This window comes from Micromonospora sp. DT201 (assembly GCF_049841575.1).
Taxonomy (GTDB): Bacteria; Actinomycetota; Actinomycetes; order Mycobacteriales; family Micromonosporaceae; genus Micromonospora.
Map to the genome: position 1 here is coordinate 57672 of NZ_JBNCKP010000020.1, position 100759 is coordinate 158430.

The 100759-nt window shown below is 71.2% G+C and carries 83 protein-coding genes, 1 tRNA gene and 4 pseudogenes (1 of these 88 running past the window's edge); 54 read left to right on the forward strand and 34 right to left on the reverse strand.

All coding sequences use genetic code 11. The features are described 5' to 3' along the window. On the forward strand, positions 1-516 hold the 3' portion of the coding sequence (gene hisF / locus ACLQ28_RS26960; RefSeq protein ID WP_425689059.1) for an imidazole glycerol phosphate synthase subunit HisF. The gene continues 252 nt to the left of window position 1, outside the view; only the last 516 of its 768 coding nucleotides appear in the window; its start codon lies off the left edge, out of view; it ends in the stop codon at positions 514-516. Positions 517-521: 5 nt separating this feature from the next. Here the strand turns inward: hisF and ACLQ28_RS26965 are convergent, their stop codons facing one another. Together ACLQ28_RS26965 and ACLQ28_RS26970 are read right to left on the reverse strand one after the other, a co-directional pair. After that, the gene (locus ACLQ28_RS26965; protein ID WP_393138797.1) at positions 522-983 is read right to left on the reverse strand and encodes a hypothetical protein; all 462 of its coding nucleotides are present in this window, start codon (positions 981-983) and stop codon (positions 522-524) included. Positions 984-1174: 191 nt separating this feature from the next. Then, positions 1175-1813 (reverse strand): annotated as a pseudogene (locus ACLQ28_RS26970) (YczE/YyaS/YitT family protein); the annotation flags it as partial. 59 nt (positions 1814-1872) lie between these two features. Here ACLQ28_RS26970 and ACLQ28_RS26975 point away from each other — a divergent pair. Then, a complete protein-coding gene (locus ACLQ28_RS26975; protein WP_425689060.1) occupies positions 1873-3330 on the forward strand; it encodes a PLP-dependent aminotransferase family protein in 1458 nt (485 codons plus the stop codon). Positions 3331-3425: 95 nt separating this feature from the next. After that, positions 3426-4715, forward strand: a complete 1290-nt coding sequence (locus ACLQ28_RS26980; protein ID WP_425689061.1) for a low temperature requirement protein A — start codon at positions 3426-3428, stop codon at positions 4713-4715. Between the two features lie 84 nt (positions 4716-4799). Here the strand turns inward: ACLQ28_RS26980 and ACLQ28_RS26985 are convergent, their stop codons facing one another. The 3 genes from ACLQ28_RS26985 to ACLQ28_RS26995 all read right to left on the reverse strand — a co-directional run bounded on the left by ACLQ28_RS26985 (position 4800) and on the right by ACLQ28_RS26995 (position 8471). Next, entirely contained in the window at positions 4800-6626 is a 1827-nt protein-coding gene (locus ACLQ28_RS26985) for an AMP-dependent synthetase/ligase (protein ID WP_425689062.1), read from the reverse strand. Between the two features lie 138 nt (positions 6627-6764). Next, entirely contained in the window at positions 6765-7643 is an 879-nt protein-coding gene (locus ACLQ28_RS26990; RefSeq protein ID WP_425689063.1) for a terpene synthase family protein, read from the reverse strand. A 198-nt stretch (positions 7644-7841) separates the two neighbouring features. After that, on the reverse strand, positions 7842-8471 hold the full coding sequence (locus tag ACLQ28_RS26995) for a TIGR03085 family metal-binding protein (RefSeq protein WP_425689064.1): 630 nt from the start codon (positions 8469-8471) through the stop codon (positions 7842-7844). Between the two features lie 172 nt (positions 8472-8643). On the opposite strand from ACLQ28_RS26995, the gene ACLQ28_RS27000 reads away from it, so the two are divergent. The 3 genes from ACLQ28_RS27000 to ACLQ28_RS27010 all read left to right on the forward strand — a co-directional run bounded on the left by ACLQ28_RS27000 (position 8644) and on the right by ACLQ28_RS27010 (position 13252). After that, complete coding sequence (locus tag ACLQ28_RS27000; protein WP_425689065.1) at positions 8644-10530, forward strand: ABC transporter ATP-binding protein; 1887 nt, start codon at positions 8644-8646, stop codon at positions 10528-10530. An 88-nt stretch (positions 10531-10618) separates the two neighbouring features. After that, the gene (locus tag ACLQ28_RS27005) at positions 10619-12403 is read left to right on the forward strand and encodes an ABC transporter ATP-binding protein (protein ID WP_425689066.1); all 1785 of its coding nucleotides are present in this window, start codon (positions 10619-10621) and stop codon (positions 12401-12403) included. Positions 12404-12502: 99 nt separating this feature from the next. Then, a complete protein-coding gene (locus ACLQ28_RS27010; RefSeq protein WP_425689067.1) occupies positions 12503-13252 on the forward strand; it encodes a DUF2470 domain-containing protein in 750 nt (249 codons plus the stop codon). 135 nt (positions 13253-13387) lie between these two features. On the opposite strand, the gene ACLQ28_RS27015 is transcribed toward ACLQ28_RS27010, so the two are convergent. The 3 genes from ACLQ28_RS27015 to ACLQ28_RS27025 all read right to left on the reverse strand — a co-directional run bounded on the left by ACLQ28_RS27015 (position 13388) and on the right by ACLQ28_RS27025 (position 15639). Continuing rightward, positions 13388-13984 carry a TetR family transcriptional regulator gene (locus ACLQ28_RS27015; RefSeq protein WP_425689068.1) on the reverse strand — a complete coding sequence of 199 codons (597 nt, stop codon included), beginning with the start codon at positions 13982-13984 and terminating at the stop codon, positions 13388-13390. Between the two features lie 159 nt (positions 13985-14143). Then, the gene (locus ACLQ28_RS27020; protein WP_425689069.1) at positions 14144-14899 is read right to left on the reverse strand and encodes an ABC transporter permease; all 756 of its coding nucleotides are present in this window, start codon (positions 14897-14899) and stop codon (positions 14144-14146) included. Beyond that, on the reverse strand, positions 14896-15639 hold the full coding sequence (locus ACLQ28_RS27025; RefSeq protein ID WP_425689070.1) for an ABC transporter ATP-binding protein: 744 nt from the start codon (positions 15637-15639) through the stop codon (positions 14896-14898). Before ACLQ28_RS27025 ends, ACLQ28_RS27020 begins: the two co-directional genes overlap by 4 nt. A 110-nt stretch (positions 15640-15749) precedes the next feature. Between ACLQ28_RS27025 and ACLQ28_RS27030 the strand changes: the two genes are divergently transcribed. From ACLQ28_RS27030 to ACLQ28_RS27055, 6 genes and pseudogenes are all read left to right on the forward strand, one after another. Continuing rightward, positions 15750-16136: a MerR family transcriptional regulator gene (locus ACLQ28_RS27030; protein WP_425689071.1), complete on the forward strand. Its 387-nt coding sequence runs from the start codon at positions 15750-15752 to the stop codon at positions 16134-16136. Continuing rightward, positions 16136-17140: an aldo/keto reductase gene (locus ACLQ28_RS27035; RefSeq protein ID WP_425689072.1), complete on the forward strand. Its 1005-nt coding sequence runs from the start codon at positions 16136-16138 to the stop codon at positions 17138-17140. The genes ACLQ28_RS27030 and ACLQ28_RS27035 overlap by 1 nt, the downstream gene beginning before the upstream one ends. 432 nt (positions 17141-17572) lie before the next feature. Further along, positions 17573-17896 (forward strand): annotated as a pseudogene (locus ACLQ28_RS27040) (phosphoribosyl-AMP cyclohydrolase); the annotation flags it as partial. 180 nt (positions 17897-18076) lie between these two features. Further along, a complete protein-coding gene (gene hisI, locus ACLQ28_RS27045) occupies positions 18077-18508 on the forward strand; it encodes a phosphoribosyl-AMP cyclohydrolase (protein WP_425689135.1) in 432 nt (143 codons plus the stop codon). Between the two features lie 60 nt (positions 18509-18568). Continuing rightward, positions 18569-20122, forward strand: a complete 1554-nt coding sequence (locus ACLQ28_RS27050; RefSeq protein ID WP_425689073.1) for an anthranilate synthase component I — start codon at positions 18569-18571, stop codon at positions 20120-20122. Positions 20123-20295: 173 nt separating this feature from the next. Continuing rightward, a complete protein-coding gene (locus ACLQ28_RS27055; protein WP_425689074.1) occupies positions 20296-20886 on the forward strand; it encodes a Trp biosynthesis-associated membrane protein in 591 nt (196 codons plus the stop codon). Between the two features lie 28 nt (positions 20887-20914). Here ACLQ28_RS27055 and ACLQ28_RS27060 read toward each other — a convergent pair whose 3' ends face one another. Next, complete coding sequence (locus ACLQ28_RS27060; protein WP_425689075.1) at positions 20915-21184, reverse strand: hypothetical protein; 270 nt, start codon at positions 21182-21184, stop codon at positions 20915-20917. Positions 21185-21672: 488 nt separating this feature from the next. Between ACLQ28_RS27060 and trpC the strand changes: the two genes are divergently transcribed. From trpC to trpA, 3 genes are read left to right on the forward strand one after another with little or no spacing between them, the layout of a single operon-like run. After that, positions 21673-22476, forward strand: coding sequence for an indole-3-glycerol phosphate synthase TrpC (trpC, locus tag ACLQ28_RS27065; RefSeq protein WP_172862221.1), 804 nt, complete (start codon positions 21673-21675; stop codon positions 22474-22476). Between the two features lie 38 nt (positions 22477-22514). Further along, positions 22515-23753, forward strand: a complete 1239-nt coding sequence (gene trpB / locus ACLQ28_RS27070; protein ID WP_425689076.1) for a tryptophan synthase subunit beta — start codon at positions 22515-22517, stop codon at positions 23751-23753. Position 23754: 1 nt separating this feature from the next. Then, the gene (gene trpA / locus ACLQ28_RS27075; protein WP_425689077.1) at positions 23755-24558 is read left to right on the forward strand and encodes a tryptophan synthase subunit alpha; all 804 of its coding nucleotides are present in this window, start codon (positions 23755-23757) and stop codon (positions 24556-24558) included. 223 nt (positions 24559-24781) lie between these two features. On the opposite strand, the gene ACLQ28_RS27080 is transcribed toward trpA, so the two are convergent. After that, complete coding sequence (locus ACLQ28_RS27080) at positions 24782-25393, reverse strand: NUDIX hydrolase (RefSeq protein ID WP_425689078.1); 612 nt, start codon at positions 25391-25393, stop codon at positions 24782-24784. 102 nt (positions 25394-25495) lie between these two features. Here ACLQ28_RS27080 and lgt point away from each other — a divergent pair, with 102 nt between their 5' ends. Together lgt and ACLQ28_RS27090 are read left to right on the forward strand one after the other, a co-directional pair. Beyond that, positions 25496-26680: a prolipoprotein diacylglyceryl transferase gene (gene lgt / locus ACLQ28_RS27085; protein WP_425689079.1), complete on the forward strand. Its 1185-nt coding sequence runs from the start codon at positions 25496-25498 to the stop codon at positions 26678-26680. A 15-nt stretch (positions 26681-26695) separates the two neighbouring features. Next, the gene (locus tag ACLQ28_RS27090) at positions 26696-27883 is read left to right on the forward strand and encodes an FAD-dependent oxidoreductase (protein WP_425689080.1); all 1188 of its coding nucleotides are present in this window, start codon (positions 26696-26698) and stop codon (positions 27881-27883) included. A gap of 152 nt (positions 27884-28035) precedes the next feature. Here ACLQ28_RS27090 and ACLQ28_RS27095 read toward each other — a convergent pair whose 3' ends face one another. Then, positions 28036-28881: a GNAT family N-acetyltransferase gene (locus ACLQ28_RS27095; RefSeq protein WP_425689081.1), complete on the reverse strand. Its 846-nt coding sequence runs from the start codon at positions 28879-28881 to the stop codon at positions 28036-28038. 165 nt (positions 28882-29046) lie between these two features. Here ACLQ28_RS27095 and gltB point away from each other — a divergent pair, with 165 nt between their 5' ends. The 4 genes from gltB to ACLQ28_RS27115 all read left to right on the forward strand — a co-directional run bounded on the left by gltB (position 29047) and on the right by ACLQ28_RS27115 (position 37434). Then, entirely contained in the window at positions 29047-33732 is a 4686-nt protein-coding gene (gene gltB, locus ACLQ28_RS27100) for a glutamate synthase large subunit (protein WP_425689136.1), read from the forward strand. Further along, complete coding sequence (locus ACLQ28_RS27105; RefSeq protein WP_425689082.1) at positions 33725-35269, forward strand: glutamate synthase subunit beta; 1545 nt, start codon at positions 33725-33727, stop codon at positions 35267-35269. Before gltB ends, ACLQ28_RS27105 begins: the two co-directional genes overlap by 8 nt. Before the next feature lie 188 nt (positions 35270-35457). Then, a complete protein-coding gene (locus tag ACLQ28_RS27110) occupies positions 35458-36849 on the forward strand; it encodes an MFS transporter (protein ID WP_425689083.1) in 1392 nt (463 codons plus the stop codon). Between the two features lie 69 nt (positions 36850-36918). Beyond that, a complete protein-coding gene (locus ACLQ28_RS27115; protein ID WP_425689084.1) occupies positions 36919-37434 on the forward strand; it encodes a hypothetical protein in 516 nt (171 codons plus the stop codon). A gap of 310 nt (positions 37435-37744) precedes the next feature. Here ACLQ28_RS27115 and ACLQ28_RS27120 read toward each other — a convergent pair whose 3' ends face one another. After that, a complete protein-coding gene (locus ACLQ28_RS27120; protein WP_425689085.1) occupies positions 37745-39277 on the reverse strand; it encodes a M1 family metallopeptidase in 1533 nt (510 codons plus the stop codon). 155 nt (positions 39278-39432) lie between these two features. Between ACLQ28_RS27120 and ACLQ28_RS27125 the strand changes: the two genes are divergently transcribed. The 4 genes from ACLQ28_RS27125 to ACLQ28_RS27140 all read left to right on the forward strand — a co-directional run bounded on the left by ACLQ28_RS27125 (position 39433) and on the right by ACLQ28_RS27140 (position 46472). Then, on the forward strand, positions 39433-42129 hold the full coding sequence (locus tag ACLQ28_RS27125; protein WP_425689086.1) for a hypothetical protein: 2697 nt from the start codon (positions 39433-39435) through the stop codon (positions 42127-42129). A gap of 113 nt (positions 42130-42242) precedes the next feature. Continuing rightward, positions 42243-44798, forward strand: a complete 2556-nt coding sequence (locus ACLQ28_RS27130; protein ID WP_425689087.1) for an FtsK/SpoIIIE domain-containing protein — start codon at positions 42243-42245, stop codon at positions 44796-44798. Further along, positions 44795-45610 (forward strand): hypothetical protein, encoded by an 816-nt coding sequence (locus ACLQ28_RS27135; protein WP_425689088.1) that lies wholly within the window; start codon positions 44795-44797, stop codon positions 45608-45610. Before ACLQ28_RS27130 ends, ACLQ28_RS27135 begins: the two co-directional genes overlap by 4 nt. 391 nt (positions 45611-46001) lie before the next feature. Further along, positions 46002-46472, forward strand: coding sequence for a hypothetical protein (locus tag ACLQ28_RS27140; protein ID WP_425689089.1), 471 nt, complete (start codon positions 46002-46004; stop codon positions 46470-46472). 108 nt (positions 46473-46580) lie between these two features. Here ACLQ28_RS27140 and ACLQ28_RS27145 read toward each other — a convergent pair whose 3' ends face one another. The 4 genes from ACLQ28_RS27145 to ACLQ28_RS27160 form a co-directional block, all read right to left on the reverse strand. Continuing rightward, the gene (locus tag ACLQ28_RS27145) at positions 46581-49649 is read right to left on the reverse strand and encodes a S8 family serine peptidase (RefSeq protein WP_425689090.1); all 3069 of its coding nucleotides are present in this window, start codon (positions 49647-49649) and stop codon (positions 46581-46583) included. A 133-nt stretch (positions 49650-49782) separates the two neighbouring features. Next, positions 49783-50205, reverse strand: coding sequence for a hypothetical protein (locus ACLQ28_RS27150; protein ID WP_425689091.1), 423 nt, complete (start codon positions 50203-50205; stop codon positions 49783-49785). Continuing rightward, positions 50202-50897 (reverse strand): hypothetical protein, encoded by a 696-nt coding sequence (locus ACLQ28_RS27155; protein WP_425689092.1) that lies wholly within the window; start codon positions 50895-50897, stop codon positions 50202-50204. Before ACLQ28_RS27155 ends, ACLQ28_RS27150 begins: the two co-directional genes overlap by 4 nt. Then, on the reverse strand, positions 50894-51127 hold the full coding sequence (locus tag ACLQ28_RS27160; protein ID WP_425689093.1) for a hypothetical protein: 234 nt from the start codon (positions 51125-51127) through the stop codon (positions 50894-50896). The genes ACLQ28_RS27155 and ACLQ28_RS27160 overlap by 4 nt, the downstream gene beginning before the upstream one ends. A 273-nt stretch (positions 51128-51400) precedes the next feature. Between ACLQ28_RS27160 and ACLQ28_RS27165 the strand changes: the two genes are divergently transcribed. Then, positions 51401-51646 carry a winged helix-turn-helix domain-containing protein gene (locus ACLQ28_RS27165; protein ID WP_110564024.1) on the forward strand — a complete coding sequence of 82 codons (246 nt, stop codon included), beginning with the start codon at positions 51401-51403 and terminating at the stop codon, positions 51644-51646. Positions 51647-51912: 266 nt separating this feature from the next. Beyond that, positions 51913-52176 (forward strand): DUF6244 family protein, encoded by a 264-nt coding sequence (locus ACLQ28_RS27170; RefSeq protein WP_110564180.1) that lies wholly within the window; start codon positions 51913-51915, stop codon positions 52174-52176. 144 nt (positions 52177-52320) lie between these two features. Here ACLQ28_RS27170 and map read toward each other — a convergent pair whose 3' ends face one another. After that, entirely contained in the window at positions 52321-53109 is a 789-nt protein-coding gene (map, locus tag ACLQ28_RS27175; RefSeq protein ID WP_425689094.1) for a type I methionyl aminopeptidase, read from the reverse strand. Positions 53110-53213: 104 nt separating this feature from the next. On the opposite strand from map, the gene ACLQ28_RS27180 reads away from it, so the two are divergent. Further along, positions 53214-53480 carry a helix-turn-helix domain-containing protein gene (locus ACLQ28_RS27180; RefSeq protein ID WP_425689095.1) on the forward strand — a complete coding sequence of 89 codons (267 nt, stop codon included), beginning with the start codon at positions 53214-53216 and terminating at the stop codon, positions 53478-53480. Between the two features lie 65 nt (positions 53481-53545). On the opposite strand, the gene ACLQ28_RS27185 is transcribed toward ACLQ28_RS27180, so the two are convergent. Next, a complete protein-coding gene (locus ACLQ28_RS27185) occupies positions 53546-54532 on the reverse strand; it encodes an SEC-C domain-containing protein (protein WP_425689096.1) in 987 nt (328 codons plus the stop codon). A gap of 111 nt (positions 54533-54643) precedes the next feature. Further along, positions 54644-56110, reverse strand: a complete 1467-nt coding sequence (locus ACLQ28_RS27190; RefSeq protein WP_425689097.1) for an MFS transporter — start codon at positions 56108-56110, stop codon at positions 54644-54646. A 219-nt stretch (positions 56111-56329) separates the two neighbouring features. Here ACLQ28_RS27190 and ACLQ28_RS27195 point away from each other — a divergent pair, with 219 nt between their 5' ends. Then, complete coding sequence (locus ACLQ28_RS27195) at positions 56330-56905, forward strand: TetR/AcrR family transcriptional regulator (protein ID WP_425689098.1); 576 nt, start codon at positions 56330-56332, stop codon at positions 56903-56905. Between the two features lie 116 nt (positions 56906-57021). Further along, on the forward strand, positions 57022-57333 hold the full coding sequence (locus ACLQ28_RS27200) for a tyrosine-type recombinase/integrase (RefSeq protein WP_425689099.1): 312 nt from the start codon (positions 57022-57024) through the stop codon (positions 57331-57333). A 133-nt stretch (positions 57334-57466) separates the two neighbouring features. On the opposite strand, the gene ACLQ28_RS27205 is transcribed toward ACLQ28_RS27200, so the two are convergent. Then, the gene (locus tag ACLQ28_RS27205; protein WP_425689100.1) at positions 57467-58183 is read right to left on the reverse strand and encodes a hypothetical protein; all 717 of its coding nucleotides are present in this window, start codon (positions 58181-58183) and stop codon (positions 57467-57469) included. Positions 58184-58666: 483 nt separating this feature from the next. On the opposite strand from ACLQ28_RS27205, the pseudogene ACLQ28_RS27210 reads away from it, so the two are divergent. After that, positions 58667-59089: pseudogene (locus tag ACLQ28_RS27210) on the forward strand (esterase/lipase family protein); the annotation flags it as partial. Then, a complete protein-coding gene (locus ACLQ28_RS27215) occupies positions 59073-59516 on the forward strand; it encodes a TetR/AcrR family transcriptional regulator (RefSeq protein WP_425689101.1) in 444 nt (147 codons plus the stop codon). The pseudogene ACLQ28_RS27210 and the gene ACLQ28_RS27215, both read left to right, overlap by 17 nt. 4 nt (positions 59517-59520) lie before the next feature. On the opposite strand, the gene ACLQ28_RS27220 is transcribed toward ACLQ28_RS27215, so the two are convergent. After that, positions 59521-60876 (reverse strand): pentapeptide repeat-containing protein, encoded by a 1356-nt coding sequence (locus ACLQ28_RS27220; protein WP_425689102.1) that lies wholly within the window; start codon positions 60874-60876, stop codon positions 59521-59523. A gap of 155 nt (positions 60877-61031) precedes the next feature. Then, positions 61032-61904: an aldo/keto reductase gene (locus tag ACLQ28_RS27225; RefSeq protein ID WP_425689103.1), complete on the reverse strand. Its 873-nt coding sequence runs from the start codon at positions 61902-61904 to the stop codon at positions 61032-61034. Between the two features lie 177 nt (positions 61905-62081). Here ACLQ28_RS27225 and ACLQ28_RS27230 point away from each other — a divergent pair, with 177 nt between their 5' ends. The 4 genes from ACLQ28_RS27230 to ACLQ28_RS27245 all read left to right on the forward strand — a co-directional run bounded on the left by ACLQ28_RS27230 (position 62082) and on the right by ACLQ28_RS27245 (position 66492). Continuing rightward, positions 62082-62447, forward strand: coding sequence for a YciI family protein (locus tag ACLQ28_RS27230; RefSeq protein WP_425689104.1), 366 nt, complete (start codon positions 62082-62084; stop codon positions 62445-62447). A 132-nt stretch (positions 62448-62579) separates the two neighbouring features. After that, positions 62580-63962 (forward strand): FAD-binding oxidoreductase, encoded by a 1383-nt coding sequence (locus ACLQ28_RS27235; RefSeq protein ID WP_425689105.1) that lies wholly within the window; start codon positions 62580-62582, stop codon positions 63960-63962. Between the two features lie 200 nt (positions 63963-64162). After that, positions 64163-65611: a pyruvate kinase gene (gene pyk / locus ACLQ28_RS27240; RefSeq protein ID WP_425689106.1), complete on the forward strand. Its 1449-nt coding sequence runs from the start codon at positions 64163-64165 to the stop codon at positions 65609-65611. Further along, positions 65608-66492, forward strand: a complete 885-nt coding sequence (locus ACLQ28_RS27245) for an acyl-CoA thioesterase (protein WP_425689107.1) — start codon at positions 65608-65610, stop codon at positions 66490-66492. The genes pyk and ACLQ28_RS27245 overlap by 4 nt, the downstream gene beginning before the upstream one ends. Positions 66493-66557: 65 nt before the next feature. Here ACLQ28_RS27245 and ACLQ28_RS27250 read toward each other — a convergent pair whose 3' ends face one another. Continuing rightward, the gene (locus ACLQ28_RS27250) at positions 66558-67226 is read right to left on the reverse strand and encodes a YceI family protein (RefSeq protein ID WP_425689108.1); all 669 of its coding nucleotides are present in this window, start codon (positions 67224-67226) and stop codon (positions 66558-66560) included. Positions 67227-67482: 256 nt separating this feature from the next. Between ACLQ28_RS27250 and ACLQ28_RS27255 the strand changes: the two genes are divergently transcribed. Both ACLQ28_RS27255 and ACLQ28_RS27260 read left to right on the forward strand, forming a co-directional pair. Next, positions 67483-67947: an RrF2 family transcriptional regulator gene (locus ACLQ28_RS27255; protein WP_425689109.1), complete on the forward strand. Its 465-nt coding sequence runs from the start codon at positions 67483-67485 to the stop codon at positions 67945-67947. A gap of 380 nt (positions 67948-68327) precedes the next feature. Beyond that, on the forward strand, positions 68328-69326 hold the full coding sequence (locus ACLQ28_RS27260) for a sulfite exporter TauE/SafE family protein (RefSeq protein ID WP_425689110.1): 999 nt from the start codon (positions 68328-68330) through the stop codon (positions 69324-69326). A gap of 351 nt (positions 69327-69677) precedes the next feature. Here ACLQ28_RS27260 and ACLQ28_RS27265 read toward each other — a convergent pair whose 3' ends face one another. After that, positions 69678-71117: a pyridoxal-dependent decarboxylase gene (locus ACLQ28_RS27265; protein WP_425689111.1), complete on the reverse strand. Its 1440-nt coding sequence runs from the start codon at positions 71115-71117 to the stop codon at positions 69678-69680. Positions 71118-71365: 248 nt separating this feature from the next. On the opposite strand from ACLQ28_RS27265, the gene ACLQ28_RS27270 reads away from it, so the two are divergent. Further along, complete coding sequence (locus tag ACLQ28_RS27270; RefSeq protein WP_425689112.1) at positions 71366-73654, forward strand: cellulose binding domain-containing protein; 2289 nt, start codon at positions 71366-71368, stop codon at positions 73652-73654. Positions 73655-73854: 200 nt separating this feature from the next. Here the strand turns inward: ACLQ28_RS27270 and ACLQ28_RS27275 are convergent, their stop codons facing one another. Both ACLQ28_RS27275 and ACLQ28_RS27280 read right to left on the reverse strand, forming a co-directional pair. Next, complete coding sequence (locus ACLQ28_RS27275; protein ID WP_425689113.1) at positions 73855-74865, reverse strand: LLM class flavin-dependent oxidoreductase; 1011 nt, start codon at positions 74863-74865, stop codon at positions 73855-73857. A 78-nt stretch (positions 74866-74943) separates the two neighbouring features. After that, a complete protein-coding gene (locus ACLQ28_RS27280; RefSeq protein ID WP_334499065.1) occupies positions 74944-75423 on the reverse strand; it encodes an Lrp/AsnC family transcriptional regulator in 480 nt (159 codons plus the stop codon). Positions 75424-75525: 102 nt separating this feature from the next. Between ACLQ28_RS27280 and ACLQ28_RS27285 the strand changes: the two genes are divergently transcribed. Beyond that, positions 75526-76686, forward strand: a complete 1161-nt coding sequence (locus ACLQ28_RS27285; protein WP_425689114.1) for a trans-sulfuration enzyme family protein — start codon at positions 75526-75528, stop codon at positions 76684-76686. 3 nt (positions 76687-76689) lie between these two features. Here the strand turns inward: ACLQ28_RS27285 and ACLQ28_RS27290 are convergent, their stop codons facing one another. From ACLQ28_RS27290 to ACLQ28_RS27300, 3 genes are all read right to left on the reverse strand, one after another. Next, positions 76690-77340, reverse strand: coding sequence for an NAD-dependent epimerase/dehydratase family protein (locus ACLQ28_RS27290; protein ID WP_425689115.1), 651 nt, complete (start codon positions 77338-77340; stop codon positions 76690-76692). 92 nt (positions 77341-77432) lie between these two features. Then, complete coding sequence (locus ACLQ28_RS27295) at positions 77433-78182, reverse strand: transcriptional regulator (protein ID WP_425689116.1); 750 nt, start codon at positions 78180-78182, stop codon at positions 77433-77435. Between the two features lie 32 nt (positions 78183-78214). Then, a tRNA-Leu gene (locus tag ACLQ28_RS27300) sits at positions 78215-78291 on the reverse strand. Between the two features lie 105 nt (positions 78292-78396). On the opposite strand from ACLQ28_RS27300, the gene ACLQ28_RS27305 reads away from it, so the two are divergent. The 8 genes from ACLQ28_RS27305 (at position 78397) to polA (ending at position 88459) form a co-directional block, all read left to right on the forward strand. Next, positions 78397-79020 (forward strand): ANTAR domain-containing response regulator, encoded by a 624-nt coding sequence (locus ACLQ28_RS27305; RefSeq protein WP_357556333.1) that lies wholly within the window; start codon positions 78397-78399, stop codon positions 79018-79020. Positions 79021-79089: 69 nt separating this feature from the next. After that, positions 79090-80271, forward strand: coding sequence for a hypothetical protein (locus tag ACLQ28_RS27310; protein ID WP_425689117.1), 1182 nt, complete (start codon positions 79090-79092; stop codon positions 80269-80271). Positions 80272-80634: 363 nt separating this feature from the next. After that, on the forward strand, positions 80635-81786 hold the full coding sequence (locus tag ACLQ28_RS27315; RefSeq protein ID WP_425689118.1) for a branched-chain amino acid ABC transporter substrate-binding protein: 1152 nt from the start codon (positions 80635-80637) through the stop codon (positions 81784-81786). A gap of 66 nt (positions 81787-81852) precedes the next feature. Beyond that, positions 81853-82836 (forward strand): branched-chain amino acid ABC transporter permease, encoded by a 984-nt coding sequence (locus tag ACLQ28_RS27320; RefSeq protein WP_425689119.1) that lies wholly within the window; start codon positions 81853-81855, stop codon positions 82834-82836. Beyond that, entirely contained in the window at positions 82833-83990 is a 1158-nt protein-coding gene (locus ACLQ28_RS27325; protein ID WP_110563992.1) for a branched-chain amino acid ABC transporter permease, read from the forward strand. The genes ACLQ28_RS27320 and ACLQ28_RS27325 overlap by 4 nt, the downstream gene beginning before the upstream one ends. Further along, a complete protein-coding gene (locus ACLQ28_RS27330) occupies positions 83983-84924 on the forward strand; it encodes an ABC transporter ATP-binding protein (RefSeq protein ID WP_425689120.1) in 942 nt (313 codons plus the stop codon). The genes ACLQ28_RS27325 and ACLQ28_RS27330 overlap by 8 nt, the downstream gene beginning before the upstream one ends. Beyond that, positions 84911-85624, forward strand: coding sequence for an ABC transporter ATP-binding protein (locus ACLQ28_RS27335; RefSeq protein WP_110563991.1), 714 nt, complete (start codon positions 84911-84913; stop codon positions 85622-85624). Before ACLQ28_RS27330 ends, ACLQ28_RS27335 begins: the two co-directional genes overlap by 14 nt. Positions 85625-85759: 135 nt before the next feature. Further along, complete coding sequence (polA, locus tag ACLQ28_RS27340) at positions 85760-88459, forward strand: DNA polymerase I (RefSeq protein ID WP_425689121.1); 2700 nt, start codon at positions 85760-85762, stop codon at positions 88457-88459. A gap of 370 nt (positions 88460-88829) precedes the next feature. On the opposite strand, the pseudogene ACLQ28_RS27345 reads toward polA, so the two are convergent. From ACLQ28_RS27345 to ACLQ28_RS27360, 4 genes and pseudogenes are all read right to left on the reverse strand, one after another. Next, positions 88830-89177 (reverse strand): annotated as a pseudogene (locus tag ACLQ28_RS27345) (DUF3140 domain-containing protein); the annotation flags it as partial. Continuing rightward, complete coding sequence (locus tag ACLQ28_RS27350) at positions 89164-89382, reverse strand: DUF2945 domain-containing protein (protein ID WP_425689122.1); 219 nt, start codon at positions 89380-89382, stop codon at positions 89164-89166. The pseudogene ACLQ28_RS27345 and the gene ACLQ28_RS27350, both read right to left, overlap by 14 nt. Positions 89383-89418: 36 nt before the next feature. Continuing rightward, positions 89419-90021, reverse strand: a complete 603-nt coding sequence (locus ACLQ28_RS27355) for a Uma2 family endonuclease (protein WP_425689123.1) — start codon at positions 90019-90021, stop codon at positions 89419-89421. A 56-nt stretch (positions 90022-90077) separates the two neighbouring features. After that, a complete protein-coding gene (locus ACLQ28_RS27360; protein ID WP_425689124.1) occupies positions 90078-90884 on the reverse strand; it encodes a class I SAM-dependent methyltransferase in 807 nt (268 codons plus the stop codon). Between the two features lie 512 nt (positions 90885-91396). Here ACLQ28_RS27360 and rpsA point away from each other — a divergent pair. Next, complete coding sequence (gene rpsA, locus ACLQ28_RS27365; protein ID WP_110563985.1) at positions 91397-92908, forward strand: 30S ribosomal protein S1; 1512 nt, start codon at positions 91397-91399, stop codon at positions 92906-92908. Positions 92909-93212: 304 nt separating this feature from the next. After that, positions 93213-94394, forward strand: coding sequence for a dephospho-CoA kinase (coaE, locus tag ACLQ28_RS27370; RefSeq protein WP_425689125.1), 1182 nt, complete (start codon positions 93213-93215; stop codon positions 94392-94394). Positions 94395-94403: 9 nt separating this feature from the next. Here the strand turns inward: coaE and ACLQ28_RS27375 are convergent, their stop codons facing one another. Next, complete coding sequence (locus ACLQ28_RS27375) at positions 94404-96539, reverse strand: hypothetical protein (protein ID WP_425689126.1); 2136 nt, start codon at positions 96537-96539, stop codon at positions 94404-94406. Positions 96540-96838: 299 nt separating this feature from the next. Between ACLQ28_RS27375 and uvrB the strand changes: the two genes are divergently transcribed. The 4 genes from uvrB to ACLQ28_RS27395 all read left to right on the forward strand — a co-directional run bounded on the left by uvrB (position 96839) and on the right by ACLQ28_RS27395 (position 100551). Beyond that, positions 96839-98947, forward strand: coding sequence for an excinuclease ABC subunit UvrB (gene uvrB / locus ACLQ28_RS27380; RefSeq protein ID WP_425689127.1), 2109 nt, complete (start codon positions 96839-96841; stop codon positions 98945-98947). An 82-nt stretch (positions 98948-99029) separates the two neighbouring features. Beyond that, positions 99030-99707, forward strand: a complete 678-nt coding sequence (locus ACLQ28_RS27385; protein WP_425689128.1) for a hypothetical protein — start codon at positions 99030-99032, stop codon at positions 99705-99707. Beyond that, a complete protein-coding gene (locus ACLQ28_RS27390) occupies positions 99659-100093 on the forward strand; it encodes a hypothetical protein (protein ID WP_425689129.1) in 435 nt (144 codons plus the stop codon). The genes ACLQ28_RS27385 and ACLQ28_RS27390 overlap by 49 nt, the downstream gene beginning before the upstream one ends. A gap of 89 nt (positions 100094-100182) precedes the next feature. Continuing rightward, positions 100183-100551 (forward strand): VOC family protein, encoded by a 369-nt coding sequence (locus ACLQ28_RS27395; protein ID WP_425689130.1) that lies wholly within the window; start codon positions 100183-100185, stop codon positions 100549-100551. Positions 100552-100759: the final 208 nt, after the last annotated feature.

Sequence of the window (100759 nt, forward strand, 5' to 3'; positions counted from 1 at the left end):
CGGCAGGTCGCCGACGTGGACACGCTGCTGCGCGCCGGCGCGGACAAGGTCGGCGTGAACACCGCCGCCATCGCCCGGCCGGAGCTGATCGCCGAGATCGCCGACCGGTTCGGCCGGCAGGTCCTCGTGCTCTCCCTCGACGTGCGCCGCGCGCCGGGCGGCGGCACGCCCAGTGGCTTCGAGGTCACCACGCATGGTGGTCGGCGCGGCACCGGGATCGACGCGGTGCAGTGGGCGCACCGGGGCGCCGAGCTGGGCGCGGGGGAGATCCTGCTCAACTCGATGGACGCCGACGGCACCAAGGCGGGCTTCGACCTGGAGCTGATCGCTGCGGTGCGAGCGGTCGTGGACGTGCCGGTGGTGGCCAGCGGGGGCGCTGGCGAGGTGGCCCACTTCCCGCCCGCGATCGGTGCCGGCGCGGACGCGGTGCTCGCCGCCAGTGTCTTCCACTTTGGCGAGCTGACCGTGGCCGAGGTCAAGGACGCGCTGCGGCACAGCGGCCACCCGGTGCGCTGACCCGGTCAGTGCCCGCCGGAGTGCCCCTCCGGTGAACGGCGGGGCGTGGGGATCGAGCGGACGGCGTACTCCTGGACGGCCGCCGCGTGGTCGGCTTCGTCCAGGCTCCAGTCGGCACTGCCGGGGGCGTGCCGGCGAGTCAGCACGCCCTGCACGGTGTCCACCATGGTCGCCACACCCGCTCGCGGGCGGGTGCGCCAGAGCTGCTCACCCTCGGCGGTGATCCGAAACCAGCCGTCGGCGACGCTGACCAACCCGGCGCCGACCAGCCGCTGGACCGCAGCCTCGACCTCGTGCCGCTGCGGGATCGTGTGGTTGAGGTGGTCGGCGGTGGAGAGCACGTCGGTCAGGCGGACGCCTTCTGGCCGTCGACTTGTCGCCGACCGACGGTGCCGTCCGGCGCCGCTCGCGATGACCAGCGACACGAAGATCCAGGCGTCCGTCCAGCGCCAACCGTTCTCCCCCATGCAGAGATGATGACGGCGCGCGTCGCGGAAGGGAACACCCACCCTCCATCCGGCCCGCTGCACCACCACCGCGTGCTGGTTCGCGGACGGTCGGTGATGACTCAGCCGGCGGGAGCGACCGGCCCGACGGTGCCCGGACCTGCGGTGCCCGCAGCTCGCGTGTCGGCTTCGGGCGCGGTGCCGTCGGCTTCGGGCGCGGTGCCGTCGGGTTCACGTCTGGCGTCGTCGGGCACCGCGAACAACGGGATGAAGAGCTGGGCCAACGGCCCGATGGCCAGTGCGTAGGCGACGGTGCCCACGCCGACCGCGCCGCCGAGCAGCCAGCCGAGCGCCAGCACGGTGACCTCGATGACGGTGCGCACCAACCGGACCGACCGGCCCGGACGGCGGGCCACATAGCCGGTCATCAGCCCGTCTCGGGGGCCGGGGCCCAGTCGGGCACCCAGATAGAGGCCGGTGGCGGCCCCGTTGGCGACGATCCCGGTGATCAGTAGCGCGATCCGGACGCCGAGCGGGTTACCGGTGGGCATCAGGGCCAGTGTGGCGTCCACGACCAGACCAATCACCACGACGTTGCTGACCGTGCCGAGGCCCGGCCGCTGTCGTAGCGGGATCCAGAGCAGCAGCACCAGCGCCCCGACGCCGATGGTGACGGTGCCGAAGGAGAGCCGGGTCAGCTCGGAAAGCCCCTGGTGGAACACGTCCCAGGGGTCGAGGCCGAGGTCGGAGCGAACCATCAGGGCCATGCTGACCCCATAGAGGGCGAGCCCGAGATAGAGCTGGGCCAACCGTCGTACCGGCCGGTGCCGCAAATTGCCAATCAGTGCCATGCATGCCACCCTAGGTGCCAATCCTCGCGGAGGAAGAAGCCAATTTTCGAGGAGTGGCCATGACTGGTCAGGTGCGCGGCGTCCAATTGGCGCGTCTGCTCGGTCAGTGGCATGCCCTGCCGGGCCGCCGGCGCAGCCCTGACTACGTCGCCCTGGCCAGCACCGTGCGCGGCCTGCTCGCCGACGGTCGACTGCCGCTGGGCGTTCGCCTCCCTGCCGAACGGGAGCTGGCCGAGGCGCTGCGGATCAGCCGGACCACGGTCACCGCCGCGTACCGGCACCTGCGCGAGACCGGGCACCTGTCCAGCCGCCGAGGCGCCGGCAGTTGGACGATGCTGCCCGGCAACCACCGGGTGGCCAGCACCGGTCTGTGGACTCCACTGGACGACCGGGAGATGATCGATCTCGGCGTCGCCGCGCTGGCCGCCCCGCCGCAACTCCTGACGGCCGCCCGGGCCGCGGCTGAGGACCTGCCCCGCTATCTGGGCGGGGCCGGCTACCACCCGACCGGCATCATCGAGCTGCGCGAGGCGGTGGCCGACGCGTACACCGCCCGGGGGTTGCCCACCACGGCCGACCAGATCATGGTCACCAGTGGCACCCAGCACGCACTGGACCTGGTGCTGCGGCTCGCCCTGGCCCCCGGGGGGAGCGTGCTGGTCGAGTCCCCGACCTACCCCAACGCGCTCGCCGCGCTGGCCGGCAGGCGAGCCCGGATCACCACCCACGGTCTGGCCGCCGACGCTGGCGGCTGGGAGTCCGACCTGTTGCTGGGCAGCCTCCGGCAGACCCGACCCAAGCTGGCCTACCTGATCCCGGAGTTCCAGAACCCGACCGGGCACCTGATGCCCGCCGCACTGCGCGAGCGCGTGGTGGCCGCCGCCCACGCGGTCGGCACCGACCTGATCGTCGACGAGACCTTCGTGGACCTTCCACTGGACGGCACCGAGCTGCCACCCCCGGTCGCCGTCTACGACCGACACAGCCGTGTGATCAGCATCGGCGGCATGAGCAAGCCCTACTGGGGTGGCCTGCGGATCGGTTGGGTGCGCGCGTCCGCGCCGCAGGTGCAGCGGCTGGCCGCCGTCCGCGTCGGAGTGGACATGGCCAGCCCGGTGCTGGACCAACTTGTCGCGGTGCACCTGCTCGCCGAGGCCGACGCCATCGTCGCCGACCGGCGCATCCAGTTGGCCGCCCAACGCGACGTTCTGCTCGGCGCGCTGGCGCACCGGCTGCCGGACTGGCGGGTCACCGTGCCACGAGGTGGTGTGACGCTCTGGGCCGAGTTGGACGGCCCAGTCTCCAGCGCTCTGGCCCGGGCTGCGGAGGATGTCGGCGTACGACTGGCACCCGGCCCCCGGTTCGGCCTGGACGGCACCCTGGAGCGCTTCCTGCGGCTGCCGTTCACCCTGCCCGCCGCGGACCTGGTGGAGGCCGTCGGGCGGATCGCGGCGGTCCGCTACGACCTGGACCGGGCCGGTCGTCAGCGGTGGCGGGAACCAACCGTCATCGCCTGAGGCCCCGCTGAGCCGAGCGGGCGTGTCGGATGGATCGTCGGCGCGCCGCCGGAGCGGGCACCATCGGTGCGCGCCGGCCTGCCAGACTGGCGGCCGTGACTGATGGCGGCAGGGCGCTGCGTGCGTCGCGGATGCGGGTGATGACCGAGGGCTCCACAGTGACCCCGCTGGAGCTCTTCTTCGATCTGGTCTTCGTCTACGCGCTCACCCAGGTGACGGCGCTGATGGCCGACGACCTCACCGCAGGTGGCCTGCTGCGAGGGCTGCTCCTACTGGCCGTGCTCTGGTGGTGCTGGTGCTGCTACGCCTGGCTGGGCAACACCGTCCGGGCCGACGAGGGCCTGGTACGGGTGGTGCTCTTCGCCGTGATGGCCACCATGTTCGTGGTCGCGGTGACCATTCCGGAGGCTTTCGACGACCTGCCCGGCGGGCTCTCCGGCCCGGTGGTCTTCGCCGCCTGCTACCTGGTCGTCCGGGTGCTGCACCTGGTCCTCTACTTCTTCGCCGCGCGCGGCGACGCCGGGCTGCGCCGCCAACTGCTGCGCGCCGCACTGCCGATGCTCGCGGGCGCGCTGCTGCTCTTCTCCGCGGCTCTGATGCCGCAGCGGCTGACCGACTCGCCGCAGCAGGTCGGCACGATCCGCACGGTGCTGTGGGTGCTCGCGCTGGCCGTCGACTACGGCGGGATCATGGCGATCGGGGCGCGCGGGTGGCGCATCTTCTCCGCGGCGCACTGGACCGAACGCCATGGCCTGATCATTATCATCGCGCTCGGTGAGTCGTTGGTGGCCATCGGCGTGGGGGCCACCGCGCTGCCCATCTCCTGGCCGATCATCATCGCCTCGGCGCTGGCCATCACGGTCACCGCCGCGCTCTGGTGGGCGTACTTCGACGTGGTGTCGATCGCGGCCGAGCGGGTGCTCCACCGGGCCGAGGGTGCCGCCCGCGCCGCGCTGGGCCGCGACTCCTACACCTATCTGCATCTGCCGATGGTGGCCGGCATCATCCTGCTCGCCCTCGGCTTCAAGAAGGTGCTGGGGTATGTGGGGGACGGCACCCACCACAAGCTGAGCGACCCGCTGCACGGGCTGGGTCTGCTGGCTCTCTACGGTGGCGTGATTCTCTACCTGCTCGGCCACCTCGGTTTCCGGTTGCGCAACATGAGCTCGGTCAACTGGCCCCGGCTGGCGACGGTGCTGCTGCTGGTGGGGCTGCTGCCGGTGGCCGACCGGCTGCCGGCCCTGGCCGCACTGGGCCTGCTGGCGGTGGTCTGCGTCGCCATGGTGCTCGCCGAGCTGCGGCTGTTTGGTGCTGCGCGACGCGAGCTGCGCGACTCCTTCCTCACCGAGCACGGCGCGGGCCCCGCCCCGGGCGGCGGCCACTGACTCCGTTCGTGCCGCGCCCGCAGGCGCCGACGGCCCCGAACCCTGGTGGGCGCGAGGCAGCCGGCAGCCGACTCAGGGCGCGGTTCAGAGCTCGGCGAGGGTGCCGGTGTACATCTTGTCGATCTCGGCCGCGAAGCTGCTCTCCACACCACGCCGCTTGATCTTCAACGATGGGGTGATCTCGCCGTTTTCGATCGTCAGGTCACGCGGCAGGATGGCCACCTTCTTGATCGTCTCCCAGCGGTTGAGCTTCGCGTTGAGCTGGGCAACGTACTCCTCGACCATCGTCTGCGCCTCCGGTGAGGCGACGATCTCGGTGTAGCTGCGCCCCTCCAGCGGCCCACCGGCGACCCAGCCCCGGATCGCGTCCGGGTCGAGCGTGACCAGCATCGTGCAGAAGTTGCGGGCCTGACCGATGACGACCGCCTGCGAGGTGTACGGACAGATGGCCTTGAACATCCCCTCGATGTGCGACGGCGCAATGTACTTACCGCCTGAGGTCTTGACCAGGTCCTTCTTGCGATCCGTGATCCGGAGGTAGCCCTGCTCGTCGAGGGTGCCGATGTCACCGGTCCGGAAGAAGCCCTCCTCGGTGAACGCGGCGGCGGTCTCCTCAGGCAGGTTGTGGTAGCCGCGCATCACCGGCCGACCACGCAGCAGGATTTCCCCGTCGGTGTCGATCCGGCACTCCAGGTCACCCATCGCCCGGCCCACCGTGCTGATCCGCAGCCCGGCCGGCGGGTTGACGAAGTTGCCGGCGCTGGTCTCGGTCAGGCCGTAGCCCTCGGAGATCGGCAGGTTCGCCGCGGCGAAGAAGGTGGCGATCTCTGGGCTGAGCGGAGCGGCACCGGACACCAGCACCCGTATCCGGCCGCCGAGGCGGGCCTGCAGCTTGCTGAACACGAGTTTCTCGGCCAGCCCGTAGCGCAGCTTCAGCCCGGCGGGCACCGGCTTGCCGGCCTGCTCCAGGGTCACCTTCTCTTTGCCGACGCCAACCGCCCAGGCGAAGATCTTCGCCTTCGAACCGCCGGCGCCCTGCGCGGTGGTCACCGCCCGGTTGTAGACCTTCTCGAACACGCGGGGGGCGCCGCACATCAGCGTCGGACGGATCACCGACAGCAGGTCGACCAGCTTCTCCACCCGCCCGTCGACGTAGGTGGGCAGCCCAACGTGGATGGCGCCGCAGAGCAGCGTCTTGCCGAACGAGTGGGCCAGCGGCAGCCACAGGTACTGCAGGTCGTCGTCGCGCAGCAGCCCGACCTCGGCCTGCGCCACGGCCTCCCAGCACCAGCCGCCGTGCAGCAGCTCGACGCCCTTGGGTCGGCCGGTGGTGCCGGAGGTGTAGATCAGGGTGGCCAGGTGGTCCGGGGCGATGCCGGCCACGAGCATGTCGATCAGTTCCGGCTCGGCCGTCAGCGCGCTGGTGCCGCGCTCCTCCAACTCGGCGAGCGTCAGCTGTGGGATCGCGGCGGCCGAATCGGCGGCACCGTCGAGAAGCACCACGTGAGTCAGCGCGGGCAGGTCGGCACCGGCGATCTTTGCAGCCTGCGCCGGGTTCTCCGCGAACAGCACCTTCGACCCGGAGTCGGCGATGATGTACGTCGCGTCCGCCGGCTCGGTGGTCGGGTAGACGGTGGTGGTCGCCCCGCCGGCGCACATGATGCCGAGGTCGGCGATCACCCAGTCCAGCCGGGTGTTGGCGAGGATCGCGACCGGGTCCTCCTGGCCGACGCCCAGGCCGTGCAGGCCGGCGGCGACAGCCTTTGCGCGCCGGCCGACCTGATCCCAGGTCAGCCAGACGGGCCCCGAGTCGTCGGGGGTCGGGGACGCAAACGCAAACCGGTCGGGGGTGGCCGCCACACGCTTGAGGAACATGTCCGGGATGGAACGGTACGGTACATCGAGAGCCATCGCTGTAGCCGCCTTCGGGGGTGGTGGCGTGACGGTCGTCACGTCATGGTGGTTACCGAAGAGTATTGCCCGGTGCGGTGCGTCGGCTAGCCCTGGTGATCGTCCGGCCACCCCACCCCACCAACCGGTACGGTCGAATCAGGCGTAGCGGGCAGCCACCAGTGACCAGTCGTAGGTGGCCCGGACCCAGTTTCGCCGTGCGTCCAGCGCGTGGCGTATCCCGTCGTCCCCGCTGGCCAGCAGGGCTTCCTCTGCTTCGAGGTATGCCGCCAGCCCCTGGTTGAACTGGTTCGCCGCAGCCTGCAGTGCGGCCGCCTCGTCCGCACCGCTGCTCCGGGCGAGCACCGTCACCAGGTTGTGCGCGTCCGGGTCCACCTGGCTCTCCTTGCCGTAGGAGAAGAGGTCGTTGCACCAGCAGACCAGGTCCACCGCGAGCAGGTCCAGGGCGACCAGCGCCGGATCGGCGTGCTGGGCCGACCCGGGTGGTTGCGCCGACGCCAGATCGGTCAGGGTGAGGCACGGGCGTACGCCGCCGGTGTGCCGCCGCATCTGCACGTACTCCGCTACCTCGGGGACCCGCCGGCGCTCCCGGTTTGTCGCCTCCCAGAGCAGTGCCAGCAGGTACTCCTGCACCTGGCTGACGAACCGCAGCAGCTGTTCCGGTCGGCCGTGGGCCCGGGTCCGGCGGCACAGGTCGTGCAGTGCGGCACCGAGCGGGCCGGCGTTGGCATCTGGTGGACGACCCGGCTCGCCGCACCGGTCCAGCACGTCGAGCAGGCCTCCGATGGTCGACGCCAGCCGGGCCGGATCCGCGCCGAGGTCGTCCTCGTCGCAGGCGTCGTCCATGACGAAGAGCCAGGAGATCAGGTCGGTGAGCAGCCGCAGCCCGTCCTCTGGCCCGTCCGGGCATGCGCGTCCAGCCAGGCCTGCGGCGTCCGCCCGCCGCAGGCGATGGGCGCGGTGGCCGGAATTGATCAGACCGGAGGCGCGCGCCCACTCGACGCTCTCGCTCGCCACTCGGTCCGTGGCCTTATGGCGCCCCGCCGGAAACGGCGGCTCCTGCAGTGCCGAAATCGCGAAACTTCGCACAATTCGCCCCCACTCGCGCCACCCGGCGCGGAGCGGCGCGGTGAAGCGTAAGGGAGAAGGTATCAGCGCATGTCGCTGGGTGTGGGGCACGCCACATCAAGGCGGTGACCGTTTAAGTACAGAGGGTCACATTCCCAGGTTGGCGGCGCGCAGTCGACGTGCGGCCTCCGCCGGACCGTCCAATTGGACCCTCGCCACCCGTTGGCGACCGGAGAGAAACAGGACCAGCTCGGCCGGGGCACCGACCAACCGCAGCGGTTCGCCGCCGCGACCGACGGACATCTCGCCGTGACGGGGCGCCTGCACGTAGAGGTCCGCCGGAAAGCGGCGCAGTGCCAGCCGAGCCATCGGGGCGGCACGCTTCCAGAGTGCGCTCTGCAGGCCGGCGGACAGGTCGCGCGGTTGCCACCCGGAGCCGGCCCGCCGTACGTCCTCGTGATGGATGAAGAACTCCATCGTGTTGGCCAACTCGTCGGTCACCGGGTTGCTGATCGGGCTCCACAGCGGCGGCCGTCGCACCTGCGCCACCAGCTCCGGGTAGGGCCGCCCGGCGAGTCGACGACGGACCCGTTCGGCGTAGCCGCGCAGCGGCGGCAGCACGATCCCGCCGGCCGCGTCCGGGCGGCGCTCCCGCAGCACCAGGTGCGCGGCGAGGTCACGGGTCGCCCAGCCATCGTTGATCGTCGGGGCCTCCGGCCCGAGGGCCAGCAGGAGATCGGCCAGCGCCTCGCGCTCAGCTCGGGCGTACCGGGGCATGGCCCGATCGTAGGCCTGGTCGCCCGCCGGCGCGCGCCACCGGACGCCGGGTCGGCGCTCACCGCTCCTCGCCGTCTGGACGTGACGGTCGACATATGCGGTCCGGGTCGGTAGTGCTGGCCCCGACAGGTAAGGATGAGGGAGATAATTGCGGCTTACGGCGGGGGAAAGCGTGGCGAGCAAGACAAGTCGGGACGTGCTCGGTCGAGGACTGGGGGTCCTACGGCAGGCGATCCGCGAGCAGCCACGGATTTTCGCGGTCGCGGTCGTCGGCAGCGTGCTCTTCGGCGGGATGATCATCGTCAGCGCGCGGGTCGTCGGGACGGTCATCGGTGACGTGGCGCTCCCGGCCATCACCCGGGGAGAGGTGGGCGCCGGGACGCTGGCGCTGGCCGCGACCGCGTTGTTCGGGATCAGCGTGCTGCGGGTAGCGGGCATCATCGGCCGCCGCCTCGGTGCCGGCTACATGCAGTACCGCCTCCAGGCCTCCTACCGCCGCCGGGTCACCCGCCGCTACCTGGAGCTGCCGCTGTCCTGGCACCACCGCAACTCCACCGGCACCCTGTTGTCCAACGCCAACTCCGATGTCGAGGCGGCCTGGTACCCGATCGCACCGCTGCCCTTCGCCGTCGGCACGCTGGTGATGTTGGTCGGCGCGATCGTCTCGCTCTTCGCCACCGACTGGGCGCTGGCACTTGTCGGTCTCGCGGTCTTCCCGGCGCTGTTCGCGCTCAACGTGGTCTACTCCCGCCGGATGGCGCCCCGGCAGGCCCGGGCGCAGCGCCTGCGTGCCGAGGTCAGCGGGATTGCCCACGAGAGCTTCGACGGTGCCCTGGTGGTCAAGACGATGGGCCGCGAGGCCCAGGAGACCGCCCGGTTCGCGGGCCGGGCCGGCGAGCTACGCGACTCGTTGATCGCGGTCGGCCGGCTGCGCGGCGTCTTCGACCCGCTGCTGGAGACGTTGCCCAGCGTCGGCACCCTCGCCGTGCTGGTGGTGGGGGCGTTCCGGCTGCGCCAGGGTGCGATCAGCGTGACCGAGCTGGTCAGCGTGGCCTTCCTCTTCACCGTGCTGGCCTTCCCGGTGCGGGCCATCGGTTGGGTCCTGGCCGAGTTGCCGCGCAGCGTCGCCGGCTGGGACCGGCTCCGCCGGGTGCTCGACGCCACCGGCGAGATGCCGTACGGGCAACGCGTCCTCGACCCGGCCAGCAGCCTCGGCCCGGCCACCATCACCTTCGACGACGTGCACTTCTCCTACCCACCCGCCGAGGCGCACCAGCCCGGCGCGCAGGTGCTCGGCGAGGTCTGCTTCACCGTGCCGGCCGGCCGGACCGTGGCCCTGGTCGGGCCCACCGGCGCCGGCAAATCCACAATCGCTTCGCTGGCGGTCCGCCTCGTCGACCCGGACTCCGGCACCGTCACCCTGGACGGGGTGGACGTGCGCGAGCTGACCGCTGCGTCGCTGGCCGGCACGGTGGCGCTGGTCGCCCAGGTGCCGTTCGTCTTCGACGACACGGTTCGCGCCAACATCGCCCTCGACCGGCTGGGCATCGACGACGAAGCAGTCTGGGCGGCGCTGCGACTGGCCGAGGCGGACGGGTTCGTCGCCGCGCTGCCCGATGGCCTGGACACCATGGTCGGCGAGCGGGGCACCTCGCTCTCCGGTGGGCAGCGGCAGCGGCTCACCCTGGCCCGCGCGCTGGCCGGCCGGCCGCGCCTGCTGGTGCTCGACGACGCGACAAGCGCGGTCGACCCGCGGGTCGAGGCGGCCATTCTGGCCGGGCTGCGGTCATCGACGGCCGAGCCGGGGGTGCCCGCTGCGTCGATCCTGGTGGTGGCGTACCGCCGGGCCACCATCGCGCTCGCCGATGAGGTGATCTACGTCGAGCAGGGGCGGGTGGTTGCCCGAGGCACACACAGCGAGCTGTTGGCCACCGTGCCCGGCTACGTCGACCTGGTCACCGCCTACGAGCAGGCCGAGGTCGACCGCGCGCAGGAAGGCGCGTACGGCGATGAGGTCGCGCCGCTGCCGTCAGGCCTGGAAATCGAGGTGGACCGGTGAGCGCGAGGAGTGCAGCGAAGCGGAGCCCCGCAGTCGCGAACGAAAGGCCGGCGCGGTGAGCGCGAGGAGTGCAGCGTTGAGTACGTCTGTGACCAGTGAGAAGACGTCTGAGACCGCTGAGAAGCAGGAGACGACCTGGCAGACCCTGCGCCGGGGTCTGGCGCTCTCGCCGGAACTGCGGACCGGCCTGGCCGGCACCCTGGGCCTGGCGTTGGTCTACATGGTCGGTCGGGTGGCCGTGCCGGTCGCCGTGCAGCAGGGCATCGACCGCGGCATCGTCGGTGGCCTGAATCTGGATGTGGTCTGGTCGGTGGTGGCGATCACGGCTGCGATCCTGACGGTCACGACGATCTGTGGCTACCTGATGATGCGCCGGCTGTTCACGGTCAGCGAGACGGCGCTGGCCAACGTGCGGACGCGGGCGTTCCGGCACGTGCACGACCTGTCGATGTTGCACCAGCAGTCGGAGCGGCGTGGTTCGCTGGTTTCGCGGGTGACCAGCGACGTCGACCAGATCACCCAGTTCCTTCAGTGGGGCGGGGTGATCTTGCTGGTCAACCTCGGTCAGCTCGTGGTCACCACCGCCGTCATGCTCGCGTACTCCTGGCAGTTGACCCTGGTGGTGTTGGCCGCGTTCCTGCCGGCGGTGTTCGTCATCCGGCAGTTGCAGCGCCGTCTGGGCACGGCGTACGCGACGGTGCGCCAGCGCACCGGCACCCTGCTCGGCACGATCGGCGAGAGCGTGGTGGGTGCGCCGGTGATCCGGGCTTACGGGATCGCGGGGCGCACGGCGCGGCGGCTGGACGAGGCCATCGACGGGCAGCGTATGGCGCAGCAGCGGGCGATTCGGATCAGCATCGTGGGCAGTTCGGTCGGTGAGTTGGCCGCGGGGCTGGCCCTGGCCGGTGTGGTGGTGCTCGGGGTGGTGCTGGGGGTGGACGGCACGCTGTCGATCGGCCAGCTGACCGCCTTCCTGTTCCTGGTGACGCTGTTCATCCAGCCGGTGCAGATCGCCACCGAGGTGCTCAACGAGGCGCAGAACGCGATCGCCGGTTGGCGTCGGGTGCTGGATGTGTTGGACGTCGCCCCCGACGTGGCCGACCCGGGGGAGCAGGGGCGCAAGCTGCCGGCCGGGCCGCTGGACATCCGGTTTGCCGGTGTGCGGTTCGCCTATCCGGGTGGCCCACCGGTGCTGCACGACATCGACCTGGAGATCCCGGCGAAGAGCCGGGTGGCGGTGGTCGGCGAGACCGGCAGCGGTAAGACCACCTTCGCCAAGTTGCTGACCCGTTTGATGGACCCGTCGGCCGGGGCGGTGCTGCTGTCCGGGGTGCCGCTGGCGGAGGTCCGGTTCGACTCGCTGCGTTCTCGGGTGGTGATGGTGCCGCAGGACGGGTTCCTCTTTGACGCGACGGTGGGGGACAACGTCCGGTTCGCCCGACCGGAGTTGACCGACGAGCAGCTGAGCGCGGCCTTCACCGAGCTGGGTCTGTCGGACTGGCTGGAGGGTTTGCCGGCGGGTCTGGACACACCCGTTGGCGAGCGTGGCGAGGCGCTCAGCGTGGGCGAGCGGCAGCTCGTCGCACTGGCCCGGGCGTACGTGGCCGACCCGGACCTGCTGGTGTTGGACGAGGCGACCAGTGCGGTGGATCCGGCGACCGAGGTGCGGTTGCAACGGACCCTGGATGCGGTCACCAGGGGCCGGACCACCCTCGCTATCGCGCACCGGCTCTCCACGGCGCAGGCCGCCGACGAGGTGATCGTGGTGGATCGGGGTCGGGTGGTGCAGCGCGGCCCGCACGACGAGCTGGTCCGCGATGCCGACTCGGTCTACGGCCTGCTCTACGCCTCTTGGCTGGAGCAGACCCGGTGACGCGGTGGCGTTCCGGATGCGTGGGTGTGGTGGACGCCGACGGCCGGGTGCTCTAGGCTCCGGGTTAGGTAAGCCTAACCTTCGAAGGAGGTCGAGCTGATGCGGCCCAACCCCGCCGAGATTGTTCGTACCCTCGTCGCCGGCCGCCTGCCCGGCCTCGTGCACCTGGCTCACCGGCCGGGCCCGCACCACGTCCGACACGTAACCGACCCGGACGGCCGGGTGCTGCTGCTGGTGCCGGTGGCCAGCCACCTGACCGCCGCTCTGCAGCCAGTGGCCGGGGGCAGCGACGTCGCGGTGGTGCTCGACGTGCTCGACCTGCCGCCCGCCGCCGGTGCACCCGGCCTGGGCCGGGCCTGGGTGTCCGGCTGGGCGGAGGAGCTGCACGGCGACGAGGTCCGCCACGCGGCGGTCGACTTCGCCGCGGTGGAGCCGACCGGCGACCTGCTCGACCTGGGCACCCGGTTCCGGCTGTTCCGCTTCGAGGTGGTCGAGGTCCGCTGGGAGCGAGCCGGCGTCGTGCACCGGGTCGACCCAGGGGAGTACGCCGAGGCCGAGCCGGACCCGGTGCACCCGGTCGAGGCGCGCCTGCTCGCCGACCTCGCCGAGCGCGACAGTGCCCAGGTGACCGAGTACCTGCGCCGGCAGTTCGGGTTGACCGAGCAGACCACGGACGGGCCGCCCCGGGTGGTGCGCATCGACCGGTACGGGCTGGTGGTCGCCCTCGGTCGACACGGCGCCCGACGTCGGATCCGGTTGGCCTTCCCCGGCCCGGTCACCGACCCGGCTGAACTGCCGCGACTGCTGCCGCCGCTGCGACTCCCGGCCGACGCCCGCCCGCCGCGCTGATCGCCCGCCGCGCGCTCGCGGCTTGATCGACTCCGTATCGCCGATCTGGGGGCATCCCGCACGATGGATACCGCCAGGTCGGCGACCTGGAGTCGATCAACGGCTTTGGCCGCCGAGCCGCCCGCCCGGCCGGGCTCAGGTCGGTAGCGGGCCGGTGAGGTACCGCTGGATGGTGGGGCCGATCGTCGCGGCCAGGGTCTCCGGGTCCGCCGAAGCGACAGGCTCAAGGCGCACCACGTGTCGCATCATGGCCAGGCCGATTATCTGGGTGGCTACCAGGGAACCACGCAGCGGCAGCTGAGCCGGATCGACGTCGAGCTGTTCGAGCACCCGACGCAGCACCTGCGTGGTGATGAATTCGCGCAGCAGCCGCGCGGTCCACTCGTTGCTCACCGCCGAACGCAGCAGTGCCACCCCGGCGCTGCCGGCCGGGGAGTCCCAGACGCCGAGGAAGGTGCGCACCATGCGCTCACCGAGGCCGTCCCGGTCGCCGGCGAGCACCTCCGGCACCAGTTGACCGGGGTCGAAGGGAAAGTTCATCGCGGCCAGGAAGAGCTGGTCCTTGCTGCCGAAGTAGTGGTGCACCAGCGCCGGGTCGACCTCCGCCGTGCCGGCGATGGCACGGATCGAGGCGGCATCGAAACCACGCTCCGCGAACGCCGTCCGCGCCGCGTCGAGAATCGCCTCCCGGGTGCCGGGGTTGCCGGGTCGCCGGCCGGTCCGCCGCGTCATCGCCGCCCTTCGTTCGTCCACCTGGGCCCGCCGTGAGCCAGTCGCCCCCAGCCCGCCGCGCCAGCGCGCCAGCCAGCGCGCCAGCCGCTGCGCCAGCCGCTACGCCAGCGCGCCAGCCACTGCGCCAGCGCGTCGACCGCTGCGCCGGCGCGTTGGCTGTCAGCCGCTGCGGCGGCGCAGGGTGGCCGCCGCGAGCACCAGCGCCACCACCACCGCGCCGAGCACCACCGCCACGTCCCGCCACATCCTGCCGGTCGGCTCGGCGTGGGCGCCGACCTCCTGCAACGCCTCGATGGCGTACGACAGGGGGAAGGCGTCACTGAGCGCCTGGAGCCAACCGGCCATCTGATCACGGGCCACGAACAGCCCGCAGAGCAGCAGTTGGGGGACCACCACGACCGGCAGGAACTGTACTGCCTGGAACTCGGTGCGCGCGAAGGCGCTGCAGAGCAGCCCGAGGGCGACGCCGAGCACGGCGTCGATGACGGCGATCCCGATCACCAGCCCGATGCTGCCGGCAGTCTCCAGATCGAAGACCCAGTACGCCACAGCGGCGGCGACCGCGGCCTGCACGGCGGCGGCCAGCCCGAACGCGATGCCGTATCCGAAGAGCAGGTCGAGCTTGCCCAGCGGGGTGGTGAGCAGTCGCTCCAGGGTGCCGGAGGTGCGTTCTCGGAGCATGGCGATGCTGGTTACCAGAAACATGATCACGAAGGGGAAGATGCCCAGCATCACCAGCGCGATCCGGTCGAACGTCGTCGGCTGCCCGGGTGGGGTCGGCTGGTCGGCGTACATGAAATAGACCAGGGTGAGCAGTGCGGCCGGCACCACCACGAGCAACGCGATGGTCCGTCGGTCGTGCCGGAGTTGGCGCAGAATGCGGCCGGTGGTGGCCGCCAGGATCCGCGGGTTCACGACGCCTCCTGTCCGGTCGTCGCCCGACGCGTCTCGCCCGCCCGGATCAGGCGGAGGAAAGCCTCGTCGAGGTCGTCAACACCGGCGGCGGCGCGGACAGCGGCTGGGCTGTCGTCGGCGATCAACCGCCCCTGGCGGATCAGCAGCAGCCGGTCGCAGCGGGCCGCCTCGTCCATGACGTGACTGGACACCAGCAGGGTGGTGCCGGCGGCGGCCATCGCGTGGAACCGGGCCCACAGATCGGCCCGCAGCACCGGGTCCTGGCCGACGGTCGGCTCGTCGAGGATGACCAGCTCCGGCTCCCCGACCAGGGCGCAGGCCAGCGAGGCTCGGCTGCGTTGACCGCCGGAGAGGGTTGCGACCAGTTGGCCGGCGGCCTCGGCCAGCCCGACGTCGCTGATCGCCCGGTCGGCCTCGACCCGCCCTCGCCCGTACAGGGCTGCGAAGTAGCGGGCATTTTCCCGGACCGTCAGGTCGGCGTAGACGCTCGGTGCCTGGGTCAGGTAGCCCACCCGGTGCCGCAGCGCGGGGGTGCCCGCCGGATGACCGAGCACGGTGACCGTCCCGTCGCTGACCACCTGCACCCCGACCACCGCGCGCATGAAAGTGGTCTTGCCGCTGCCGCTGGGGCCGAGCAGCCCCGTGACCGCGCCGCGCGGGACGCGGCAGCTGATGCCGTCCAGCACCCGCCGCCCGCCCCGGTCGACGACCAGGCCGCGGACGGCTATCGCGTCGTCCATCACGCACCTCCCCGAGAAACTCATCAACTGTTGAACTCAACGCTAGATGAGATACCCGTGTTCACACAATGGTTGACTTCGAGCGCACTCGAACTGGAAGCCTTGACACCGTGAACGTCAGCACCAAAGACATGACCCTTACCGTCGGTGAGGTCGCCGAACGCGTCGGCCTCACCACCTACACGCTGCGCTGGTACGAGCAGGAGGGGCTGGTCGCGCCGGTCGGCCGGGACGCCGTCGGGCGTCGGCGGTACACCGCCGGAGACGTCAACTGGCTGCTCCTGCTCACCAGGCTGCGCCGCACCGGGATGCCGGTGCGCGACATGCGTCACTACGTCGAGTTGGCCCGACAGGGCGACCGCACCCTCGGTGCCCGGCGGGCGCTGTTGGAGGCACACCGAGTCCGGGTGCTGAGCCGGATGGCCGAGCTGGAGGAGGACCTCAGCGTGCTCAACTACAAGATCGACGCCTACCGTCGCGCCGAGGAGGAGAACTGATGATCCGTCGTCGAATGGGCACCACCGGGCCGGACGTCTCAGCGATCGGGCTGGGCTGCATGGGGATGAGCTTCGCCTACGGCAGTGGCGACGACGCCGAGTCGACCCGCACCCTGCACCGCGCCCTCGACCTGGGCGTCAACCACCTGGACACCGCCGACATGTACGGTCGCGGCGCCAACGAGGAGCTGCTCGGGCCGGTCGTGCGGGCCCGACGTGACGAGGTCTTCCTGGCCACGAAGTTCGGCAACCGGACGACCGGCGAGGGCACCGGCGGCACCGGCACCCCCGGCGCGTACGTGGACAGCAGCGCCGCCTGGGCCCGCGAAGCGTGCGACGCGTCGCTGCGCCGGCTCGGCGTGGACACCATCGACCTCTACTACCTGCACCGTCGGAATCCCGACACCCCGATCGAGGAGACCGTCGGGGCGATGGCCGACTTGGTTCGTGCCGGCAAGGTGCGGTTGATCGGCCTGTCCGAGGTCAGCCCGGCGACCCTGCGCGCCGCGCACGCGGTGCACCCGATCACCGCCGTGCAGCTGGAGTACTCGCTGTTCAGCCGGGACGTCGAGGGCGAGATGCTGGCCACCTGCCGGGAGTTGGGGGTGGCGCTGGTGGCGTACTCGCCGGTCGGCCGAGGGCTGCTCACCGGGGCGATCACGAGCCGCGATCAGTTGGCGGCCGACGACTGGCGCCGGAGCGCGCCGCGCTTCGCCGAGGACAACCTGGACGCCAACCTGGCGTTGGTCGACCAGGTGCGGGCGGTCGCCGCCGAGATGGGGGCCAGCCCGGCGCAGGTCGCGCTGGCCTGGCTGCTCGCCCAGGGCGAGGACATCCTGCCGATCCCGGGCACCAAGCGGGTGCGCTGGCTGGAGGAGAACGCCGCCGCCGTCGACTTGAAGCTCAGCGCGGAACAACTGGCCCGGCTCAGCGCTGCCGTGCCGCCCGGTGCGGCAGCCGGCGAAAGGTATCCCGCAGCAGCAATGAGAATGGTCGGGCAGTAGCCTCCGGACCGGACACCAGGTCCGGCAACGGGCATTGCGCGCCGATCGGACGTACGGCACGATGGCTCGGTGGGTCACGCTCCGTTACCGGATAGCGGTTTTCTTGAGGATTGGGCCGCGCGGTTGCGGCAGACCGTCGAGCGGCCGGTTGTCGGCATCCTGCTGCGCGGCAGTCACGCCCGCCGCGCGGCCACCGCGCACAGCGACGTCGACCTCGACGTGTTGGTCGGCGGTGCCCCGTACGCCGCGCGGCGGGCGTACCTGGCCGAATCTGCAGGTCGGGTCACCCACGTCTCGGTGGCCGCCCGCGACGTCAGCTCCTGGGTGCACCGACTCGGCGAACCGGCCGACTGGGCGTTCGGGCTGCCGGTCACCGCGCCGGCGCGGTTGCTCTGGGCCGACCCGCACTGGCGGCCCCGGATCGACCTGCCGGTGCTCTGCCAGCCCGCCGAGCCTCCTCGGCTCGAGGAGCTGATCGCCGCGCTGGGTAAGGCGGCAGCCGCCCGGGCCGCCCACGACCGCCTCGGGGTCCGGCTTGCCGTCGCCGATCTGGCTCGGCTGTGTCCATCGGTGCTGCGCCCGGCCAACCCGTCGGTGCGGGTCCACTCCCGCAGGGCGGCCTTCGCGGCGGCACTGGAGCTGCCGGTGGCCCCGCCCGGCTACCAGGCGGACATGCTGCTCTGCCTCGGGCTGCGCCCGGGCGCCACCAGCCAACTCTGGGCCGCCGCCGTTCGGCTGGTCGCCGGCACTCTGCCGTTGATTCGGCCGTACGCCGAGGAGATCGCCGACACGGCCGGCGCGGACCTGGCAGCCGCCCTGGTCGACGGCCGGCTCGATCGCTATGTGGCCCAGCTGGCACGGCCTGCCGGGCTCGCGTCGCAGCCCGGGCGGGAGCGGTCGCCGGTGCCCGCGCCGCGTGCGGGACAATTGGTCACTGTGCCCGTACCTGACTCGCCGGTGACCGGCGGCCCCAGCGACCCGAGCGACCCGGTGGCGCCCGTCCCGGCCCGCCCGTCCCGGCTCGACCCGGCCATCGCGGCCCAGCTGCGCCGCACCGCCGACGGCCTGGTCGCCGCGGTGGTCCGCGCGCACGACTCCGGCGAGGTGCTGATGGTCGCCTGGATGGACGACGAGGCGCTGCACCGCACCCTCACCACCGGCCGCGCCACCTACTGGTCGCGCAGCCGCCGCGAATACTGGGTCAAGGGCGCCACGTCCGGGCACCACCAGTACGTCCGCTCGGTCGCTCTGGACTGCGACGGGGACGCGCTGCTGGTAAGCGTGGACCAGGTCGGTGCCGCCTGCCACACCGGGCACCGGACCTGCTTCTTCACCGACCTGCCCGTCACCGCCCCGGAGGCACAGTGAGTGCGAGGAGCGCAGCGCGGCAGAGCCCCGCAATCGCGAACGAAAGGCAGGCACACGCCCATGACTGACGGCACCGTCAGCCCCGACCTGGCCACCTTCACTGAGCTGGCCGCCGACTGGCGGGTGGTGCCGGTGACCCGGCGGCTGCTGGCCGACGCGGAGACCCCGGTCGGGGTCTACCGGAAGCTGGCCGGCGGGCCGGGCACGTTCCTGTTGGAGTCGGCCGAGCAGGGCGTCGGCTCGGCCGGCATGGCCTGGTCGCGGTACTCGTTCATCGGCGTACGCAGCAGCGCCACCCTCATCGAACGCGACGGCGTGGCGACCTGGCTCGGCCAACCGCCGGCCGGGCTGCCCACCGAGGGTGACCCGGTGCGGGTGCTGCGGGAGACGGTGGCGGCGCTCGCCGGCCCGGTCGGGGACCCGTCCGACGGTCTGCCGCCGCTGACCGGGGGCATGGTCGGCTACCTCGGCTACGACCTGGTTCGCCGCTTCGAGCGGCTGCCCGAGCTGACCGAGGACGACCTGGGCGTGCCGGAGCTGGGCATGATGCTCGCCACCGACCTGGTGGTGCTCGACCACTACGACGGCTCGGCGATCCTGGTCGCCAACGCGGTGCTGCCGCCGCTGGACGCCCCGGACCGCGCCCCGCAGGTCGCCGCCGCGTACCACCACGCCGTGGGTCGCCTGGACGCGATGACCACCGCGCTGTCCCGGCCCATCCCGCCGATGATCTCCACCGTCGAGCGTCCGCCGGCCGGCGAGGTGCTCTGCCGTACGCCCGACGGCGGCTACCCGAAGGCGGTCGAGGCTGCCAAGGAGGCGATTCGGGCCGGCGAGTGCTTCCAGATCGTGCTGTCCCAGCGCTTCGAGCGGTCGACGCATGCCGACCCGCTGGACGTCTACCGGGTGCTGCGCACCAGCAACCCCAGCCCATACATGTACCTGCTGCGCTTCGACGGGTTCGACATCGTCGGCTCGTCCCCGGAGGCGCACCTGAAGGTCACCGGCGGCGCGGACGGGCGGCGTCGGGCGCTGCTGCACCCCATCGCCGGCACCCGGCCGCGCGGCGGCACCCCCGCAGCCGACACCGCGCTCGCCGCGGAGCTGCTCGCCGACCCGAAGGAACGGGCCGAGCACGTGATGCTTGTCGACCTCGGCCGCAACGACCTGGGCCGGGTCTGTCAGCCCGGCAGCGTGGAGGTGCCCGAGTTCGCCACCATCGAGCGCTACAGCCACGTCATGCACATCGTTTCCACCGTCACCGGCCTACTTCGTGAGGACCAGTCCGCGTTCGACGCGCTCGCCGCGACCTTCCCGGCGGGCACGCTGTCCGGCGCGCCGAAGGTGCGGGCCATGGAGATCATCGAGGAGCTGGAGCCGGTCCGCCGCGGCATCTACGGCGGCACGGTCGGCTACTTCGGGTTCGGCGGCGATCTGGACATGGCGATCGCCATCCGGACCGCGCTCATGCGCGACGGCCGCGCCTACGTGCAGGCCGGGGCGGGGGTGGTCGCCGACTCCGACCCGGCCGCCGAGGACCAGGAGACGCGGAACAAGGCCGCGGCCGTGCTGGCGGCGCTCGCCGCCGCCGAGACGTTAAGGCCGGCGCGGTGAGCGCGAGGAGTGCAGCGCAGCGGAGCCCCGCAGTCGCGAATGAAAGGCCGGTGCGGTGAGCGCGAGGAGTGCAGCGCAGCGGAGCCCCGCAGTCGCGAACGATAGGCCGGTGCGGTGAGCGCAAGGAGTGCAGCGCAGCGGAGCCCCGCAGTCGCGAACGAAAAGAAGAACCGTTGAGTGCCGGCGATCGGTCCGCCGTGGGCCGGCGCGAGTTGACGTACGCCGTCCTGCTCTGTTTGGCCGGTGCGGGCCTGGCGCTGTGGGCTGCGACGCGGAACTGGTCGGTCGAGCTGACGGTACGTCCGGCGCCGCTGCCGCCGGTGCGCGACGCCCGCAGCGGTGCCGGGTTGCTGCCCTGGCTGCCGGCGTTGGCCCTGGTGACGTTGGCTGGCGGTGGCGCGGTGCTGGCTACCCGTGGCCGGCTGCGGCGGGTGCTCGGTGTGCTGCTTGGCGTGCTCGCCCTGGCCGTGGCGGCGGGCGGCGGCTATGGGCTTGTCGCCGACGTCGACGGATCGGTGAGCCGGCAGTGGCCGGCGCTCTGCCTGCTCGGCGGCCTGCTGGCCGCTGCGGGCGGTTTCTGGACGGCGCTGCGCGGCGGCGGCTGGCCGGCGATGGGAGCCCGCTACGAACGGCCGGCGCGGACCGCTCCGGAGGCCCGGCCGGCGTCGGCCGGCCCGGAGGGACCGCCGGCGCCGATGGCCGGGCGGCGGACCACTGAGGCGTGGGACGCCCTGGATCGGGGTGAGGACCCGACGGCCGACTGACGCGACGGCTGGTGCGGTCGGCGTGGTGTCAGCCGACTGGCTGGCGGTCTCGCTGCGGGTGGCGACCGGCGGCGCGGGCGGCGGTCAGCTCGGCCACCAGGCGGTTCAGCTCGGCGCGCTGGTCGGCGCGGGCCCGGTCGGCGCAGACTGCCTCCCAGGCGTTGCCCCGCGCGGTCCGTACCCGTCCCTCGCCCACCACGGCCCGCTCCAAGGTGTGCACCACCCCGACGGCGAGCGACGCCACCGTCCGCGAGATGGTCGTCAGCCCGATGTTCGGTTGCGGCTCGGAAATGCTCATGGTCACCTCGCACGAGGAGTTGCGACGGTCGGGGCAGGCGCGCCATCGAGTCTGCCCGAGGACGATGCTGACTGGCTGACGTTTCGCCGCCGTGACCGCCCGGTCAACTGTCCCGCCTTGGCCGTGACCAGGGACCGTCCGTTCGGCCTTGAGCTTGCTCACAACATCGATCGACGCCGTTGTCGGCAGGCGCCGTCCAGGGACAGGTGGCATGATCGATGGATCGGCCCGGTCTGGCCGTGGCCGCCAGGCTCCATGCCGCCTGACGGTGGTCGATACAGGAGGTGGCGCTGCGTGACGTGCCGTTCACGGCAAGTCGGCCATTATGCCGCAGCCCTTTTCGTGAGCAGCGCCATACCCCCGGGCATTCGGCGTCGGTCGGCTGCCCCTAGCATCGGCCCATGACGCCCGGAGAGGGGAGTCCGTTGGTGACTGCTGAGCATGCGCACGCGGAGGGGGACGAGGCCGGTCAGGCAGCGTCCGTAAGCGTGCTCGATGAGATTCTGGCTGGCGTACGTGAGGACGTCGCCCGACGCCAGGAGCAGGTTCCGCTGGAGCGGATCCGTGAACTGGCGGCGGCGGCGCCGCCGCCGCTGGACGCGTACGCGGCGCTGCGCAAGCCTGGCGTGGCCGTGATCGCTGAGGTGAAGCGCTCGTCGCCGTCCAAGGGGCGGCTGGCCGAGATCGCCGATCCGGCCGACCTGGCGGTCGACTACGCGGCCGGTGGGGCGCGCGCGATCAGCGTGTTGACCGAGGGGCGCTGGTTCGGCGGCTCACTTGACGACCTGGCGGCTGTCCGGGCCGCGGTGACCGTGCCGGTGCTGCGCAAGGACTTCGTGGTCTCCAGCTACCAGGTGCACGAGGCGCGCGCGCATGGCGCCGACCTGGTCCTGTTGATCGTCGCTGCGCTCGAGCAGAACGTGCTGATGGGTCTGCTGGAGCGGATCGAGTCGCTGGGCATGACCGCGTTGGTCGAGGTGCACGACGAGGAAGAGGCCGACCGCGCTCTGGAGGCCGGCGCGCAGGTGATCGGGGTCAACGCCCGTGACCTGCGTACCCTTGAGGTTGACCGGTCGGTGTTCGAGCGAATCGCGCCCGGCCTGCCCAGCAGTGTCGTCAAGATCGCCGAGTCCGGCGTTCGTGGCCCGCACGACCTGATCCGGTACGCCTCCGCGGGTGCCGACGCCGTCCTCGTTGGCGAGGGCCTGGTCACGCAGAAGAGCCCCCGCGAGGCGGTTGCTGAGCTGGTCAACGCCGGTAACCACCCGGCAACGCCCCGGCCGGTGCGCTGACCCCGCGCCGGCGTGACGTCCCACCGAGAGGATTTCCGATGAGCGCCGACGCGCTGGCCTCGCTGGCTGGCCCGCAGCCCGACTCCGCCGGCCATTTCGGCCGCTTCGGCGGTCGGTTCATTCCCGAGGCCCTGGTGGCCGCGCTGGACGAGCTCGACGGGGCGTGGCGCACGGCGATGGCGGATGAGGCCTTCCGGGCCGAGTTCGGTGGGCTGCTGCGCGACTACGCGGGCACGCCGTCGCTGCTCTACGAGGCCCGGCGGTTTTCCGCGAAGCTCGGTGCGCGGGTGCTGCTCAAGCGTGAGGACCTCAACCACACCGGCGCGCACAAGGTGCGCAACGTGCTCGGCCAGGCGTTGCTCACCAAGCGGATGGGCAAGACCCGGGTGATCGCGGAGACCGGCGCCGGCCAGCACGGCGTGGCCACCGCGACCGCCGCCGCCCTGTTCGACCTGGAATGCGTGGTCTACATGGGCCAGGTCGACACCGAGCGGCAGGCGCTCAACGTCGCCCGGATGCGGATGCTCGGCGCCACCGTCGTTCCGGTCACCAACGGCTCGCGCACCCTCAAGGACGCGATGAACGAGGCGATGCGCGACTGGGTGGCCAACGTCGACGAGACGCACTACCTGATCGGCACCGCCGCCGGCCCGCACCCGTTCCCGGCGATGGTCCGCGACTTCGTCCGGGGCATCGGTGACGAGGCGCGCCAGCAGTGTCTCGACCTCACCGGTGCGCTGCCGGACGCGGTCACCGCCTGCGTCGGCGGCGGCTCCAACGCGTTGGGCATCTTCCACGCCTTCGTCGGCGATGAGGACGTGCGCCTGTACGGCTTCGAGGCCGGCGGCGAAGGGGTGGCCACAGGCCGGCACGCGGCGAGCATCACCGGCGGATCTGCCGGGGTCCTGCACGGCACCCGCACCTACGTGCTGCAGGACGCCGACGGGCAGACCCTGGAGTCGCACTCGATCTCCGCCGGCCTGGACTACCCGGGCGTCGGGCCCGAGCATGCCTGGCTGCACGACATCGGCCGGGCGAGCTACCTGCCGGTCACCGACGACGAGGCGATGGCCGCGTTCGAGCTGCTCTGCCGCACCGAGGGGATCATCCCGGCGATCGAGAGCGCCCACGCGCTCGCCGGCACCGTCGCGTTGGCTCCGAAGCTCGCCGCCGAGTTGGGCCGCGAGCCGACCATCGTGGTCAACCTCTCCGGGCGGGGTGACAAGGACGTACACACCGCCGGCGACTACTTCGGCATCCTCGACAAGGAGCAGTGAGATGAGCCGGATCGGGGTGGCCTTCGACAAGGCCCGAGCCGACGGACGGGCACTGCTGGTGGGCTGCATGCCGGCCGGTTTCCCGACCGTCGAGGGCAGCATCGCCGCGATGACCGCCATGGTCGAGGCCGGTGTCGACGTCATCGAGGTGGAGATCCCCTACTCCGACCCGGTGATGGACGGGCCGGTCATCCAGAAGGCCAGTGACATCGCGCTGGCCGGGGGCGTACGCACCACGGACACGCTGCGCATCATCGAGGCGGTGGCGGCCACCGGCGCTCCGGTGGTGACCATGACCTACTGGAACCCGGTCGAGCGTTACGGCGTGGACGTGTTCGCCCGTGACCTCGCCGCTGCCGGTGGCACCGGTCTGATCACCCCCGACCTCATTCCGGATGAGGCGGACGAGTGGCTGGCCGCCTCGGACGCACACGGATTGGACCGCACGTTCCTGGTCTCGCCGTCGTCCACAGATGCTCGGCTGGCGATGACCGTGGAGCACTGCCGTGGCTTCGTCTACGCGACCGCCGTGATGGGTGTGACCGGCGCCCGGGCGCGTACCTCCGATGCCGCACCGACGCTGGTCTCCCGGGTCCGGGCGGTCACCGACCTGCCCGTTGGTGTCGGTCTGGGCGTGGGCACCGGTGCGCAGGCCGGCACCGTCGCCGGGTACGCCGACGGCGTGATCGTCGGCAGTGCGCTGATCCGGTGCCTGCTCGACGCGTCCACCGAGGCGGAAGGGCTCGCTGCGCTGCGTACCCTCAGCGCCGAACTCGCCGAGGGCGTCCGCAACCCCACCCGCTGAGCCGTCTCCGCCGAGCCTTCGGCGCTCGTGCTGGCCCGCCGGGTCGGACCCTGCGGCGCTCGTGCTGGCCCGCCGGTCGGACCCTGCGGCGCATGTCTGTCTGTTGAGCGGTATACCTGTGAGTCATATTTATGACTCACAGGTATACCGCTCATTCGGATGTGGCCTGGCGGCGAGGGCGTCCGCGACCGCGCGGCGGACCTCGGGAGTCGTTGCGGGCCCGTCAGGGGCGCAGGGACGGGTCAGCGGGCTCGCCCCGTTGCTCCGGTGGCTGCCCCGCTCCCGGCCGTTCGTCCTGGCCGGTTTCCGGCCGCTCGTCCTGGTCAGTTGCCGGCCGGCCTTCCTCGGCTGGGCGAGCCGCTGGCAGTGGCGCGCAGGCGACGGGCACCCGCGGGACGTCGTGGAGCACACCGGATCGGCCGGCGATCGCGTCGGCGACGGCGGCCCGGGTGAGCGGGGTGACCGCCTCGGGCAGCGCGGCGGGGGCGTGCCAGGACAGCCGGCAGCCCGGCAGTGGGTCTGCGGTCGGTCGGACGCCGGCGGCGCTGGCCCGGAACACGTGCACGAGGACGTCCGGTAGCGGCCCGGCTCGCCCGGCCGGGGTCTCCCCGGTGGGGCTGGTCAGGTGGTAGACGCCCACCAGGTCGACCAGCTCGATCTCCCAGCCGGTCTCCGCGCGGATGTCCCGCAGGGCTGCCCGCACCGGGCTCTCGGCCGGGCGCAGCCGCCCGCCGGGCAGCGCGTAGCGGCGCTCACCCCGGCCCTGCTGGCAGAGCAGCACCCGGCCGGTGTCGTCGCTGACGACCGCGGCAACCGCCCAGGTGAGCGCGCTCATGGACAAAGAGCGTACGGCGGCGCAAACCAGAAGTCATCGAGATGGGCGCTCCCGTGGCCCGGGGTGCCGCTACGGGGGTGTGCAGCGGTAGCGTGTGCACCCGTGACCCTCGCCTCGCTGTCCCCCCAGGCGGCCCTGCCCAGTCCCAGCACCGCGGTCTGGCAGCTCGGGCCGGTGCCGATCCGGGCGTACGCGCTCTGCATCATCGCCGGCATCGTGCTGGCCTGCTGGGTAACGGAGCGCCGGCTGCGGCAGCGCGGCGTCGCTCCCGGCGCGGTGCTCGACATCGCCGTCTGGGCGGTGCCCGCGGGCATCATCGGCGCCCGGATCTACCACGTGATCACCTCACCGGAGAAATACTTCGGCGCCGGTGGTGAGCCGATGAAGGCGTTCGCCATCTGGGAAGGCGGTCTCGGCATCTGGGGTGCCGTCGCCGGTGGCGCGGTCGGCGCCTGGATCGCCGCCCGGCAGCTCGGCATCCCGTTCGGTGTGGTGGCCGACGCGCTGGCCCCGGGGCTGCCGCTGGCCCAGGCGGTCGGCCGGATCGGCAACTGGTTCAACAACGAGCTGTTCGGTGGTCGGACCACCCTGCCGTGGGGCCTGGAGATCCATCGGATGGACCCGGACAATCCGGGGCACGCGTTGCGCGACGACGCCGGGCAGCCGATCCTCGAGCCGGGTTTCTACCAGCCGACCTTCCTCTATGAGGCGTTGTGGAACCTCGGCGTTGTCGCCCTGGTCCTCATCCTGGACCGTCGGCTGAAGCTGGGCCGGGGCCGGGCGTTCGCGCTCTACGTGATGGGCTACACCGTCGGCCGGTTCTGGATCGAGTTGATGCGCACCGACGAGGCCAATCAGATCCTCGGCGTCCGGCTCAACGTCTGGACCGCCGCGCTGGTCTTCCTCGGCGCGTTGATCTACTTCGTGCGGGTACGCGGCCCGCAGCAATACCTGATCCCGCTCGGCGCGGCGGCGACGCCGACCCCACCCCCCACGTCCGACCTGTCCCAGGTCGACCTCTCGGAGCGGGAAACCCCAACGCGGGCTGCCGCCCCGGAGGGCTACCGGGTGGTCAGCGAGGAGCAGTACTCCGCCTGGCAGAACACCGGCGTGGTGCCGCCAGAGCCGGCGACCGACGAGGACTCGCGGCCGGGCGGCGAGCCGCTTGGTGACGCGGCACCCGCCGACGGCTCGTCGAGCGACGACGAGCCGGCGGACGATCCGTCGGCCTCCCGTGCCGACCGGGCCGACGCCGCGGGCGTGCGGCCCGCCGACCGGGACAGCTGAGCGGAGGCAGCACCCATGCGAAGCGCGGTGGTGGTCGGCGCAGGGGTCGGTGGCCTCGCGGTGGCCGGCGCGCTGGCCCGTTCCGGCTGGCAGGTCACTCTGTTGGAACGCGCCGAACGGGTCCGCCCCGAACCGACCGCCGTGGTGCTCTGGCCCAACGGTGTCCGCGCGTTGCAGGCCCTCGGCCTCGGCGCGGGCCTGGCCGCCATCGCTACCCCGTTGCCCGACGGCGGGGTCCGTCGCCCGGATGGGCACTGGCTCGTGCAGCCTCGGCCCATTCCAGCCGACCGGATGCCCGTGGTGGTGCACCGCGAGGACCTGCACGACACGCTGATCGCCGGCCTCGGTGACCGGGTCGAGTTGCGTACCGGGGTGACCGTGCGCCACGTCCGGGTGGAGCCGGGCGAGCGACCGGCGGTCAGCGACGGGCGGCACACCATCGAGGCCGACCTGGTGGTCGCCGCCGACGGCACGGACAGCGGCATCCGCCGCCAACTCGCCCCCGAGTCCCGCGTGGTCAGCTCCGGATGTGCCGCCTGGCGGGCCGTCATTCCCTGGTACCAGGCACCCCGGATGCCTGACGACCAGCCGCTGGCCGGTGAGATCCTCGGCGCGGGTTACCGGTTCGTGGCCGCGTCGCTGGGCGAACGCGGCTCCTCAGGTGGGTCCACCCGGGGCGGCATCTACTGGGTGGCCACTGCCGCCGGCGCACCCCGCCCCGAACCACCGGAGACCCAGCTCGCCCTGCTGCGCCGCTGGTACGCGGGCTGGCCCGCCCCGGTCGGCGCGCTGCTCGACGCCACCGACCCGGCCGACCTGGTTCAGCAGGAGGTCCGCGAGTTGCGCCCGCTGCCCCGTTCGTACGGCTTTCCGGTGGGGCCGGGCGGCGTGGTGCTGCTCGGCGACGCGGCGCACGCCATGCCGCCACACCTGGGGCAGGGCGCCTGCCTTGCGTTCGAGGACGCCGCGACCCTCGCCTCCCTGCTGCGGGAGGCTCGACTGCCCGACGCCGTCCAGGCGTACGACCGGGTGCGCCGCCCCCGGGCCGCGACCGTGGTCCGGCAGACCCGGCGGATGTCGGCAGTGCTCCAGACCCGGGGCCGGTTGGCGTTACGCGCTCGGGACGCCGCACTCGGCACGATCAACACGCGGCTGCTCTCCAGTGCCGCCGCCTCCGCTGCCCAGTGGCGTCCCCCAGCCTGACCCACCCTCTCCCGGCTGCAACGCGCACCCCACGCCTTTCCCGGCGATCTTGCACTTTCAGTCGCCAAGATGCGTGCAATGCCCCCTATGCCGCAGCACTAAGTGCAAGATCGCGGGGCGGGACGAGGCGGGGCGGGGCGGGGTGGGGCGGGTTAGGGGATTAGGGCTGCGGGTTCGGCTATGCAGGCGGTGCCGATGCGGCGGAAGCCGACCCGCAGGTAGACCCGGGCAATGTCCTCGCTGCCCGCCGAGAGGAAGATCAGGTCGGTGCCGGCCGCGCGTAGCTCGCGGGCGAGGGTGGCGGTGAGCGCGGCGCCCAGCCCGCGTCGTCGGGCTGCCGGGAGGGTGGCTACCCCGGCGATCTCCGCGACGTCGTCCACGCGCATGGCTATGCCGCTGGCCAGCGCGCCCTCGGTCGGAGTGCCGGCCAGCGCGGAGATCCGTCGACCGTCCGCGATCCGGGCGCGCTCCTCCTCGAGCGCGGCCAGCTCCAGCTCGGTGACGGCGGCATCCCGCTCGGCCGGGCCAGCCTCACCGGGCGCGGTGCCGGCTGCGGCGAACGACACCGCTGCCACCGCACGCCGGGCGGCGACATCGGCGGCGAAGCCGGGGGAGTCCGCCGCCAGCACCCGCACCGCGACGTCGGACAGCGTCGCCGGGTCGGGCAGCGCGGTCGGGTCGAGCACCATCAGGGGTGCCTCCAGCACGTTCAGCCCCGCCGAGCGGGCCACCGCCAGCAGCTCGGGGGTCGTCTCGTGCACCCACTCGAAGGCTTCCGGCAGGCCCAGCTCCCGCTGCCGCTCACGGACCGAGGTCACGTCGGCCAGCGACGGCGGCTCGGTGGCACCGACGCGGGGGCGGGCGTAGAACGGCCAGCCGGCACCCTCGCGGACGAACAACACCAGCCCGCCATGCTCCTCCACGCCGGCGACGTCGCGGGGCACCGCGTCGTAGAAGCGTTCCAACCGGGCGAAGAGTTCGTTGTGTAGCGGATCCACCGCGCGAGACTACACGTCCCAGTCTGTGGACGGTGTGATCAATCTCAGGTGGCAGTGCGGCCCCGGCCCTAACGTAGACTCAATAGACCCACGGGCCGACGTCGTCCCCACCATGATCCAACCTGAGTGACGACAGGAGGCCCGGTGGCTCAGCCGTACGCGGAAGTGACACAGCCGCACCCGCACAGCCCGCAGGCATCCCCGACGCCTGGCTCCCGCCCCTCCGCCCAGGGCCTCTACGACCCGAGCCAGGAGCACGACGCGTGCGGCGTGGCCTTCGTAGCGGACCTGCACGGCCGCCGCTCACACGCGGTCGTCGCCAACGGGCTCGGCGCGCTCTGCCGACTGGACCATCGGGGTGCTCGGGGCGCCGAGCCGAACACTGGCGACGGCGCGGGCATCATGATCCAGGTGCCCGACGCGTTCCTGCGCGCGGTGGCCGACGTCGCGCTTCCTGCGGCCGGTGAATACGCCACGGGGCTGGTCTTCCTCCCCGACGACGACGCCGCCGAGGCACGTGCTCGGCGGGTGGTCGAGAAGTACGCCCTGGTCGAGGGTGCCGACGTGCTCGGCTGGCGGGAGGTGCCGATCGACCCGACCGGGCTCGGTGAGACCGCCTTGGCGGCGATGCCCCGGGTCCGGCAGCTCTTCCTGGCCGCGCACCGGCTCACCGACTCACCTGCTGGGCCGGCCGGTTCCGCGCTGAACGGCATCGAGCTGGACCGGGTGGCGTTCTGCCTGCGCAAGCAGGCCGAACGGGAAACCGCCGAGCGGGGCGTGCCGGCGTACTTCCCGTCGCTGTCCAGCCGGACCATGGTCTACAAGGGAATGCTCACCCCCGACCAGTTGCCGGCGTTCTACCCGGACCTGCGCGACGAGCGGGTGGACAGCGCGATCGCGCTGGTGCACTCCCGCTTCTCCACGAACACGTTCCCGTCCTGGCCGCTGGCACACCCGTACCGGTTCATCGCCCACAACGGCGAGATCAACACGATCCGTGGCAACCGCAACTGGATGCAGGCCCGCGAGGCGCTCCTGCGCTCGCCGAACGTGCCGGGCAACATCCGGCGGGTCTTCCCGGTCTGCACCCCCGGCGCTTCCGACTCGGCGAACTTCGACGAGGTGCTGGAGCTGCTGCACCTGGCCGGGCGGAGCCTGCCGCACGCGGTGCTCATGATGATCCCGGAGGCGTGGGAGAACGACCCCGGCATGGAGCCGGCCAAGCGTGCCTTCTACCGCTTCCACGCCAGCCTCATGGAGCCGTGGGACGGTCCGGCGTCGGTGGCCTTCACCGACGGTGAGATCGTCGGCGCGGTGCTGGACCGCAACGGGCTGCGCCCGGGGCGCTGGTGGCAGACCGACGACGGGCTCGTGGTGCTCGGCTCCGAGGCGGGCGTGCTCGACCTCGACCCGGCCCACGTGGTCGCGAAGGGGCGGCTCCAGCCGGGCAAGATGTTCCTGGTCGACACGGTCGCCGGCCGGATCGTGCACGATGAGGAGATCAAGTCCGAGTTGGCTGCCGCGCAGCCGTACGGCGAGTGGCTGCACGCCGGGCTGATCGAGTTGGGCGACCTGCCGGCCCGCGAGCACACCGTCTACACGCACGACTCGGTCCGCCGCCGCCAGCAGACCTTCGGTTACACCGAGGAGGAGCTGAAGATCCTGGTCGGGCCGATGGCCCGTACCGGGGCTGAGCCGCTGGGTTCGATGGGCACGGACACTCCGATCTCGCCGCTGTCCACCCGGCCGAGGCTGCTCTACGACTACTTCCACCAGCTCTTCGCCCAGGTCACCAATCCGCCGCTGGACGCCATCCGCGAGGAGCTGGTGACCAGCCTGGCGTCGACGATCGGGCCGGAGGGCAACCTGCTCGACCCTGGTGCGGCGAGTTGCCGGCAGATCGTGCTGCCGCACCCCGTGATCGACAACGACGAGCTCGCGAAGATCCTCTCCATCGACGAGGACGGCGACCTGCCCGGCTTCAAGGCGGTCCGGGTGTCCGGCCTGTACCGCATCCGGGAGGGCGCCGCCGGGATGAAGGCGCGGCTGACCGAGATCTGCCGGCACGTCTCCGAGGCCATCGAGGACGGCGTCCGCATCCTGGTGCTCTCCGACCGGGACTCCAACGCCGACCTGGCGCCGATCCCGTCGCTGCTGCTCACCGCCGCCGTGCACCAGCACCTGGTGCGTGAGCAGACCCGCACCCAGGTGGCGCTGATCGTGGAGTCCGGCGACTGCCGGGAAGTGCACCACGCGGCGGTGCTGATCGGCTACGGCGCGGCGGCGGTCAACCCGTACCTGGCGTTCGAGTCGGTGGAGGACATGATCGCCACCGGTGCGCTGGCCGGTGTCGACCCCGCTGCCGCAGTGCGCAACTACGCCAAGGCGCTCGGCAAGGGCGTCCTGAAGATCATGTCGAAGATGGGCATCTCGACGGTGTCCTCGTACTGCGGCGCGCAGGTCTTCGAGGCGGTTGGCCTGGACAACCGGCTGGTCGAGCGCTACTTCCGGGGCACCCCCAGCCGGATCGGCGGGGTCGCGCTCGCGGGCGTGCACACCGAGGTGGCCGCCCGGCACGCGCTCGCCTGGCCCCCGGCCGGCACCGCCGTCTCCGACCGGTTGGAGGTCGGCGGCGAATACCAGTGGCGCCGCGAGGGTGAGCTGCACCTGTTCAACCCGGAGACGGTCTTCCTGCTGCAGCACGCCACCCGCAGCCGGCAGTACGACGTCTTCCGGCAGTACACGGCGAAGGTCGACGCGCTCGCTGCGCAGGCCGGCTCGCTGCGAGGGCTGTTCACCCTGCGTACCGGGGTCCGCCCGGCGGTGCCGATCGAGGAGGTCGAGCCGGCCACCGACATCGTCAAGCGGTTCGCCACCGGTGCCATGTCGTACGGGTCGATCTCCGCGGAGGCGCACGAGACGCTCGCCATCGCGATGAACCGGCTCGGCGGCAAGTCCAACACAGGTGAGGGCGGCGAGGACGTCGAGCGGCTGCACGACCCGGCTCGTCGCTCGGCGGTCAAGCAGATTGCCAGTGGCCGGTTCGGTGTGACCAGCGAATACCTGGTCAACGCGGACGACCTCCAGATCAAGATGGCCCAGGGCGCCAAGCCGGGCGAGGGCGGTCAACTGCCCGGCAACAAGGTCTGGCCGTGGATTGCCCGCACCCGGCACGCCACTCCCGGTGTTGGTCTGATTTCTCCGCCGCCGCATCACGACATCTACTCCATTGAAGACCTGGCCCAGTTGGTGCACGACCTGAAGTGCGTCAACCCGGCGGCCCGGGTGCACGTCAAGCTGGTCAGTGAGGTCGGCGTCGGCACCGTCGCCGCCGGGGTGGCGAAGCTCAAGGCGGACGTCATCCTGATCTCCGGCCACGATGGCGGCACGGGCGCGTCTCCGATGAACTCGCTCAAGCACGCCGGCACCCCGTGGGAGTTGGGGCTGGCCGAGGCGCAGCAGACGCTGTTGCTCAACAAGCTGCGTGACCGGGTCACCGTGCAGGTCGACGGCCAGCTCAAGACCGGCCGGGACGTGCTGATCGCGGCGCTGCTCGGCGCGGAGGAGTTCGGCTTCGCGACCGCGCCGCTGATCGTCGAGGGTTGCGTGATGATGCGGGTCTGCCACCTGGACACCTGCCCGGTCGGCATCGCCACCCAGAATCCGGTGCTGCGGGAGCGCTTCACCGGCAAGCCGGAGTTCGTGGAGAACTTCTTCCTCTTCCTCGCCGAGGAGGTCCGGGGGTATTTGGCCGAGCTGGGTTTCCGGTCGATCGAGGAGGCGATCGGGCAGTCCGAGCTGCTTGACGTGGCCCCGGCGGTGTCGCACTGGAAGGCGCACGGGTTGGACCTGGCGCCTGTCCTGCACCTGCCGGAGTTGCCGGCTGGTGCGGCCCGACGTGGGGTCCGCGCACAGGATCACGGCCTGGAGCAGGCTCTGGACAATGAGCTGATCGCGTTGGCCCGCCCGGCACTCTCCGAGGGGGCACCGGTGCGGGTCGAGGTGGCGGTGCGCAACGAGCACCGCAGCGTCGGCGCGATGCTCGGCGGCGAGGTGACCCGTCGTTTTGGCGGTGCAGGCCTTCCCGATGACACCATCGAGTTCGTGCTGCATGGCACGGCTGGGCAGTCGTTCGGGGCGTTCCTGCCGCGCGGGGTGACCCTGCGGCTGCACGGCGACGCCAACGACTACGTGGGCAAGGGCCTCTCCGGCGGGCGGCTCATCGTCCGTCCGGACGCTGCCGCGCCGTTCCTCGACACCGACGCCGAGCCGGGGCAGCGGGCCGAGGATCAGATCATCGCCGGCAACACCATCCTGTACGGGGCCACCGCGGGCGAGATTTTCCTGCGGGGTCGGGTCGGGGAGCGGTTCGCGGTGCGCAACTCTGGCGCGATCGCCGTGGTCGAGGGCGTCGGTGACCACGGCTGCGAGTACATGACCGGCGGCACGGTGGTGGTGCTCGGCGCGACCGGCCGTAACTTCGCGGCCGGCATGTCCGGCGGCACGGCGTTCGTGCACCGACTGGACCGCGCCCGGGTCAACGTGGAACTGGTCGACCTGGCGCCGCTGGGGGAGCAGGAGCAGTCGTTGCTGCACGATCTGGTCCAGCGGCACGTGGCCGAGACCGGCTCGGCGGTGGCCGAGGAGCTGCTCAAGCGTTGGCCGGAGGCGGTGGCTGAGTTCACCGCGGTGGTGCCCCGCGACTACCGCCGGGTTATGGAGATCATGCGGGCCGCCGAAGCCGCCGGCCGCGACGTCGACGACGCGGTGATGAGCGCGCTGAGCGTGCCGTCAGCCGTGCCGGTGCCGCCCGCCCCGCGGGTGGCTGCCCAGGAGGTGGCACGTGCCTGACCCGAACGGTTTCCTGCGCTACGACCGGCGACTGCCGGCCCGCCGCCCGGTGCCGGTGCGGATCAGCGACTGGCGTGAGGTCTACCCGCCGGCCGGCGAGGAGCTGGTCCGTGAGCAGGCCACTCGATGCATGGACTGCGGCATCCCGTTCTGCCACAGCGACACTGCCGGTTGTCCACTGGGGAATCGAATCCCGGACTGGAACGACCTGGTCCGGACCGGTAACTGGGACGCCGCAGTGGAGTCGCTGCACGCCACCAACAACTTCCCGGAGTTCACCGGCCGGCTCTGCCCGGCGCCGTGCGAGGCGGCCTGTGTGCTGGGCATCGCCGGCGGCCAACCGGTGACCATCAAGCAGATCGAGGTGGAGATCGCCGACGCTGCCGCGGCGCGGGGTTTCACCCCCCGCCCGGTGCCGGGCCCGTCCGGTCGGTCGGTCGCCGTCGTCGGCTCCGGGCCCGCAGGCCTGGCCGCCGCCCAGCAGTTGGCCCGGGCCGGTCACGCGGTGACGGTGTACGAGCGTGACGACGCGATCGGTGGCCTGCTCCGGTACGGGATCCCCGACTTCAAGTTGGAGAAGCGGCACATCGACAGCCGCCTGGCCCAGCTCGCCGCCGAGGGGGTGCGTTTCCGTACCGGCGTGAATGTCGGGGTGGACATCACCGCCGAGCAGTTGCGCGCCGAGCACGACGCGGTGCTGCTGGCCTGCGGCGCGTTGCAGGGCCGGGACACTCCGGAGACTCCGGGGCGTGCGCTTCGGGGCGTACACCAGGCGATGGCTCACCTGGTCGCGGCGAATCGCGCGGTCGCCACCGCGGCCACCGACCAGCTCGGCGTCGCGGCCACCGGCGAGGGCCGGCCGGCGCGTGCGGCGCTGCCGGACGGCACTCCGATCGACGCGGCCGGCAAGCACGTCGTGATCATCGGTGGTGGTGACACTGCGGCGGACTGCCTCGGTGTCGCACACCGCCAGGGTGCCGCGGGCGTGCACCAACTGGACCTGTACCCGCAGCCGCCGCAGGAGCGCGACGAGGCACGGGACCCGTGGCCGACCTGGCCGTGGATCCTGCGCAGCTACCCGGCGCACGAGGAGGGTGGCGAGCGGGTCTTCGCCGTCGCGGTGCAGGAGTTCGTGGACGACGGCACCGGCCAGGTGCGGGCTGTGCGGATCGCCGAGGTGACCGTGGAGAAGCGCGACGGCCGGCGGGTCGTCACCGTGGTGCCGGGCTCAGAGCGGGAGTTGCCGGCTGATCTGGTGTTGCTGGCGATCGGTTTCGAGGGCACCGAGCAGCAGCCGTTGCTGACTCAGTTCGGCGTGACCCGCAATTCTCGGGGCGCTGTCGACGCTCGCGACGATTGGCAGACCGAGGCCGATGGGGTGTTCGTCGCCGGTGACATGCACCGGGGTGCCTCGCTGATCGTCTGGGCTATCGCCGAGGGGCGTGCGGCGGCTGCCGCCATCCACGGGTATCTCGGTGGTGTCGGTGCGCTGCCAGCCCCGGTCGGCTCGGCCGCGCAGGCGCTCGCTGCCCGCTGAGGGCAGCACCCGACGAGAGTCCGGCCGGCGGGCAGTTTTTGCCCGCCGGTCGGACATTCCCGCTGGTGAGACCGCTCACAAACATGGGCAAATCGGTTTAAAACCGCAAGACTTGTCGGCTGCCGAACCGCACCGCGATCCGGCATGAAGGATCATGCCGCCGATTGCTGGGAGGGTTCGTCGTGGCCATGGGTGCCACCTTCGCCGCGCTGCGTCACCGCAACTACCGGATCTGGGCGTTCGCGGGGTTCGTCTCCGTCATCGGCACCTGGATGCAGGTCCTCGGGGTCAACTGGTACGTCCTGAAGGAGACCGGCTCCGCGACGTCCATGGGCTTCGCCGTGCTCCTCCAGGCAGCTCCAACGCTGCTGCTCAGCGTCTGGGGCGGTGTGCTGGCCGACCGGCTGTCGGCCCGACCGCTGCTGATCGCCGCCCAGGTGGCCCACGCGACACTCGCCGCCGGATTGGCGGCGGTCGCCCTGACCGGGGTCGGCGGCATGCCGTTGATCTTCGCGATCTCCCTGGCCACCGGTGCCGTCTCGGCGATCGAGGGCCCGGTGATGGGGCGCTGGGCCTCCACCCTCGTGGACCGGGAGACGCTGGGCAACGCCCTGGCGCTCGGGTCGCTCACCAACTCCGCCGGCCGCATCCTCGGCATGAGCCTCGGTGCCGTCGTGGTGGCCGCCGTCGGGCCCGCGCTGCTGTTCGGCATCAACGCGGCGAGTTTCGCCGCCGTGGTGGTGGCGCTGTTCGCCGTACGCCCGGGAGCTTTGCCCGCGCTGGCGGCACAGGGCGGCCGTCGGAGCCACGACGGTGTTCGCGCCGGTTTCGCCTACCTTCGCGGGCAGCCGGTGCTGCTCCTCGCGCTCGCACTGTCGTTCGTGCTCGGCAGTTTGGGCCGCAACTACCAGGTGACGATGGCGGCGATGAGTGACGGGCCGCTGGACGCCGGGGCGTCCGGCTACGGCTTCCTGTCGACCGTCTTCGCGGTCGGAACGGTGCTGGGCGCGCTCGTCGCGGCCCGCCGGCGTTCCCTCGACTACCGGACGCTGGTCATCGCGGGCCTGCTCGCCAGCGGGCTGCAGATCGTCGCCGGCCTCGCACCGGGGACCTGGAGCTTCGCCGCAGTGATCCTGCCGATCGCCGCCGCCGCGGTGGTCATCGACACCACCGTCGGCACCCGCGCGCAACTCGACACCGACGGCGCTATGCGGGGCCGGGTGCTCGCCGCGCTGGCGGTCACCGGCTCGGTGTCCGCCGCGGTCGGTGCTCCGCTGCTCGGCTGGCTCGCCGAACACGCCGGGCCACGCCAGACGCTCGTGCTCGCCGGCTCCGCCGCGGCGATTGCCACGGTGGCCGCGGCGGTCGCCCTGGACCGCCAGCACGCCCGCGCGGCGACCCTCACGCTGGTCGTGCCACGGCCCCGTCATCCGGTACGCCGCGTGGCGTGGAGGGCGGCCCGCATCGTCCGGCCCACCGGGGCGGTCTGTGCCGTCGAGCCCGCCGGGTCTGGCGGGGTTCGGTTGGGCTCGATCCGGCTCGGGGAGTTGGCCACGGCCGGCCAGGCGGCGCGCCGCTGAGACAGCGGTCACCCCCGGCGAACGCTCGGCGGGACCGACCACCACGAAGATCATCGCTACGCTGCGTTCATGGACATCGAGGAGCGGCTACGGCGGACCCGCCGGTGGCTGTGGATCGTGCTGATCGGGCTCTTCCTGAGCGGTGCCACCGCGTTTCCGCTGGAGATCGAAGTGCGCTGGCTGCTGCGCGTGCTGGATCCCCTCGCCGGCCAACTGCCCGCCCTGGTCGAGTGGATCGAGCGGGTTCACACCGGGCTGGTGACCGCCGGCGCGGACTATCCGTTCCTGCTGTACGGCACCGACTGGCTGGCCTTCGCCCATCTGGTGCTGGCGGTGGCGTTCTGGGGGCCGCTGCGCGACCCGGTACGCAACGTCTGGGTGGTGCAGGTCGGCATGATCGCCTGCGCGGGCATCGTCCCACTGGCGTTGATCTGTGGCCCGATCCGGGACATCCCCTGGTTCTGGACTCTCATCGACCTCTCCTTCGCGGTCGGGGCGTTCCCACCGCTCTGGTTCGCCTACCGGCACATCCGCGCCATCGAGGCGAGCACGGCTGCGGCGACAGGTGTCCCAGCGATGTCCTGAGCGGGCCTCCCTCGGCCCTCGGCTCCCAGCTCCCAGCTCCCAGCTCCCAGCTCCCAGCTCCCGGCCCCCGGCCCCCGGCCCCCGGCCGGGTGGGCGGGGGTGACAACCCCCTGACGGTGCCTGTAGAGCTGCCCCAGATATGGGCCGCCGTCATCGCCCCATTTCTGGGGCAGCTCTACAGGCAAGCACCGAAGTGGTCGGTCGTCGGTCCGCGCCCCGGGAGAACAGCGGGATGCCGGGGAGACGGGGCGCCGGCGACCCGGAAGGGCCCGCCGCAGGGGTGGCGGGCCCTTCCGTTCACACCGGATGCCTAGTGCGACAGCAGTTGGTGCGCCTCGCGGATCTTGGCCCAGGACCTGGGCTCGGTCGGCGGGGCGGCCTTACGCGCGGCGGCGGCCACGTCGGGTCGGCCGGCGGTGAACAACCAGGTGGTGAACAGGTCGTCCAGGTCCAGCCCGGAGATCCGTTCGGCCAGTGCCTGGAACTGCGCGATGGTGCCGTTGCCATACCGGTGCTCGGCCGTCCAGGCCGGAAGGATCTCGAAGAACGCGTCGTCGCCGACGGCCAGCCGCAACTGGTGCAGGGTCATCGCGCCCCGGTCGTAGACGGCGTCGTCGAAGACCCGGTTGGCACCCGGGTCGCCGGGCAGCACCTGCCAGAACTCGTCGTCGGCCGGGTAGGTGGCATAGGCGAAGTCGAACACCTCCTGCGCGGTGCCCTCGCCCTGCTCCTCCGACCAGAGCCACTCGGCGTACGAGGCGAAGCCCTCGTTCAACCAGATGTTGCTCCACTCGGCCACCGAAACCGAGTCGCCGAACCACTGGTGGGCGTTCTCGTGCGCCACCACGTACGTGTTGGCGCCGCGTCGCCAGAAGCCCGGCCCGTACACCGGTCGGGTCTGCGTCTCCAGTGCGAAGCCGATGCCGTCGATCGGACCGGCGACGCCACCCTGCGCCTCGAACGGGTACGGGCCGAAGATCCCGCTCTCCCAGTCGACGATCTCGGCGGTCCGCTCGACGCTGGCCCGCGCGGCCGGCCCGAGCTCGCCCAACGAGGTGCTGTACGCGTTGATCACCGGCTGGCCGCTCGGGGTGTTGTCGGTGACGATGTCGTACTGGCCGATGGCCATGAACGCCAGGTAGGGGGCGGTGGGGGAGGTGGTCCGCCAGATCCACCGGGTGCGGTTGCCAGCCTCGGCCAGCGGCGGGCGCGGCTGCACACCGTTGCTGATCACCTCGACGCCGGTGGGCACCGACACCGAGATGTCGAAGGTGGCCTTGTCCAGGGGGTGATCATTGCTCGGGAACCACCACCATGCCGACTCGGGTTCGTTGACGGCGAGTGCGCCGTCGTCGGTACGCGTCCAGCCGGTGTAGCCGCCGACCAGGGTCTCCGACGGGATGCCGGCGTAGCGCACCACGATGGTGAGCTGCTGGCCCCTGGTCACCGTGCGGGCCGGGGTGACCACCAACTCGTGCGCACCCGCGGTGCTGGTGCTCGCCGCCCAACCGTTGACCCGCACCGACTCGACGTCGAGCAGGAAGTCCAGGTTGAACGCGGAGAGGTCCTCGGTGGCGGTGGCGAGGATGGTGGTGGTGCCGCTGAGCTGGTCGGTCGCCGGGTCGTAGCGCAGCCGGACGTCGTAGTGCTCGACGTCGTAGCCGCCGTTGCCGTAGTCGGGAAAGTAGCTGTCGCCCAGGCCAGGCGCGCCGGGTTGCGGCGCCACGGTGACGACGGGACGGCCCCAACCGGTCGGGGCGGCCTGGCCAGGGGTGCCGGCGAGCATGGTGCCGGCGGTGGTGAGGGTCAGGGCGGCGGTGGCCGCCGTGAGAACTCGTCGCACGGGGTGGACTCCCTCCATCGGGTGTTCGCCACGCCAACCTAATCGACATTCGTGAGCGTCGCCGGCCCGCCACGCCCTACCTCGCCGGGCACGGCGTCGTCGTCCCTGGTGTCTCTTGCGCCGCAAGGTCACACTGTGTGGATCGGAGGTGACGCGTGCCGCAGTCGGAGGTGCCCAGGCGAGAGTTGATCGGCCAGCGACAGGCGGCCGGAGGCCGGGACCGGCTGCCGGCCGGCGGGTTGGAGTTCTTGGCGCTGCTGGCGCGGCTGCTGCGGCGACCCCGCCGCGGCGACCGGAGACTGCCGCTGCTCTGGCTGGTCCGCTCCGACACCCCGGATCTGATGGTGCCGCTGCGTCGTTTCCTCAGCCAGGGCCCCCGGCGTCGGGTGCCGCACGCCGTGCTGGACGCCGACGCGCCGCCGGGTGCCGGCGACGTGCCGGCGCTGCTGCGCGAGCTGCACCGGCAGCTCTCCCTGGAGGCGTTCGGTGCCGCGCGGCTGCGCTTCCGGCACTACCCGCTCGCCGACTGGCTGATGCACCAGAGCCTCAGCTTCGGCATCGACGCCGACGACAGCCGCGCGGCCCTGGTCCGCCGGCTGCGGGACCGCCGGGGCCCGCGTACGCCCGAGGCGCTGCCCTCCGGTGGGGACGCCGTCAGCATCGTCTCGCAGGTGCTGCTCTGGCTGGTCCGCCGCGCCGTGCCCGGCGTGGTGTTCCGGGCCGCCGTCTCCGGCCGGGTGCCGGTGCTCGGGCGGCACTACAACTGGTTCATGCGCCAGCAGTATCTGGCGCCCCGGCAGTCGGTCACCTTCCTCGGCTTCGCCGAGCGCCTCACCGCCGGGTGGCGCGACGGCGAGCAACCCGACCAGGTCAACAAGCTGCTGCTGCACGCGTTCCTGGAGGACCTGCGGCAGGCGTACCGGCGTCGGCCGTGGCGCCCGTCGGACTGGCGGCGCACCGCGTACCCGGCTCTGCTGCTCGATCACGTCGCACCCGGCAACGTCGGCGGGGAACTGGTCCGCCTGATCGGCGACGTCCGCACCGAGACGGGCCGTAACGATCCGCTGCTCATCGTCGCGTCCGGTGGGCAACCCCCGCCGGAGCTGCCTGAACCGCACCCGTTGACCGAGGCCGACGAGGCGTACGACGAGTGGGCCGAGGCGCTGCCGGAGATGCGGCGGCTGCGCCGCCGGGCGGCCTGGCTCGTGGCGCTGCGGCCCGACGACACCGACACCGGGCCACCGTCGCGGGGTGGCATCCGGCCGTTCTCCGCACCTGACCCGCCCTGGTGGTCGCGGCGTTTCCTGCCGGCGGCGCTCTGCCTGGTGCTGCTGGTCGTGGCTGGCGCGTGGGTGGGCAGTCGGTGGGGGCCGGGCTGCCACCCCTCGCTCGGCGGCGGCACGGTCTCGGTCGAGGTGGTCGCCAGCGGCGAATGTGTCGGCTACAGCGACAGCGCGGCGCAGGTGTTCAACAACGACCCCGGCCAGGACGGGCTGCGGACCATCCAACAGCGCATCTTCGCGCAGAACCGGGCCGCCGAGGAGGTGTGGCAGCGCAGCGACCGGCGTCGCCCCTTCCTCACCCTGGTCTACCTGGGCACCCTGACCGGCAACCGGACCCGCGCCGACGAGGAGTCGTACGTCTCCGAGCGGGAAGAGCTCGAAGGCATGGCCACCGCCCAGTACGCGTTGCTGAAGGAGTCGGCTGGCGCTGACGGTGCCGCGCTGCTGCGGATCGTGGTGGCCAACGGCGGCCGGCAGATGAGCTACGCCGACCGCGCTGTGGCGATGCTGGCCGAGCTGGCCCGGGACGACCCCACGGTGCTCGGTGTGGTCGGGCTGGTGGAAAGCCGGACCAGCACCGCCCGAGCGCTGCGCGAGTTGAACCGGGTCGGGTTGCCGGTGTTGGCGCCCACGCTCTCCGCCGACCGGATGGACGCCAACTCCCGCCTCTACCTGCAGATCTCCGCGCCCAATGCGGATCAGGTGGAGATGGTCGACGCGTACGCCCAGCAGGTGTTGAAGGTCGGCGAGGCGCACGTCTTCTACACGACGCTGGAGGGCAGCTCGCTCACCGAGGACCTCTACGTGAACACCCTCGTCGAAGGGCTCCGACAGCGGTTCGGTGCCCGGATCACCCGCCTCGACGAGTGGCGCACCGGTCAGCGCCTGACCGGCGAGTGCGGCTACCCCGGTCTGCTCTTCTACGCGGGTCGGTGGACGGAGTTCGACGGTTTCCTGCGGGCGTTGCGCGAATGCGGTGCCAACCCGCCCCGGCATCTGGTCGCCGACGACTCGGCGAACCGCTACATGGCCAATCCTGGGCTGCGCGCCGCCGCGCCGGGCAACCTGCCGGTCACGTACGTCTCCAAGGCCGCCCTGGCCACCTGTGCCGCGCTGCGGACCGCCCAGGACCGGCGCGACGACGCCCGGGCCAGCTTCCTGTCCTGGATCCAGGCCGACGACCTGCTCGACCCGCCGCGCTGCCGGCCGGACACCGATTATCAGGTCGGCGAGCGGGTCAGCCTCGCCTACGACGCGGCGATGATGCTGGTCCGCGCGGTGGAGAGCCTCGCCGCCCGGCTGCATCACGCCGATCCGCGTCAACGGTGGGAGCCGACCTCGGTCAACCCCGTCGGTGTGCATGCGGAGGTGCTCCGGCAGAACACCGGCGAGGGTTACCGGGGGGTCGCCGGGCTGATCCGGTTCACCCCCGACTCGGGGGAGCCGATCGACAAGCGGCTGGCTCTGATGCGGGTGGAGCAGGTGCCCGACGTGGCGACGGCACCGGTGGAGGTGTTCCGCTGTGGCATGGCCGACGCGTCCAGCTCGGCGGCCTGCGGTCCGGCATGACAAGGTCCCGCCTGAGAGGCCCGGCGTGACACGTCCTCGCAGGACTGTCCGGGTGCCACCGGTGTCCGTTAGGGTTCCTGGGACCAGGCGGCCGTTGGCGTTGGGGGCAGAGGTTGAGCAGGCTCGCGTCGGCGTACGGGCAGGCGGTCAACTCCCATCGGGCGGCTCGGGCGCACCTGGACTCCGCGCGGAGCGCGCTCGGCACGGCACCGGTTGCCGTCGCGCCGGCCGGCGCTGAGGAGCTGATTGCCCGCCTGGCCCGCCTCGGCGGCGCCCTGGCCACGCCCGCCCCGGGCGCCACGCCGCTGACCGACGAGCCGGCCGCGGTTCGGATCGGCGAGGCGTCCACCTCGGACGGTGGCTTCCCGGTGCTGGTTCCGCTCGGCGGCGGCCACCACCTGGCCCTGAACACCGACGTCCGGGACCCGCAGGTCGCCGGGCTGTTGCGGGCACTGGTGCTGCGGCTGGTTGCCACCGCACCGCCCGGGCAGGTTCGGGTCGCCGGCATCGACACCGCCTCGGTGGGCGCCACCTTCGGCCCGTTGCGCCCACTGCTCGACGCTGGGGTGCTCGACCCGCCGGCCACGGGCGAGGCCGAGGTGGCCGCGCTGCTGGACAGCGCCGAGCAGCACGCCCGCGCCGCGCAGCACGCCCAGCCGTCCGCCCGGCACCTGCTGGTGGTGGTCGCTACCGCCGCGCCACCGCCGCGCGAGCTGGCCCGGCTCGCCGCGCTCACCCACGCCGGCCCGGCCGCCGCCGTCTGCGTGTTGCTCGCCGGTCATCCGTCCCGGCTGCCCGGCGAGACCGCGACGCCGCTGGGCGGCACCACCGCGGTTCGGCTCAACCAGGGGTACGCGCACGTCGGCGACCCACCTGGCACCCCGTTCAGCGCCGATGGCACCGGCCTCGCCGCACCCGTCCGGCTCGACGGTGACCCGCCGCCCGCATCGGTGCGCGCGCTCGCCGAACACCTGGGCGCCGCCGCCCGCCGCGCCGACGCGCTGCCCTTCACCGACCTGCTGCCCGAGCGGCTCTGGGTCGAGTCCGCCGGCAACGGCCTGCGGACGGTGATCGGTCGGGCCGGCGGCACCCCGCTGACCGGCGCCTTCGACACTGCGCTGACGCTCGCCTTCGACGACGCCACTCCGCACTGGTTGGTCGGTGGGCGCACCGGCGCCGGTAAGACCGTCTTCCTCCTCGACGTCCTCTACGGGCTGGCCGCTCGCTACTCCCCGGCCGAGTTGCAGCTCTACCTGCTCGACTTCAAGGAGGGCGTGAGCTTCACCGAGTTCGTGCCCACCGGGCGGGACCCGTCCTGGTTGCCGCACGCCCGTGCCGTCGGCATCGAGTCCGACCGTGAGTACGGCCTCGCTGTGCTGCGCGAGCTACGCCGGGAGGCGCAACGCCGGGCCACCGCGCTGAAGCGGCACGGCGTCACCAAGCTCGCGGACCTGCCTCGCGACAATCCGTTGCCGCGCATCGTGGCGGTCATCGACGAGTTCCAGGTGCTGCTCGCCGGCAACGACGCGTTGGCCCGCGAGTCCGTGGACCTGTTGGAGGAGTTGGCCCGCAAGGGCCGCTCGTACGGCATCCACCTGGTGTTGGCCAGCCAGAGCATGACCGGCATCGAGGCCCTCTACGGGCGGGCCGAGGCGATCTTCGGGCAGTTCGCGCTACGGGTCGCGCTGCCCGGCGGTGGCGGGGTGCTCGACCAGCTCAACGACGCCGCCGCGGCCCTGCCGATCGGCTCCGCCGTGGTCAACACCGCCGCCGGTGCGGTCGGCGCCGACACCGTGCTGCGCTTCCCCGACGCGCACGCGGCGGCGGCGGACCTTGCCGCACTGCGTCATCAGCTGTGGCAGGCCCGCCCGCCGGGCTCGCGGGCACCGGCGGTCTTCAAGGGGTACGAGGCAGCGAGGGTCGAGGACGACCCCACCTTCGCCGGGCTGCGCCCCGGTGGCCGACGCCCGATGGCCCTGGTCGGCCGGACGGTCGACGTGCACGGCACCACCGCGTTGTTCCTGATGGACACCACCCCCGGCCGGCACCTCGCCGTGGTGGGCACCGCGCCGACCGGCGCGGACGTGCTGCGCGCCGCGACGCTGAGCCTCGCCCGCCAGCACACCCCTGGTGATGCCCGGTTCCAGTTGGCCTCCCTGGTCACCGCCGCCGACCCCGTCGCCGACGACACCGAAGCCGTCCTGCGGGCCGCTGGCCACCCGGTGCAGCGCCTCGACGCGGCGGGGCTGCGCGAGCGCATCGCCGCGCTGGCCGCCGAGCCCACCGGCCGCGAATACCTGGTGGTGTTCGGTATGGACGCCGCCGCGCCGGTCCTCGGGGCCACCGACCCGGGCACGTTCCGCTCGGGCCTGGACGACCTGCGCACACTCCTGCGCCAGGGCCCCGGGCAGGGGGTGCACGTGCTCGGTTGGTGGCGTGGGCTGCGGCGGCTCGCCGATGACCTCGGCGGCACACAGAACCGCGACGACGTCGCCTGCCTGGTGGCGCTCAACGTGCCCGGGCCCGAACTGGCCCTGCACCTCGGGGTGCACGACCTGGCCTACACACCCCGCGCCGACCGGGCGCTGCTGGTCGACCGGCACGACCAGCGCACACGGCTGATCGTCCCGTTCATCGGCGACGGGCACGAGCCGGACTTGGAGCGGTGACAGTGTCCTTCGAGGAGTACGCGGCGCTGGCCCGACAGCTCGCCGAGCAGCACCGCGCCGGCGAGCAGCACGCCGCCGCCGAGTCTGAGCGCCGTCGTGACCTGCACGCCGCCGCCGACTACCTGCAGCAGAGGCTGACCGCCCAGGGGCAGCGCCTCGATCAGCTCGGCCGAGCGATCGGCCTCGACAAGCCGGCCTCCGCCCCCGCTGCTGCCGCGGAGCCCCGTTTCACCGCACCCGGATCGGGGGTCGGGGGACCCGCCGGCGTAGCCGGCGTGCCAGGGCGGGCGGGGGTCGGGGCGTACCCCCAATTGCCGGCGGGGGAGGCGCGGCTGGCGCTGCCGACGGCGGTGAGCCCGGCGGGCGCGGTGCCGGCGCAGCGCGCGGCGGCGGTCGACCCGGCGGTGGAGCTGGAGCTGGCCCGGCGGATGGCCGACGAGGCCGACCGGCACGGGCAGCACGCGGAGTTGTTGGCCCAGCGGCCGGTGCTCCTGCCGACGTGGTCACCGCTGGCTCGGGCGGTGGCCATCTACGCCGGCTGTGCGGCGGCGGCCGGGGTGGTCATGCTGGCTCTGGTGCTCGCCTCCGGGGTCGGTCTGGTCGACGGGTTCACGCTTGGCGCGTGGATCTGTGCGGGGCTGCCGGCGGTGGCGTTCTTCGGGGGGTACCTGGTGTTGGGTCGGTGGGGGCGGCCGGCCATGGTTGAGGGGGCCCCGCCGCGTTATCTGCCGCTCGGCTTCCTGATCTGTTTCCTGCTGGTGCCGATGGCCTACTGCGCCTACCTCTTGCTGATCCGCGGCCTACGCGGCTGACAGGCGGATTTGTTCAATTTCTCCACTGTGTCCTTTCTCGCAACGCTGTGTTCGATCTTGTGCCGTAGTCTCGCGCCCCGAGCGCTATCGGTGCGCAATGCGTCGTTGAGCGGCGGAGATTCTGGGGCCGTCACGCCTCAACGCCTCGCAACGGCAGGTCGAAAGGTTGGTCAGGGAATTGCTTGGACAGTCATCCACACACGTTGAGTCGCAAGCGGCAGGGGGCGGGGCGGCCGCTGGGCCGGTAGCAGCCGATGCCGCAGCGGGGACGGCGACGCCCCACCCCGGTCAGGAGTCAGAGCTGACGGTCATCGGGGCGTCGCAGCAGGCCGGCCCCGGCGCGGTAGTGGCGGGTTTCGCTCTGATTGCCGGCGGCGCTGCCGCTGGCTGGATGATCTGGCGTAGCGGCGCCTCGGCGGCGAAGATCCAGCCCGCGGACACCACCGCGGTCTTCCTCACCCTTCTGGTCTTCGCCGCAGCGGTCGAGCGGATCCTGGAACCGTTCTCGCGATGGCTGCCCGGGCGCGCCGCCGAGGCCGCGTTGACGCGGACGGTGGCCGACATGAACGGGCGGCCCGACGGCCCGACGGAGGCCGACCGCGAGGCGGTCGCCGTGGCCACGGCGGCTGTGGCGCGGGCGAAGGCGAACCGCACGATCGTCGCGTGGGGGCTCGCGAGCGGGCTGGCCACCGTGGCGTCCAGCGCCGGCGGGTTCTACGTCCTGCACGCGGTAGCGGGTGCCGAGTGGAACGGTGTGGCGATCTGGATCGACGCCATCGTGACCGGTGTGATGGTCGGCAGCGGCACCAAGCCACTGCACGATCTGATCCACCGGGTGCAGAACGGGCCACCGTCGGCGTAGAGCGCCGCCCCGGAGTCCTGACGCAGATCGTGGAAGGGAACGACCCCTCCTGGGCCGTTCCCTTCCACGATCTACTGCTCTTGAGCCCGCCCCGCTGGGCGGGATGGGCTAGGACCGCACAGTGATCGGCAGGGTCTTGAGCGGCTCCTTGCCGTTGCTCAACACCAGCACACCGACGTAGAGACGGCCCGGGGTGAGCCCGGACCAGTTCAGCGTCACGTCCGCCGTCGCCCCGGGCAGCACGGTGCGTCGCTTGGGATCGATGGTCACCCTGCCCTCCGAGGTGCCGGGCACCCCGGGCAGCAGGGTGGTGATGGTGTACGTGTTCGCCCCCGCACCGGGCGCCGTGTTGAGGGTGTACAGCTGCTCGATGACCAGGGTGTAGTCACCGGCGCCGGGCAGCACCACGCGGGCACCGTCCTTGGCGCCGTACTTGAGGTCCACGACCTTTCCGGTGCTGTCGTAGACGTCGATCAAGTACTCCGCGCACGGCGGGAGCGGGTTGGCGCTCCAGTCGATGTCATCGCAGTGCGCACCATGCCCGGTCACCAGGATCTGCGGGTTGACCGCGCCGGCCGGTACGTGCACCGTGCCCCGGTAGATCGATGCCGGCAGTGGCACCGGCAGATTGTCCGGCGAACGCGAGTCCCAGAGCGGCACGTCACCGGAGAGCGTGGTGTCGGTGCTGGTGCCCGAGGTCAGGCCGGTGGAAACCGCGGTCAGGTTGCCCCGGAAGCCGACCTGCGTGGTCATCGCGAAGGCGCCGGAGGTGCCGGTGCCGGTGATCTCGTCCGGCGCGACCAACCCGGTGTTGCGGACGATCAGCGGGATCGTGACGTGGTGCTGAGACTTGTCGCGCCAGGTCAACGAGCCGTCAGTCCAGGTGTCGAAGGCGCCGGACTTGTTGGTGATCTGCACCTGGAACGTCGCGGTCCGGCCCGGCAGCACGTGCAGCTTCGCCGGAGTGACCTTGACGGAGTAACCGTGGGGTGCCCGCACCTTGGCGGTGTAGTCGCCGGCCTTGCTGCTGACGTTGGTCACGGTACGGGTCACGGTCTGCGTACCGACCATGTTGCCCATCGAGATCGACGGGTAGTTGAGCTGGTTGGTCGCGATCGCACCGATCGTGTCGCAGTCGTCAGCCGGTACCGCGTTGCCCTTCTCGGCCAACCCGCACAGGTACTTCCGCCAGTCCTGCTCGGTGGAGTCGTAGACCAGACCCGGGTCGAACGCGTCGCCCGGTCGGACCTCGCCGGCGCCGTAGTTCAACGGCGTGGCGTCGCTGTCACCCAGCTTGATCGGGTTGCCCTTGTTCGTGGTGTCCACGGCTGTCGTCATGAGTGCCGACCGGATAGCCGACGGTGACCAGGCCGGGTGCTGGGCCCGCAGCAGGGCGGCGATGCCAGCGATGTGCGGGGATGCCATCGACGTACCCGATTCGAGGGCGAAATTCTGCCCGGCGATCGCCGGGGAGAACGCCGCCGCAACCGCGACGCCGGGCGCGCTGATGTCCGGCTTGAGCAGGTCGCTGCCGTTGAAGTTCGATGGTCCGGCCGAGGAGAAACCGGCGACCTGGGGTGCTTCGACCGAGGTCAGGCCGCCGGCCGAGATCGTCGCCGTGGCCTTGCCCGAGGCGATGTACGCGAGGATCGGAGCGGCGTCGGTGTCCAGGATGTGCACCGTGGGCACCGAGTGCGTGTCAGCGTCCTGGGAGTTCACTCCGTCGTTGTAGAGCACCATGCCGACGCCGCCGGCCTTGGCCACGGCGGCGCTCTTCGCGACCCGGTCGGTGACCCCGCGCAGACACAACACGATCGCACCGGTGACCTTGGCCGGGTCGAGTTCGCCGTCCACGCAGAGTTCGGCACCCTGGGTGTTGTCGGGGTTCAGCGCGCTGGCCTTGCCGGATACCAGCGGCGCCGGCCCGGCGGTGGCCGAACCGATGCCCACGCCGGTGATGGTCTTGCCGTTGCCGAGGGTGAGCTTCCGGCTGAACTGCTGGTCGATGGTGCTGGCGGCCACCGTGGTCACCCAGGGGGTGGAGTTGTCGATGGTGGCTGCCTCGGGGCCGGCGTTTCCGCCGGCCGCGGCCACGAAGACGCCAGCCGCGGCGGCGTTGAAGAACGCCTGCTCGACCGCGCTGAAGTTCTCCAGGTCGTCGCCGACCGAGTAGTTGATGACATCGACGCCGTCGGCTACCGCGTCGTCGATGGCGTGCACGATGTCGGTCGAGCTGCCGGTCGCCGTGCCCAAGCCGGTGTCGTAGAGCGCCTTGTAGATCGCCAACCGGGCGGCCGGCGCCACGCCGGAGATCTCGCCGACGGACTGGCCGGCGACAGTAGCCGGCACGCCGTGGTTGCCCGCCGCGGTGCTCGCGGTGTGGGTGCCATGTCCATTGCGGTCACGCGGCGAGGAGTACTCGTCCGGGAAGGCGTCGGCGAGGCTGCCGTACCAACGCGCACCGATCACCTTGTTGTTGCAGGTGACCGGGGCCTCGGTGCCGACGTCACAGGTGCCCTTCCACTTCGCGTCGATGACCGCCTGGTCCGGGCGCGGGGTGGGCAGCGCGGCGAAGCTGGCGCTCTCCGGCCAGAATCCGCTGTCGATGACGCCGATGATGACACCCTCGCCGGCGTGGTCGACATTGCCGAACTGCTGCTGCCACGTGCCGTCGCGACCGGTCAGGCCGAGATAGCTCAACGTCGGCACGGCGCTGGTGTGCACCTTGGTGTCCTCGTACACGGCTCGCACGCCGCGGGTGGCGCGCAGCCGGGCCACCTGGGTACGGGTCAGATCCGCCGCGAAGCCGTTGAAGGCCGTGTCGAAGGCGACCTTGACCTGGTCGGCGGGCAGCCCCACGCCGGTCAGCACGGTGCCGCGCTTCTGGCGCAGGTGCTCCTGGTAGGCCTTGGCACCGCTGGAGCTCCGGTTGAGCTTGCCGCCAACGGCCGCCTTGGTCGCGGCCAGACCAGGTACGCCGCCAGCGTAGGTGGCCAACGGCTGCTCATCGAGTTGGACGAGGTAGCGGGCTATCGGTCCGCTGCTGGTCGGGGCAGGCGCTGCGGTGGCTGCCGCCGGTGTGCCGGCCAGGCCCGCCGCGATCAGGGCGGTGGTGGCCAGGATGCTGACCGATCCGCGCCTGACTCGCCCGGGTAGAGATTTCTTTGCTTGTGGCACGTAGTTGCCCTCCACTTTCGACGCCGCCGCCACGACTGACTACTGGCGACGGTCGCCGAAATTTAAGATCAACAACGGCTGCCTGGAAAGACCCCGTTACCGGAATGCCACGTTGGAGATCGACTTCTGGCTGTTATGTCCGCGTATCGTCCACGCATGCCCCGGCGGCCGCGAGGATCTCGTCGCGCTCGCTGTCGGTGAGACCTTCGTCCTCAAGCAGGGCGAGCAGCAACACCGTCCGGGCGACGATCGCCGCCGCGCTGTCGGGCACCGGTGGACGCTCACCAAGCGCCGCCCAGATCAGCGCCTCGGCCAGCACCGGGTCGACGTCGTGCCCGGTGGGGTCGTAGCGTTCCCGGGCGGACGCCACGAACCGGATCACCGGCGCCCGATCCTGCCCGGCGACGAACCGCCGCCGCACCGCCACCAGCAATGCGCCGGCGAGCAGGTCCGCGTACCGCCGCCAGTCCGCCTCGGCAAACCGGCGCAGCCGCCGTTCGTGGCCGCGCAGCCGCCCGGCCAGCAGACCGCGCAGCGCCGCGTGCGGGTCGGTCACCATCGTCGTCCCCTGAGCATCGTGAGTCGTCTCCTTCGTCGGCGTTGCCTGGTCACCAGCGCGCTCGCCTCGTGGCAGCCGCGCGCGATCTCGTCAGTGCTTCTGCTGTCGGCGTCCTCGTGGCTGGCGCTGCTGGGCCGGTCTGGCGCAGGCGGTGCTGCCGGTTCGCCGGTCAGGGCCGCTTCGCCGGGCGGTGCCGCGGGTTTGCCGGGCGGTGCCGCCGGTTCGCCGGGCGGTGCCGCGGGTTTGCCCGTCAGGGCCGCCACCGAACGGTCGATGCGGCAGCCGCCGACCGCGAGTCGGGCGCCGACCAGGTCCAACCTGGTGATGGCCGCGGCGAAGTGCCGGGCCGCGACCGCGTCCGCCACGATTCGGGTACGCCGTAGCCGGTCCTCGGTCGCACCCAACCGCCAGCGGACACGGGCGGCCAGCGCGGCGGCCCGATCCGCGTCGACCCGAGCCGCTCGCAGGCCGGCGAGCAGGTCCCCGGCCGAGCCCGTCGGCGAATGCCGATCGGCGGCCAGCCCGGCGTAGACGAGGATCAGCGCCCGCCAGCACTCCGTGACCGCGTCCTGCCAGGGCAGCCGCCGGCCGGGCGGCCCCGCCCCATGCAGGTGCGCGCCGGCCCGATCGGCGGCGGCGAGCGTCGTCAGCCAGGCGTCGCGCAGGTCGTCCACGGTGTCGTGGCTCATTCGCCCGCCTCGGCGGTGGCTTTGACCAAGCGGGCGAAGAGCACGTCCGTGCAGGGGTAGTCCGCGCCGCAGCCGCAGACCCAGCGGCGTACGACACGGGGAGGGTGGGCGAAGAGCATGTCGTCGGCATCCTCGACGTCCTGATCGGAAACGAGTTGCTCGGGTCGGCCTGGTGTCTTTCGGGCGGCGGGTTCGGGGTCGTCGGGCTGATCGTCGGGTCGATTGGGCATCGGGACTCCCGGTGGGTTGGTCTCCTTGCTGGTCACGGCTTGTGGGCGGGGGCTTTGTAGGCCGGGGCTTTGGGCCGGGGCGGCGTGCGGGCGCGTCCCGGCACGCCCGATCGGACGGGGGGACCGACCGACCGGGCGCTTCCTGCGCGGTGGGAACGAACCAGCTCCGGGTTGCAGACCTGGGAGCCAGCCACCGGGAAGCTTATATAACAGGTCATGTACGCGCAAGTACTGCCTGCACATTGCTTGCTATATAAAGTTGCTCGTGATCAAATGGCAGGGCAGACCTGGGAGACACCTATGCCCGCCAAGGCCAAGTGGGCGCTGATCGCCGATGGCATCCGCGCTCGGATCAAGTCCGGCGAACTCGCGCCGGGCGACAAGCTGCCCTCGACCTCCGAGCTGTGCCGTCAGCATGACGTCTCGGCCATCGTTGTTCGTCAGGCCATCAACGCGCTCAAGATCGAAGGCCTGGTCGAGGGTGTCGGCGGTGTCGGCGTGTTTGTCGCTGAGCGCTAGGGCTTAACGACCCCGATCTCGGGGTGCTGCGTCCAATCTTGGACAGTTTTCGTTAGTTCGCAACGGCAAGTGTCCAAGATCTGGTTTCCCCGTCCAAAGAGGCCCGTGGACAAGTGCCGTCAATGTCGCTAGTCAGGCATTCGCTGCCCGCAGGGTGACGGGTGAGCAAGCGGGTGGTCGCGCTCGGTGCACGGATCTCGTACGCTCCCATGTGGTCTCCGCCAGTGCGGTGGTGGAGGCGATGGTCGACCAGGGGGAGGGTGCGCGTGAGCGCAGCACAGATCATCGCGCGGTTGGCGGCGGCGTCGCAGAAGCTCGACGAGGCGAAGGCCAAGACCGCAGCGGCAGCCCAGGACGCAGCCGAGGCACGGGCGCTCGTCGCCGGGGCTCTCGAGGGCGTGGCTGCTGGTGCGCTGGTTGGCATGATCGACGCCTATCGTCAGGCCCTCGCTCAGGCGTCCCAGGGTGGCGACCCGGCCAAGCAGCACGTCCAGGAGACGATCGCCAAGGTCCGAGCGCTGGGAAACTGACCACGGGTGGTGGTAGCACAACCAACCATCCACCCGTGCGACCTGCGGTTCCACCGCCGGAGCCGGCGGTCGATTCCACTCAGGATCGCCGATATGGGGGTGTCCGCCCGCTCGGACACCGCCACATCGGCGATATTGAGTGGATCAAGCGAGTGGTGCGGCGTGCCCGGGGCGGGGGGTCAGCACCTGGGGGCCGGCCTCGGTGATCGCGACGGTGTGCTCGGAGTGGGCCGTGCGGGAGCCGTCGGCGGATCGGATCGTCCACCCGTCCTTGTCAAACTTGATCTTGTCAGTGTTACGGCAGAACCACGGCTCGATCGCGATCGTCAGGCCGGGATCGAGCTTCAGGCCCCGGCCGGAGCGGCCGTCGTTGGCCACGTGCGGGGCCTCGTGCATGGTGCGGCCGATGCCGTGTCCGCCGAACTCGTTGTTGACCCGGTAGCCGTAGCGGCGGGCGACCTCGCCGATGGCGGCGGAGATGTCGCCGAGGTGATTGCCCGGCAGTGCGGCGTCGATCCCGGCTTCCAGTGCGACCTCGGTGGCCTCGATCAGCTTCAGGTCTTCCGCGTCGGGAGTGCCGACGATGACCGACAGCGCGGAGTCGGCGACCCAGCCGTCGATCCCGACCGCCATGTCGATGCTCAGCAGGTCGCCGTCGCGCAGCGAATAACTGTGCGGCAGGCCGTGCAGCACGGCGTCGTTGACCGAGAGGCACAGGACGTTGCGGAACGGGCCGCGGCCGAACGACGGCGAGTAGTCCCAGTAGCAGGACTCGGCGCCACGTTCCTTGATCCGGCGGCGGGCGTGGTGCTCGATGTCCATCAGGTTGACCCCGACGGCGGCGACGGCACGCAGCTCCGCCAGCAGTTCGCCGACGAACTGGCCGGTCACGGCCATCTGTTGGATCTCCTTGGGGGACTTGAGCTCGATCACGATCCACCCCTCCCTCTCTGTTGCCGGTATAGTTATACCACGCTGGTCGGCGCGTCTGCCGCGATGGCATTGCTGGTCCGCAAGGGCGGATCTATCCTGCTCACATGGTTCGCCCACCGCTCACTCCCGCACAGATCGCGGCGGGGCAACGTCTCGGGGCGGCGCTTCGGGCCGCGCGAGGTGGCCGCAGCCCCGTCGAGGTTGCCTTGGCGGCCGGCATCTCGCCGGAGACGCTTCGCAAGATCGAGGTGGGGCGGCTCCCGGCACCCGCGTTCGGCACAGTGGTCTGCCTCAGTGAGGTCCTCGGCGTCGCGCTCAGCGACCTGGCCGAGGTGTGGCTCGCCGATGCGCGGGTGCGCGAAGCGTCCTGACCGGGACGATCAGCCGCGCGAGCGCGGGCAGGGACGATCAGCCGCGCGAGCGGCGGCCGCGACGTTCAGCCGCGCGAGCGCGGCAGGCAGCACTTCTTGTACTTGGCACCCGATCCGCACCAGCAGGTGTCGTTGCGGCCGGGCGGCCAGGCCCTGAGGTCGGGCCCGGTGAGCGAATCGGCGTACTCGTCCTGGGTTTCCTCGTCGGTGGGGTCGAGGTCCTCCCGCTCGGCGAAGGCCGCCAGCCCGGTAACGGATCCGACGACCACACCCAGGTCGGTGCTACCCACCCCGGACGCCTCGACGAGGGCGAGTTCGATCTGGGCGCGGTGCTCGTCCCAGCTGGCGGGGTAGCTGCCGCTCAGGGTGGGCCAGCGCATCATCAGCGCGTTGAACTCCGCCTGCGGCCAGAACAGCAGCGTCGCCGGGCCCTCGTCCAGCGCGTCGAGCGCGTGGTTGCTCGCGGCGCGCAGCCGGTCGGCGAGGTTGTCGTACTCGTCGTGCGGCAGGCCCATCTCCTCGCGGAGGTCGTGTCGCACCTGGGCCAGGCCGTAGATCATGGCGGCGGCCTCGTCCTGCGCGTCGTCGGACTCGTGCTGCTGGGTCCGGCTCCGTTCCAGGATCGCGTCCAGCGCGCCGGTCAGCCACTCCAGCGCCGTCTCGGTGTGGCCGGCCTCCACCAGGTCGTCGATCAGATACGTGGCGTCTGGGTCGGTCTCCAGCAGCGGGCGCAGGGCGGTCATCTCGGCCATGCCCTCGTCCGCACGGCCGAGGCGCAGCAACAGGCTGCCCCGCAGTGAGCGGGCGTACGCGATGTCGTCCGACTGTTCGGCGATGGCGCGGGTGGCCAGCGCGAGCGCGTCGGCCAGGTCGCCCGCCTGCTCAAGGATCTCGGCGGCGACGAGCAGGGCGTGTCCGATGTCGTCGGGGTCGGCGACCCGCCCCTCGTCGACGGCACCCACCAGCTCGGCGACCAACGCGGCCGGGTCCGGGCTGTCGGGGCCCAGCGCGCCGATCTCGTCGATGCGGTCGGCGGTCAGCAACTCGGACATGGGCGCATCCTGAAGGCGGGGAACGGACGGGGAGGCGGCCAGCGTACTCCCGAAAACGCCGGATACGCCGGAGCCCGGGGCGGCAAACCGCCCCCGGGCTCCGGCGTTTGGTCAGCGTGCCGACGGCATGGTGGCGAACTCGCCGGCTAGCTCCGACTCGACGATCGTCGCGGTGGACGGCCGGCGACCGGCCGACGCCCGCCGGGCGGACGGGACGGCCAGGGCCGCGAGCGCGGCGGCCAGTGCGATCGCCGTGAGGACGAGAAAGCCCGTCGTGAAGCCGGCCTCCCGGGGCAGGCCGTTGGCCTGTGGGTTCGCGGTGATCACGCCGCTGACCACGGCGGCGCCGATCGCCCCTCCGATGGTGCGGATGTTGGCGTTCATGCCGGTCGCCACGCCGGTCTGGCTGGCGGGCACGCTGGCGACGATCAGGTTGGCCATCGACGCGAAGGCCAGACCGATGCCGAGGCCGACCAGGCCACCGGCGACGGCGACCTCCCAACGGGTGTCATGCGCGGTGGCGAGCATCGCGGAGGCGGCCACGTTGAACGCGGCACCGGTGGCGAGCTGCGCTTTGGCGCTGAAGACGGCCTGGAGTCGGCCGGCGACGATGCCGGCGACGAACATCGCGCTGACCATCGGCAGCATGAGCAGGCCGGCCTGGCTGATGCTCGCGCCGAAGCCGTAGCCGGCGGCAGTCGGGGTCTGCAGGAACTGCGGGAGGAACGCGTACATGGAGAACATCGACGCGCCGTAGAGCAGGGCGACCAGGTTGGTGGTCCAGACGCCGGGCAGGCGCATCATCCGCATGTCGATCAGCGGGTTGGACGAGCGCACCTCGGCGACCAGCCAGCCGACCAGGAGCACCACGGCGAGCGCCAGCAGGCCGAGCACCCGCGGGGAGGTCCAGCCCCAGACCGCGCCCTGGCTGATCGGCAGCAGCAGCGCGACCAGCCAGCCGGAGAGCAGCAGGGTCGCGCGCCAGTCGATGCGACCGGGGGTACGGACTGGCGACTCGGGGACGAAGAGGTGGGCGGCGACGGCGGTCAGCCCGACCACGACCATCGGGATCCAGAACAGCCAGCGGTAGTCCAACGTGCTGACGATCGGGCCGGCCAGCACGATGCCGAGGCCACCGCCGACGGCGACGATCGCCGAGATGGCGGCGACGGCGGACGAGACCCGCGCGGGCGGGAACTCGTCGCGGATGATGCCGAACGACAGCGGGAAGACCGCCCCGCCGATGCCCTGCACGACCCGGGCGATGATGAGGACGCCGATGTTCGGCGCGATGGCGGCCAGCAGGCAGCCGAGGGCGAGCGCGGCGAGCGCGACGACCAGCATCCGCTCCTTGCCCATCATGTCGCCGACCCTTCCGAGGATCGGCGTGAAGATCGACGCGGAGAGCAGGTAGGCGGTCAGGACCCAGGTCACGGTGTTCTGGGAGGTGTGTAGGTCCTGCTGGATGGTCGGTAGCACCGGGGTGATCAGCGACTGCAACATCGCGTAGAACCCGGCACCGGCCGCGAGCACGGTGAAGGTGAGCCGACGCGAGCTGCGCCGGGAGGTCACTGCCACGAGAGAAAACTCCCTGATTACGTACGAAAGGAGGCTTGTCGCCCGCCGTCGGCGACGGGCTCTGGTGTCGGGTCCGGGCGATCGGGTGGCCAGGCGGCGATCGGGCGGGTCCCGAGGTAAGCTAACCGGAGGCAGGCCTCCGGGGATTCCGGAGGGGCGCCTCCACTAAGCTAGCGGAGGGCTGCCTCCGGATGCAACCACGATGAGGTGACGCACGTCATGACCAGCGCGGGGCAGGTGCCCGAGGTCTTCGCGCAGCGGCCCAAGAGGGCCGACGCGCGGCGCAACTACGACGCCCTGATCGCAGCGGCGCGCGACGCGTTCGCCGAGAACGGCGCGGCCGCCTCCCTGGAGGACGTGGCCCGCCGGGCCGGGGTGGGCATCGGCACGCTCTACCGCAACTTCCCCACGCGCCGTCACCTGTTCGAGGCCGTCTACGTCGAGGAGGTCCGGGCGCTGAGCCGCTCCGCCGAGGATCTGGCCGAGCTGCCCCCGTGGGATGCCCTCGTCGCCTGGCTGCACCGGTTCGTCGCGTACGTCGCCACCAAGCGGGCGCTCGCCGAGCAGTTGCTGCACGACTCGGAGATCTTCACGAGCTGCCGGACGGAGATCTACGCCGCCGGTGAGCCGCTGATGAGTCGCGCCCAGGCAGCCGGTGTGGTCCGCGACGACATCGGTTTCGACGACGTGGTGCGGTTGATCAGCGGGCTCACGATGGCCCAGTTCCCGTCGCCCGCGCAACGCGACCGGGTGCTCGGCGTGGCCCTGGACGGGCTGCGCGCCACCGTGCGCTGACCCGGCGTCAGCGGTCGACCAGCAGGAGCCACTCGTCGTCGAGGCGTTGCACGACCGTGCCCGCCGGCCAGCGGTGACCCAGATCGACGATCGCCCGGGCGTGTGAGTACGCCGACTTGGACTCCGACTACGTGTTCGTCAACCTCTGGGGTAAGCCCCACGGTCATCCGCTGACCTACCCCGCGGTCTATGACCTGGTCCGCAGGCTACGACGCCGGACCGCGACCGACTTCGGCCCGCACTGGTACCGGCACACCGCAGCCACTCGGATGCTGCGCGATGGTGTGCCCGTCGAGGTCGTCTCCAAACTGCTCGGACATGCTGACCTCACCACCACAACCAGCGTCTACGGGCACCTGACGGTGGAGGACGTGCGCGAGGCTCTGGATGAGGCGGGCTGGTTCACCGCACGGAAGGTGCGGCGGTGACCGCGCCGATCCCGATCTCCAGCGGCAGGACGGCTACACCTCGCCGGCACGCGCCTCGGCCACGAGCACAGGATCAGCATGCGCTAGATCTGATTCCCGGCGCCGCGGCCCGCCTCTCGGCCGATGACCCGGATCAGCGGCGTGGGGTGGCGGACCGCTCGTACCGGCGCACCAGCTCGGTCAGGGACCGGATCGGCTTGAGCACCCGCTCGGGGTCCTTCGCGCGGAACACCGGGCCGGACCCGATCACCGCACGCTCGTCCACCACCACATCGGTGAGCGGCTTGCGCCACCCGGAAGTGGTGGACGTAGCCCACCTGGCGAACTCCGGAGACGGCTCGGGCAGATGGACCAGCCAGGCCGTGAACGTCTTCCCGATCCAGGTGTAGTCGAAGATCACGAACCGCAACCCGTCGTGGGTGCCGCGCAGCACCGACCACGCCGCCGGGCTGCTCTCGAACCGGAGGTGATGCCGCAAGGTGTCCACCAGTTCCGCGTCCACCTCGGTGAACTGCCAGCCCTCCCGGCGGGCCAGCTCAAGCCGGTCGGTCACCGGGGCCGACGGGTCCGTCCCGCGGTCGCCGCGGATCAGGAACCCGCCGAGCAGGGCCATCAGGGCGCCCAGGCCGATCAGGGCGCCAGCCTCAGACTGGTTGACGGTGCGCTGCCCCTCGGCGTCTTCGACGCTGCGCTGTCCGTCGCGGTAGGTGATGCACGTGTCGCCCTCGCTCATCTTCGAGCCGCCGCAGGAGTTCGAGCCCGCCGCCAGGGACACCGCGCCGAGGATCAGTATCGCGATCCCCGTCAGCAGGATGAACCACGATCGACGGTCCGCTCGTCGCTTGGCCATGAGTTCCCCCGGGTGACGCCGCTCGATGTTCGAAAGCCGGGTCACGCTATCAAGGCGCCCGGCGTGGGCGTCATACACCCAGCAGTGCGGGCCCGGCCCGGACCCGGCGGCGTTCGGCCTGCCCACCACCGACGACGGGGCACGCGATTACGTGCTGCTCGCCCAGAACCTGGTCTCCCTGCTGTCTCTACGAGCCCCATTCGACGCCCTGCGCGCGGCCTCCACCCGCATCGTCGTCGCTGTCGAAGCCGAGTCGCGAAGACGAGCCGGCCCACCGTTGCGGACGGGCGGTCGCGGGCCGGCGGTCCGATGTGGAGCGTGGCCGAATTGCCGGTTCACCCTTTCGGTGACACAACGGGTTACCCGCGCGTAACAAGTCATTGACGCTTCTGAATCAAGGCGGGCATGATCGTCGCACGGTCGACCGGACACCCCACCCACCTGCCCGGTACGCCGGGTGCCTCCCCCCCCGAAGGTGCAGCCATGCTGCTCCGAAAGACGGCCCTCGTCGGGTCCCTCGTCGCTGCCGCCCTGTTCGCGTCCGCCGGCACGGCGACCGCCGCTCCCACCCCGATCCCCGCCGCCCCCACCGCCTTCGCCTCCGCTGCCGCGGCCAACCCGGTGATCGTGGTCGGCGGGCTCAGCGGCGTCGCCGTCGCGTACGAGCCGCTGGCCGCCCGGCTGCGCGCCGGCGGCTACCGCGCCTACGTCTGCCAGCTGCCGGGCCTGGGTCGCGGCGACATCCCCACGTCCGCCCGCGCCTTCGCCAGCTACGTCGACCAGGTGCGCGCCAGCACCGGCGCGGCGACAGTGGACGTCGTCGCCCACTCCGATCGCAGCGGCGCGCGACGCGTTCGCCGAGAACGGCGCGGCCGCCTCCCTGGAGGACGTGGCCCGCCGGGCCGGGGTGGGCATTGGCACGCTCTACCGCAACTTCCCCACGCGCCGTCACCTGTTCGAGGCCGTCTACGTCGAGGAGGTCCGGGCGCTGAGCCGCTCCGCCGAGGATCTGGCCGAGCTGCCCCCGTGGGATGCCCTCGTCGCCTGGCTGCACCGGTTCGTCGCGTACGTCGCCACCAAGCGGGCGCTCGCCGAGCAGTTGCTGCACGACTCGGAGATCTTCACGAGCTGCCGGACGGAGATCTACGCCGCCGGTGAGCCGCTGATGAGTCGCGCCCAGACAGCCGGTGTGGTCCGCGACGACATCGGTTTCGACGACGTGGTGCGGTTGATCAGCGGTCTCACGATGGCCCAGTTCCCGTCGCCCGAGCAGCGCGACCGGGTGCTCGGTGTGGCTCTGGACGGATTGCGCCCCTCGGCCGCCACCCGCTGACCGCTCAGCTGTCGGTCAGCAGCAGCCATTCGTCGTCGAGTCGTTCGACCACGGCGCCTGTCGGCCACCGGTGACCAGGATCGGTCACCGCCCGTGCCTGGTCGACCTGTGGCGGCCGGCTGAACTGTGCATCGCGGAAGCTGGCCATGTTGTGGAATCGCGCCCGGCCGAAGTTCGCCGCGTCGGTGAAGCGGGCGTGGTCGAACAGCGCCTCCGCGCCGAAGATCGTCCAGCGGAACAGCGCCATGTTCGTGAAACGGGCGGCGTGGAAGCTGGCCGACCCGCCGAACTCGGTGTGCTCCATCGAGAGGGCGCCGACAAACTCGGCCTCCCGAAAGCTGGCGGCATCTCCGAAGCGGGTCGCGTCGAAGCTGGTCGGCTGACCAAAGGTCGCCCGACGAAACGAGGCCGGGCCGGCGAAGCTGGACCGCCGGCAGGACAGGTCGTCGAACGCCGCCCCGTCGAAGCTGGCCGAACCGCCGACGTGGGCACCGTCCAGCACGACCTCCCCGTCGGCGTTGAGATCGTCGAAGACCACGTCACCGAAGACCGCCGCCCCGAGCAGGAGGCGCCCCCGCGCCGTCGCGCCCGCGAAAATGGTCGTGCCGGTGAACACCGCCGCCGTGAAGTTCGCGTCGACCAGGGTGCAGCCGGCGGCGTCGAAGTCGACAAGCGCGGCACCGGTCAGGTCCAGTGTGACCTCCGGCCAGTAGGCCGCGTCGTCCGCGCGCAGGTGCCGGGTGAGCACGCGCTGCGCGGTGCGTCGCACCTCCGTCTCGCGCGGCTCGCCGTCGCCCGCCGGCATCCGCAGGTACGCGCAGAGCACCGCCGCGATCGTCGGGCGCTGCCCCGGATTGTCCTGACCGAGGCGTTCCAGGGCGTGCAGGCCGCCGAGGCGTACCGCCGCGCTGTCGTTGCCGAGCAACTCGACCGCGCTGGTGTAGAGCTCGGTCAGCCGACGCTCGGCGGCGTCGTGTTCGGCCGCGCTGGACTGCCGGTCCTGGTGGCGCTGAGCGGCTACGGCCACCGCCTCGGCGTGCGACTGCACCCGGTCCCGGTGTGCCTGGTCCTGGGCGGCGACGCCCTCCTGATGCCGCTGCGCGCGCTCGGTGATCCACTGCCGGCGCGCGGCCAGCAGCAGCGCGAGCCCTCCTCCGGTGCCCGCGACGACGGTCAGGCCGGTGCGGATCGCGTCGATGCGCAGGGTGGCGCGGGTGTCCGGCTGGCTGGCCCGGTCGGCTTCGCTGAGCAGCAGGTCCAGCACAAGCCAGCCCAGCGCCACGGCGACCAGCAGGCCGATCAGGACCAGCCACCACGGCATCACTCGCAGCTGGTGCGCGGTGGGTTTGTCGACAGCCACGGCCACAGCATGCCAGTCGCCGCCGGAGGTCCGATATGGAGCGCAGCGGTATGCCCGGTTGCGCCCCCCGCCGGAACAACGGGTTACCGACGCGTTGGCCCGGGAGCCCGGTTCGGACGCCGCCGACTGAACCGGCGACGTCCGAACCCGACGCGTCAGCTCGCCTTGGCCAGCGCCTCGAACTCGTCGTCGGTGAGCCGCACGTCGGCCGCGCTCACGTTCTCCTCCAGGTGCGCCACCGAGGACGTACCGGGGATCGGCAGCATCACCGGCGAGCGGCGCAGCAGCCAGGCCAGCGCGAGCTGTGCGGGCGACGCGCCGTGCGCGTTGGAGATGGCGTCCAGCGGGCCGCCCGGGCGGGCCAGCTCGCCGGTGGCGATCGGGAACCACGGGATGAACGCGAGGTCGTTGCGTTCGCAGTACTCCAGCACGTCCTCGGCGCTGCGGTTCGCGAGGTTGTACAGGTTCTGTACGGAGGCGATCGTGGTGATCGCGCGAGACTCCTCGATCTGCGCGACGCTCACCTCGGACAGCCCGATGTGCTGGATCTTGCCCTCCTGCCGCAACAGCGCCAGCTCACCCAGCTGATCGGCCAGCGGCACCTTCTCGTCGATCCGGTGCAGCTGGTACAGCGGGATGCTGTCCAGGCCGAGGTGGCGCAGGCTCAGCTCACACTGCTGACGCAGGTATTCCGGGCGGCCCACCGGGCGCCAGTCGCCCGGGCCCGAGCGGGTCAGCCCGGCCTTGGTCGCGATGACCAGATCGTCGGCGTACGGGTGCAGAGCCTCGCGGATCAGCAGCTCCGAGACGAACGGCCCGTACGAGTCGGCGGTGTCGATGAACGTCACGCCCAGCTCGATGGCCCGACGCAGCACCCGGACCGCCTCCGCTGGGTCCTTCGGGTCACCCCAGACACCCGGGCCGGTGATCTGCATCGCCCCGTAACCGAGGCGGTTGACGGTGACGTCGCCGCCGATCCGGTAGGTGCCGGACGCCTTCGCGGGCTGCTCACTGATGTTGGTCGCCATGGGTAGATCATCCCCCGGAACTCGGCCGTCGTCCTGCGTGTCGGCCGACTGTGTGTGCCCGGACACGTGATCAGCCCGCCGAGGCCAGTTGCCCGCAAGCGTCCGGTACGAGCGGGGCGTACGTGCGACGCTGGCCGGGGCCGGTGTGTTTCCGGCGCGACGGCGGAGGGAGCACCCATGGCGTCAGTGCCGCAGGTCAACTTCGCGCTCGACACGTACGAGTGCATCGTGATCTATCCCGGCGCGGCCGGACGGGTCCTGCCCGCCGAGACCGTTCAGCGGTTGCAGTCGGAGCACGCTGAGCACATGCAGGCGTTGCAGCGCAGCGGCATCATCCTGGTCGCCGGCTCGATCGACGGGCCGGCCCGCAACCCGGACCCGCCGATCGGCTTCGGGCTGGCCCGCACCGGCAGCGTCGACGACGTCCGCAGCGTGCTGGAGGCCGACCCGGCGGTGCAGGCCGGGCTCTACCGGGTGGACGTGCTGAGCTTCCTCTGCCCGGCCGGGTCCCTGGAGTTTCCACTGGTCAAGACCGAGAGCTGAGCTGCCGGTCGATCGGCGGCTGTCGTGATGACGACGGCGCTCGGCGGCATGCCGGTGTTACGGTCGCGCCAGCGAGGGCCGCCGCCTGGGCGCACCCGGAAGCCTTGGGTCGGCCCCGGTCGAGGAGTCGCCATGATCTCCGCAGCCACCCCCGATGTCGCGACAGCCACCGCCCGGCTGCGCGCCCTGCTCGGCGACCGGCTGCACGAGCCGGGCGAACCCGGCTTCGTCACCGCCACCCGGCTCTGGAACGGCGCGGTGGACCGCTCACCCGTACTGGTCGCCGAATGTCTGAACTCCGACGAGGTGGCCGACGCGGTGCGCATCGCCGCCCGGTGTCACCTGCCCCTCTCGGTCCGCTCCGGCGGGCACGACTGGGCCGGCCGGGCGCTGCGCGACGGTGGCCTGGTGCTCGACCTGACCGGGCTGCGTGCCGTCCGGGTCGACCCGGACGCGGCCACGGTGACCGTTGGAGGCGGCACCACGACGGCCGAACTGCTCGCCGCCGCCCGCCCGTACGACCTCGTGGTGCCCACCGGTGTGGTGCGCGACGTGGGCATGGCGGGGCTCACCCTCGCCGGCGGGTACGGCCCGCTCTGCGGCCGGTTCGGCCTGACCTTGGACAACCTGCTCGGTGCGGAGGTGGTCCTCGCCGGCGGTCGCCGGATCACCGCCGACCCTCAGCACGACGCCGAGCTGTTCTGGGCGCTACGCGGCGGCGGCGGGAACCTCGGTGTGGTCACCGAGCTGCGCTTTCGCGCGCACCGGCTGCCCGCCGTGCTGGCCGGCATGATCATGTTCGCGCTGGCGGAGGCGCCGGCCGTGCTGCGCGGCTACGGCGCGCTGATCGCCGAAGCCCCGGACGAGCTGACCGTGATGGCCGGCTTCCTGCCCGGCCCGGCCGGTGAGCCCGTGGTCTTCGTCTGCCCGTTCTACAGCGGCCCGGACCTGGACGCCGGGTCGCCGTGGGTGGAGCGGCTGCGCGCGCTGGGCACCCCGCTGGTCGACCAGATCACCCCGATGCCGTACGCGGACGCGCTGCGGATGTTCGACGGCGGGATGGTCGACGGCAACCACTACCTGCTGCGTACCCGGTGGCTTCCCAGGCTGACCGACGGCACGGTGGATGCCCTCGTCGACGCGGCCCGGCAGGTCAGCTCGCCGTTCTCCGCGCTGGCCCTGCATCACTTCCACGGTGCCGCCACCCGGGTCCGGCTCGCCGACACGGCGTTCGGCCTGCGGAGGGACCACCTGCTGACCGAGATCATCGCGGTCTGGGCACCCGGCGAGCAGGCCGGGCCGCACCGGGAGTGGGCCGAGCGCACCTCGACAACGCTCGCCCCGCACGCCCTGCCCGGTGGTTACCCCAACCTGCTCGCCCCGGAAGAGACCGACCGGGTCCGGCTCGCCTACGGCACGAACTGGGCGCGGCTGCGCCGGGCAAAGCACCACTACGACCCGCGTGACCTGCTCACCGCGGTGCCCACCCTGCCGCCGTCGGGGCACCCACGGTGAGCCTCTGCCGGGAGCACCCCGACAGCGCACGTCAACAGAGGCGTACGATTCCCGGCGCGCGGTCGCCGTTGCCCGTCGCCACAACGTTCCCGGCGCGGTTTTCGCCCGCCGGCCCGACGCGCACCGCGCGTCGTTCGACACATGTTCCACTGCCTGCAATGGGTCGGCCCCGGGTCCGACCTGAAGGAGAGACTAGCCTGATGGGCGTGACACGCCGCGTTAAGATCGTCTGCACTCTGGGTCCCGCCACCTCATCCCCGGAGCGCATCCGGGGTCTTGTCGAGGCCGGCATGAACGTGGCGAGGCTCAACTTCAGCCACGGCAGCCACGCCGACCACGAGGCGGTCTACCGACTGGTCCGGGAGGCGTCCGAGGCGGCAGGTAAGCCCGTGGCGATCCTCGCCGACCTGCAGGGCCCCAAGATCCGGCTCGGCAAGTTCGCCGACGGCCCCCACGACTGGCGCACCGGCGACTCGGTCGTGATCACCGGCGACGACATCCTCGGCACCAAGGAGCGGGTCTCCTGCACCTACCGCAAGTTGCCCTACGAGGTGAAGCCCGGTGACCGGCTCCTGATCGACGACGGCCGGGTCGCCGTCGAGGTCACCGACGTCACCGGCAACGACATCCGCTGCCTGGTCACCGAGGGCGGCCCGGTCTCCAACAACAAGGGCGTCTCGCTGCCCAACGTGGCGGTCAGCGTGCCCGCCATGTCGGAGAAGGACGCCGAGGACCTGCGCTTCTCCCTGGGCCTCGGCGTCGACCTGGTCGCGCTCTCCTTCGTCCGCTCGGCCGAGGACATCAAGCTCGTCCACAACATCATGGCCGAGGAGAACGTGTTCCGGCCGGTGCTGGCCAAGGTCGAGAAGCCGGAGGCGGTGGAGCACCTTGAGGCCATCGTGCTGGCCTTCGACGGCGTGATGGTCGCCCGCGGTGACCTCGGTGTCGAGATGCCGCTGGACGAGGTCCCCCTGGTGCAGAAGCGCGCCGTGCAGCTGTGCCGGGAGAACGCCAAGCCGGTCATCGTGGCCACCCAGATGCTCGACTCCATGATCGAAAACTCTCGCCCCACCCGGGCGGAGGCCTCCGACGTCGCCAACGCCGTGCTCGACGGCGCGGACGCGGTGATGCTCTCCGGCGAGACCAGCGTCGGCAAGTACCCGGTGCTGACCGTCAGCACCATGGCCAAGATCGTGACGACCACCGAGTCCGGTTCGATCGGGGTGCCCCGGCTGCAGCACGACCCGCGTACCCACGGTGGCGCGCTCACCGTTGCCGCCTCGTCGATCGCCCGGGCCATCAACGCCAAGGCGCTCGTCGCCTTCTCGCAGACCGGTGACACCGTCCGACGGCTGTCCCGCCTGCACTGCGACCTGCCGCTGCTGGCCTTCACCCCGGTCCCCGAGGTGCGCGACCAGCTCGCCCTCACCTGGGGTGTGGAGACCTTCCTGATGCCGTTCGTGCAGCACACGGACGACATGTTCCGCCAGGTCGACCAGGCACTGCTCGGCCTCAACCGGGCCAACCCCGGTGACTACGTGGTGATCGTGGCGGGCAGCCCGCCCGGCACCCCCGGCTCGACCAACACGCTGCGCGTCCACCAGCTCGGCTCGCTTGTCGACGCGGCGTCGGCGCGGGCGCTGCAGTGACCGACGGTCGGGTCGCGGTCGGCCAGGCGGCGGTGGACCAGCTGCTGGAAGTGCTTGACCTCGACCCGACCGGGGAGATGACCTTCCGGGGGATGAGCCCCCCGGTCGGTCCACAACGGGTGTACGGCGGCCAGGTCGCGGGTCAGGCCCTGGTCGCCGCCGGCCGCACGGTCGACCCGGAGCGGTTCGTGCACTCGCTGCACGGCTACTTCGTTCGCCCCGGCGATCCGGTCGAGCCGATCGAATACCAGGTGGAGAACATCCGCGACGGCCGGTCCTTCTCGGTCCGCCGCTCGGTCGCCCTTCAGCACGACAAGCCGATCTTCTTCATGTCGGCGTCGTTCCAGCGCACCGAAGAGGGCCTGGACCATCAGGCCCCGGCCCCACTCGACGTACCCCCGCCGCAGGACGTGCCGACGATGACCGACCGGCTGTCCCGCTACCCGGAGCGGCTGGGCATCTGGGGTCAGATCCCACGTCCGATCGACGTGCGCTACGTCGGCGAGCCCGGCTGGGTCCGTCCCGGCGACCGGCCCGCCGACCCGCACCAGCGCGTCTGGATGCGGATCGACGGCAAACTGCCGGACGACCCGCTGCTGCACGCCTGCGCGCTCACCTACGCCTCGGACCTCACCCTGCTGGACTCGGTGCTCTCCGTGCACGGCGAGGTGTGGGGGCCGGGCGGGTTGGTCGGCGCGAGCCTCGACCACGCGCTGTGGTTCCACCGGCCGTTCCGCGCCGATGAGTGGTTCCTCTACGACTGCCTGAGCCCGTCGGCGTCCGGCGCGCGTGGGCTGGCGACCGGCCGGATGTTCACCGCGGACGGCCAGCAGATCGCCAGCGCCGTCCAAGAAGGCCTGCTGCGCCGCGTAGGCGCCTGATCCGGTCAGTCACCCCCGCCAGGCGCGCACCCCCACAGGGCGCGTCTTGGCGGGGATGAAGCGCGTCAGGCCTGGTAGATAGCCTCGCCGGCGATTTCGATCTGCACCGACTTGCCGACCAGCACCCCGCCGCTCTCGAGCGCGACATTCCAGAGCAGGCCGTAGTCCTCGCGGTTCATTTCGGCCGTCGCGCTGAATCCGAAGATGTTCTGCCCGTACGGATCAGTACGGGCACCACCGAAATTCACCTCAAGGTCGACAGCCCGGGTGATTCCCTTCACCGTCAACTCGCCGGTGAGCACGAATCGTCCAGGGGTGCCATCGGACTTTGACGGAACAATGGGACTCCGGCCCCGCCCACCGAGCCGATGGGTGCGCAGACGGGCCCATTGAAAGATGGGGTCCTCGTTGCCCTTCCACTTGATGCCCGTGCTTCGATATTCGAGGGTGGGGTAGCGCTCCACATCAAGGAAGTCGGCACTCTTCAGATGCGTGTCCCGGTCGACGCTGCCGGTGGTGATGCTTGCCGATGCGATCGTCGCCGTCACCGAGCTGAGCAGCGGGTCCTCCGCCACGAAGATCTGCGCCGTGGCCTCGGCGAACTCGCCGCGCACCGGGCTCACCATCATGTGCCGGGACAGGAAACCGATCCGCTTGTGCGCCTGATCGAGAAGATAGGAGCCGGCGACCGGGATGGTCATGCCATCCCAGGTGCGTGTGGCGATATCGGTCATCGTGTTGCCTTCCCCCCGATGTTTGTCAATATGCTGCCCGGCGCCGCTCTACCGGTCTGACGGTCGTGACCCCGCCCAGCATAGGGACGCCCCATACCGCCATTTCGGCCCCCACCGAACGGTGGATGATGAGGTGCTTCACTGGTCCTCGACTGCGGCCGGAACGGGCGCAAATAGCGCGGGTCTCCATCGATGCGTGCCCGATCGGTCGAGGGGCGGCGGCCTGGCCGGCTGGCCAGCGGCTAATCTTGCCGACATGCGCCTCTCCGCCCGGGTCGACTATGCCCTCCGCGCGGCCGCTGAGCTTGCCGCGACGGCCAGTGGTCCTGGGCGTGGCCGGCCGGTCACGGCCGAACAGATCGCCCGTGCCCAGGAAATCCCGCCGAAGTTCCTGGAGAGCATCCTGCTCCAGTTGCGCCGGGGCGGCATCGTGCACGCCCAGCGTGGCCCGGAGGGCGGCTACTGGCTGGCGCGCCCCGCCGAGGAGATCTCCCTCGCCGAGGTGATCCGGGTGGTCGACGGGCCGCTCGCCCACGTACGCGGGCAGCGCCCTGAGCAGCTCGGCTACCACGGCCCGGCCCGCGCGCTCCAGGAGGTCTGGATCGCGCTGCGGGCAAGTGAGCGGGAGATCCTGGAGCTGGTCAGCGTCGCCGACGTGGCCGCGGGCACCCTGCCCGCGCGCGTCACCGAGCTGGCAGCCGACCCGCGCGCCTGGATCTGAGGGCTGGCCCGCTTCCGGGCCCCGCGTCAGCCGCGCTGCATCGCGGTATCTGACCGCGCTGCTTGACGGGTGTCTGGCCGCGCTGCGCTGCGACGTCTGGCCGCGCTGCGTTGCGACGTCTGGCCGCGCTGCGTTGCGACGTCTGGCCGCGCTGCGTTGCGACGTCTGGCCGCGCTGCTTGACGGGTTGTGACCGTGCTGCATGGCGGCGTGTGACCCCGCCTGCGGCGGATGGCGCCTGGCTGCGGCGGGCTGCGCGGTGGTGTCTGCTGCGGCGGGCCGCGTGGCGTCCCATCCACCGATCAGGTGCTTGACCCTGGCAGTGCCGTGCCGCATTGTCGACTAAGTCGATAGGAGATGCCGAAAAGTCAGGGGGCGCTCGTGCGCAAGCTGCTGATCCTCGCTCTGGTCGGGCTCGCCGCGCAGCTGATCGACGGCTCGCTCGGCATGGCGTACGGACTGACTTCGTCCACTCTGCTGCTGGTCGCCGGGGTCGCCCCGGCCGCCGCCTCGGCCTCGGTGCACCTGGCCGAGATCGGCACCACGCTCGCCGCCGGGGTCGCGCACTGGCGGTTCGGCAACGTCGACTGGCGAGTGGTGACCCGCATCGCCCTGCCCGGCGCGATCGGTGCCTTCGCTGGCGCCACCCTGCTCAGCTCGATCTCCACCGAGTCGGCGGCACCGTGGATGGCCGGCATCCTCTTCACCCTCGGCGCGTACCTGCTGGTCCGCTTCGCCCGACCGCTGCGCACCGATCGGGTCGGCGGGCGGCTACGTGGTCGCTTCCTCGGCCCCCTGGGCCTGGTCGCCGGCTTCGTCGACGCGACCGGCGGCGGCGGGTGGGGGCCGGTGGCCACTCCGGCGCTACTGGTCTCCGGCCGGATGGAGCCACGCAAGGTGATCGGCTCGGTCGACACCGCCGAGTTCGTGGTGGCCGGCGCGGCCAGTGTCGGCTTCCTGATCGGGCTGGGCACCGAGGGGTTCCTGCTCCCCACCGTCGCCGCGCTGCTGATCGGCGGGCTGATCGCCGCCCCGCTGGCCGCCTGGCTGGTGCGCATCGTGCCCGCCCAACTGCTCGGCGCGGCGGTCGGCGGCGTGATCGTGCTGACCAACGCCCGCACCCTGATCCGTTCCGCCGAGCTGGGCGGCCCTGCCCGCCCCGCCGTGTACGCCCTACTGGCCGCCGGCTGGTTGGCCGCCCTGGTGCTGGCCGTGCGGGCTCTACGTCGTACCCGCCACGCCCGCGCCGAGGCCGTGAGTGCCACCCCCTCTGCCGCCTCTGATTTTGCCTCTCTTGCCGGTCCCGATGACCTCGCTGCGGCTCCCGCTGTCGCGGCCCCGGTCGAGCTGGCGGCAACGGGTACGCCCACCCCACGCTGACCCCCACTGACCCCCGCGCCGGCCCCAACCCGCGCGCCTGCCGGTGAGTCCGCTCGCGCCTTCGGCGGCCTGCGTCCATCTGCGGCGCCAAGATCCGGGCAACTTCAGGGAAACTGCTGCCTCCGGCGTGTCTGAGGCAGCAGTTTCGGGGAAGTTGCTCGGATCTTGACGCGGACGCGGACGCGGACGCGGGCGCGGGCGCGGGCGTGGGGCGTGGGGCGTGGGGCGTGGGGCGCGGGGCGCGGGGCGCGGGGCGCGGGGCGCGGGGCGCGGGGCGCGGGGCGCGGGCGTGGGACGTGGGCGCGCGGGGCGTGGGACGCGGGCGCGGGTGTGGGGCGCGGGTGTGGTGCGTCAGGGGGCGAGTAGGTCTTTGGCTGTGTTGGCGAGCAGTGTCCAGGCCTCGTCGACGTGTGTCTCGGTGGTTTGTGGCGAGCCGACCGCCAGTCGCAGCGTGTACCGACCGGCGACCCGGGTGTGCGTCAGGAGCACCTTCCCGGCGGCGTTCACCTCGGACAGCAGTGCCGCGTTGACGTCGTCGTCGGCGCGTAGTCGGAAGCAGACGAGCGAGAACGGGTGCGCCGCCGCCAACTCGAACCGGTCGTCGGCGCGGACCCGCTCGGCGAACCGGTCGGCCAGCGTCACCCCGGAGCGGATGTGGGCTCGCAGCCCTTCGGCGCCGTACCAGCGCAACACGAACCACAGCTTCAAGGCCCGGAACCGTCGGCCGAGCGGCACCTGCCAGTCCCGGTAGTCGATCACCGCGCCGGACTCGGAGGCGGCGTTGCGCAGGAACTCCGGCAGCACGGTGAGCGCCTCGATCAGCTCGGCGCGGTCGGCGACCCAGAACGCGTCGCAGTCGAAGCCGGTGAGCAGCCACTTGTGCGGGTCGAAGCAGTACGAGTCGGCGTAGTCCAGGCCGGCGTGCGACCACCGCAGCTCGGGGCAGACGGCGGCGGCGCCCGCGTACGCGGCGTCCACGTGCAGCCAGATTCCGTACTCGGCGCAGATCGCCCCGATTTCCGGTATCGGGTCGACGGCGGTGGTGGACGTGGTGCCGATGGTCGCCACCACGATGGCGGGAATGTCCCCGGCGGCCAGGTCGGCCTCGATCGCGGCGCGTAGGGCGCCCGGCAGCAGTGCCTGGGTGTCCGGGTCCACTTCGATCGGCCGGACGCCATCAGCGCCCAGCCCGGCGATCCTGACGGCCTTCTCGATGGAGGAGTGCCCGTGGATGGAGGTGTACGCGCGGTAGCGCCGGTCGATGCCGGTGGCGCGCCAACGCCCTCCGCTGGCCCGATGTAGCGCGGTCAGGGTGGCCACCAGGGTCGCCGAGGACGCCGAGTCCTGGATGACCCCACCGCCGGTGCCGGTCGAGCGGAACCGCTGCGGCAGGTCCATCAGTTGGGCCAGCCAGTCCATCAGCACCGTCTCCAACTCGGTGCAGGCCGGGCTGGTGGCCCAGAGCATGCCCTGCACGCCGAGCCCGGAGCTGACCAGGTCGCCGAGCACGCTCGGGCCGGAGGTGTTGGCCGGGAAGTAGCCGAAGAAGCCCGGGTGCTGCCAGTGGGTCAGCCCCGGGAGGACGATCGAGTCCAGGTCGGCGAGGACCGCTTCGACCGGTTCGCCTCCGGTGGTGGGCGGCGCGGTGGGGAGAGCGGCGGCCACGGTGCCCGGCGGGTCGGCCGGGGCGACCGATCGTTGCTCCAGCGTTGTCCAATAATCGGCGATCCAGTCGACGACGGCGTGGCCGGCGCGACGGAACTCGGCGGGGTCCATGTGGGGGGCACTCACCCGAATGAGTTGATCAGGCAGCGATCGTCGAGGCAAGACCGGGCGTCCGCAGCATGTGACAACCATCGATGTTGCGCCCTGGAAAACGCTTGCCTTACGATGCGCGGTGAGTCGGATCCGTGAGTTCCAGGGCGTTCACCCCCGATCAGATCGCCGTCCGTCGCCGTAGCGGCGGAGCGAGCCACTGTGCTTCCCGGGCAGGGCCGGTGGGCCGCAGCGATCACCAGCGGATCCCCGGAGGCAGTCCCATGCACCCGTCCAGACATCGGCTGATCCTGCTCGCTGGCACGACGGTGGCCGCCGTCGTGGCCGGCACCCTCGGCACGGTCGTCGCCTCGGCCGCCGCCGTCGGCTGCCGGGTCGACTATCAGATCACCAACCAGTGGCAGGGCGGCTTCGGCGCCAACGTCACCGTCACCAACCTCGGCGACCCGGTCAACGGGTGGGCCCTCACCTGGTCGTACGCCTCGGGTCAACAGGTCACCCAGGCGTGGAGCGCCGCTGTCACACAGTCCGGTGCCCTGGTCACCGCGCGCAACGTCGATTACAACGCCACAATCGCCACCAACGGCACCGCCGCGTTCGGCTTCAACGGGTCGTGGACCGGCACCAACCCGGTGCCGACCAGCTACGCGCTCAACGGGACCACCTGCACCGGCGCCCCGTCCACCGGCGAGCCGACCACGCCACCGCCGACTACCCCGCCCCCGACCACGCCACCACCCACTACCCCACCCCCGACCACGCCACCGCCCACCACCCCACCCCCGACCACGCCTCCGCCGTCGGGGGCGAAGCAGATGGAGAACCTGGACCGAGGGTTGATCAGCGTCCGCTCCGGCAACGGCAACCTGGTCTCCTGGCGGCTGCTCGGCACCGAAACCTCCGGGGTGGCGTTCAACCTCTACCGAGGGTCGACCAAGGTCAACGCCAGCCCGATCACCGGTGCCACCACGTACCTCGACAGCGGCGCGGCGGCCGGCTCGGCGTACACCGTGCGGGCCGTTGTCGGTGGCGCCGAGCAGGCGGCGTCGGCACCTGCGTGGCAGTTCGGCGCGGGCTACCTGGACGTGCCGTTGCAGGTCCCTTCCGGGGGCAGCACCCCCAGCGGCGAGAACTACACCTACAGCGCCAACGACGCCTCGGTCGGTGACCTCAACGGTGACGGCACCTACGAGATCGTGCTCAAGTGGGATCCGTCGAACGCCAAGGACAACTCCCAGTCCGGCTACACCGGCAACGTCTACGTCGACGCGTACACCCTGACCGGCACCCGGTTGTGGCGGATCGACCTGGGCCGCAACATCCGCGCCGGCGCGCATTACACCCAGTTCCAGGTGTACGACTACGACGGCGACGGCCGCGCCGAGGTGGCCATGAAGACCGCCGACGGCACCCGCTCCGGCACCGGCCAGGTCATCGGGTCGTCGTCGGCGGACCACCGCAACTCCAGCGGCTACGTGCTCGCCGGGCCGGAGTACCTGACCATGTTCGATGGACGCAACGGCGCGGTGCTCTCCACCGTCACCTACGACCCGCCGCGCGGCACCGTGTCGTCCTGGGGTGACTCGTACGGCAACCGGGTGGACCGGTTCCTCGCCGGCACCGCGTACCTGGACGGGCAGCGCCCCTCGCTGATCATGGCGCGGGGTTACTACACCCGGGCGGTCATCGCCGCTTGGGATTTCCGCAGCGGCACGCTGACCAAGCGCTGGACGTTCGACTCGAACTCCTCCGGCAATGGCGCAGCCGCCGGTCAGGGCAATCACCAGCTCTCCGTCGCCGACGTCGACGCTGACGGCCGTCAGGAGATCGTCTACGGCGCCGCCACCATCGACGACAACGGTCGGCTGCTCTACTCGACAGGTAACGGGCACGGCGACGCCCTGCACGTCTCCGACCTCGACCCGGGCCGCGCCGGCCTGGAGGTGTTCAAGGTCGACGAGGACGCCAGCAAGCCCAGCTCCTGGTTCGCCGACGCCCGTACCGGTCAGATCCTCTGGTCCACGCCGGCTTCCGGCGACAACGGCCGGGGCGTCTCCGCGGACATCTGGGCGGGCAGCCCCGGTGCGGAGTCGTGGTCGTCGGCGGTCGCCGGGCTGGCCAACACCAGAGGGCAGAACATTGGCCGCAAGCCGTCGTCGGCCAACTTCCTCGCCTGGTGGGACGGCGACCCGGTGCGGGAGCTGCTCGACGGCACGGCAATCGACAAGTACGGCACCGGTGGCGAGACCCGTCTGCTCACCGGCAGTTCGGTGGCGTCCAACAACGGCACCAAGTCAACGCCGGCGCTCTCGGGCGACATCCTGGGTGACTGGCGTGAGGAGGTGATCTGGCGAACCACCGACAGTCGGGCCCTGCGCATCTACAGCACGCCCACACCGACCAGCACCCGGATCCACACCCTGATGCACGACCCGCAGTATCGGGTGGCGATCGCGTGGCAGAACACCGCCTACAACCAGCCGCCACACCCGGGGTTCTTCATCGGCGATCAGATGGCCAGCCCACCCACCCCGAATATCTACCTACGTTGATCTGACCCCTGGCGGTCCCGGACTGGGTCGCCTAGGGTGGCAGGCACCGGGCCGCAGCCGCGGAATCCGCTCAGCTCCGGCCCGGTGCGCCACACCGCGGCATTCCCAACCCGTCCCGACCGGGAATGCCGTACCACCACCGGCACCAACATTAGGCACCGTCGGGGTCGGTGGGGTGACGCTGGCGTGAAGATCGTGTTTCACGCCTGCCGGTGCAGCCCGCCCGCCACCTGCTCGGCGATCAACTCGTACGACCGCACCCGGTCCTGCACGTCGTACACCAGCGTGGTCAGCATCAGCTCGTCCGCGCCGGTGCGCTCCACCAGCTCGGTCAGCTGCCGGCGCACCGTCTCCGGTGAGCCCATCGCCTGACCGTCGCGGCGCTGCAGCACGAACTCCCGCTCGATCTCCGTGTACGGGTACGCCGCCGCCTCGTCGGGTGTCGACAGCGGCTCCGGCCGGCCGGAGCGCAGCTTCAAAAACGACAGCGCGCTCGGCCCCGCCAACCACTCGGCGCGCTCGTCGGTGTCCGCGCACACCGCGTTGACCGCCACCATCGCGTACGGCTTGTCCAACCACTGCGACGGCCGGAAATTCTGCCGGTACAGGGCCAGCGCCGGCAGCGTGTTGGCCGAGCTGAAGTGGTGTGCGAAGGAGAACGGCAGACCGAGCAGCCCGGCCAGTTGGGCGCTGAAACCGCTGGAACCCAGCAGCCACACGGCCGGCTGCTCACCGTGGCCCGGCGTGGCGATGATCTGCCCCGGCCGCTCCCCGCTGAAGTAGTTCATCAGGTCCGCGAGCTCGCGCGGGAAGCCCTCCGCCGACAGGCCCTCCATGGTGCGCCGCAACGCCAGCGCGGTCACCTGGTCGGTGCCGGGCGCCCGCCCGATGCCCAGGTCGATCCGGCCCGGGTGCAGCGCCTCCAGGGTGCCGAACTGCTCGGCCACCACCAGCGGAGCGTGGTTGGGCAGCATCACTCCGCCCGACCCGAGCCGGATGGTCGACGTGTTCGCTGCCAGGTGCGCCAGCAGCACCGCGGGGGCGGAGCTGGCGATCGCCGGCATGTTGTGGTGCTCGGCCACCCAGAAGCGGTGGTAGCCCAGCTCCTCGGTGCGGCGGGCAAGCTCGGTGGTCGCGTCCAGGGCCGCGCCGACCGTGGTGGCCTTGGCGACCGGAGCAAGATCAAGAACAGACAACGGTACGGTGATCACAGGGTCAGCCAACCCGCTGCCGAGCGCTTTTGTTCCGCTTGGCCGGCATCTGTCGGTTGATTCACCCCCTGCCGCCGCTCAGCCCATCCCACGAGCCTGCTCGAAGATCAGGCTGGTCTGCGTGTGTTGCACCGCCGGATCGACCGCCAGATGGTCCAGCACGAAGTCGCGCAACGCGTCGCCGGACGCCGCCCGCACATGCAGCACGTAATCCTCAGCACCGGCCACGTGGAACACCGACACCACCCCCGGCAGCCGTACCGACCGGGCCCGGAACGCGTCCACCGCCGCTCGTTCGTGGGCGGTCAACCGCACCGACACCAACGCCTGCAACGGCAGACCAAGCGCGGCCGGATCCACCTCCGCGTGGAAACCACGAATCGCGCCACGCTCCCGCAGCGCCCGCGTACGGGTCAGGCACGTCGACGGGGCCACCCCCACCCGCTCGGCGAGAGCGTTGTTCGGTAGGCGACCATCCGCGGCCAACTCGGTCAGGATCGCGCGATCCACCTCGTCCAGGGCCGGATACGGCCGCACATCGTTCGGCTCAGGAGGCATCCGGCCATCCTTGCCCGAATCTGTCACCGAAACCAAGCCAATTTTCAGAATGATCTGCCGACCCATTGCTCCCAGGCCGGTGGATGTTCGACGCTACCCGGCATGACAACGGTGGACACCCGGGCCGTACACGCCGGCCGCGACGACCTGCGCACCCTCGGCGTGCACGTACCGCCCATCGACCTGTCCACCACCAACCCACTGCCCTCAGTCGAGGACGGCGGCACCGCGTACGAGCAACTCGCCACCGGCGGCACCCTCCCCGCCGAGGGCAGCGCCGTCTACCAACGGCTCTGGAACCCCACCGTCGCTCGCTTCGAAACCGCCCTCGCCGAACTCGAAGGCACCGCCCAGGCCGTCGCCTTCGCCAGCGGAATGGCCGCACTCACCGCCACCCTGCTCGCCGCCACCCGCAACGACCATCAGCACATCGTCGCCGTCCGGCCCCTCTACGGCGGCACCGACCACGTCCTGGCCACCGGCCTGCTCGGCACCACCGTCACCTGGGCGCACCCCGACGAGATCGCCGCCGCCATCCGCCCCGACACCGCACTGATCATCGTCGAGACACCCGCCAACCCCACCCTCGACCTGGTCGACATCGCCGCCCTCGCCGCCGCAGCCGGCGACATCCCGCTGCTCGTCGACAACACCGTCGCCACCCCCGTACTGCAACAACCCGCCCGACACGGCGCCACCCTCGTCCTGCACAGCGCCACCAAGAGCATCGGCGGGCACGGCGACGTGCTCGCCGGCGTCGTCGCCTGCGACGCCGACTGGGCCGTGCGACTACGCCAGGTCCGCGCAGTCACCGGCGCGATCCTGCACCCACTCGGCGGCTACCTGCTGCACCGCGGCCTGCAAACCCTGCCGCTGCGGGTCCGCGCCCAGCAGGCCGCCGCCGAGAAACTCGCCGGCTGGCTCGCCAACCACCCCGCCGTACACCGGGTGCACCACCCCTCGGTGCACGACCCGGCGGCGCTGGTCGGCCGCCAGATGGCCGGACCCGGAAGCCTGCTCGCCTTCGAGGTACGCGGCGGCGCATCCGCCGCGGCCGCCGTTGCCGGCGCCTGCCAACTCATCACCCACGCGGTGTCCCTCGGCGGCGTCGACACCCTGATCCAGCACCCCGCCTCGCTGACCCACCGACCCGTCGAGGGCGAGGCGAAACCCGCCGCCGCGCTGCTGCGACTCTCGGTCGGCCTGGAGGACCCCGAAGACCTGCGCGCCGACCTCGCCCACGCCCTCGACACGCTCACCTGACCCTCAGCGCAGCTCGCGGTTGCCCAACACCCGCACGGGCGAGCCCTGCCGGGCCACCCGCAACATCGCCCGGCCGATCCCCTCGGTCGTGGTGATCTGATTCGGCAGCCACCGGCGCAACATCGGAACGAGCGGACGGGTGATCGCGTACCCGATCCGATACCAACGGGTCTTCGACACCATTCCGTGCGTCGGCTGGATGAAGCCGGGCCGCGCCGCGTAGCCGTTGGGCAGCAGGGCGATGATCGCGTTCTCGGTACGACCCTTGACCCGGGCCCACATCACCCGACCCTCGCCCGACGAATCGGTCCCCTGACCCGAAACGTAGATGAACGTGACCTGCGGACTCACCTCAGCCAACAGCCGCGCCGCCGCGAGCGGGTAGTCGTGGCTGACCCGTGTGTACGTGGCCTCGCTCACACCCAACGACGAGACACCCAGGCAGTAGAAACACGCGTCCACGCCGGTCAACTCGGCCCGCACCGCGTCAAACTCGCCCACGTCCGCGACCGTCAGCTCACGCAGCTTCGGATCCTGCGCACCGGTCGGCCTCCGACCGACCGTCACCACCTCCCGCACGTCGTCGGCGAGCAGGCACTCCCGCAGAACGCCCTGGCCGACCATGCCGGTCGCACCGAAGATGACCACCCGCATCAGATCCCACCCCTGTCGTCGCCGCTGCCACCGGCCGTCCGCTTGCGTGTCAGCCAGGCTCCCACGGTCGGGGTGATCCGCGCGGGTAGCGGTCAGGACTTCGGGCCCACGTGCCGGTCCAGGGTGGCGACCGCGTCGCGCCGCGCCACCGACAGCGAGTTGCGTCGGTTCATCCGCCAGGCGATGCCCAGCAGGTCGAGACTCCACTGGCAGAGCCCCATGATGTCGGCCGACTCGTTGACGAACATGTAGCGCGGGTAGACGTACGCCTTGCCGCGGACGGTCACCCGGTTGGCGAAGCGGCAGCCGTCGGAGTGGAACAAGCCGCGCAGGAAGTCACCCGGATGCGTCGCGACGATGTCCCGTTGCCAATCGGCGAGAATGATCGGACGTTCATGTTTCTTTCCGGGACCATGCTGGGGAAGCAGGCATGGCCAGTGCTTGCCGGAGCTCTGCACGCTGACGCAACCAGGCTGCTGGACGCGCTGGACCTTCGCCGCGAGCACCTGCCGCATGCTGGCGTCGCACGCCTCGATCAAGCCCGGCCAACTACTGCTGCAAGCGATGCGCAGCACCGGCACCCGTGCGGAGGTGACGAGGTGCCCGTCGCCCAGGTAGAGACCGAGCAGGTAGAGGTATGCAGACGGATCTGTCTGATTCTTGACCTCGGGCCGGCAGCGAAAACAACGAAGCTCGCTGCTGGACCTTCTCGGCTCGACCTGGTGCTTGCACCAGCCCCTGACCGTCGGGTACGGAAGTCTCAGACGTCTGGCAACCTCGGCGACCGTACTGCCGGCGAGGTGCTGCTGCCGCGCACGAATGCGTAGTTCAGGTGGATGCACATGACGATTTTGGAACAGCCGTACGACACCTTTGGTGCCCCCGGTGGGAGTCGAACCCACACTGTCGGAGGTTTGAGCTCCGCTTCTCTGCCGGTTGGAATACGGGGACGCTTGGCCGAATGCTCTGGTGGCCTCCCATAGGTTACCTACTACGCTGAGGGCGGTGACACCCGGCTGGTCGGGTGTCAGTTTTCGACTGGTGGGGGTAGGGCTGGTGGCTGAGATGCCGACGGATGCCGAGCGCAGGCGCGTACTGATCGCCGAGGACGAGGCGCTGATCCGGCTGGACCTCGCCGAGATGCTGGTCGAAGAGGGTTACGAGGTGGTGGGGGAGGCCGGTGACGGTGAGACCGCGGTCCGCCTCGCCGAGGAGCTGAAGCCCGATCTGGTCATCCTCGACATCAAGATGCCGATCATGGATGGGCTGGCCGCCGCCGAGCGGATCGCCGGCGCCCGGATCGCCCCGGTGATCATTCTGACCGCGTTCAGCCAGCGCGACCTGGTGGAGCGGGCGCGGGCGGCCGGCGCGATGGCGTACCTCGTTAAGCCCTTCCAGAAGAGCGACCTGGTCCCGGCGGTGGAGATCGCGCTGTCGCGTTACTCGGAGGTCGCGGCCCTGGAGGCGGAGGTCGCGAGCCTGACCGACCGCCTGGAGATCCGCAAGGCGGTGGAGCGGGCCAAGGGTGCGCTGATGACGACGTACGGGATGACCGAGCCGCAGGCGTTCAAGTGGATCCAGCGCACGGCGATGGACCACCGGATGACCATGAAAGAGGTCGCCGAGCGGATCCTCGCGGAGACCGCCGGCGGCGAGGTGTCGCAGCAGCCGAGCGTCTGAAGACCCGACCTGCGCGATCCGGGCTGCGCCAGGCCCCCAGACGCGGTGTTCGGTGGTTAGCATCGACGGGTGTCCGTCCGACGGGTGATCGCGGTGTTTGGCCTGTTCGCGCTGGCGCTTGTCGGGTGCGACGGGCCAGCCGCACCGGGCGGCGCCGGGTCGACGTCGGCCGCCGCGCTGCGACCGGGTTGGCAGCCCTTGGCGCTGCCGGCGCCGCCGGGTGGCGCGGGCCGTCTTCTGGTGCGCGACGCGACGTCGTGTGCGGGTCGGTGGTTCCTGGTCGGCGGGGTCGCCGACACCGCCGGCGGGACTCGTCCGGCGGCCTGGACCAGTGTGGACGGTACGACCTGGACAGCGGTCACGGTCCGTCCGGATTCCTTCTACGGTCGGCAGAACGTGTTCCTCTCGGTGGCTTGTCGGGACGGAAAGGCGGCGCTGATCGGTGCCAAGGTCGGTGGCGCGCACGGCTATCCGCGGGTGAGCACCTGGCGGCAGGCGGGCGATGGCGCGCTGGTCGAGGTGCAGGCGCCGTTCGAGACGTTCGGCGGGCCGACGGCGGTGAACGTGTCCCGCCTGACTGCCGGTGGGCAGGGCTGGTTGATCGTCGGTAACCGTTCGGCGGGTGCGGCCTCCTGGGTGTCGTCGCCGGCCGCGGCAGAGTTCGCCCTGGTCGAGGGCGCACCGGAGTTGGCCAGTGACGCGGTTGGGGTGACCTGGGCGTTCGACGCGGTGGCGACGTCGTCGGGCTGGCTGGCGGTGGGCGGTCTGCTGCCGGCGGGCCGGATCGACCGTGACCCGGCGGTCTGGTCGTCGTCGGACGGGCGGTCGTGGCGGCGCACGGTGTTGCCGGGCGGGTCGGAGTACGAGGAGATGCAGCGGGTGGCGCTGGTCGGCGGGGTGCCGGTGGCGGTCGGGCTTCGTGGAGCGACGTTCGGTGTGTGGCGGCAGGAAGCCGCGGGCTGGGTGGCCGCCGGGACATTCGGGCGGCGGGCCGGGGCCGGGGTGCCGGGTGTGGCGTCGCTGGTGTCGTCCGGGGATCGGCTGTTCGCCGCGGTGACCGATGGGGCGCGGCTGTCGGTGTGGGTGTCGACGGATCGTGGTGGGTCGTGGCGGGAGGCGACGATGCCGCTCGATGTGCCGGCGGGTGTTGACCGGGACGTATCACTGGTAGCGGTGGGTGACCGGTGGTGGTTGGCGGCGGACGACGGGACGCGGGCCGGGCTGTGGTGGGCGGCCGGCGTGGGCGTCTGAGCGTTGGCGGTGGCGTTTCATGTCGTGCCGGTGCGATGCGCTGACCTATTTTCGCAGGTCAATGCCCGTCTCGCGGACTGGGAACGGCCTGGGTGGATGCGGGTGACCCCCGACCGGACGTGGGCATAAGGACCAAAAGACGGGTTCACGTGTGACGGGCATCGACGTGATTGCCCGCGTCTTCGTAACGTTTTCGCAGACCCCGCCTTCAGGACTTCCGGGACGGTATGCGGTGTCGGTACGCTCCGCCATCACGAGCCGTAACGCAGGGGCAGTCCCTGCGGGGTGGGTGGAATTGCGGTCTGCTGCTGTCGCCGTCGCAAGGGGTCAGCCGCGTCCGCATCTGGAGGAGGTCAGGAAGCCGTGAGGCGAAGCTATGTACGGGCGCTGGGTACCGTTGCGCTCGCCGCGACCCTTGTGGTCGCGGCAGGTTGCCAGGATTCCGGTGGCGGCGACAGCAACACCGCGTCCGGTGACTGCGGTGGCAAGATCGCGATCTTCGGCGCGTTCACGGGTGACAACGCGGGTCTCGTGATCCCGTCGCTGAACGGCGCGAAGCTCGCTGTGAAGCAGTTCAACGCGGCGAACCCGAACTGCAAGGTCACCATGCAGGAGTTCGACACCCAGGGTGACGCTGCGGTGGCGACCCCGTTCGCGAACCAGATCGCGGGGGACAACTCGTTCCTCGGTGTCATCGGTGGTCACTTCTCCGCTGAGTCGGACGCCACGATGCCGATCTACCAGGCCGCGGGTCTGGCGATGGTCAGCCCGTCGGCGACCCGGACGGACCTGACCCAGAAGGGCAACACGTCCTTCTTCCGGGTGGTCGGCAACGACGGCACGCAGGCCGGCGCGGTGGCCAGCTACCTGAAGACGCAGAACGCGGCGAAGGTCTTCCTGGTCGATGACGCCAGCGCGTACGGCGCCGGCATCACCGAGGAGCTGGGCAAGCAGCTCGGCCCGCTGGTGGTCAACAAGGACAAGATCCAGGAGCGGCAGGCGCAGTTCGACGCCACCATCTCCAAGATCAAGGCTGCGCAGGCGGACTTCGTCTTCTACGGCGGTTACACCCGTGAGGCCGCTCCGCTGGTGAAGCAGATGCGTGCCGCTGGTGTCCAGGCCAAGTTCGTCGGCCCGGACGGTCTCTACGACCCGGCGTTCCCGGCGGGTGCCTCCGGCGGTGCCGAGGGCGCGATCATCACCTGCCCGTGCCTCCCGGCTGACAAGGCTGGCGGCACCTTCTCGGCCGACTACCAGAAGGAGTACGGCATCGCGCCGGGCTCCTACGGTGCGGAAGGCTTCGACGGCGCGACGGTCTACCTGGACGCCTTCAAGGCTGGCAAGAAGACCCGGGCGGACATCCTGTCGTACGTCAAGTCGTACGACAAGCAGGGCGTGTCGAAGTACATCAAGTTCGACGCCAAGGGTGACGTTGACCCGACCAAGGTCGTCATCTGGGCCTACCAGATCAAGGGCACTGCTATCGAGGCGCTGCAGGAGCTCAAGCTCAGCTGACGCCCACGCAATGGAGTGCGGCCGGGGTGTTTAACCCCGGCCGCGCTCGATTCAAGGAGACCCCCGGTGCATTTTGATGAATTGATCGGCCATCTCGGCCAGCACACGGTCGATGGCCTGTCCAAGGGCGCCATCTACGCCCTGATCGCCCTTGGCTACACCCTCGTCTACGGCGTCCTTCGCCTGATCAACTTTGCTCACTCTGAAGTTTTCATGGTCGGTACCTTCGCGGTGCTGATCCTTTGGACCCAGCTCGGCGTGCAGAACAACCCGCCTGTCGGCCAGGCGATCCTGTTCCTGGTGCTCGGTCTGATCGTCGCGGCTGCTGCCTCGGGCGGTACGGCCCTGGCGCTCGAGCGGATCGCGTACCGGCCGTTGCGGCGTAAGAACGCACCGCCGCTGATCTTCCTGATCACCGCGATCGGTCTGTCGCTCGTCTTCGTGGAGCTCTTCGGGCAGGTGCTGCCCAAGCTGCTCGGTGGAGTCTTGCCGGAGGCGTTCGGTCGGCCCCGGCAGATCGTCGGTATGCCGACGATCATCCAGCAGGAGACCCTCTTCACCATCGGCAACACGGCGATCACGAACATTCAGTTGATCGTCTTCGTCGCGGCCGTGGCGATGATGGCGATATTGGACTGGTTCATCAACCGCACCCGGTACGGCCGGGGTGTGCGGGCGGTGGCCCAGAACCCGGAGACCGCCGCGCTGATGGGCGTCAACCAGGAGCGCGTGATCATGCTGATCTTCGTGCTCGGTGGCATCATGGCCGGCGCCGCCGCGCTGTTGTGGAGCATGCGGTTCGGCTTCACCCAGAACAGCATCGGCTTCGTGCTCGGTCTGAAGGCGTTCACCGCCGCGGTGCTTGGCGGCATCGGCAACCTGCGCGGCGCACTGCTCGGTGGTCTCTTCCTCGGCATCGTCGAGGTCTACGGCGCCTCGCTCTTCGCGTCCAACTGGGAGGACGTCATCGCCTTCGTGGTGCTGATCGTGGTGCTGATGTTCCGGCCCACCGGCCTGTTGGGTGAGTCGCTCGGGAGGGCCCGCGCATGATCGACAAGATTCGCTCCGCAGACCGCCGCCGGGTCGGCGTGCTGACCTCGGTCGGCGACCGCTGGCGGGCGCTGACGAAGTGGCAGCAGGCCATCGGCCTGGCCGCCTTCGTGGCGTTCCTCTACTACCTGCCGCTGCTCGGCGTTCCGGGCCTGACCTGGCTGCGTACCGACTCGATCGAGGGCGGTAACAACTGGGCGGGTGTGCTCTTCGTCTGCGCCATCTACGTGTTGGTCGCGATCGGCCTGAACGTGGTGGTCGGCCTCGCGGGCCTGCTCGACCTGGGCTACATCGGCTTCTTCGCCATCGGGGCGTACAGCGTCGCGCTGTTCGGTTCGGTGAACTCGCCGGTGGTCAAGTGGATCCAGCAGGAGTTCAACCTGCCGCCGACCTGGGCGGTGACCTGGGCGATCTGCCTGTTCATCGCGATCGTGCTGACGATGATCTCCGGGGTGCTGCTGGGCTGGCCGACGCTGCGGCTGCGCGGTGACTACCTGGCCATCGTGACCCTGGGCTTCGGCGAGATCATCCGGATCGTGGCCCGCAACGCCACCGGGCTGACCAACGGCCCGGTGGGCATCTCGGCCATCCCCGGCCCGGAGGGTCCGCCGTCGGTGGACAACAAGGTCTTCGGTCTGATCGACGCGAAGCCCTGGTACTGGTTGGCGATCACCTTCGTGCTGATCATGGTGATCCTGGTGCGTCGGCTGGAGCACAGCCGGGTCGGCCGGGCGTGGTTGGCCGTGCGGGAGGATGAGGACGCTGCCGCGGTGATGGGCGTGTACCCGTTCAAGTTCAAGCTCTGGGCGTTCGCCATCGGTGCGGCGCTCGGCGGCCTGTCCGGCTTCCTGTTCGGCAGCCGGAACGCGTTCATCGACCCGACCCAGTTCAACGCGAATCTGTCCATCCTGTTCGTCGCCATGGTCGTGGTGGGTGGCTCCGGCAACATGATCGGCGTCTCGCTCGGCGCGGTGCTGCTGGCGTACCTGCCCGAGCGGTTCCGCGACTTCGCCGACTACCGGTGGTTGGTCTTCGGCCTGGCCATGGTCCTGGTGATGATCCTGCGGCCGCAGGGCCTCGTTCCGAGCCGGCGGCGTGCCCGCGAGTTGAAAGACCGCGCGGCGGATGCAGAGGAGGTGCCCGCTCATGTCTGACCAGAGCACCAGCACGTCAGCGCCGAAGATCCCCACTCAGGCGGGGCCACGGTCGGTGCTGCTCGAAGTCGACGACGTCACGCTCCGCTTCGGCGGTGTGGTCGCCCTCGACAAGATCAATTTCCAGATCTACCAGGGCGAGATCCTCGGCCTCATCGGGCCGAACGGTGCCGGCAAGACCACCAGCTTCAACGTGATGACGGGGGTCTACAAGCCGACCTCCGGGGCGGTCCGGTTCCGCGGCCAGAAGGTGACCGGCCGCAAGCCGCACCAGATCAGCCAGTTGGGCATCTCCCGCACGTTCCAGAACATCCGTCTCTTCCCGGAGATGACGGCACTGGAGAACGTGATGGTCGGCACCGACTCGCGGCACAAGACGAGCGTGCCGGGGGCCCTGTTCCGGCTCTACCGGGTGCGGCCGAAGCCGGAGGAGTTGCCGCAGGTCATCGCCGCGTCCGGGATCGTCCGGACCTGGCAGCAGGTGCGTCTGTCGGCCGCGAAGATCTTCGGCCTGTCCCGGCACATCCTCGAGGAGCGGGCGGCCGAGGCCAAGGCGCTCGAGTTGCTCCGTCTCGTCGGGATCGCCGATCGGGCCAACGACGAGGCACGCAACCTGCCGTACGGCTACCAGCGCCGGTTGGAGATCGCCCGCGCGCTGGCCACCGAGCCGAAGCTGATCTGCCTGGACGAGCCGGCCGCCGGCTTCAACCCGGCGGAGAAGGAGGAGCTCCTCACCCTGATCCGCAAGATCCGTGACATGGGCCTGACCGTCCTGCTCATCGAGCACGACATGCGGCTGGTCATGGGAGTCACCGACCGGATCGTGGTGCTGGAGTTCGGCCGCAAGATCGCCGAGGGTGCGCCCGCGGAGGTCAGCCGCGATCCGAAGGTGATCGCCGCGTACCTGGGGGAGCCCGCCGATGACGCTGCTTGAGCTCGAGAACGTCGCCGTCGCGTACGGCCGGATCGAGGCACTGCACGGGATCAGCCTCACCGTGAACGAGGGCGAGGTGGTGGCCCTGATCGGCGCGAACGGTGCCGGTAAGACCACCACCATGCGGGCCATCTCCGGCACCCGGCCGCTCGCCGGCGGGAAGATCACGTTCAACGGCGAGGACATCAGCAAGCTCCGGGCCGACCTGCGGGTGGTCCGGGGGCTGTGTCAGTCGCCGGAAGGGCGGCAGATCTTCCCCGGTATGACGGTGATGGAGAACCTGGACATGGGGGCGTACACCCGGCGGGACTCCGCCGGCATCGCCTCCGACCTGGATCGGGTGCTGACCCTCTTCCCGCGGCTTGCCGAGCGGCGTAAGCAGGCCGGTGGCACGCTCTCCGGTGGCGAGCAGCAGATGCTCGCGGTCGGCCGGGCGCTGATGAGCCGACCGAAGCTGCTGCTGCTCGACGAGCCGTCGATGGGTCTGGCTCCGCTGGTGATCCGGCAGATCTTCGACATCATCACGGAGATCAACCAGCAGGGCACCACGATCCTGCTGGTGGAGCAGAACGCCCAGCAGGCGTTGTCGCGGGCACACCGCGGCTATGTGCTGGAGACCGGTCAGATCGTGAAGGAGGGGTCCGGTCAGGACCTGCTGCACGATCCGTCGGTCAAGGAGGCGTACCTCGGCGTGGCCTGAGCCACCCGAGCGGCGGCCGGTCATCCCCTCGTGGGGGTGGCCGGCCGCCGGCGTTCGGGCGGGCTGTCGTCTCGGCGTTGCGGCACCCCGTGCCGAGGGCCAGGGTTGTCGGTGCGACGGACTAGAGTCGCTGCCGTGACAGCTACGACACCGCGCCTGCTCCTCGTCGACGGACACTCCATGGCATACCGGGCATTCTTCGCCCTGCCTGTGGAAAACTTCTCCACCACGACGGGGCAGCCGACCAACGCGGTCTATGGCTTCACCTCCATGCTGATCAACGTGCTGCGTGACGAGCAGCCCACCCATATCGTCGTGGCCTTCGACGTCTCCCGCCGTTCCTTCCGCACCGAGAAATACTCGGAGTACAAGGCCGGCCGCAGCGAGACGCCGACCGACTTCAAGGGCCAGGTCAGCCTGGTCAAGGAGGTCCTGGCCGCGCTGCAGATCCCCGTGGTCGAGAAGGAGGGCTTCGAGGCCGACGACGTCATCGCCACGCTGGCCTGTCAGGCCCGCGACCAGGGCATGTCGGTGTTGATCAGCAGCGGCGACCGCGACGCGTTCCAGCTGGTCGGTGACCAGGTCACCGTCCTCTACCCGCGCAAGGGTGTCTCCGACCTGGCCCGGATGGACCCGGCGGCGATCGAGGCGAAGTACGGCGTCGGGCCGCAGCAGTATCGGGACCTGGCTGCGCTGGTCGGTGAGACCAGCGACAACCTGCCCGGGGTTCCCGGCGTCGGCCCGAAGACCGCCGCCAAGTGGATCACCACGTACGGCGGGGTGGAGGGCGTGATCGCCCGCGCCGACGAGATCAAGGGCAAGGCCGGCGACAGCTTGCGGGAGCGGCTCGCCGACGTGATCCGCAACTACGAGATCAACCGCCTCATCTCCGACCTGGAGCTGCCGCTGCGCCCGGAGGACACCCGCTGGACCGGTTGGGACCGGGAAGCGGTGCACCAGGTCTTCGACACCCTCGAGTTCCGCATCCTGCGCGACCGTCTCTACCAATACCTGGAGGCGGTCGAGCCGGAGGCCGAGTCCGGGTTCGACCTCACCGGCGAGGTGCTCACCGAGCCCGGCACGCTGGCCAGTTGGCTGGGCACGCACGCCCCGACCGGTACCCCGGTCGGGTTGGCGGTCAAGCTCGACACCGGCCCCAACCGCAGGCACAACGCCTCGATCACCGGTCTGGCACTGGCCACCGCCGGCGGCGCGGCGGCGTGGGTCGACCCGGCAGGGCTCGACCCCACCGACGAAGGCGCCCTGGCCGCCTGGTTGGCCGACGCGCAGCGACCCAAGGTGCTGCACGACAGCAAGCCGGCCGTGCTGGCCTGTGCCGCGCACGGTTGGCAGCTCGCCGGCATCGTCCGCGACACCCAGATCGCCGCGTACCTGGCCCGCCCCGACCAGCGGTCCTACGACCTGACCGACCTGGCGCTTCGCTACCTGCACCGGGAGCTGCGGGTGGACGTTCAGGAGTCCGGCCAGCTCACCCTCGACGGGCTCGGCGACGAAGGCGTGGCCGAACAGAACCTGATGCTCCAGGCTCGGGCCACTCTCGACCTGGCCGACGCGATCGACGCTGAGTTGTCCCGCGACGGCGAGCAGTCCGCCCGGCTGATGGCCGGGGTGGAGTTGCCGTTGATGCGGGTGCTGGCCGGCATGGAAAGCACCGGCATCGCCGCCGACACGCAGTATCTGTCCGAGTTGGAGGCGCACTTCGCCGCCGAGGTGAAGGCTTCCGCGCAGGGCGCGTACGAGGCGGTGGGTCGGGAGTTCAATCTCGGCTCGCCCAAGCAGTTGCAGGAGATCCTCTTCACCGAGTTGGGTCTGCCGAAGACCAAGAAGATCAAGACGGGCTACACCACCGACGCTGACGCCCTGCAGTGGCTCTATGCGCAAAACCCGCACCCGGTGCTGGCCCACCTGCTGCGCCACCGCGACGTGGCCAAGCTCAAGTCGACGGTCGACGGGCTGCTCAAGTCGGTCTCCGACGACGGCCGGATCCACACCACCTTCAACCAGACGGTGGCCGCCACCGGTCGGCTCTCCTCCACCGAGCCCAACCTGCAGAACATTCCCATCCGCACCGAGGAGGGCCGGCGGATCCGCCGGGCCTTCGTGGTGGGCGAGGGCTACGAGTGCCTGCTCACCGCCGACTACAGCCAGATCGAGATGCGGATCATGGCGCACCTGTCCTCGGACGACGCGCTGATCGAGGCGTTCAACTCCGGCGCCGACTTCCACGCCGCGACCGCGTCGTCGGTCTTCGGGGTGCCGCTCGACGAGGTCACCGCCGATCAGCGCCGCAAGATCAAGGCCATGAACTACGGCCTGGCGTACGGGTTGAGCGCGTTCGGTCTGTCCCAGCAGCTCAGCATCGGCACCGACGAGGCGCGCGGCCTGATGGAAAACTACTTCGCCGGCTTCGGCGGGGTGCGCGACTACCTGCAGCAGGTGGTCGCCCGGGCACGCCAGGACGGCTACACCTCCACGATCCTGGGTCGCCGCCGCTACCTGCCCGACCTGGTCAGCGACAACCGGCAGCGCCGAGACATCGCCGAGCGGATGGCGCTCAACGCCCCGATCCAGGGCTCAGCGGCCGACATCATCAAGGTGGCGATGCTGCACGTCGACACCGCCCTCGGCGAGGCCGGGTTGCGCTCGCGGATGCTGTTGCAGGTGCACGACGAATTGGTCTTCGAGGTCGCCCCCGGTGAGCGGGAGGCATTGGAGGCACTGGTCCGGCGGGAGATGGGCGCGGCGTACCCACTGTCGGTGCCGTTGTCGGTGTCGGTCGGCTTGGGCCGGGACTGGAACAGCGCTGATCACTGATTTTCGTTGCGGTGGGGGGTCCGGGGCAGCCCGACCCGCTCCGGGCGGTCAGGCTTGATCCCTGCGCGGGTCGGGCTGCCCCGGCCCCCCCTGACCGGTCGTCCTGGTCACGTGGGCGTTGGCTTGGTGGGTCAGGTTTGTCGGGCTCCCCGGAACCCCGACGAGGTCCCTGCGGTCGGTCCTGCTCGGCGTGGTGGACAGCGCCCTTGATCGCCAGGTCCGCGCTGGGCCCGCTGCCGTGCGCCGACGCCGGCCCAAGATCCGCGCAACTTCGGGGAAAGTGCTGGGTCGCGGGGTTCTGAGGCACCAACTTCGCCGAAGTTGCGCGGATCTTGCCGTGGAGTGACGTGGTGGGCGGGCTCGCGGGCTACTTCAGGGGGTCGTGGCCCCAGTTCATGAGGGACCAGCGCCACTTGGTGTCGCGGACGTTGCCGGAGGGGCGCTGCGCCATGTGCCGGCGTACGTAGCCGACCACCTTGCGCATGTGCTTGTAATCGCCCTCGGACAGGTCGCCGCGTTTGCGCCGCAGCAGGTTGATGATCTTCCGGCCGGAGTCGTGCCCGACGGACTCGCCGCCACCGGAGCGGCCGCCCTTGTGCCAGCCAACCTGCTTCGACTCATCGGTTTCCAGCCACGTGGACAGCTCGCGGGGCTTCATGTTCACCGCCTCGGTGAACTCCCGGAAGGTGTCCCGGCCGTTGCCGTCAGCTCTGCTCATGACGCAGCGCCTCGGGGCGGTGGGCCACGTCGCGGCCCGTTCCGTCACTGCGGACCCGGTACTGCGGGTCGTCGGGCGCCGCGTTCACTGCCCGCCCGCGGATCCGCATCCGCTCGGTGATCGTCCCCTGCACCACGCCGTACGCTCGGCTGCCGTGGGCCGACCAGGAGACGTGGTCGCCCTTGTGGAATCTCTGTTCGGCCATGCCCCTCGGCTACCCGACACCACCGAGGCGAAACGACTACGGGGTGATCTCGGCGACCGGCAGTTTGATCTCGAACGGCTCGGTCAGCTCGATCACGTCTGCGCCGTCGGCGACCAGCTCGTACTGCCGCTCACCGCCCGGCCCAACCCGGTCGCCGATCCGGTACGCGTACACGTGCACCGGGTCTTGCTCGATCCGCCAGTAGAACGGAATGCCGGCGGCGGCGTACTCGCCCGGTTTCGCGAACCGGTCGATCCGTCGCGTGCCGGGCGAGACGATCTCCACGGCGAGGACCACGTCCGCCGGACGCAGCGAGGATCGGGAGGGAGCCACGCCGGCCCGCCGCAGCAGAACGTCCGGCTGTCGGCTGGTATTGGAACTCAGCCCGACTCCGACGGCCTGAACGACCCGGAGGTCAGCCGGCACATGTTGCAGCAGCCAGTGCGCAAGCAGTAACGAGATGTCTTGATGGCCCAGGGTGGGGGAGGGCGTCACCTGGATAACTCCGTCGACGAGTTCGACGCGGGGGGCGTCGTCCGGCAGGGCGAGCAGGTCCTCCAGCGTGTAGTCGGCACGCTGCTGCCGCATCGGATCCGGACACCAGGGGCCAGGTGATGTCGGGATGGGCTCGGCGCTCATGAGTCGAGCCTACCGGCGATCGATGGAATGCAGGTCGGACTGCGGGTGCGACGCGCTCAGCCGGCGGGCTTCTCGGTGACGAAGATGGCGGTGCCGGGGAAGAGCCGACCACGCAACGGGCTCCACTGCCCCCAGATCCCCTCGTGCCCCTCCGGCCACTCCGGTTCCAGCAGGTCCACGAGCCGGAACCCGGCGCTGACCACCTCCCGGATCCGGTCGCCGAGGGTGCGGTGCTGCTCGACGTAGGTGGCCACGCCGGACTCGTCCTGTTCCACGTAGGGGGAGCGGTCGAAGTAGGAGTGCGTTGCGGTCAGCCCGCCCTCGCCGGGGTCGTCGAGGAAGATCCAACGCATCGGGTGGGTCACCGAGAACACCCACCGCCCCCCGGGGCGCAGTACCCGGTGCACCTCGGCGTGCAGGGTCGCCGAGTCGTCCACGAAGGGGATCGCGCCGAAGGCGGTGCAGGCGACGTCGAACGACCCGTCGGCGAACGGCAGGGCGAGCGCGTCGGCCTGCACCAGCGGTACGCGTACCCCGGTGCGGTCGGCGGCCTCGGCGGCGTGCCGCAACATGCCGGCGGACAGGTCGAAGGCGACCGGCCAGGCGCCCTGGGTGGCCAGCCAGCGGGCGGCGGCGGCCGCACCGCAGCCCACCTCCAGCACCCGGCGCCCGGGCAGGTCACCGAGCAGTCGGGCGTCGGCCTCGCGCAGCCCTTCCGGGCACCAGACGAAGTCCACGTCGCCGAGGAACGCGCCGTGCTCAGCCTGGTAGTCGTCGGCGTCGGTGTCCCACCAGCCGCGGTTGGCCCGCCGGGCCTCGGCGTCACCCACCCGGCGCCGGGTGACCCGGCTGTCGTCATCCACGCGCTCACGCTAGGCCCCACCGTGGTCGATCCGCCCGCTGGGCCGGCCCGACCCGCCGAGCGCAAACATCCCACCCCGCGCTTGCCTCGCCTTCGGCATGGTGCCCGGCCAGGTTGTCCGTGAATTCGGGGAGGGATCTCGCCGCCAAGGCGTCAGCAGGCGTCAGTTTCGCTGGCAGTGCGTCCGTCTTGGGCGGTGCTGCTGGGGTTGTTGGGGTCGGTGTGACGCAGGAGACAGCAGGGGTGGTTTCCGGGCGATTGTTCGTCTTTCGCAGGTCGCCGCACGGCGAGAAGCCGGGAGGGCTTGCACGCTGTGGTAATGCGCACGGTAGGCTAGACGATGCGCTCGCGGATCGCGTTGCCTCGGCAGGGAGCAGGTGCGCGGTCGACGGAGCCACATCATGATCTCACTAGGCGATCGTTCGGTGTGCCCGGCGACGGATCCGCTGGCGCGAACAGGTCACTGCGACACCAGCCTGCTGTGACAACCCACCGACCGGAGCAACCGCCCACATGACGAGCAGCATCGAGGCCCCCTCGAGCGCCACCCGGGTCACCCACGACGATCTCGGTTCCGAGGAGGCATTCCTCGCCGCGATCGACGAGACCATCAAGTACTTCAACGACGGCGACATTGTCGAAGGCACCGTCGTCAAGGTCGATCGGGACGAGGTCCTGCTCGACATCGGCTACAAGACCGAGGGTGTCATCCCCTCTCGGGAGTTGTCGATCAAGCACGACGTGGACCCCGCCGAGGTTGTGACGGTTGGTGACCACATCGAGGCCCTGGTCCTCCAGAAGGAGGACAAGGAGGGTCGTCTGATCCTCTCCAAGAAGCGGGCACAGTACGAGCGGGCCTGGGGCACGATCGAGAAGATCAAGGACGAGGACGGCGTCGTCCGCGGTTCGGTCATCGAGGTGGTCAAGGGCGGCCTCATCCTCGACATCGGGCTGCGGGGCTTCCTGCCCGCGTCCCTGGTCGAGATGCGTCGTGTGCGCGACCTGCAGCCGTACGTCGGGCGTGAGCTCGAGGCCAAGATCATCGAGCTGGACAAGAACCGCAACAACGTGGTCCTGTCCCGCCGGGCCTGGCTGGAGCAGACGCAGTCCGAGGTGCGCACCGAGTTCCTCAACAAGCTGCAGAAGGGCCAGGTCCGCAAGGGCGTCGTGTCCTCGATCGTCAACTTCGGCGCGTTCGTGGACCTTGGCGGCGTCGACGGTCTGGTGCACGTCTCCGAGCTGTCCTGGAAGCACATCGACCACCCGTCCGAGGTCGTCGAGGTGGGCCAGGAGGTCGAGGTCGAGGTCCTGGACGTCGACCTGGACCGCGAGCGGGTCTCGCTGTCGCTGAAGGCGACCCAGGAGGACCCGTGGCGGCAGTTCGCCCGCACCCACGCGATCCAGCAGATCGTGCCGGGTAAGGTCACCAAGCTGGTGCCGTTCGGTGCGTTCGTCCGCGTGGACGACGGCATCGAGGGCCTGGTCCACATCTCCGAGCTGGCCGAGCGCCACGTGGAGATCCCGGAGCAGGTCGTCCAGGTCGGCTCCGAGGTCATGGTCAAGGTCATCGACATCGACCTCGAGCGTCGCCGGATCTCCCTGTCGCTCAAGCAGGCCAACGAGGGCTTCGTCGAGGGCGAGGAGCACTTCGACCCGACCCTCTACGGCATGGCCGCGACGTACGACACCGAGGGCAACTACATCTACCCGGAGGGCTTCGACCCCGAGACGGGCGAGTGGCTCGAGGGGTACGACAAGCAGCGCGAGACCTGGGAGAACCAGTACGCCGAGGCTCGTCTGCGTTGGGAGGCCCACACCAAGCAGGTGCAGACCTCTCGGGCCGCCGACGCCGAGGCTGCCGCCAACCCGACTCCGGCCGTTCCGGCCGCTGGCGGCACTGGCGGCGGTGGCACCACCTCTTCGTCCAGCCCGGCCCCGAGCCGGCAGGCCGAGGAGCCGGCCGGCACGCTGGCCACCGACGAGGCGCTCGCCGCACTGCGGGAGAAGCTCGCCGGCGGTAAGTGACCCGCTGAACGACTGAACGACGACGGGCCCCGTCCCCGCGATCTCCGGATCGTTGGGGGCGGGGCCTTCGCCGTGCCCGGGCGGTGGTCATCCCGTGTGGTGGGCGTCGGGGCGTGATCCACTCCAGGTCGGCGACATGGCGGTATCAGCCGGGGGAGACACCGCCACATCGGCGACATGGAGTGGATCACACGGGCCGGACCGGGCCGTGCTGGGCCGTGCTGGGTCGGGCCGGGCCGCTGGCCTGGGGGGCCGCAGCGCGGCGGGTTTGGCGGCTCGGCCCGTGATCCGGTTGACTGGTCGGGTGCTGAGGGTGGGGTTGACCGGGGGGATCGGGTCGGGCAAGAGCGCGGCGGCCGCGCGGCTCGTCGAGCGGGGCGCGGTGCTCATCGACGCCGATCGGGTGGCCCGGGAGGTCGTCGCCCCGGGCACGGGAGGGCTGGCCGAGATCGTTGCCGCCTTCTCCGACGCGGTGCTGGATGCCGATGGTGCGTTGGACCGTGCCGCACTGGGCGCGGTGGTGTTCGCCGACGAGTCCGCCCGCCGTCGGCTGGAGGCGATCACCCACCCTCGGGTCCGGGCCCGCACCGCGGAGCTGGCCGCTGCGGCGGCACCCGACGCGATCGTCGTCAACGACGTACCGCTGCTCGTCGAGGTTGGTCTCGCGCCCACGTACCACCTGGTGATCGTCGTGGAGACGGCCGTGACGACCCGACTGGAACGGCTGGCGCGCGACCGGGGGATGGGTCGCGCGGAGGCCGAGCGGCGGATCGCCGCCCAGACCGACGACGCCCGTCGCCGGGCGGCTGCGGACGTGGTGCTCAGCAACGACGGGAGCCTGGCGGCGCTGCACGACGCCGTCGACGCGCTCTGGCGGCAGCGACTGCTGCCCTACGAGGAGAATCTGCGCGAGCGGCGGGTGGTTCAGCCGGGCCGGGTCGATCCGGCCGGGACCGACGCGAGCTGGCCTGAGCAGTACGCGCGGCTGGCCGCCCGGATCCGGCACGCGCTCGCCTCGGATGCCCTGCGGATCGACCACATCGGCTCGACCGCGGTGCCCGGCCTCGCCGCCCAGGACGTCATCGACGTGCAGGTGACCGTGACGAGCCTCGCCGACGCTGACGGGGCGCTGGCCGACCGGCTGGCGAACGCCGGGTTCCCACGGGTGCCGGGGCAGTGGTGGGACGATCCGCGCCCCGCCGGCAGTGCTCGGTGGGAGAAGCGGCTGCACGGCAGCGCGGACCCGGCCCGCCCTGTTCGGCTGCACGTGCGCGTGGCGGGCTCGCCGGGCTGGCGGTACGCGCTGCTGATGCGCGACCACCTGCGTGCCGACCCGGATCAGCGGGCCGCGTACCTGCAGCTCAAGCGGGACCTGGTCGACGCGGCGCCGGCGGCCGGCGACTCCGGAACGGCCCGCGACCCGTGGTTCGACGAGGAGTACCTGCGGGCCGAGCAGTGGGCCGCGCAGACCGACTGGCGGCCCTGAGGGTCACGGTCAGCGGGTGCCGGGCCGGGCGGTGCTGGGCCGAGGGCTCGCGGTCGGGCGGGGCACCGGGGCCAGTCGGGGCACCGGGGCCAGTCGGGGCACCACGGCCGGGTGGAGGTCCAGTTGAGCCCAGGCGTTGGCGCCGGTGTGCAGCTCCAGCCGCCGTAGCGACCCGTCGCGGTCGATCCAGTAGCGCAGCCGCGCGTCCGCCGGGCCCATCTCGACGACGTCAACGGTCCGTCCGGCGGCGACATCCTCGCGTACCCGCACGGCCGCACCGCGAAGCCCGACCGACCCGGCGGTCGCTGCGGCGTCGACCAGCAGGCTCAGGTCGTCTCCACCGGATCGGGAGACCCGCCACGCCCCGGCCGGGGGTGGCAGCGGCGGCCGGCCCGGCGTCTCCGCCGTGCCGCCCCCGGCGGCAGCCGCCGGCAGGTCCGCCCGGGCCAGACCGGCGGCGTCGCGTCGCAACAGGGTCCGGCGATCCGGTACGCCCAGATCGGCAACCGCGAGGTACGCGGTACGCGCGGTCCAGCTCAACCAGCCGGCGCCCCGCAGGTTCGTGTCCGTGCCCGTCGGCGCGGTCAGCGTGACCGTGGCACCGCCCTGGGCGCGTAGCCGGGCCGGCATCCGGGCCAGCCGACGCTGCTCGACGTCGGTCAGTGCGCGAGGCAGGCCGGGCCGGCCGCCGAGGGCATCCACCGGCCAGAGCGTCGGCCGGTCCACCCGGTTGAGAATCACCGTGACCGGGCCGACGCCGGGCAGCCGGGTCACCAGTTTGTGTAGCCGGGCGTCCTGGTCGAGCCAGTACCGGGTCTGCCCGTCCTGGTCGGTGCCCGCCGACGCGGCGTCCGCCGTGGATGCCGCGGTGCTGCCCGGTGTGGTGCTGCCTGGTGTGGTGCTGCCCGGTGTGGTGCTGGCGGCGGGTGGTGTCCCGCCGGGCAGCGGTGCCTGCAGAACGTCCACCGGGCCGCCTGCCACGGTGTCCCGGGCGATCCAGCGCGCACCGCTGCCCGGCACCGTCTGGGTCGGGTCCGGGCGGTCGGCGGCGAGACCGAGGAGCAGGTCGAGCACCGGTGCCAGGCCCGTCCCGGGCACCAGACGGTGCAGCCGCCAGCGGTCTGTCGGAGGCACCAGCGGGGGTGCGGCCGGGGTGGGCACCGCGCCCGGGTCGGGCCGGATCACCAGCACCGAACCAGATCTCTGCAACAGCCCGCGTTCGGCACTCGCGCCCGGCCCGCCCACGTCGAGGTAGAGCAGTGACCGCGACCAGTCCACCCAGCCCACCAGTTCGATCCGGGTGGCGTCGACGCCAGCGGTGACGCGTACCCCGGCGCGGAGGTCCCGCAGGTTGGTGACCCGCGCGGCGGCCAACCGCTCGCCCTCCGCGAGGGTCAGCGGCCGGGCCGGCTCGGGCGGGTCGGGCGCCCAGCTCAACAGCCCGAGAACCAACGCTGTCGCGGACGTCACCGCCGTCAGACCGAGCAACATCAGCACGGTACGTCTGCGATGGCTGGCCGAAGCCGGACCTGCGGTGTGGGCCGTGTCGGCGGCTGGGTCGGCGATGGCGTCGGAGCGCGTGGTGGTCGGGGACTTCCCGAGGCCCCGACGGGCGGCGGCGGTTCGGCGGGCGGCGGCTGGCCGGTCGTTGTCGCTGAACCGGTCGTTGCCGGCGGGCCGGTCAATGTTGGCAGCTCGGTCATTGTCGGCCCGTCGACCGGTGGTGGGTCGGCCGGTGGTGGATCCGCTCCCGGTGTTCCGGATGGTCGCGGAGGCGCCGGCCGAGCCGGTGCGGTGACGCCCGGTGCCGAGCCAGCCGGTGCCGACCCGCTCGGTGCCGCGCTGCCCGGTGCCGCGCTGCCCGGCGCCGACCCGCTCGGTGCCGCGCTGCCCGGTGCCGCGCTGCCCGATGCTGAGCCAGCCGGTGCCGACCCGCCCGGTGCTGAGCCAGCCGGTGCCGTGCCGCCCGGCCGTGGGTGTGCCGGACCTCCCCGCGGTGGGTGTGCCGGACTTCCCCGCGGTGGGTGTGCCGGACTTCCCCCTGGCGGGAGTGCTGAGCTGCGGGGTGTCGGAGTCGGTGCCGTCCGGCCGGGGCGTGCCCCTGGGGGTGGTGGCGTCGGGCGACGGGGTCGGAGAGGTGTCCACGGAGATGAAACGGGCGGGGAGGCACCAGGGTGACGAGCAGGGGCGCCCGCGGCGGCCGGTCTGCGCCTCGAGCGCGACCACACGGGTGCGCACGCCGGACGAGCCGGGTGCTGCGACCGCAGTGCCGGGGGCAGCCGGCCGTGATGACGGCCAGGCCACCGGCCCGGTCGGCCGCCGCGAGCGGCCTACATGGAGAGGGTAGTCCCGGTGACATGTGCCACACAATGGGAATATTGAAGCCGATCACGTACGTGGCGTGACGGCCGTTCCTGTCGGACCTCCGGCGTACCGTTGTTGGCATGGCGCTCGACATTCCCCGGCTCGACAGCCGCTTCCAGGTCGTCAGTGAGTTCCAGCCGGCCGGCGATCAACCGGCCGCCATCGACGACCTTGAGCGCCGGGTTCGGCGCGGCGACCGCAACACCGTTCTGCTCGGTGCGACCGGCACCGGCAAGAGCGCCACCACGGCGTGGTTGATCGAGCGGTTGCAGCGCCCCACCCTGGTGCTCGCCCCGAACAAGACGCTCTGTGCGCAGCTGGCCAAGGAGTTCAGCGAGCTGCTGCCGCACAACGCGGTCGAATACTTCGTCTCGTACTACGACTACTACCAGCCTGAGGCATACATCCCGCAGACCGACACCTACATCGAGAAGGACTCCTCGATCAACGAGGAGGTCGAGCGGTTGCGGCACTCGGCGACGATGTCGCTGCTCACCCGCCGCGACGTGATCGTGGTGGCGACCGTTTCGGCGATCTACGGCCTGGGCACTCCGGAGGAATACCTCAACCGGGCGGTCCGGGTGCAGATCGGCCAGGAGCTCGACCGCGACCAGTTGCTGCGCCGGCTGGTCGACATCCAATACACCCGCAACGACATGGCCTTCCAGCGGGGCACCTTCCGGGTTCGCGGCGACACGCTGGAGATCATCCCGGCGTACGAGGAGCTGGCGATCCGGATCGAGCTGTTCGGTGACGAGGTGGAGAAGCTCTACTACCTCAACCCGTTGACCGGTGACGTGGTCCGCGAGGTCGACCAGCTGGTGATCTTCCCGGCGACGCACTACGCGGCCGGTCCGGAGCGGATGGAGCGGGCGATCCGTGACATCGAGGTGGAGCTGGCCGAGCGCCTCGCTGAGCTGGAGCGGCAGGGCAAGCTGCTGGAGGCGCAGCGGCTGCGGATGCGCACCACCTACGACATCGAGATGATGCGGCAGGTGGGCTTCTGCTCCGGCATCGAGAACTACTCGATGCACATGGACGGGCGGCTGCCCGGCAGCCCGCCGCACGCCCTGCTCGACTACTTCCCCGACGACTTCCTCACCGTGGTCGACGAGTCGCACGTGACCATCCCGCAGATCGGCGGCATGTACGAGGGCGACGCGTCCCGCAAGCGGATGCTCATCGACCACGGCTTCCGGCTGCCCAGCGCGGCCGACAACCGGCCGCTGCGCTTCGACGAGTTCCTGGAGCGGGTCGGCCAGATGGTCTACCTCTCCGCGACCCCCGGCACCTGGGAGATGGAGCAGGCCCAGGGCGAGTTCGTCGAGCAGGTCATCCGGCCCACGGGTCTGGTCGACCCGGAGGTCGTGATCAAGCCGACCAAGGGTCAGATCGACGACCTGATGCATGAGATCAAGCTGCGCACCGATCGCGATGAGCGGGTCCTGGTCACCACGCTGACCAAGAAGATGGCCGAGGACCTGTCCGACTATCTTCTGGAAAACGGCATCCGGGTGCGCTACCTGCACTCGGAGGTCGACACGTTGCGCCGGGTGGAGCTGCTGCGCGAGCTGCGCAAGGGCGACTACGACGTGCTGGTCGGCATCAACCTGCTCCGTGAAGGTCTGGACCTGCCCGAGGTGTCGCTGGTGGCGATCCTCGACGCCGACAAGGAAGGTTTCCTGCGCAGCGGCCGGTCACTGATCCAGACCATCGGTCGGGCCGCCCGAAACGTCTCCGGTCAGGTCCACATGTACGCAGACAAGATCACCCCGTCGATGGCGGCGGCGATCGACGAGACCGATCGGCGCAGGGCCAAGCAGATCGCGCACAACGAGGCGCACGGGATCAGCCCGGAGCCGTTGCGTAAGAAGATCCACGACATCCTGGACGACATCTACCGCGAGGCCGAGGACACCGAAAACTCCCGGGTCGGGGGCGCGGTGCGTCAGCTGTCCCGTGGCAAGGCGCCGGTCAAGGAGACCCGCAGCCGGAGCCGGTCCGCCGCCACCACCACCTCGCGGGAGGGGATGGCCCGCGCCGACCTCGCCCAGCTCATTCAGGAGCTCAACGACCAGATGTTGGCCGCCGCTCGTGAGCTGCAGTTCGAGCTGGCGGCGCGGATCCGTGACGAGGTCTCCGACCTGAAGAAGGAGCTGCGCGGCATGGACGCCGCCGGCGTGAAGTGACGGCCACCCGGCTGGCCGCGACGAGCGTTCCGCTTGGGCGCGGCCAGCCGGGGCACGCGGAGGGCGGGCGAGGTTGACGGCGGTGGCACCGGCCGGGGAGATGGTTCTTGGGCTGCCCGACGTCCGGCTGCGTCCGTTCGTCGACAGGTACGTCGGCTATCGGGAACGGGCCGACGTGCGCCGGGAGTCGGCGGGTGTCTTCGTGGTGCTGATCCTGGGCTGGGGCGCTCCGCTGGACGTGACCGACCCGCGCAGCGCGGAGCGCGGGGCCACGAAGGTCGACTCGTTCGTGGCCGGCACCTTCGACGGCTGGTGCACCACACGCACGATGGGTGTGGGGGAGGGCGTCGAGTTGCTGCTCGCCCCGCTGACCGCCCGCCGGCTCCTCGGTCTGCCGCTCAGCGAGCTGACCAACCGGGCCGTTGGCGTCGGGCAGCTCCCGGGCCGCTGGCTGGATCGGCTGCGCGGCCGGCTCGCCGAGGCGGCGGGTTGGCCGGAACGGTTCGCCCTGCTCGACTGGGTGCTCGCCGGTCGGCTGGCGTCGTCCCCGCCGGTGGATGCCCGACTGGACTGGGCGTGGCGATGGCTCGTCGCCAGCGGTGGGCAGGAGGGTGTGTGGGGGTGCTCGCCGACGAACTGGGTTGGAGCCGACGGCACCTCGCGTCCCGGTTCCGGCAGGACGTCGGGCTGCCGCCCAAGATGGTCGCCCGGTTGCTGCGCTTCCAGCAGGCGTGCGCGGCGCTGGCCGACGGTGGCGTAACCCTCGGGCCGAACGCGGGGGCGGGTGCCGGGCCGCCGACCGGTGCCGGGCATTCCGCGTCCGGTGCCGGGCAGTCCGCGTCCGGTGCCGGGCAGTCCGCGTCCGGTGCCGGGCAGTCCGTGTCCGGTGCGGGGCAGTCCGTGTCCGGTGCGGGGCAGTCCGTGTCCGGTGCGGGGCATTCCGTGTCCAGTGCGGGCCAGTCCGTTTCCGGTGCCGGGCAGTCCTCGTCCGGGGCCGGGCAGTTCGGCGCGACACGGGCCATCGACTGGGCCGCGGTGGCGGCAAGATGCGGTTACTACGACCAGTCCCACCTGATCCGGGATTTTCACCAGTTCGCGGGGGCGACTCCGGCCGCGCTGCTCTCCGCCCGGTCGACGGACGGCTGACACCACTCGGCCGGCACCACTCGGTTGACGCCGCGCCGAGGTCACATTCGTCCAATCCGGAGCAGGGCCACCAGCCGCAGAATCAGGTCATGCGAACCGTCTATCCCGTCTTCCGTTACCCCGATCCCCGCTCCGCGATCGACTGGCTCTGCTCCGCCTTCGGTTTCCAGGCGCATGCCGTGCACGAGGCGCCGGACGGCTCGGTCGCGCACGCCGAACTCGTCCTCGACACCGGCATGATCATGCTGGGCGGTCGGGCCGACGCGACACCCAGGTTGATCCACGACGATCCTCAGGACTACGTGGCGGTGCCGGACGTCGACGCCCATTGCGCTCGGGCCCGCGCGGCCGGTGCCGAGATCACCCAAGAGCCGTTCGACACCGATTACGGCTCCCGTGACTACGCCGCCCGCGACCTGGACGGAAACGTCTGGACCTTCGGCACCTACCGGCCCTGACTAGGCGCATTTGTCCGTTTCGCCCTCACTCTGGGCCTGCCGCCCAGTTCGCCAAACCCGACCACGTGCTCACCTATGGGGCAATTCGGACATGATCGACTCCATGTCGCCGATGCGGCGGCATCCTGCCTCGGCGGTTTCAAGCGGCGGTTGCAACCAGGTGTTTGTGGAGTACTTCGGCCGGATTATGCCAGTCGAGGGTTTTTCG

Bases quoted from the DNA above. Each gene is read 5' to 3' on its own strand.
- ACLQ28_RS27010 (WP_425689067.1), top strand. From the start codon at position 12,503: ATGCGGCCCAACCCCGCCGAGATTGTTCGTACCCTCGTCGCCGGCCGC.
- ACLQ28_RS27165 (WP_110564024.1), top strand. From the start codon at position 51,401: ATGGCAGGGCAGACCTGGGAGACACCTATGCCCGCCAAGGCCAAGTGG.
- ACLQ28_RS27255 (WP_425689109.1), top strand. From the start codon at position 67,483: ATGCGCCTCTCCGCCCGGGTCGACTATGCCCTCCGCGCGGCCGCTGAG.
- ACLQ28_RS27155 (WP_425689092.1), bottom strand. From the start codon at position 50,897: ATGAGCCACGACACCGTGGACGACCTGCGCGACGCCTGGCTGACGACG.
- trpA (WP_425689077.1), top strand. From the start codon at position 23,755: ATGAGCCGGATCGGGGTGGCCTTCGACAAGGCCCGAGCCGACGGACGG.
- ACLQ28_RS27025 (WP_425689070.1), bottom strand. From the start codon at position 15,639: ATGGACGACGCGATAGCCGTCCGCGGCCTGGTCGTCGACCGGGGCGGG.
- ACLQ28_RS27330 (WP_425689120.1), top strand. From the start codon at position 83,983: ATGTCTGACCAGAGCACCAGCACGTCAGCGCCGAAGATCCCCACTCAG.
- ACLQ28_RS27325 (WP_110563992.1), top strand. From the start codon at position 82,833: ATGATCGACAAGATTCGCTCCGCAGACCGCCGCCGGGTCGGCGTGCTG.
- ACLQ28_RS27290 (WP_425689115.1), bottom strand. From the start codon at position 77,340: ATGCGGGTGGTCATCTTCGGTGCGACCGGCATGGTCGGCCAGGGCGTT.
- ACLQ28_RS27050 (WP_425689073.1), top strand. From the start codon at position 18,569: ATGACTGACGGCACCGTCAGCCCCGACCTGGCCACCTTCACTGAGCTG.
- ACLQ28_RS27355 (WP_425689123.1), bottom strand. From the start codon at position 90,021: ATGAGCGCCGAGCCCATCCCGACATCACCTGGCCCCTGGTGTCCGGAT.
- ACLQ28_RS26965 (WP_393138797.1), bottom strand. From the start codon at position 983: ATGGGGGAGAACGGTTGGCGCTGGACGGACGCCTGGATCTTCGTGTCG.
- ACLQ28_RS27335 (WP_110563991.1), top strand. From the start codon at position 84,911: ATGACGCTGCTTGAGCTCGAGAACGTCGCCGTCGCGTACGGCCGGATC.
- ACLQ28_RS27350 (WP_425689122.1), bottom strand. From the start codon at position 89,382: ATGGCCGAACAGAGATTCCACAAGGGCGACCACGTCTCCTGGTCGGCC.
- ACLQ28_RS27230 (WP_425689104.1), top strand. From the start codon at position 62,082: ATGGCGTCAGTGCCGCAGGTCAACTTCGCGCTCGACACGTACGAGTGC.
- ACLQ28_RS27195 (WP_425689098.1), top strand. From the start codon at position 56,330: ATGACCAGCGCGGGGCAGGTGCCCGAGGTCTTCGCGCAGCGGCCCAAG.
- uvrB (WP_425689127.1), top strand. From the start codon at position 96,839: ATGGCGCTCGACATTCCCCGGCTCGACAGCCGCTTCCAGGTCGTCAGT.
- ACLQ28_RS27185 (WP_425689096.1), bottom strand. From the start codon at position 54,532: ATGTCCGAGTTGCTGACCGCCGACCGCATCGACGAGATCGGCGCGCTG.
- ACLQ28_RS27140 (WP_425689089.1), top strand. From the start codon at position 46,002: ATGATCTGGCGTAGCGGCGCCTCGGCGGCGAAGATCCAGCCCGCGGAC.
- ACLQ28_RS27115 (WP_425689084.1), top strand. From the start codon at position 36,919: ATGGACATCGAGGAGCGGCTACGGCGGACCCGCCGGTGGCTGTGGATC.
- ACLQ28_RS26975 (WP_425689060.1), top strand. From the start codon at position 1,873: ATGACTGGTCAGGTGCGCGGCGTCCAATTGGCGCGTCTGCTCGGTCAG.
- ACLQ28_RS27235 (WP_425689105.1), top strand. From the start codon at position 62,580: ATGATCTCCGCAGCCACCCCCGATGTCGCGACAGCCACCGCCCGGCTG.
- pyk (WP_425689106.1), top strand. From the start codon at position 64,163: ATGGGCGTGACACGCCGCGTTAAGATCGTCTGCACTCTGGGTCCCGCC.
- ACLQ28_RS27395 (WP_425689130.1), top strand. From the start codon at position 100,183: ATGCGAACCGTCTATCCCGTCTTCCGTTACCCCGATCCCCGCTCCGCG.
- ACLQ28_RS27110 (WP_425689083.1), top strand. From the start codon at position 35,458: ATGGGTGCCACCTTCGCCGCGCTGCGTCACCGCAACTACCGGATCTGG.
- ACLQ28_RS27160 (WP_425689093.1), bottom strand. From the start codon at position 51,127: ATGCCCAATCGACCCGACGATCAGCCCGACGACCCCGAACCCGCCGCC.
- ACLQ28_RS26995 (WP_425689064.1), bottom strand. From the start codon at position 8,471: ATGCCCCGGTACGCCCGAGCTGAGCGCGAGGCGCTGGCCGATCTCCTG.
- ACLQ28_RS27280 (WP_334499065.1), bottom strand. From the start codon at position 75,423: ATGCCTCCTGAGCCGAACGATGTGCGGCCGTATCCGGCCCTGGACGAG.
- ACLQ28_RS27225 (WP_425689103.1), bottom strand. From the start codon at position 61,904: ATGGCGACCAACATCAGTGAGCAGCCCGCGAAGGCGTCCGGCACCTAC.
- ACLQ28_RS27090 (WP_425689080.1), top strand. From the start codon at position 26,696: ATGCGAAGCGCGGTGGTGGTCGGCGCAGGGGTCGGTGGCCTCGCGGTG.
- ACLQ28_RS27270 (WP_425689112.1), top strand. From the start codon at position 71,366: ATGCACCCGTCCAGACATCGGCTGATCCTGCTCGCTGGCACGACGGTG.
- ACLQ28_RS26985 (WP_425689062.1), bottom strand. From the start codon at position 6,626: ATGGCTCTCGATGTACCGTACCGTTCCATCCCGGACATGTTCCTCAAG.
- ACLQ28_RS27180 (WP_425689095.1), top strand. From the start codon at position 53,214: ATGGTTCGCCCACCGCTCACTCCCGCACAGATCGCGGCGGGGCAACGT.
- ACLQ28_RS27015 (WP_425689068.1), bottom strand. From the start codon at position 13,984: ATGACGCGGCGGACCGGCCGGCGACCCGGCAACCCCGGCACCCGGGAG.
- ACLQ28_RS27285 (WP_425689114.1), top strand. From the start codon at position 75,526: ATGACAACGGTGGACACCCGGGCCGTACACGCCGGCCGCGACGACCTG.
- ACLQ28_RS27205 (WP_425689100.1), bottom strand. From the start codon at position 58,183: ATGGCCAAGCGACGAGCGGACCGTCGATCGTGGTTCATCCTGCTGACG.
- ACLQ28_RS27250 (WP_425689108.1), bottom strand. From the start codon at position 67,226: ATGACCGATATCGCCACACGCACCTGGGATGGCATGACCATCCCGGTC.
- ACLQ28_RS27035 (WP_425689072.1), top strand. From the start codon at position 16,136: ATGATCCGTCGTCGAATGGGCACCACCGGGCCGGACGTCTCAGCGATC.
- rpsA (WP_110563985.1), top strand. From the start codon at position 91,397: ATGACGAGCAGCATCGAGGCCCCCTCGAGCGCCACCCGGGTCACCCAC.
- ACLQ28_RS27060 (WP_425689075.1), bottom strand. From the start codon at position 21,184: ATGAGCATTTCCGAGCCGCAACCGAACATCGGGCTGACGACCATCTCG.
- trpB (WP_425689076.1), top strand. From the start codon at position 22,515: ATGAGCGCCGACGCGCTGGCCTCGCTGGCTGGCCCGCAGCCCGACTCC.
- ACLQ28_RS27080 (WP_425689078.1), bottom strand. From the start codon at position 25,393: ATGAGCGCGCTCACCTGGGCGGTTGCCGCGGTCGTCAGCGACGACACC.